Source organism: Lysinibacillus sp. RU7 (genome assembly GCF_057837305.1).
On sequence record NZ_JBYQFK010000007.1, the window covers coordinates 57672 to 153953 of the forward strand.

Genomic DNA, 96282 nt, shown 5'->3' on the forward strand with positions numbered 1-96282 from the left:
AGGCGTGTTGCCTCTTTCTCAGATTTCGCTGGTATTGAATAGTTTCTAGAGCCGCATTTTTCACAGCTTAAAATGACTTTTTTGGCCATTCAAACCTCACCTATTTCGGCATTTTGTCTAATCAAGACTAACACCTAATAGACATGCTGTCAACAAACGAACCGTATCTCTAAAACAATTCACTAAACTCTAAATGACGTTCTAACTTACGCTTAATTCGTTGCAACGCATTGTCAATAGACTTCGTTGAACGCTTGAGCAAACTTGAGATTTCATTATAAGAACGCCCTTCTAAATATAAAACGAGTACTTGCTGTTCAAGCTCACTTAATACGCGACTCATCTGTCCTTCTAATCTACTATAATCTTCTCTATTAATCATTAAATATTCTGGATTTTCTGATAGAGGACTTGTAATAACATCCATCAGTGTACGTTCCGATTCTTCATCGTAAATTGGTTTATCGAGTGACACATAGGAATTGAGTGGAATATGTTTTTGACGGGTTGCTGTTTTAATCGCGGTAATAATCTGTCGCGTAATGCATAGCTCTGCAAACGCACGGAACGATGCCAACTTGTCCCCTTTAAAATCGCGAATCGCTTTATACAGCCCAATCATTCCTTCTTGGATAATATCCTCTTTATCTGCACCAATCAAAAAATAAGAACGCGCTTTCGCTTTCACAAATACACGATATTTTGTAATTAAATAATCTAACGCTTCTGTATTGCCTAAATGAACTTGTTCTACAATATCTTCATCTGAAATATCTTCAAATCGCTCTATTACTTGCAATTTTTCGCTTTTAAGCAATATTCTCACCCCAGTACGCCAGAATCATTAGAAACAGTATAATAGAATTGGAAAATAACGGTCAATAAGTTATTTTAATCCCCTACGCCATTTTTCAAGCGTTAACGCAACATCATCCGGTAGGTGAATACGTCTAGACGGCTTTTCATTTTGTGTTGTTTTCACCTTTTGGGATATATCCGATTGAATAATCCCCATCTCAATTTCAAGTTCACGCGCAGACTTGCGTAATGCCCCATATCCAAATACAACATTCTGTTCTGTCATATCCGATGTGGCTACATGAATTTGAATTTTACGTCCCTTTAAGTCATGGGATAGCTTTTCAATACGTTCATCAGCAGTTTCATTTTTACGTGTATAAATCACTTCTATATCATGCTTTACATATAACTGTTCAGTACCAGGTACAAGGTGCGCATCAAATACAACGATGACGCGCCAACCTTTTACCGCTTTATATTCCGCCATCAGCTCCACAAGTCGGTCGCGCGCATCTTCAAAATTTTCATCTCGTAGTGAACGTAAAGCTTTCCACGCACCAATCATATTGTAGCCGTCTACTAGCAAAATATTTTGCATCACTGCTAGCCGTTCTGTTCTTGGCGTTTACGGTACACTTCATACATCAGAAGTGCCGCTGCAACAGAAGCATTTAACGACGTCACATGACCAACCATTGGTAAGTGATAGAGGAAGTCGCACTTTTTCTTGAGTAACGTACTCATCCCTTTCCCTTCACTTCCGATAATGATGGCTAATGGCAACGTAGCATCCATTTTACGATAGTCAGCAGACCCTTTTGCATCTGTCCCTGCAATCCAAATGCCGCGTTCTTTTAGCTCGTCCACCGTCTGCGCTAAATTCGTGACACGTACAACAGGCACATGCTCGATTGCGCCAGTGGAAGCCTTTGCTACAACAGCTGTTAAACCAACTGCACGACGCTTCGGAATGATCATACCATGTACACCGATTGCGTCTGCTGTACGCATAATGGAACCTAAATTATGTGGGTCCTCTAACTCATCTAAAATTAAGAAAAACGGATCTTCTTGTTTTTTCGCTGCCGCAGCAAATAAATCTTCCAATTCTGCATATTGATACGCAGCAACAGATGCGACAATCCCTTGATGATTGGCATCTGTTAATTGTTCTACCTTTTTCTTTGGAACGAACTGGACAAGCACACCACGCTCACGGGCTAAATCTAAAAGCTCGTTAATACCTGTTTTTTTGACGCCTTCTGCAATCCATAATTTATTGATTTCACGACCTGAACGAAGCGCTTCTAATACCGGATTTTTCCCTGCGATCATTTCGCTATTTTGTTCCGCCATCTATTACACTCCTTTTCGCTGTTCGATGATGTCTATTGCATAATCGATGATTTCATATACACGTTCTGTTTGTTGCATTAAATATAAATAGCCTAGCACTGCCTCAAAACCCGAACTATTCCGATATGTTTGAACGTCTGTGTTTTTTGGTACGGTACCAGATTTCGCATTACGTCCTCGACGGAAAACCGCCAATTCCTCTTCTGTTAAAAAACTTTCATCTATCATGTGATGGACAATCGCTGATTGTGCCTTCGCTGATACATATTTTGTCGCTTCTCTATGCAATGTATTCGGTTTGACACGTCCCGCTAACAAGAGGTGCTGCCGTACGCTTTGTTCGAGTACGGCATCTCCCATATAAGCAAGAGCTAGCGCATTTAATTGCTTTACATCCTCTAATCGAAGTTTCGTCATATCGTTATCCTCGTTTCCAACGCGTTCCTTGACGAGTATCCTCTAGTACAATATTCATGTTTAATAGTTGATCGCGGATTTCATCTGAACGGGCAAAATCACGATTTTTACGGGCTTGATTACGCTCTTCGATTAGTGCTTCGATTTCCTCATCAAGCAGTTCTGCTTCTTGTGCAAAGTGAATCCCTAACACATGCCCCAATGTATCGAATGTCTCGATAAATGCTTGTAATACAACTTCTTCTGTATTGCTCTCGTTTAAGTACGTATTCGCAATACGCGCTAACTCAAATAACGCTGAAATCGCATTCGCTGTATTAAAGTCATCATTCATCGCTTCTTCAAATTGTGCCCTAACAGCCGTCACTTTCGCTAACCATTCATCACTCGCTTGGCCAAGACCGGTTGTAGCCGACAGGCGATGTTGGACATTGGCATAAGCTGTACGTAAACGTTCTAATCCCGCATGCGCTGCTTCTACTAAATCTTGTGCGAAGTTGATTGGGTGACGGTAATGAACACTTAACATGAAAAATCGTAGTACTTGCGGATCGATTTGCTTGCGAATATCGTTCACAAGTACGAAATTACCTAGTGACTTCGACATTTTCTCGTTATCGATATTAATATAGCCATTATGCATCCAGTAACGGGCAAATGTTTTTCCTGTATGCGCTTCTGATTGTGCAATTTCATTTTCATGGTGTGGGAATGTTAAATCCTGACCACCTGCATGAATATCAATTGTATCACCTAAGTGCTCACGCGCCATAACAGAACACTCAATGTGCCAACCAGGACGCCCTTCTCCCCACGGACTTTCCCACTTAATCTCACCTGGTTTGGCTGCTTTCCACAGGGCAAAATCAAGCGGATCTTCTTTTTTCTCACCTGCTTCAATACGCGCGCCCACTTTTAAATCGTCAATCGATTGATGACTTAACTTACCATAGCCGTCGAATTTACGCGTCCGATAATATACATCGCCTCCGGATTCATATGCGTAACCTTTGTCAATTAGAACTTGAATAAACTCAATAATGGCTTCCATATGGTCCGTTACACGCGGGTGTACATCTGCCTTTTGACAACCTAACGCTGTAATATCATCAAAGTACGCAGCGATAAAGCGCTCAGTTAACTCAAATACTTCCTCACCAAGCTCATTTGCTGCTTTAATAATTTTGTCATCTACATCTGTAAAGTTCGAAACAAATTTCACATCATAGCCAGCATATTGTAAATAGCGACGCACTGTATCGTATACAATGACCGGGCGTGAATTGCCAATATGAATATAGTTATATACGGTAGGTCCGCATACATACATTTTTACTTTGCCTTCTTCAAGCGGGATAAACGCTTCTTTTTGTCTTGTTAAAGAATTAAAAATTTGAATACTCATTGTTTTTGCTCCTTTTTTAACAATGTGATTTCCTGTTGTAAAAGTTCAATTGTCTTCTCCAACGTATCACACCGATCACCGACTGGGTCAGGAATATTATGATGATCTAATTTTTTCTCTTCTGCATAACGAACGCCATCTTTAATGACGATTTTCCCAGGAATCCCTACAACCGTCGCATTCGGTGGTACATCCTTTAAGACAACAGACCCTGCACCGACTTTACTATTTTCCCCAATTGTAATCGAACCTAATACTTTTGCGCCTGTTGCTACTAGGACGTTATCATGTAATGTTGGGTGGCGTTTTCCTTTTTCTTTTCCTGTACCACCTAGTGTAACACCTTGATAGAGTGTCACATTATCGCCAATTTCACACGTTTCCCCTATTACGACCCCCATGCCATGGTCAATGAAAAATCGGCGTCCAATTTTGGCACCCGGGTGGATTTCAATACCGGTAAAGAAACGGCTAATTTGTGAAATGGCCCGCGCTATAAAATAAAATTTCCGCTTATAAAACCAATGGGCGATGCGATGTGCCCACGTCGCATGTAAACCCGAATACGTTAGCACTACTTCCATCACACTTCGCGCTGCTGGATCATTTTCAAAAATCGTATCGATATCCTCTTTTATCCGTTTAAACATCGTCCGTAATCCCCCTTTTCATTTTACTATTTCGCATAAGGCTCCGTTATTTGACACGAGTAGCTTCTGGCTCTTCACAACAATCCGCTTTTACTTAAGAAAAACATTTCTTTGCAAATATTCACCTTTCCTATCTGCAAAGAAAAAACGCCCCTGTCATCACTTGATGACAGAGACGCTTATTTGCGCGGTTCCACTCTGAATTGAAGGACATGCCTTCCCCTTTGATGTTCGGTAACGAGAACAACTCGACTTCGCCTACTTTTTTCAGCTCAGTACTCAAAGGTGCATTTCCACATAGCGGGCTTAGACTACTTTCAGCCGGTGATAGTCCTCTCTAACAAGCTCTAACTATTGTGTACTTCTCCTTCTCCACGCTTTTTTCACTAAAGCTTTACACTTTAGTTTATTCAATTCGTTACAATGTACATCCATTGTACATAAATTTTGTCAAAAATCAATAGTTCTGCTTAGTTAGCGAACTTTTCTACCCGTGCAATCGCTTTTTCTTTTCCGATTAAAGCAATGGCATTTGGTAGCTCTGGACCGTGCGTTTGACCCGTTGTCACAACACGGATTGGCATAAACAAGTTTTTCCCTTTAGCGCCTGTTTCTTTTTGCACCGCTTTAATTGCCGCTTTGATTGATTCTGCATCGAATGCATCAAGCGCTTCAAGCTGCGCCTTAAACGCTGCCATGACAGCTGGTACTGTTTCGCCCGCTAATACTTCTTTTGCTTCATCATTGTATGCAATCTCTTCTGTAAAGAATAGGCTTGATAACTCCACAATTTCAGCACCATAGCTCATTTGCTCATGATAAAGGCCGATTAACTCTGCAGCCCACGCTTGTTGTTCCGCTGTTAGCTCCGTCGGTAATACGCCTGCTTTTTGTAAATGTGGTAATGCTAACGCTACCACTTCTTCACGTGATAATTTTTTGATGTATTGGTTATTCATCCACGTAAGCTTTGTTTTATCAAACATCGATGGTGATTTTGATAAACGCTTCTCATCGAACATTTTCACAAACTCATCATGTGAGAAGATTTCCTCTTCTCCTTCTGGTGACCAGCCAAGTAATGCGAAGAAGTTAAACATCGCTTCTGGTAAATAACCAAGGTCTTTGTATTGGGCAACGAACTGGATAATCGTTTCATCACGCTTCGATAATTTTTTGCGCTCTTCATTCACGATTAATGTCATATGACCGTACTCTGGGTATTCCCAGCCAAATGCATCAAAAATCATCATTTGCTTTGGTGTATTCGATAAATGCTCTTCCCCGCGGAATACATGTGTAATATCCATAAAATGATCATCTAGTACGACGGCATAGTTGTATGTTGGAATACCGTTTGCTTTTACTACTACCCAATCCCCGATATCTTTTGATTCGAATGTAACTTCACCGCGCACTAAATCTGTAAATTTATATGTGATATCTGCTGGTACACGCATGCGAATTGTGTAAGGAATACCCGCTGCCTCTTTTGCTGCCACTTCATCTGCTGTTAAATGACGGCATTTGCCATCATATGTTGGCGCTGCTACACCATTTGCTTTTTGTGCTTCACGTGATGCTTCAAGCTCTTCTGATGTACAGAAACATTTATATGCGATACCGCGCTCTAATAACTCTTCGGCATGCTTTTTATAAATGTCTAAACGCTCCATTTGGCGATAAGGCGCATACGGACCACCAATATCAATGGATTCATCTGGGATAATACCTAACCAACGTAAGTTATCAAGTTGAGAAGCTTCGCCGCCCTCTACATTACGCTCGATATCTGTATCTTCAATGCGGACAATAAATTTACCGTTGTGATGTTTTGCATATAAATAGTTAAATAGTGCTGTACGTGCGCCACCGATATGTAAGAAACCTGTCGGAGATGGTGCATAACGTACACGAACTTCTTTCGTCATGTGTAATTGCCTCCTCATTTTTCGTTTTGAAAACGACCGAATTTTTATCCTGTTCATTTTACCACTGTCAATTCGCAAATAAAAGTGACGCACGCCGAATTTCGTTCGACGTGCGCTCATTTATGCATATCGTTGGGAATCCCCTTATTTCTTAATAAGTAAAATCGTCGCTAGTGACGCGATTCCTTCTTCACGTCCTGTGAAACCAAGCTTTTCAGTCGTTGTCGCTTTTACATTTACTTGAGATGGATCGGCATTTAATAACTCCGCAATGCGATTTTTCATCGGTTCAATGTAAGGAGCCATTTTGGGACGTTGGGCAATAATTGTTGCATCAACATTCCCTAAAACATACCCTTTATCTTCAACGATTTTCCAAATGTATTGTAAAAGTTTTGCTGAATCTGCATCCTTCCACTCAGGGTCTGTATCAGGGAAATGACGCCCGATATCCCCCTCACCAATGGCTCCTAATGCTGCATCTGTAATGGTATGTAACAATACATCGGCATCCGAATGACCAAGCAACCCGCGGTCATGCGGAATTTCAATGCCCCCTAAAATTAATGGACGTCCCTCTGCAAATGCATGAACATCGTAGCCTTGTCCTACTCGAAACATAAGTCAATATCCTCCTATAAATTAGCACGGGATTTTAAAATGGCCGCACCAAAAATTAAATCTTCCTGTGTTGTCATTTTAACATTTTCATAACTACTTTCGACGATGTGTACGTCATGGCCTAGTCGTTCTACAAGCATTGCCTCATCTGTACCAAGAAAACCAACCTTTTCTGCTACATCTTCTGCCTCTGCCAGTAAATCAAAGCGGAATGCTTGCGGTGTTTGAATCATCCACAGTGAATCGCGGTCAACAGTCTCTTTAATGATGCCATCTCGTACAATTTTCATCGTATCCTTTGCGCGTACACCAGCAATGGCCGCACCTTTCTCATAGGCTGTTTTGGCTAGCTCGGTAATCGTTGGTATGGTGATAAACGGACGTGCGGCATCATGTACAAGGACAATGGCTACATCGCGCATTTCCTTAATACATGAATGCACCGAATGTTGACGTTCTGCCCCACCTGTTGGTAAACCTTTTATTTTAGAAATACCATATTCTGAGAGCAACGACTGGATAAATGCGCGCTCCTCATCTTTCACGGCGAGCCAAATCCCTGTACAATTTTTGTCCTGTTCAAATACAAGCAATGTATGAACGAGAATGGGTTTATCTACTAGCTGTAAAAATAATTTGTTTTGCCCTGCCCCCATACGCTTTCCGCTACCGGCAGCTGGCAGTACAACTTCATATTGCACATCTTCACTTCCTACTCTAGTCATCTTTTGGCTTAGCAAAAATCATGCGTCCAGCCGATGTTTGTAGCACACTTGTGACCGTTACTGTAATAGCTTGACCGATATAGCTACGACCACCTTCCACAACAATCATCGTACCATCATCTAAATACGCCACACCTTGATTTTGCTCTTTACCGTCTTTAATGACCACAACTTGCATATCCTCACCAGGAATGACAACTGGTTTGACGGCATTTGCCAGATCATTAATATTTAACACTTTTACTTGATGTAATTCACATACTTTATTTAAATTAAAATCATTAGTTAAAATTTGTGCGCCCATTTTTTTCGCTAGACGGACTAGTTTTAAATCGACTTCTGCCACATCTTCAAAGTCGTCCTCGACAATTAACACCTTGGATTGCCGCTCATCTTGCAGGCGCTTTAAAATATCTAACCCTCGACGACCGCGCGTACGCTTTAACGTATCGGACGAATCCGCAATATGTTGAAGCTCCGTTAAAACAAATTGCGGTACGACAAGCGTCCCCTCAATAAAGCCTGTTTCTGAAATATCCGCAATACGCCCGTCGATAATGACACTCGTATCCAACAGCTTATGTGACAGTTTCGCCTCTTGCTCCCCTTGCTTCTTTTTAGCCGATGGACCAGATCTTGTAAACAACTGCACAAACTCTTCTCGTTTATTAAAACCGACACGGAAACCTAAGTACCCTAAAATAATGGACAAAATAATTGGCGTTACTTCCGTAATCACCGGTAGCTGAATGCTATTAATCGCAAAGCCAAATAACGCGGAAACACTTAACCCCATAATGAGTCCGACTGTTCCAAATAACAAATCCCCGACTGGTACCTTAGACAGCACTTCCTCCATCCATGTAATCAGCCGAACAAAGTAATCGGATAAACCGAACGATAACACAAATAATAAAGTTGCGCCTAACGCTACCGAAATATAAGGGTTGTTAATCCAAGGATTAGATGATAAATGAATAAGTTCGTATAATGGCGGTAAAAAAACTAGACCTAACGCCCCCCCGATAAACAAAAATGCAACTTGAATGACCTTCTTTAACACATTTTTCACCTCCGTTCTTTCATTATACATAGTTGCCCGTTTCATAGCGACGCAAAAACCTCAGTTTCTTGTGATATAACAGTCAGAAACTTTTTACACTATATTATAACAAAATATACTCTTTCAACTCTTTATTTACTAAAAATTTGCATTATACGGTACACAAAATATTGTTGAAATAACTTTATAATCTTTTGAAAATTCAAATGTTCTAGCAAAATTCAAATAGCATATAGTTATAAAAATCATTTTCCTTTACACTCTACCTATTCGAGATAAATGACATCATATGAATAGGAGAAAATATATTGAAAGAGATAAAAGAAATTAAGGTGGTAACAGCTGATCCTTCTGCAGTCGGGCTTTTTGGTTTAGCGATTGTTACACTTGTTGCATCCTCTCAAAAAATTGGGTGGACGGAAGGTTTAGGGCTTGTACTTCCATGGGCTATTTTCCTTGGAGGAATTGCACAATTTTACGCGTCTGTTTTGGATTCCAAACATAATAATACATTCGGGACAACAGCATTCGGCGCTTACGGTTTATTTTGGATGGCTGTCGGTCTTGGTTGGTTAGTACAAGCTGGTGTACTGGGCGAAAATTTAATGGCAGCAGTTGATACACATCAATTAGGTGTCGTGTATTTAGGATATCTCATCTTTACATTATTTATGACAATCGGAGCCCTTGAAACAAATAAAGTGTTATTCTTTATTTTCGTATTAATTGATTTCTTATTTATCGGGCTTGGATTAAGTTCATTTGGCATTATGGCACACGGGATGCACTTACTTGCTGCTTACTCAGAGCTTGCTATTGGTATTTTATCGTTATACGGTGCAGGTGCATCTGTATTAAACAAGCACTTTGGCTTCACTTTCTTACCAATTGGCAAACCATTCGGCATCATTAAAAAGCCCGAAGCTAAAAAAGAAGCTATATTACGTACAAGCTAATCCATACTATATAAAGTTAAAATGCTCCCCTTTTTCTGAGGCGAGCATTTTTCGTTTTTATCCCGCATGAAAGGGAGGGAGTGGGGATGAGCCCCCCCACTAATTGAAATTTCACTTTATAAATCATTAAAGCAGGCACGTAAGCTATCAGCAATCGTCTCGACGCCGATAACTTGAATGCCTTCTGGGAAATCCCAACCGCCTAAGTTAGAAGCCGGAATAAAAGCACGTTTAAATCCAAGCTTGGCTGCCTCTTGCACACGTTGCTCAATCCGGCTCACACGACGCACCTCACCCGTCAAGCCCACTTCGCCGATAAAACAATCTGTTGCACGAACAGCTTGGTCTTTAAAACTAGACACAATCGATGTCAGGACAGCTAGATCAATAGCTGGCTCATCTAGCTTGACACCACCTGCCACTTTAATATAAGCATCCTGTGCTTGCAGTAGCATCCCCATTCGTTTTTCTAACACAGCCATCAATAGTTGCACACGATTTTGGTCAACCCCTGTTGCCATACGCTTTGGATAATTGAAGCTTGTCGGTGTGACAAGTGACTGTACTTCCACTAAAATCGGTCGCGTCCCTTCCATAGATGCCACAATCGTTGAACCCGGTGCCCCTTGCGAACGCTCCTGTAAAAACATCTCAGACGGATTTAATACTTCCTTTAAGCCACCATGTAACATCTCAAAAATCGCAATTTCATTCGTTGAACCAAAACGGTTTTTTTGGCTACGTAAAATACGATGGTTATGATGACGTTCCCCTTCAAAATAGAGCACGGTATCGACCATATGCTCCAAAATACGCGGCCCTGCAATTTGCCCTTCCTTTGTCACGTGTCCGACAAGGAAAATTGCAATATTTTTTGTTTTTGCGATGCGCATAAGTTCTGCTGTACATTCACGTACTTGCGAAACGCTTCCTGGTGCACTCGTCACTTCCGGATGATGCACCGTTTGGATGGAATCGACAATGACAAACTTCGGCTGCACCTCTTCAATTGTTTGATGAAGAAATTCCATATTCGTTTCGGAGTAAATATACAGCTCCGGTGATTTAACTCCTAATCGCTCTGCCCTTAATTTCGTTTGGCGAACGGATTCCTCACCAGAAATATATAGCACACGGTGCCCCTGGTTCGATAATAACGCAGACACTTGGAGTAATAGCGTCGACTTTCCGATACCTGGATCTCCGCCGATTAACACAAGGGAACCCGCCACAATACCCCCACCAAGCACGCGGTTTAACTCCCCCATCTCGGTGATAATTCGCGCTTCTTCCATTGTTTCTACGTTAATAAGCGGAGTTGCCTTTTGAGTCGTCGAAACCGAATGCTGAAATGCACCGCGTGGACCTTTTGATACGATTTCCACTTCCTCCACCATCGTATTCCAGTTGCCGCAACCTGGACAACGCCCCATCCACTTCGCCGACTCATAGCCGCAATCGTTACACATAAATTTCGTTTTCTTTTTTGCCATGAAAGCCTCCTGATTTTTATACTATTTTTATTATAGCAAATGGATTGAGTAAGTACGTTTTTGGTAGAGAGCGAATTATAAATGGAGTATTTTTTACCTCGGTTTTTATCATCTGGCAAAATCGAGATACAACTTAATTTTAAATAAGTGTCAAATCGGGCCCATTCACCTAAATGGCACTTATTCTTATATAAGTTGTATCTCAAAAACGACCATATGAACGTTTAGCCGTTTTAAAATTGGGCGTGTGATTTTTTCATTAAAAAAACATATGTTATCGTTTATTTTTATCATTCTTTATAATTGATCCCATCATAAAGTCGTGTATGTACGACTTTAGCGCACGGCGTATTTTTTTAAAAAAGCTCTATTCTTTTCATTTTCCAACCTAAAAGGTCCTTTTTCTTCCCTCATCACACACTTTATTTCTAGTAAATTTCTCTCTTTTTTATCACAGTAGCTCTGTGTAGAGTGCTCTATTTTGAATGAAAATGGGCATTTTTTAGCCGAAATCTACATAAATTCAGAAGGTTTAATAGTAAAATGAAGGCTGATTTTGAAGTCTATTATTGTATTGGAAGGTGAAAGTGGGTTTAGTATGTTTATTTATACCCAAAAAAGCACTCGCTCTAGAAAGCGAGTGCTCAGCATATTAAACGATTAAGCCTCTACAGCCTTTTCTTTTCCTCGAACTTTAAAGTCACCTTCTACATAGTCAAATACAACAACTTGACCTGTAAGTACGTTCCCTTTTAATAGTTCCTCTGATAAGCGGTCTTCCACATGTTTTTGTAATGCACGACGAATTGGGCGTGCACCGTATTGTGGATCGTATCCTTCTTCTGCAATTTTCTTGAGTGCTGCATCTGTTAGCTCCAGTTCGATATGTTGCTCTTTTAGACGTTTTGTTAACGCATTGGCCATGAAGGAAACAATTTCTTTTAAGTGATCCTTCTCTAATGAATGGAACACAATCATTTCATCAATACGGTTTAAGAATTCTGGGCGGAATGCTTTTTTCAATTCTTCCAGCATTGTCGCTTTCATATCTTTATATTTTGAATCTGTATCGCCCACGCTGAAGCCTAGGTTTTTCTGATATTTTAGGGCATCTGCGCCGACATTCGATGTCATAATAACAACTGTATTACGGAAATCTACTACACGCCCTTTAGAATCTGTTAAGCGACCATCATCTAATACTTGTAGCAGGATGTTGAATACGTCCGGATGTGCTTTTTCAATCTCATCCAGTAAGACAACGGAGTACGGTTTACGACGTACTTTTTCTGTCAACTGTCCGCCTTCATCGAATCCTACATAACCTGGAGGGGCACCAACTAATCGAGATGTCGAATGCTTCTCCATGTACTCAGACATATCAATGCGAATCATCGCATCTTCATCCCCAAACATGACTTCAGCAAGCGCACGGGCAAGTTCCGTTTTCCCTACACCTGTTGGCCCTAAGAAGATGAATGAACCGATTGGACGCTTCGGATCTTTCAGTCCAGCACGGGCACGACGAATGGCACGTGAAATCGCTTCAACTGCCTCTCCTTGACCAACAACACGCTTATGCAATTCTTCCTCAAGGTTTAAAAGCTTCGCAGATTCTTCTTGTGCAATCTTCGATACTGGAATTCCAGTCCACATCGCCACTACCATGGCAATATCATCTACTGTGACTTCTGATTCTTCTTTGCCTTGCTTCTCTTTCCACGCTTTTTTCGTTTGTTCAAGCTCTTCTTTTATCTTTTGCTCTGTATCACGTAATGCGGCAGCTTTTTCAAACTCTTGACTTTGTACCGCTGCATTTTTCTCAGAGCGTACATTTTCTAATTTGTTTTCAAGCTCTTTTAAATTTGGTGGCACTGTGAATGAACGTAAACGCACTTTCGAACCAGCTTCATCCATTAAATCGATCGCCTTATCTGGCAAGAAGCGGTCTGAAATATAGCGGTCTGATAGTTTAGCGGCAGCCTCTAATGCTTCATCTGTAATTTTCACACGATGATGTGCTTCGTAGCGATCACGTAACCCTTTCATAATTTGAATCGTTTCATCAATTGTTGGCTCATCTACTTGAATCGGTTGGAAGCGGCGTTCTAACGCGGCATCCTTTTCGATATATTTACGGTACTCATCCAGTGTCGTTGCACCAATACATTGTAATTCCCCACGTGCAAGCGATGGTTTTAAAATGTTCGATGCGTCAATCGCACCTTCCGCTCCACCTGCACCAATTAACGTGTGTAGCTCATCGATAAATAGAATGATATTCCCTGCTTGACGAATTTCATCCATGACCTTTTTCAGACGGTCCTCAAACTCACCACGATATTTTGTACCGGCGACAACCGTTCCCATATCGAGTGTCATAACACGCTTATCACGTAGTGTTTCAGGCACTTCATTGTTCACGATTTGTTGTGCTAAGCCTTCTGCAATTGCTGTTTTACCGACACCCGGCTCCCCGATTAACACCGGGTTGTTCTTCGTACGACGAGATAATACTTCTACGACACGTGTAATTTCTTTTGAACGACCAATTACTGGGTCCAGTGCCCCTTCACGCGCAATCGCTGTTAAATCGCGCGCTAGACCGTCCAGCGTTGGTGTATTGGCTGCTTGGCTTTGCGCTGGATTACCTGAGGCATTTGTATCGTTATTGCCAAGTAATAATAATACTTGTTGGCGCGCTTTGTTTAAACTGACACCTGTATTCGCTAATACGCGTGCCGCTACCCCTTCTCCTTCACGAATTAAGGCTAATAAAATATGTTCTGTTCCGATATAGGAATGGCCTAATTTACGTGATTCATCGACTGAAAGTTCAATGACTTTTTTCGCACGTGGTGTGTAATGCACAATCGGACCGACATTTTCTTTCCCTTTCCCAACGAGTTCCTCAATACCTGATTCAATCATTTGAGGGCTAATATCAATCGCTTCTAATGCTTTGGCCGCAATGCCACCACCTTCACGGATAAGACCAAGTAAAATATGTTCTGTTCCAATCGACTCGTGTTTCCAACGAATCGCTTCTTCCTGCGCTAATTGTAAAACTTTTTGTGCACGTTGCGTAAAACGATTAAACATCATACAAATCCTCTCCCTTTCCATTTGTAGGCTCATTTCGACGATGTGTTGCTAATTTTTCTTGCAGTAATTTTGAGCGGAAAATATCACGCTCGGTCGTTTGCAATGTTGTACCAGCATATTGCTGTATAAAACCAGGTTGAATGAGTAACATGCATTCATTCAATTGATTAAGTGAAATATCTGAAATTAGTTGTAAGCCAACTGCTAAGCGGACATTGGATAAACAAGATGCCGCTTCCTCACTCGATAATATACGCGCATACATTAATGTACCGAGTGAACGATACAGTCGATCCTCCAATGCAATGGGCGCGCGAGCAAATAGTTGTTTTCTTGCCTCATGTTCTTTTTGAATAATTTGTTCCACTACATTTTGCAAATCATCTAAAATATCACGCTCTGATTTTCCAAGTGTAATTTGATTAGAAATCTGATAAATGTTACCTAGATTTTCACTACCTTCGCCATATATCCCCCGTACGACCATTCCTAACCTTGCCATTGTTTGAATTAACACATTCATACGTTTTGTCATCGTCAATGCTGGTAAATGCATCATAACGGAGGCACGTAGACCCGTACCAACGTTTGTTGGACAGCTTGTGAGAAAACCTAGTTGCCCATCGTATGCATACATGAGCTGCCCTTCTAAGTATTGATCGAGTTCATTTGCCTTTTCATATGTTTCATGTAGTTGCAACCCCGCTGCTAAGCATTGTATACGAATATGGTCCTCTTCATTCACCATAACACTGATTGATTCATCTTCTGTTAAAAAAACGGACGCTGTTTTTTCACAATTAGCTAGGTACGGACTAATTAAATGCTTCTCAACAAGCACTTGTCGTTGTAAGGTTGGCATTTCTTTCATCGGAAAATATGAAAATCTTCTCCCCTCATTGCGAACAGAAAGAAGGGCTTGTAACACGGTGTCGTCTATTTGTTTTGCATCCTCTTCTGAAAAACTAGCGGGAAAACGGGTACTCCTTAAATTTCGAGCAAGGCGTATTCTCGTACTAATCACAATATCTCCATGCTCATCCGTTGCTTCAATCCAAGGTGGTAACGTACGCTTTAAAAAATGCTCTATATTCATGATGTCTCCCCACCTCCAACATGTAGCTTCTGTTCGATTGCACGCACCTCATCACGCAGCCTAGCTGCATCTTCAAAGCGCTCCTCTGCAATCGCTTGTTGCATTTGTTGGCGAATGAGTTCAATTTGCTTTTGATAGTTGATAAATTGATATTCTTCAGTTTGCTTTTTACCGATGTGCTTTACATCCGCTTGCAAACGTTTGAGAACTTGTGGTAATTGATCACGAAATGTGTGGTAACACTGTGCACAGCCAAATTTACCGACTTTCAAGAATTGCCTGTACGTAAAGCCACAGGATGGGCAAGTACCTTGTTGCTTCTTTGGTTGCGTTTCTTCCTGCACTTTGCTTTTCCATTTTGGTAAGCTAAACCAATCTGACATGAGCTGATGAATCGATACAGGCTCCTCTTGTATTTCAACTTGAAACGGATGAAATTTCCCTGCACATATTTCACAATAATGGCGCTCCAATTTAGTACCATTTTTTATTTGTGTTATGGTCACAGTAGCATGTCGCTGCTTACAATGCTCACAAATCATGTTCCGTCACCCCTTTCAAATTTCAACGTTATTAACATTGCCTTTAAAATACGTGCACGAATCTCGTCTCGCATCGGTAACGGCATTTGTAAAGTGGTACGATCCATCGCTGCAAGCATTAGCTTTGCCTCTCTTTTGGATAGTACCTCTTCATCAATTAAACGATACACGATATGCTCTGCTGCCACTTGGGGTGCATTCGCATCAATTTGTCTTAGCATCTCATCAAATAATGCCTGCTTTGAATGCGATTCAACACGTAAAATACGAATATATCCGCCACCACCGCGCTTACTCTCGACCAAATAACCGCGCTCTGCTGTAAATCTTGTATTAATAACGTAATTTATTTGCGACGGCACACATTGAAACTTATCTGCTAACTCACTACGTTTTACTTCAATATGTCCCTGTCCTTGTAATTCGATAATTTGCTTTAAATAACCTTCAATAATGTCTGAGATATTCCTCATGTTTATGCTCACCCCAGTTCATTTACTGACTTTGACTATCTTTGACTTTATTATAAAAATCACAAAATTGTTTTGCAAATAAAAAGTCTACCCTTTTAATAAAATAAAAAACGGCAAAGTCTTTGTTATTAAAGACTTTGCCGTTTTGCCTATGAATTATACCCAACGACCAACAATTGGATAATCCCACTCGGAATCGTTTAACGCTTTTACTATACCAATAATTGGAACTATAAGTAACATTAACCCGAAAACAATTAAAAACGGAAGACCAATTAAGATAAAAGACAAGATAATTGAAATCGTTGTTAATACCCACATCACACCTTGGAATAATAGCGCCTGAATAGATAAGCGCTTGATCTGATCATCTGAACTAATTAAAAAGAAGAGAATCGGCACTAGCACCGGCGCAAAGAATGCACTAGCATGAATCAATACTTTCGACCACTTTTCTTCCATTCGATACAACCTCCCTTTTCGAACATTTCCTTATAATACATATACGAACGAAGAACACATTAGTTTCAAAAATAAAACAACCATCTTATTATTTTAAGATGGCTATAAACATTTATTTATATGGTCCAACATCATCTGGGTTATCTCCGTCCTGCGGAAACAGTAAATATGAGATAATAGCTGTAAAGATGGTTGCGCTTAGCAATATTAAAAACTTGTCCTTCGATGCAACGTCTTCATAACGATTGAATAGCATAAATGTAGAAGCAACTGCGACGATTACTGTTATCGGTATAACAAATTTTAAACGCTTTTTATGAAATTTCATTGTAAACTTCCTTTACATTTTTTTTACTATCTATCATTTTAACTTGTTTAATTCTGAAGTACAAACACTTGCTTGTTTCTATTATCTGTAACAAAATCTTCAGAAGAATTATAGAAATTTTATACATAATGCAGACAAAAAGTTCAATTTAATAGTAAAATTACATAATAAAGAGTGACTACATAATCTTATGAATATATATAGAATGGGGAATGGCGATGATTAACTTTTTTAACAAGTCACGCGAAAAAGCAAAAGCAACATTTTTCCAAGTAGAGAAATATACCCAACAGGTAGAATTAAGTCTTTCTGCTTATCCAGAATTAATGAAACAGTTACAATTACTGAGCTTAACGAAAAAGGACTTAGCGATTTTAAAGCAACTACAACCTTATGCCCAAGATCTCATTCCTTTAATGGTCAATCATTTTTATCATGCCATTAGCCAAAGCGAAGCACTTCTGGCCATTATCAATCGGTCAACACGTATCGACAAATTAAAAATAACGCTTCACAAACATTTATCCGATATTTTTAACGGAAAAATTGATAGCGCATACATTGAAGAACGAAAAGTGATTGCACATGCCCATGTTCGTATTGGGCTAAAATCTAAATGGTACTTAGCATCATTTCAATCACTGATGACGACTTTCATCGAGTTTATCGAAACATTAAACTTATCTACGCAGGAAACAGCCCTAGCTATTAATGCGTTTTCAAAAATTATTAACTTTGAACAGCAACTTGTCATCGAAGCTTATGAACTGGAAGAGGAACGCATCCGTAAACAAGCAGAAGAAGTAAAATTACATTTAATTAATACCATTCAACGTACAGCACAAGAATTAAATGTGATTAGTGTTGACACAACGTCTTCTCTGGAAGCAATCGCGGTGCAAACAGATGAAATTGCTGCCGCCACACATCAAGGCTTAGATTTCGTAGAAGAAACGGAAAGTAAATCAAATCTTGGCAAAAAGCATTTAGCTACGCAAACAGACTTAATGGATACGATTTTAGAACGTGTCGATATATTAGAATCTTCAATGGATGAACTACGCATATCGTCGCAAAAAATCTCAGATATTGTAGGGCTCGTAACAGGCATTGCCGATCAAACAAATTTGCTCGCATTAAATGCTTCCATTGAAGCAGCCCGCGCCGGTGAACAAGGGAAAGGGTTTGCAGTCGTAGCAAATGAAGTGAGAAAGCTGGCGGAAGAAACAAAAACCGCCGTACAAAACGTATCGATACTAATTAAAGAAACGGAAAATAATATTGTGAGCATGGCGGATGCCGTGAACAGTGTAGACTCTCAAGTAAAAGTGAGTGTGGAAACACAGCATGAGTTAACCGAATCCTTCAGTGCAATTGCTGAAGCTGTATCAGGCATTCGTACACAATATATGAGTACGTCAGAAGATATTCAAAACATTTCGAACTATATTACTGAATTATCACAAGGCGCAAATCATGTTTCATCATCCTCTGACCAATTAATTGCCGTTGTTACCGAACTTTCGGCAGAATAAGCATCTATACCACCTAGCTAAAATGGCTAAGAGGACACACAGAAAGCTTTATTTTCTGTGTGCCCTCTTTTATTAGCGATGTTTCACTTCACGCTTCATTTTACGATGTTCGCGACGCATCGGACCTGTTTCGAAAAGTCTACGTTCCGTTTCTGTTTCTGGGTAAATTTCTGGCACTTCACGTGGTTTACCTTGTTCATCAATCGCCACCATTGTCACGAATGATTCCGTCGTCAAACGTTCTGCACCTGATTTTAAATCTCGGCAAATAACACGTACGTATACTTCCATTGATGACCGCCCTGTACACGTTACAACAGACTCCAACTCTAATACATCTCCTGCATAAGCAGACGATACGAAGTCTACTGAGTCAATGGATGCAGTGACGACCTCTCCTTTTGAATGCTTCATTGCAGCGAGAGCCGCAATTTCATCAATATATCGCAATACTTGGCCACCAAAAATAGATTGATGATGGTTGGTGTCGGACGGCATAATTAAACGTGTTTGATGTGTGCGTGAATAGCTCATTGGCACAGTGTTTCCCATAATTCTGCACTCCCTAAAAGATGATAATTTAACTGTAACACTTTAAAAACACCGTGTTCAAATACTTTTCTAAAATAACAAACCCCTGTACTAAATTACGTTAAAAAGTTGTTTTAATTGTGATAAACTTCAGATTTGTCATTTCTTCTATAGCATATTTTACCCCTTCTTTACCGTATCCACTCATTTTTACACCACCATACGGCATATGGTCTACACGGAATGTCGGAATATCATTAATCATCACTGCACCGGTCTCTAGCTCGTCTGCCGCATACATGGCATCTGTTAATACATTTGTATAAATCCCTGCATTTAAGCCTAGTTCTGATTCATTTACAAGGGCAATTGCTTCGTCTAATGTTTCATATGAAACAATCGAAACAATTGGGGCGAATGTTTCTTCACATACGATTTTCATTTGTGCTGTTACATTCGTCACGACGGTAGGGGATAACGTACGCTCCGTAAATTCCGCCCCTGTTGCAATAACGGCTCCTTGTATTTTTGCCTCTTCTATCCAAGCCTTCATCCGTCCTACCTCGTTTGGATGAATCATCGCGCTAACATCGGTATTTGCGTCTAGCGGATCGCCTACACGTAGCTTTTTCGTTTCCATCACAAATTGACGGACAAACTCATCGTAAATGGAAGTATGCACGTAAATACGCTGCAACGATATACATACTTGTCCTGCAAATCCAAAAGCCCCACTGACTGCACGTGAAACAATCTTCTCAATTGGCGCAGATGGCTCGACAATCACCGCTGCATTGGACCCTAGCTCAAGTGTAATTTTACGTAACCCGACTTTTTCTTTTAGCTTTAATCCGACTGCTCCACTACCTGTAAACGTCACTTTTTTGACATGTGGATGCGCGACAAGTGTATCGCTCAGCTCCCCACCTGAACCTGTCACAATTTGCAAGCAGCCGTCTGGTAAACCTGCTTCTTTAAAAATGTCGGCCATAATGATTGCACTAAGAGGTGTTTGTGTTGCTGGTTTTAATACAACCGTATTCCCGACCGCAAAAGCAGGCCCTAATTTATGGGCAACCAAATTGAATGGAAAATTAAACGGTGTAATCGCACTTACGACACCAAGCGGAATACGTTTTGTATAGCCAATACGATCTGTAATACCGGGTGCTGCATCCATTGGTACTGTTTCACCTGTTGATTGTTTAGCTGCCTCTGCTGAAAACTGATACGTCGCAATTGTCCGGTCTATCTCAGCTACCCCTGCTGAAATCGGTTTTGCTGCTTCTTTTGCTAAAATTTCTGCTAGCTCCTGTTTACGTTTACGCATAATGTCTACCACTTTATATAATATTTCCGCCCGTTCATACGCTGTTGTTTTCTTAAATACTTGAAATGCTTCATGTGCCCCTTCAATTGCACGTTCCACATCTTGACTGTTTGCCTTAGCTACTTTTGCAAGCACTTCACCGGAATAAGGTGATGTTAACTCATATGTGCTTTGTGCTTGTTCCCATTGTCCATTAATCCATAATTTTGTCTCTTGCATAAAAGACACCTCCATTAAAAGTTCAAGTTGATATCCAGTAAATCGGTTAATCCGTCTATAAAATGAAACGAAAAATAAAGTAAACCATCACTAAATTGAAGCAAATCGGCCCAACTTGTCATTTGAGTCGTATGAATGGCCTGCTGTACCTCTGCATAATCAAAAACGAGCTTTTGAGTCGCAATAATTAATGCTAGCTCTTTGACACCGTTTGTGACTCTAGAGCTCCTTAACTGTTGCTCCAGTTTTACAATTTCCTCTACTAACTGTAAATCCGTAGCTGTTAAAGCGAGTAGCCCGATAAATGGATAATGTATTTTTTTCACTTGTACACCGCGATGCTCAAACTCTATTTTTAATTGGGCTACATAATCGATAAGCTCTTTATGCTCGTGCACATCAAAAAACGTTAAAATTTGTGTTAATGATTGCAGTGCATCACTTAGTTTAAACCCTCGTTCACGTAGACTCTTAAAATAATGATTCATCGTCTGCGCGTGTACTGATGCACTTTCGTTATTATTTGCTGTTAGCAGAATAGCAAACGGAAAATCGCTTTTTCTTGTTAACATAGGATGATATTTATTCATCTCATCATACAGCTTCTTCGCGCGCATGCCATGTGCTACATCCTTTACAAAAAAGGCACTCACCATTCGGTATAAAGAGCGACTAAAACCACATTCTTCTAATAGGCAATCGTTCTTGTTTAACTGTGCTAGATGCTCCTTTACATTCCCTTTCAATAATAAATCCGCGGCTATCTTATATTGCAAACGTATGTCACTACCATATGTACTAAACATACTAAACGTAGACTCATTACATGCCAACTGGTCAATCACCGCTTGATGCTCTAACCCGCTATAAGTACGACCTGCATACGTATATTGAGCAGCTAAAGAGGTCACAATCTGCAAGTCTGGCTGTCCACCTGTGTAGTTAAATACTTTGTCATAATTCGTTTCTAGTTTCTGAATAAAGTGTGTATACATATGGACTACCACTCCTTTACTTTATTGTACGCCTTTTCAAGCTACTTTGTTTTAGAAAATATACTTGATGAAATAACGATCTTAACCAGAACATGTACTTGAACGCACATTCCGTTACGGGCGGATGCTTTCCGCGGGCTTGGCTTCAGTCTCCTCAACTCGCAAAAGCTCGTCTGCGGGGTCTTCAGCTCAAGCTTTTCCCGCAGGAGTCACCGCCCTTCACTCCATGTGCCTTTATATCAATCTCCATTTTTAATCAAGAACATATTTTGATATTGAACCTGAAATAACGTTAACAAGTTCCTATAAAAATAAGTGCAGGTAAAGCCCAAACAGACTTTACCTACACCCATTTATTCATGTGAAAGTTTTTCTAGTTCTTCTTTTGTAAAGGCACGGGACCGCGTTAAAAAACGCTTCCCCTCTACGCCCTCTAGCGAAAACATGCCGCCTCTCCCATCTACCACATCAATAATGAGCTGTGTATGCTTCCAATACTCAAATTGGTTTTTATGCATGTAAAACGGGCTGTCGCCAATTTCACCGAGCCGTACATCCTGATCTCCTAATAGCAAGTCCCCTTGCTCATAGCACATCGGTGAAGACCCGTCACAACACCCTCCTGACTGATGAAACATAATGGGACCGTGACGTTGTTTCAATAATTTAATTAGTTCGAGTGCCGCATCCGTTGCTATCACGCGCTCCGTCATGCTTGCACCTCCCCTCGCTTAGAAGAAGCCTAATTTATTTGGATTGTAGCTCACGAGTAAATTTTTCGTTTGTTGATAGTGACTTAACATCATTTTATGGTTTTCACGACCAACACCTGACATCTTGTAACCACCAAATGCAGCATGTGCTGGATATTGGTGATAACAATTTGTCCATACACGCCCGGCTTGAATACTGCGACCGAAACGATACGCTGTATTCATATCGCGTGTCCAAACACCTGCACCTAATCCGTACAATGTATCATTGGCAATTTCAAGTGCTTCTTCTGGCGTTTTGAATGTCGTCACCGATACAACTGGACCAAAGATTTCTTCTTGGAAAATGCGCATCTTATTATGGCCTTTAAAAATGGTCGGTTTAATATAATAACCATCTGATAATTCGCTACCCAGATTGTTTTTCTCCCCGCCAATGAGACATTCTGCCCCTTCTTGCTTACCAATATCTAAATACGATAAAATTTTCTCCATTTGCTCGCTAGACGCTTGCGCACCCATCATCGTATTTGGATCAAGTGGGTTCCCTGTTTGAATAGCTTCCACACGTTGAAGCACGCGCTCCATAAATTTATCGTAAATCGACTCTTGAATGAGTGCACGCGAAGGACATGTACACACTTCCCCTTGGTTTAACGCAAATAGTACGAAACCTTCTACCGCTTTATCTAAAAATTCATCATCATATGCCATGACATCTTCAAAGAAAATATTTGGTGATTTACCACCTAATTCAAGTGTTACAGGGATCAAGTTTTGAGACGCATATTGCATAATTAAACGCCCTGTCGTCGTTTCTCCTGTAAATGCCACTTTACCGATACGTGGACTTTGGGCTAATGGTTTACCTGCTTCTAAGCCAAAGCCATTGACAATATTTAGTACACCAGGCGGTAATAAATCTTCAATGAGCTCCATTAATACTAGAATCGAAACAGGCGTTTGCTCAGCTGGCTTTAACACAACACAATTTCCTGCTGCTAGAGCTGGTGCAAGCTTCCAAACAGCCATTAGTAATGGGAAGTTCCAAGGAATAATTTGTCCAACTACACCAATTGGTTCGTGGAAATGGTAAGCAACTGTATTGTCATCAATTTGGCTTAGTGCGCCTTCTTGTGCACGAACAGCACCCGCAAAATAACGAAAATGATCAATCGCAAGCGGTAAATCCGCATTTAACGTTTCACGTACGGCCTTCCCGTTATCCCATGACTCAGCAATTGCTAGCGTTTCAAGATTTTGTTCAATGCGATCAGCGATTTTCAGTAAAATATTGCTACGCTCTGTAGCGGATGTTTTACCCCATGCCTCTTTTGCTTCATGTGCTGCATCTAGCGCTAATTCAATATCTTCTGCTGTTGAACGTGCTGCTTGTGTGAACACTTTCCCTGTAACAGGCGTTACATTCTCGAAGTATTGCCCCTTTACAGGAGGTGTCCATTTACCACCAATATAATTGTCGTAACGCTCCTTGAAATTGACTAACGCCCCTTCTGTGTTTGGAAATGCATAAACCATTGAAAAATCGCCCCTTTGCTTAAATGTATTCGTTAAATACCTGCTCATTGCTGCCATCCCTATGTAACTACGAAAGGTATTTTCAATTACTATATTGTCAGAAAAGGGAAATAATTTCAATTGTTAAGTTTCAATTTTCTAAATTTACTGATAATATTATTGTGATATATTGTTAATAAGCAGACAGCGCACTGTTATACATAAAATAACGCTGATATTGTATACTGAAACTATTCTAACGAGTAGGGGAAAAAATATGCGTATCAATAAATTTTTAGCAGAAACAGGCATCATCTCTCGCCGAGGTGCTGATAAATGGATTGAAGAAAATCGCGTTACAATTAACGGCGAATTAGCAACAGTCGGTAGTAAAGTACAAGAAGGCGATCTCGTATGTGTAGATGGCAAGCCCGTCCAAAAAGAAGAACAACTTGTATATATCGTACTCAATAAACCAGTAGGCATTACGAGTACTACGGAAAAACATATTAAAGGCAATGTAGTGGACTTTGTGAATCATCCATTGCGTATTTTCCATATTGGACGTCTTGATAAAGATTCAGAAGGCTTGCTCCTCCTCACTAATGACGGTGATATTGTCAATGAGATTTTACGTGCAGAAAATCATCATGAAAAAGAATATGTGGTGCAAGTCGATCAACCGATCACAGCACAATTCTTAACACAAATGGCTGCTGGTGTAGAAATTTTAGATACGGTCACACTGCCATGTCGCGTCGAAAAAGTATCCAGTCATGTATTCAAAATTATTTTAGAGCAAGGGTTAAACAGACAGATCCGCCGCATGTGTTCAGCGCTCGGGTATTCGGTAAAACGACTACAACGTATTCGTATTATGAACATCCATTTAGGTAATCTAAAAGTAGGACAATGGCGTGATTTAACAGAGAAAGAGCGAACAGAGCTGTTTAAACTATTAAATTATAAGCAGTAGCTGTCTACGTTCAAGCTACTAGCAAGGGGGAAATGGGCGTTATGTTAACAATTCAACCAACAGAACTACTCACCGGTTTTCGCATTAGTGGGGACTACTGGGATATCGATGCATTGCTCCGTGCTATTTACGATGTCACCGGAGAAGAAAACCGCTATCTTGATTTTCAAGGGGCACGGAATCGTATTTTAGGTGTTTGTTTAGAGCTACGGAATGCCGTAAAAGGGGAACATCATATAGAATTTATCGCTAACGGTATACATAAAGGGTTAGAAAAAGAAAAGGCCATCCTTGCGCCTACTAAAAATGTTTATTTTGCTGTAGACATTTTAATACCAGAGCTGCTGTTTACGACAATTGCGTTAAATGATTTTATCCGTTTATATCAAGAAATAGTCGACCCAACGATGTGGAATATGTCGATCGCAACGATTCGTCAATTTCAAGGTGCCGTTGCGACAGCACTGGAACAACTAGTAGAAGAAGAGCATTATCTTGTATTTCTGCAAATGCTCCATGCAAAGCAAACCTTTTACTTCCGTTACGCAACACAGTATGTGGACCTCTTAAATGTAGAGTACTTAAAACTTTCTCGTCAAGAACGGGAAGAGCGAATAGCTGCGTACGCACTTCGCCTCTTAATGGAAGACGAAGAGTATACTGCATTAAAAGAACAACTACTAGCAACCGCCAGTGTAACGAAACATGTCATTCATGAATTAAATCTTACACTCAAGTATCCTGAAACGATAGATTGGTAGTTAGTTAAAATAATATATTCTACATATAAATAACCGCGTTCATGAAGTGGTGAACGCGGTTTTCTTTTTCGCTATTCGTTACAGCTGTTCATATGCCATTTTACGGATAACCGCTTCATGTTGTGGGTACGCTTGTAGCAATTCTTCCTGTGTAAATAATTCAAAGTCTGCATAGTCAAATCCTGGCGCTACCATGCATCCAACTAAACTAAATGTATGAGGTTCATCGACAGAGGAGCCAAAAATCGTATGCTTCGGTACAAGGATTTGGGGCTGTTCTCCTGCCTCAATATTTAATCCTAGTTTTTTTGCCTCATACGTACCATCTGGATAAATCATATGCACAGTTAGCGAACTACCTGCATGGTAATACCATAGTTCATCTGACTGCAATCGATGCAAGTGTGAAATATCGCTCGAACGTAGTAAAAAGTAGATACTTGTATAACCTGGTCGCTCACCCGTTGCTGTTTTGACAAGCTCCTTGCCAGCAAAAGTAGAGATATAAAAGCCACCTTCCGCATGTTGCTGTAATCCCAATTTTTCAATGAAGTATTGTGCTGCTTTCATGTGTATCACTCCTCTCCTTTACCATAACAAAAAGACACGTTCATAACAATTAGAGTGGATATACGTATCTTCATCCTCGTCTTTTTAATGCTGTTAAAATGAAATCATGGAACGATATAAAAAGAGAAACAGTTCACTAAAAAGGAGTGCTACACGTGACAGAGAAAGAATACTTAGAATTCAAAAACATCATTGCAATGGGCGATGAACTGAATTTTTATTATAAAAATGACGAATACTGGATAAGTCATAATCCTGGTAAATCTTATTTATCAAGAACTAAAGATTCATGTACCCAAGAATTTAATGGATATGAAGAGCTCTTTGAAAAAGCAACAATAGACGGCATAAAAATCGCTGAAATATATCCAAAATTAAACTGGTAAAATAGATTTTTTACTGCTCAAAAACACGAGCTACAATCCTTTACTGTAATAGCATGTTTTTGAATGTGTATAAATTTTGTTACACCGATTCATCAATTATACTTCACTCAAAAAAACTGCCCTACAAGTTCACTTGTAAGACAGCTTTATACATATTATAAACCACCAAGATAAGCCGCTTTGACTTCTTCACTTTCTTGTAATTCTTTTGCCGTACCGGCTAGTACAATGCGACCTGTTTCTAGTACATAGGCACGGTTGGCAATGGATAATGCCATATTTGCATTTTGCTCCACAAGCAGTACGGTTACCCCTTCTTTATTAACCATTTCAATAATGTTAAAAATATTTTTTACCATCAGCGGTGCAAGCCCCATCGATGGTTCATCTAAAATAATCAATTTCGGCTTTGACATTAACGCACGACCCATGGCAAGCATTTGTTGCTCACCGCCAGATAGCGTCCCTGACAGCTGTTTTCGACGTTCATGTAAGCGTGGGAACAACTCATATACATGGTCCATATCTTTTTTGATGCCCTCTTTATCTGTGCGTAAATAGGCACCTAACTCTAGGTTTTCCTCAACCGTCATATTTGCAAATACACGACGTCCTTCTGGTACATGTGAAATCCCTGCTTTTACAATAGACTGCGCTGCTTTGCCGTCAATGGCCGCGTCTAAATATTCAATGGACCCTTTTTTCGGTTTTAGTAAGCCTGAAATGGTTTTTAACAGCGTACTTTTTCCCGCACCATTGGCACCAATTAGCGTAACAATTTCGCCTTCATTTACCTCAATGGAGATATCCCTTAATGCTTGAATATTACCGTAAAACACGTCGATATTATTAATTTTCAGCATTATTCTGTTACCTCCTCACCTAAATATGCCTCAATTACTTTTGGATTCGAACGAATTTCTACTGGTGTTCCATCTGCAATTAATTGCCCGTGATCCAGTACATAAATACGTTCACAAATTCCCATAACGAGATGCATATCGTGTTCGATTAATAAGATTGTTAAGTTAAATTCTTTTCGAATGAACGCTATTAACTCCATTAATTCATGTGTTTCTTGGGGGTTCATCCCTGCTGCCGGTTCATCTAATAGCAATAGTTTAGGACCTGCCGCTAATGCACGAGCAATTTCAAGGCGACGTTGCATCCCGTATGGCAAGTTTTTCGCTAACTCATCCTTGTACACATCAAGTCCAAAAATTTTTAAAAAGGCAAGCGATTCCGCTTCCATCTTAGCCTCTCCTTTAAAGTGGGTCGGTAGACGGAAAATACTCGATAATAACGTATGTTTCGCTAAACCATGATTCGCTACCTTTACATTATCTAAAACCGATAATTCTTTAAATAAGCGAATATTTTGAAACGTCCGGCTAATGCCTTGACGTGTGACTTTATACGGATCTAAACCGGCAATAGATTTACCAGCAAAGGTAATCGTGCCTTCTGTCGGTGCATATACACCCGTTAACATATTAAATGTCGTTGTTTTCCCTGCACCGTTTGGGCCGATTAAACCAATCAGTTCCCCCCGGTTCATATACATATCCACTTTTTGAACCGCTTTTAATCCACCAAATGTAATTCCTAAATTATCAACTTTTAGAAGAGTTTCGCTCATGCTTTAGACCCTCCCTTTTTACCAAACTTGAATAAGTCCGTAATCTCTTTTGTACCAAGTAAACCAGTTGGACGGTACAGCATGACTAAGATTAATACAAGCGAATAAATAATCATACGTGTTTCAGGGAAACCTTGTAAGTACGTTGTTACCGCTGTTAAGAAAATAGCGGCTAACACAGAGCCTGATAAACTGCCTAAACCACCTAATACGACAAAAATTAAAATATCAAATGACTTTAAGAAACCGAATGTCGTTGGCTGAATGATATAGAAATTATGTGCATACACTGCGCCAGCAACCCCAGCAAAGAACGACCCAATCGCAAACGCGACCACTTTATAGTACGTCGTGTTAATCCCCATTGCATCCGCAGCAATTTCGTCCTCACGAATGGAAATACATGCGCGTCCATGACGAGAATTCGTAAAGTTGGAAATGATTAAAATCGTAATAACGACAGCGAAGAATGCGTATGTCCAAGTAGATTGGTGTGTGACTTGCATCCCAGCTGCTCCGCCTACATAATCAATATTTAAAAATACGATCCGGATAATTTCTGCAAACCCAAGTGTCGCAATCGCTAAATAGTCCCCTTTTAGGCGCAGTGTTGGAACCCCAACGAGTAAACCTGCAATGGCAGCTACAAGGGCGCCAAGTAAAATACCTGTCACGAACGGCAGACCGAGCTTCATCGTACAAATCGCTGATACATAGGCACCAACTGCCATAAACCCAGCATGACCAATCGAGAATTGACCTGTAATGCCAATAATAATATGCAAACTAACTGCCAGCATAATATTGATACACATCGTGATTAACATATTTTGATGTGTATAGCTAATAGCTTCTGTGTTAATCAACACTTGTACGACTGCATAGACTACTAGCGCTAGAGCGATGTAGCCCCAGAAAATTTTTGATTTTTTCATACGCTGTCCACCTACACTTTCTCTCGAGTATTTTTACCAAAAATACCCGATGGTCGTATAATTAAAATAAGAATTAAAATAACGAATGCAGCTGCATCGCGCCATAAAGAGTAGCCAAGTGCACTGACAATCGTCTCTACTACACCAAGTACGAGACCGCCAACCATCGCCCCAGGAATAATTCCAATCCCACCAAGTACGGCTGCGACGAATGCTTTTAAGCCTGGTAATACACCCATTAACGGGTCAATGCGTGTGTAATAAATACCGAAAATAACGCCTGCCGCCCCTGCTAATGCTGAACCAATCGCAAATGTTGCTGAAATGGTATTATCTACGTTAATCCCCATTAAACGCGCTGCATCTGCATCATGCGATACGGCACGCATCGCCTTCCCAATTTTCGTTTGATGTACGATAAATTGTAGTAACATCATCAGTACGAATGAAATGACTAAAATTAAAATCGACTGCACCCCAATTTGTGCTCCTAAAATCTCAATCGTTTTATTTTCAATCACTTTCGGATAAGCTTCCGGTGATGGACCGCGGAAGAAAATAACCGTATATTCAATTAATAAAGATACCCCAATCGCTGTAATTAAAGCGGCGATACGGGTCGCATTACGTAACCGTTTATACGCAACACGTTCAATAATTACCCCAATGACGGCACATAAAGCCATCGCTAAAAGCAAAGCTGGAATAAAGTGCATATCCCAGCGTGCAATCGCATAAAAACCGATAAATGCGCCTAACATGAAAACATCACCATGCGCAAAGTTAATCAGCTTAATAATCCCGTATACCATCGTATAACCAAGGGCGATTAGCGCGTAGATACTACCGAGTGAAATCCCATTCACGAGCTGTTGTATCCATTCCATAACGATTCACTCCTTTACTTTTTATATGTCACTTTATTTTACTAGCGCAACAAAGTTTTACTTCTAAACGTTGAAAAAGGAGCTATCCGAAAAAATTTTTTTCGGACGACTCCTTTGCGACGAGTAACCATCGGAACAATACTGACGAAGTAGCGTTCCATTCAGTAAGATATCGAGCCGCTTTCTTATAAAGCAGTCTCCTATCCCCTTAAATTTTTACTTAAGGATTTACTTTTGATTTGAACTCTTGATTGCCGTCTACAAACTCTAAAACTGTTGCTGATTTAACTGGGTTGTGTTTTTCATCTACTGTAAATGTACCTGTAATTAAGCTTAAGTCTTTTGTTTCTGCCAACGCTTTTTGAATGGCTTCGCCTGTAATGTCATCTCCAGCACGTTCAATTGCATCTTTTAAGAAGTACACTGTGTCATATCCAAGTGCATGGAAGGCATTTGGTTGCTTGCTATATTCTGCTTCGAATGCTTTTACGAAGTCTTGAATTGTTTGATCTGGGTCACCAGAAGAATAGTGATTTGTAATAAATGTATTATTTAATGCATCTGCACCTGCAAGCTCGACTAATGTTGGCGAATCCCAGCCATCAGCACCCATTAACGGTACAGTGATACCTAATTCACGTGCTTGTTTTACGATTAGCCCAACTTCCTCGTAATATCCTGGGATAAATACGAAATCAGGATTCGCTGACTTAATACGTGTTAATGTTGATTTGAAGTCTACGTCATCTGTTACATACGCTTCTTCTGCTACCACTTTCCCACCATTTTTTTCAATTTGCTCTTTAAATGATGCGGCTAAGCCTTTTGCATAGTCAGATGTAGAGTCCATATAAATCGCTACATTTTTTGAACCAAGGTCATTTGATGCAAAGTTTGCTGCTACAATGCCTTGGAATGGGTCGATAAAGCATGTACGGAATGCATAATCATTGATAGAACCATCTTCGTTTACTGTTACTGTTTCTGATGTACCAGAAGCTGTTACGACTGGCACTTTAAATTGATTAGCTGTTTGCACTGTCGCTACCGTATTTCCTGATGTTGCAGGTGCAATCATTGCGACAACTTTCTCTTGCTCTGCTAAACGAATGGCTGCTGTTACCGCTTCTGCGTTTTCAGATTTATTGTCTACCGCAATATAATCGATTTGTTTACCGTTAATACCGCCTGCTGCATTAATCTCTTTGATTGCTAATTTAGCACCATCATTAATAGATGAACCGTAAGATGCTACTGCACCTGAAAGCTCTAAGTTACCACCAATTTTAATTGTTTCTGATGAACCGCTATCTCCACCGCTTGAACTTGAAGATGAAGATGAACCATCATCCTTTGCCCCACATCCTGCTAGTACACCCGCAACTAGTGTTGAAGCTAAAAAGATTGATCCAAACTTCTTCATTTTTGACTGCTTCATATTCAAAACTCCCCCCAAATAACTATTTTCAAATATTAGATATTTCTGATAATTATACACGAATACCTACTCTTGGACAATGAGTTATAATAATATTCTGAAATTATAGCAAATACTAATATTTCTATTAATTAGCCTTTTGTATTTTAAAACATTCTTTCTATTTAGTCTAGTGCGACTTTTCAGTTTTTTAAAAAAGGAAGGACACTATACCTACTACTAGCTAAAAATATACTGTAAAAACAATGCGCCTTGACTATTCATTTTTTGATTAAGCATGGATTTAAATGGAGGATTTGCAATGAGCAAAAATGCATTCTAAAAATACCAGTTAAATAGTAAAAGGTATGTATCATAGCCTCCGCGCTTTGCCACAGCCTACACAGGAGCGAAGGATGAGTGACAAGGAGGCTTGATCTCGCCCGTGGAAAGCGAGTGCCGCAGCGGAAAGCAATGGTTACTCAAATGGTAATTTTGCTCTTTATGAGTGAAGGACTATAAAAAAGACATAAACTCGAACAAAATGAATCGAGTTTATGTCTCTCTATCTCTTTTAACCTTACGAGAAAAGGGATGTCTCACTTTCATCGTAATTACAATAATAAATCATTTTCATCCATTAAATGTAAATACGCAAATTCTTTCATTTGGATTTTTAAAACCTTGTAGCTGTACTTCTTTTAGTAAATCCAAATTCGTTTCAAACTGTAAATAATACAAATATTCTGGTGATGGATAATATAACAATATGTGAATTTCTCGAGGGTATTGTTCAACAGATCGGCAAATATTCATGACGACTTTGCGGAAAATTTGTACCGAAAAAGGGTTAAAGAAGAAAAACACATTATCCTGTTTCTGTACATCATATTGTTCAGCTAACATATTTAAAAAGGTAATCGGCACAAGCTTTTTCCCTGCCTTTTGTAAATATCTATTTTTATTTTGCTGTGCTTCTTTAAAGAAAATACCATCCATTTCAACGCCTGTCGTAGGAATGCGCAACTTATGATGGAGGAAAATCGGTACCCTCCCTTTCCCCGATCCAAAATCAACAACATGAGCATTTGATGGTAATTCATATGCTGCGAATAGTTGTTCTAATGCTTCATACGGTGTTGGTTCATAGCTATGGTAATGGATTAATTTTGGTACACCATATTGAAACCCCGTTGTTGAAATATTTAATAGCTGCTCATAATCTTTTTCTCGCATTCACGTATTCCTTTCTCTACTCACTAATCCATGAAGCATTGGCTATGCGCACTTTCTACATGTACCCCTTCAAAATAGCTCGTTCATCAAGCTTTAGATGCACTTGAACTACTGCTCATGAATGATTTGGATAAATTTCTTCGTTGGCCGTGATAATGGCACGGTTTTCAAGTGGCAAATGCCGATGCTTCGCTTTGGAATCGGCTTTTGTAATTCAATTTCGTGCACGATTCCTCGTTCTAAATAATCTGTTGAAAACTCTTTCGTCACACAAGCGATGCCTAAATTAATCTTCGCAAACTCTAACAATAAATCGTGAGAGCCAAGCTCAAATTCAGGTAAAATGGAAAAACCGCACCCCTTTAAATACTCTTCAACATATTGTCTGGAATTTGCATTTTTCTCTAAAAAAATAAGGGGCATTTTCACTAAATAATCGAGACTTGTCGGCTGCTTCGTCATATTCATATATTTATCGCCACATACGAAAATGTCATGGATATCTTTACATGGCGTCACTTCAAGCTGCTCATCATAAATAGGTAAATTGCAAATCCCTACATCTGCTTCACCAGCTTTAATATATGTCACAATTTGACTTGTCGTCCCATTTAATACTTTCAACTTAATACTCGGATATTTTTTATAAAACGTTTCAAGGTATGGCAGCAAGTAGTATCTAGAAATCGTATCGCCCACACCAATTCGCAGCTCTCCTGTTGTGAGATTCTGCAATTCTAGTACCTTTTCTTCTCCTACTTCAAGCATGCCTAGCGCAGAATTGACATAGTCGTGTAACAATTTCCCTTCATTCGTAAGCGTAACCCCTTTAGGCGTACGGTAGAACAAATGGGTACCTAGTTCCTTTTCCAACTGTGCCATCGCTTGACTAATGGCGGGTTGTGTCATATAGAGTGATTTAGCCGCATGTGAAAAGCTTTTACTTTTACAAACCGCATGAAAAATACGATATAAATCTAATTTACCTATCATATAAGTACTCCTTATAGGGCATATTAAAAATATTAATTTTACTTATACCATGTAAGCGAGGTATATTACAACTTGTGTTAACTAAATCAAATAATTTTTTACTATAGATTAGGAGAGATTCTCATGGAACGTGTAGTAGGTACAGTAGTTCGTGGTCTTCGTGGCCCTATCATCAATGAAGGGGACGATATTGAACAAATCGTTGTAGACACGGTGTTAAATGCGGCGAAAGTAGAAGGTTATGAAATCCAAGATAAAGATATCATTACAATTACTGAGTCTATTGTGGCACGTGCACAAGGAAACTATGCAACTATCGACCATATCGCAACAGATGTAAAAGCAAAATTCGGTGAAGATACAATCGGTGTGATTTTCCCTATTCTTTCACGTAATCGTTTTGCGAACTGCTTACGTGGTATCGCTCGTGGCGCAAAAAAAATCGTACTTATGTTAAGTTACCCATCTGATGAAGTTGGCAATCACTTAGTAGATATCGATGAATTAGACGTAAAAGGCGTTAACCCATGGACAGATACATTAACTGAAAAACAGTTCCGTGAACATTTCGGCTATCAAAAACATACATTTACTGGTGTGGACTATATTGAGTACTACAAAGAGCTTATTACGAATGAAGGGGCAGAAGTAGAAGTCATCTTCTCTAATAACCCGAAAGTTATCGTAGACTATACAACATCTGTACTTGCTTGTGACATTCACTCACGCTTCCGTACAAAACGTTTAGTAACAGCAGCTGGTGCTACAACAGTTTACAGCTTAGATAATATTTTATCTTCATCGATTGATGGCTCTGGTTACAATGAACAATACGGTCTGCTTGGTTCAAACAAAGCAACGGAAGATTCAGTCAAATTATTCCCGCATACTTGCCAACCGCTTGTTGATGGAATCGCAGAAAAATTAAAAGCAGCAACTGGTAAACAAATTGAAGTCATGGTGTACGGTGATGGTGCATTCAAAGATCCTGTAGGTAAAATTTGGGAGCTCGCTGACCCAGTGGTATCACCTGCATTCACAGCTGGTCTTGCTGGTACACCTAACGAAGTAAAATTAAAATATTTAGCAGATAATAACTTCTCACACTTACGTGGTGAAGAATTAAAAGCGGCTATTTCAGAACATATCAAAAACAAAAACGAGGACCTTGTTGGTGCAATGGAAGCACAAGGCACAACACCTCGCCAATTAACAGATTTAATCGGTTCTTTATCTGACTTAACATCTGGTTCTGGTGATAAAGGCACACCAATGATTTATATCCAAGGTTACTTCGATAACTATACAAAATAAGCGCAAAAGCAGGCAAAGTGGACTTTCACTTTGCCTGCTTTTTTATATCAGGATCATTATTTTTTAATAAACATTTGTGTCCAGTAGTGTCCATCTGCTACATAGCCGATACCAATTTGCGTATAGCTTGTGTTCATAATATTCGCACGGTGACCTGGACTATTCATCCAATCATTCACGACTTGCGCTGCGGATGTTTGTCCTTTCGCAATGTTTTCACCTGCTGATTTATATGAAATACCAAATTGTTTCATCATATCAAATGGTGAACCATATGTCGGACTTGTGTGACTGAAGTAATTTTTATCATGCATATCTTGTGATTTGTATTTCGCGACACGTGACAATTCCCAATCGATTGAAAGTGGCGCTAACCCTTCTTTCGCACGTTCTACGTTCACAAGGTGTACGACTTCTTCCTCGACACTTGCTTGCTCGTTTTCAGCAATAATGATCTTTTGACCTGGGTAAATTAAATCTGGATTTGCTAAATTACTATTTAAAGAGATTAACTCAGAAATTCCTACTTGATTTTTAGACGCGATTTTCCAAAGTGTATCGCCTTTTACTACTGTATATGTTGAAGTGGCCGCTGATGCGGACATCGGTAATACGATGGACATTGAGAGTGCTGCTGTTATCATAATTTTTTTCAGCATGTTGTTCATCCTTTCTACTTTCGTATGAACCTATCATAATCATTTTTTTTAGATAGTTCATTACTGAAATTATGGAAGGATCTTTACGAGACTATTACATTTGTAATAAAACCCGAGTAATTTGCTCGTATAATAACATTCACGCTGAAATATTTCTGTCACATCACTGAAAATAGGAAAATATTACACGGTTTTTAGTGACAAATCGCCTTCTTTTTTTGCTTTTCTCTATACATTACGCGATCTGCCTCTTCAAAAAGTTCCTCCATTTGTCCAAATGAATAAGGACTATAACTACTACCAATTGATATTTGAATAGAAAATTGCTCCGTTACATGATTAAATTGCTGGACTTTATATCGAATCTGTTCCATCACATCATCCACAATTTCACTCGTCACATGCGGCATCATAATTGAAAACTCATCGCCACCAATACGTGCGACAATGCCTTTACTCCCCACTGCTTCTCGGATAATATTCGCACTCTGCCGAATATAAGCATCGCCCATTTTATGTCCTTGTTGATCATTGATACATTTCAAATTATCCAAATCACAAACAATCATCCCAATCGGCACACTTTCCTTATTATTATAAAGCGCCATTTGGGCATCAAAGCATGCTCTGTTTTTCGTTCCTGTTAAATGGTCATGCATCGCTTTATATTCCAGCTCTTGTTGCATTGCCACCTTACGTCCTACATTTCGGTACACACCGTGAATAGCAATCATCTCACCGTTCTTATAGACTGGCATTGCATACTCTTCAAACCAAATATACTGTCCTTCCGTATTTTGAAGACGCACTAATAACGGCTCATCATAATCCCACGCGCCATTTAATTTCTGTGTCACTACGTCTATATCATCGGGATGCAGAATATCATAATACTTCTGAGGGTTTTGCATATGTGCTTGCCATTCATGCTCACCTAACATTTGATTAATGGCTGAGCTTAAATAGCGATATTGCATTTGAGGCTTTAAATCGCAATAATAGAAGATGTCTTTGGAATGTTCTACTGCCTGCACTACCGTTTGTAGCGAATCCAATTGTTTTTTGAGCAAATAATATCTTCTATATAAATAACCTATTATAAATAAAGTAATAATAATAACATAAAGCATATTTACACTTCCTAGTAAGAAAATTGAATTAGTTCTCAGTTGTTAACTGTTGTAAATATTACTAGTCACTATTTTATCAGAATAAGTCGTAAGTTGCTTATCATTGTTCTTTTTTTATTTATTTTTTATAGGAATATAGTAACAAAACGGAGGAACCGATGAATATATATATGAATAATGAAAAGGTGATTGCGGGTACGACACTGAAAAAATACGGGGTGCCAGAACAAAATAACATGGCATTGCATATTTGTGAAAATACCGCGGCAGTTATAAACAATCGCGAGCAACTCGCAAAAATGATTGGCTGTGAGGTACAACACTTTGTTTGTGCCGAGCAAACACATAGTGCAAACGTTTACAAAGTCTCAAGCAACGACCGGGGAAAAGGTGCCTTTACAATGGACAACGCGATTGCTAATACAGATGCACTGTATACGTATGAACGCGGTATATTACTGACATCCTTTTCTGCTGATTGTGTACCCGTACTCTTATACAACGAAAAAAGTGGTGTGATCGCTGCGATACACTCGGGGTGGCAAGGAACCGTCAAAGAAGTAACACCACGATTATTGCATCAGTTAATTGAAATAGAACAAAACCCCGCCGAAGGATTTCAAGTGTATATCGGTACAGCGCTAAGCCAACAAAAATTTGAAGTAGATTGCGATGTATATGAAAAATTTAAAGCGTTAGGTTATGCGGACGAATTTATATACTATAATGCCAAAACAAATAAATATCATATCGATAATCAGCAAACCGTCAAAAAACAATGCGAACTTGCGGGCATCCCTACAAATCAAATTATCGTTGATGACACATGCACCTTCTTACATGAAAATGGCTTCTCCTATCGCCAAGATAAAAAATCCGGCCGCCATATGAGCTTTATTATGAAGAAATAACGTACGAGACACCGCCAAATAATAGGGTGGTGTTTTCGCTTTTCTACACTGTATATTTTTTTCTGTGATAAAAATTTTGTTCAATGCCATATTAAGAAAGAACAAAACAGAAAGGAGCATGCCCAGTGGGAAGAGATGATAAAAAGGGACGAAGCCATCAAAAGCAAACGCTTCCTCAAACACCTAAAAATCAAAAAATAGCGCCAAACAAAATTAGGGAAGAATTTTCCCGGGAAATCGCTGAAATTGAACAAGCTGCTAAGCGAAACAAACAGCATAAATAAGGAGGCTCCATATGGACTATCAACGCGCGAAAAAAATTGTTGAGTCACCATCCGAATATGAAGTAAGCTATAACGGTGTTTCCGTCTGGATTGATCAATTGCATGACAACCAACAAACAGCTACCGTCCATTTAAGACGTTCATTAGAAGAACGCTCTGAAGTGGCTATTGCTGAATTAAAAGAAGAATATTTAGTGCATTAAAAACAAGAGCGTGAAAGTACCTGCTAATCCCCCGACACATGCTGGAGAACCTAGGTAAGTGTGCTAGTCACACAGGGGGATGGTGCTTTCACTTAAACGTAAAAGCTCTTCCCCCATATTTTTATCCGCTATGAAAATTTTCACCATTACCTAAGCGATTAAATAATCTCTCTATGATTTAGTATCCATGGGATTTTTGGATTTATACGTTTTTCAAAACATACTTACTTTCATCTCGGTTTGCTATATCATGTTAATTCTATAAAATGTGTAGCACGGTTTCGTCCATTTTTCTTCGAAGCATACAGCGCTTGATCGGCATTTAAAATAATCGATGCTTCCGTGTCTTGATTTGTAAAAGTGGCAATGCCGATACTGACCGTTAATCCGCCCGTTTCTTCCCACTCTGCTTGCTCTACTACGCGATTCAACTTTTCAGCGATGTGCTTCCCTTCTATTGCATTTGTATTGGGCAAAATAATCGTAAACTCTTCTCCGTCAAAACGTGCTGCAATATCCTCGGAACGAACGTGATTACTCAAAATTTTAGCTAATTTCACCAGTACAACATCACCAATTTGGTGACCGTATGTATCATTTACTTTTTTGAAATAATCAATATCGAGAATAAGTAAAGAGAAAGGCTTTCCTTCCTTACGATACAAATCGATATGCTCCTCTAACTTCTCCTGGAAAAAGCGTCTATTCTTAATGCCTGTTAGCTTATCCGTATAGGAAATTTCAATCAGTCCTGAATTAATGGCCATTAACTCCGTTTGTTTCTGCTCAATTTCTTTATAAATCTGTTCTAATTTCGCGAGCGCTTTATTCTTTTCTATATAAGCCTCTTCCATCTTTCGCTTTGTTGAGCGTAATTCTAATTCATAATCAATCCGCTTCTTCATTTGCACCAAAATACAATCGATTACTTCCATGCCGTCGCGTTCATACTGTTTTGCATTCATCAAGTAGGGGATGGAAGCATGACTACCATTTCTGAAGCTAATGAATAATTCCTCTACCCGTCCGTGTAAATTAATACTTGGATAAAAATAAGAATGAAAGATTAATTTATTGCTAGTCGGCAATAGCCACTCAAAGTGTTTGCCAACTAGCTCTTCTTCTACGTAATCCATCCAATAAAGAAAAGTTTGATTTACTTCTGTAATAAAGCCCTCATGGTTCATTGAGATAAAACCACAGGGTGCTTCTTTTAAACGTTCATCCATGTCTCCGTCCCCCTTTATAGCATTTTCTATTTTGTTACACCTACTAAATATTGTAGAATAATTTCACTTGTTTCCTCTGGTTGACTAATATGCGGGTAATGCCCCTTTGTATGCATTAAATAAAATGTACTATTTTTTAAGTGCTGATGTAGGTATTCACCTACTTCAATCGGTACGATACTATCATCCGAACATTGGATAATGAGTGTCGGGACCGTCACTTGTGACAAGCTTGTACGCTGATCTGAAAAGAATGTTACCTCTGCAAATTGTCGCGCAATATAAGGATGGCCTGAAGCAAAGCTAGTTTCTATTTCCCGTGTTAATACTGGGTGCTCCGTATCCATTACAATTGGTGCCATATAGCTTGCCCAACCTGTAAAATTCATCTCCATCATATCGAGTAATTCTAAAATATCACTCTTCTCAAAACCACCACAATAACCGTCTATATCATTTACATAACAAGGAGATGGCCCAATCATAATGAGTTGATTAAACACTTCTGGCCGCGCAATAGAAGCTTTCATACCAATCATGGCACTAATGGAATGACCAATAAAAATAATATTTTCAAGCTTTAGTTCGTCAATTATATCGAGCACATCTTGTACATAGCCTTGAAGGGTACTATATTTTTCCGAACAATACGCATTGACATCTGAATTGCCTGAGCCAACATAATCAAATACAATTATTCGGTAATTTTCTTCAAATGTTGGGGCGATAAATCGCCACATACTTTGATCACAACCAAAGCCATGTGCAAACACAATTGTTTGCTCTCCTTGCCCTATTATTTTTACATTATTTCGCTTCATTACTTCATTCATATCAATTGGCCCCTTCTTTTCGTATTTATATTACTATCTATTTTGAAGGGGCTCCTTTTAAATATCAAGGAGAATAAGTATTTTTAGTATATATTTGGTTAACACGAAAAGTCATAATAAAATCATTTATTACCATTATAAAGGTTCATAAAATACAGGATTTTCTCATATACTATGAAAGTTTTAATAACAGAGGAGGCTCAACATGGATGTATATGTGAGACCAGGGGATTCCCTCTGGCATTACACCCAATTATTTCGAATTCCTCTACAACTCATGATTGATTCTAACCGAAACATTAACCCTCAATCACTGTCAGTCGGTCAACGTATTCAAATTCCTGGATATGTTGCCCAAAGCTATCAAATACGGCGTGGAGACAGCTTATGGTCTATTGCGATGAGCCGAAATCTTCCTCTTGATACCCTTTTTCTTGTCAACCCTACGATTAATCCAAACCAACTGCAAATTGGGCAAACAATCAAAGTGCCAATTCGCATTACATGGCGACTTGTCAATGGAAAGCAAAATTATACTTATGAAACTATGACGAATGATATAAGACGGCTACAATCCGTTTACCCATTTCTGCAGATTGATTCCATTGGCAATTCTGTGTTAGGTCGAGAGCTACCTGAAGTTTTAATCGGTACTGGGAATAAACGCGTTCATTATAACGGCTCATTTCATGCAAACGAATGGATTACAACACCTACTATCATGACTTTTCTAAATGATTATGTACTTTCCCTGACGAATCAAATGACCATTCGGGGAATCATTACTTCTTCTTTATATGAGCAAACGACCTTATCCATTGTTCCGATGGTCAATCCAGATGGCGTCAATCTCGTTTTGAATGGACCACCCGAAGAAGAGCCTTATAGAAGTAATACCATCGATTGGAACAATAATAGCCTAGACTTTTCAGGGTGGAAAGCCAATATAAATGGCGTCGATTTAAATGACCAGTTTCCGGCAGAATGGGAAAAAGAGCGAGACCGCAATCCGAAAACACCAGGTCCGCGCGATTATGGCGGAGAAAGTCCTTTGTCCCAGCCAGAATCGATTGCGATGGCTGACTTAACAAAAAAGCGAGACTTTGCAAGAGTACTCGCTTTCCATACACAAGGTGAGGTCATTTATTGGGGATTCCAAAACCTCGAACCACCAGAAAATGAAGTGCTAGCCAATGCATTTGGAAGAGTAAGCGGCTATACGCCTGTTAAGACAGTCGATAGCTATGCAGGGTATAAAGATTGGTTTATCCAAGACTGGCGAAGATCTGGCTTTACGATTGAGCTTGGGAAAGGAACAAACCCGCTACCACTCTCACAATTCGATGAGATTTATGAAGAAGCATTAGGTATTTTTCTAGCAGCATTATATTTATAAATACCCAAAAGCACATCAACTAGGCGATATGTTGATGTGCTTTTAGTCAGGTGGAGTATGCTCATCTATGATTTTCCCATATTTACCGCCACCACCATGTGCAATTGATAACTCCCCTGTTCGTGCTCGCTCAATAAGGGTGGCTAACTTTTCTGGAACCACCTCTTCTAACTGCGCCTTCGTGATATCGTGTAAAATGGCCATTTCCGTACCGAAAGCCTGCAATAAGCGATTCAATGTTTTCGGCCCTAAACCAGGGATAAAATCTAACGGCACTTGATGAATATAGGGCGGTCGTGCAATGGAATCTACATACGGATCAGATAACTGTTGGATGCGCGTGGAGACACCCATAATCACTGTTTCATTGCCACATTGAGGGCATTTGTCTATCCCTGCTAGCTGCTCACCACATTTCGCACATACGGTTTGATAATATTTACCGAGTAGCGGATTTAAACCGTAATTCGCACCAATGGCTCGTCCCTCTTCCTGTCGCAATGCCTTTTTTAGTTCTTCGAAGCTTGCTTCTTTAAGCTGGAGTTTTTGATATTCCCGCGCCATTTTCTCAAGTGAGTGTGCATCGGAATTTGTTAAAAACGGATACGCTTGTAGCTCCTTCATTTGGCTTACCATATATGTGTCTGAGCTCAGTCCTAGTTCAATAGCATCGATGTAAGTTGGATCGAATACTTCCGTTAAACTGCTCTTAACCCCTTTGCCGTAAAGACTTTTAAATGGCGTAAACACATGCGCGGGAACAAACAAACCTTCATGTGCATGAACCTGCTTTTGAAGTGCTCTCCCTTCTACATAAATACGCTGAGAGCTTAATGTCCTATTTTTGACATGCTTGCTCATCCATTGTGAAAAAGATTGCATCTTCTCCAACGTTGGAAAATACGCTAACACATGGATAGGTCCATGACAATATTGGTCATATACTTCCATTTCTGAACCCATAATTAATGTCGTGTTCTGAAAACGTAGCCCCCCATCAGCTAATTCAATCATGTCACCTCGTTGTATGAATGCTTCTATTTCCAACAACACTTCTGGAGAATGACAGTCAATAATCCCAATCATATCAAGCCCTTTTCGATTACTTGCAATTTCTAAAATATTTTGTAATGTGAGCGTCTTGCTACCTGTGATTTTCACCGGTTTTCCACTTGCCGTACGCCCAATATGAATATGTAAGTCTGCATAAATAGCCTTCATCACGACCACTCCTTGCCATTAGCATTGGATTTGTTGCTTATTTTATACATCTTGTGTTTCCACGAAGCTCTTTCTTACTAGAAATCTATAAACAAGCATTACTTTTATCTCTACACCACGCATTTCTTATTAGTCCTTCTGGATTATATACAACTCTTCACCAATTTCTTCATAAAAATTGAAATATTTCGTACAGATATTGATAAAACTTGTATTTTTATATTTCCTGACATAATTAAATCATTGTTGATTCACTTAACGTACATTACACTTAAAGCTAATCATTTAATAAATTACAGGGGGATGTCAATGAAAGGTCTTTTCAAACCAGGGATTTTTGTCTTAGACAAACTATCTTTCAGTAAAAAATTTATGCTACTATTTGCCGTAGTCGTATTAACACTTAGTTACTTATTATTAGATCTTGTCCAACAAACGAATAAGCAAATTGACACAATCGAAAAAGAGTTATCAGGGGTCGATTTAATTGAAGATGTTTATCCCGTTTTAAAATTCACACAACAACACCGCGGTCTGACTGTAAACTTAATTAGTGGTGATGCAACGGCCGCATCTAGAAGAGAAGCTGCAGGTAAAAATGTCAACGACTCATTTGATACACTCGTAGAAAATGCAAAACAATATCCGTCTTATTCGGAAATTCAAGCAAACATTAACACTATCAATGATAATTGGAAGCAGGTCCAATCTGTTTCAGCTAACGGAACTGTAGCAGAGGCCATTTCATTACATAGTAATTTGATTATCGAAATATTAGATTTAATCCAGTTAATCGCAGAAGATACGAAGCTTTCACTAGAATCAGATCCAACAAAACATCACCTAAACCGTTTATTAACGGAAACATTACCTCCGATTACGGAAAATATGGGGAAAGCACGTGCAACAGGTGTCGGTGTTGCCACTAAAAAAGAATTATCAGACGATAACCGTTACCAGTTATTATTTTTAATGCAAACGATGCAAAGCTATGTAGACGCATCCTTCAATAATTATGAAAAGATTTTTAAAACAGATCCATCTTTAAAAAACCGTTTAGAAATACAAGCAAAACAATCATTAAAAAGCACAGAGGATATTTTAGCAGTTATTAATACAGAGTTATTGAATGCACAAACGATTACAATCGTACCTGCTGATTATTTCAATGCAACGACTGCTGCGATTGATTCGATTTTCGAGTTAATCGATTTTCAAAAGAATGAGTTACAAGACCGTTTAGAAAATGACTTAGCTTCCTATGAATCTAAGCGTGCTATCACATTAGTTGTGATTATCGTCATTGTATTCATTTTATTGTACGCTTTGCTTTCATTCTATTTTAGTATTCAAACACAAGTGAAATCTATTCAGCATGTTGCTAAACAACTAGCTACCGGTGATTTAACTGAGCGTATCTCAATCACGTCGAAAGATGAATTTGCATCGATTTCAACATCATTAAATGAAATGATTGAAGCCATTAAAGAGGTTATTACAAATAGTAAAACAACCGCTGATTCTGTTGATTCTTCAAGTAAAGATTTGTTTGCCGTTACAGAGGAAACAACAAAGGCGACGAATCATATTTCTCAATCAGTGGAAAAAGTATCAGAAATTATTGAAGAGCAGCTGACACAAGCGAAAAGAAATGTAAAATTAATGGATGATGCAGCTCAGCAGTTAGACATGATTGCAAAAGCACATATTCATGTGTTAGATGCTTCAGATGCTACATTACGCGAAGTAGAGGATGGCAATCAAAACTTCGATAACTTAACAAAGCAGATGAATATTATTACACAATCCGTCACTGCTACTTCAGAAGTTATCGACCAACTAAACGAGCGTTCAAAAGAAATTGGTACCATTCTAGATGCCATAGTAGCCATCGCAGAGCAAACAAACTTATTAAGCTTAAATGCGGCTATTGAAGCTGCACGGGCTGGTGAACATGGAAAAGGTTTTGCCGTTGTAGCGGATGAGGTGCGCAAATTAGCAGATGAATCTTCTCGTTTTACAGAGCAAATTCGTCGCATTGTTCACGGCATTCAGCAAGATACAATGCATTCTGTAACCGCTATGCAAAATGTATCAAATGAAACAGTAGCTGGCACAAATTTAATTCATACAACAAAAGATTCTTTAACACGCATTTTTGAACAAACAAAAGGCGTATCAAATGAAGTTCATTCCGTTATCCAATCGGTTGAAACGGTAGCAAATGAAATGAAGCTATTAGATGATTCGATTCATTTAGAAGCTGACCAAGCATCTGTATCAGAGGACAATATTCAAATGATTGTAGCCGCGACAGAACAGCAACTTGCCTCAATGGAGGAAGTAACTGCTTCGGCTCAAGTACTCAGTGATAAAGCACTCCAATTAAAAGAAACAATGGGCAATTTCAAAACAGAGTAAGGATTATTCACTAACAGTTTTACGATTCTCTTAAATACTCAGCATTTTTAATGTTGTAATGACGACAGTAAAGGGGGGTGTCCAGAAAGTTTTTACTTTCTGGACACCCCCCTCATAGCTTTTTTATTTATTCCTCACTCTGTACTCTATTAATAGACGGTCACATGGCGGACATTCTCACTCACTGTATATAAATCCGTTATATCTGTAGCCCGTTCTGAAATGACACGTAACCAATCCACTTTTTCGGATGAAGTATTTGAAAGAGTAATCGGCATATGATCTAAACGTTTGATCGTCCAATCCAGCTTATACTGATAGGCACGATTGTCCTGAGCGCCTGTTGTAACAAGCGGTGCTGTCCGAACGCTCACATTCGCCGTCGATGTAAAGCCAAGTTGATATTTCTTGTAATCCTTACCGCCAAGTGCTTGATCCGCACGATACATATGACCTGCTATTTTAGATCCCCAATATGGATCTGAGGCATAACGAACATTCATGCCAATCATCTTATTGCCAAGTGCAACTCCATTATAACGCCAGTCACCCATATTAAGTGGGTCTAAATAGTACTGATTTAAACTTTCCACTAGTGCCTGAACATTTTTTTCAATCGATGGAAAATACTTCGATGACGTCTTATCCACGTTCGTTGAGCAAGCACTATTCGTATCCGTTACTTTTAAGCCAAACAGATTATTATAGTTTTGCGCATGACAGCTCATACCATAATTACTCTCATGTATAGCAGTTGACAGAATAAGTAACGCATTAATACGATACTGTTTTTCCATCTCCTTCAACAAAGCACCCATGTTTTGCAATGGACTTTTCGTTGTTGCATTAGCGTAAAGCTTATTCCCTGACTGTTCTCTAGCTTGTAATTCTTTAGCAATAAAAGCATTCAATTGCTCTGCGCTATAGCTTGTCGGGACACGTGGTGATATATATTGAAAATAAGCATAACTTTCACCAACCACTTGTCCATTCGCATCCACAAAATTCGCGCCATCTGTACTGTAATACTTTACATTACGCTGTAAAAATGCAGGCTTGTCTCCTATTAAGTAACTGCTATCATACGTACCAGCATGATGATGATAAATACGGTGCCATAAGCCTTTATCATCTGCACTATAATAAGACTGTCCTTTTGCTGCAGCTGTCGGAATGAGCGTGACATCTTCATGCTTCACATACATATCTTGACCAGCTACATGGACTTTCACATAGTCTGCTGTAGCATCAACATACAGTAACTCCGTATCAGCAGCAACACCTGCGTATTGAAAACCCGCTGTAAATGTAGCTTGCTTATAAATCAGTGTTACTTTCTTCGGACTTGTCGCGACAAATCCAGCTGGTATTTTGACGTATTTATTATTGTAAACAATGGCTTGCTGTTTTTGTAAGTGACCATTTGCTTCTTCAAAAGATGCATACGTGGCAACCGGCGAATACGTCCCATCTGCTTGAATATCAACTACTGCATAGCCTTCAGCAATTGTAAATGGTTTGATAACCGCTTTACTTAACCGTTTATTGGACTTTTGGCTTTTCACTGAATCCGTAATATGTAACGTATAGCTTTGCCCAGGTGCATAACCTTGTGCAGGTGCTTGTACAAGCACAACATTTCCTTTCACGGAAAGAGACGTGTCTTGTTTTCTATTATTTTTATCTAGTACATAAATAGAATCCTTTGAAATACTAGATTCTAGCACCGACTCATTAAATGTAATCGTCCATGTTTTATCACTCGACACCTTCGTATCTACATGGCTGAAATCAGCGGCATGAGCAATCGTGAGCGGTGCGAAAATAAAGAACAACATCCCTATCACTACTTGTAGCGATCGTTTGAAGCATATTTGCAAACTATTCATCTTAGTAACCCCATTTCCAAATAGATTCTCTTATCTTTCTATGACTGTATAATAGGTTACCATGTCTTTGTTGTTGATACAAATAATGTAAAATATTTTAATTTATTGTTTAATTATCAAAAATCGTGTTTGCTAAATATGGCACAATGTATTCACTGCTCTCCGTTACATATGCTACCTAAAAAGAAAAACCGAGCAAAAAACGTGCCCGGTCCTGTTCAATCTATATCATAATGGAATACGCGGAATGATGATAAATACGAAAAACGATTGAAAAAACATACTAAATCATACAATTTCCCCTCAAAGAATCATCACATTATTCGTAACTGCTCCTCCAAAAAGACGGCTTTTGAAAACAATCGATTTTGACATACAACTTATTCGAAAATAAGTGCCAACTCAGGACTTTTCTTCCCATTTGACACATATTTATGTTTAAATTGTATATCCATTTTGACAATCCGGCGGTTGATTGTTTAAAACGTATTACAGAAAAATATATTCACGCTCGTTGTTATGTCTCATGACTTTATTCTAATTTTGATTCATCTCCAAAAGTCATGGATGAAATGTTGTAAAAGTTATGCCCCAGGAAAATACCGCTCCTGCGCGCTCTCGTAGTTATTTATTTCAAGTTAATAAAAATCATCCTCAAATAATGTTCTAAAGCTGGATTCATTAAAACCTTTAATGATCGATCTGCATTCGACATTACCCATTCAACAAGTGTTCCCACCTAAATATTTTAGATGTTTTGCGCAATAACTTCAGCCGGAGTTTCTACTGTAATAATATTGTGTTGCTGACCGTAATGGATGACTTCCTTAATAATTGATTGAAAAATGTTGAACATCTCTGCTAGTAAATCTCTATACTGCTTGTTTAGAGTTAACAGGTGCATCATATTTTGAGTAAATTAACTAACGGTAAAGTTTAAGTATATAAATTGAAGGAGGTTAAAATGAAACGTTATGATAAGCTGACTTGGTTCCTCATCATTGTATTGCTATCCCGCACCGTTTTTGCAGTCATTGCACAAGGTATTTTTACATTCATTACATTCCTATCGAATCAGCCATTGACTTACTTAGAATCAGGAAGATGGTGGACGGTTTATGGATCTGCTATTGACTTAGGTTGCTTGGCTTTACTGCTTATCGTCTTAAAAAAAAACGGGGGATTCTCGTTTAGGAAAGTAATCGACGTCTCCAAGACTCATTTAAAAAAGGATTTAAAGCAAGCTGTTCTTATATTGATCTTGCTACTGCCTTTAACAATTGCATGGGGTTCACTTATGTCAACACTCATTTTTGGTATCGTATCTGCTCCCATTATTGCAGGACCACTACCTTTATGGGCTGCTTTATACAGCGTACTTATTTGGCCAATAGGCTGGGCAATTATGGAGCAAGTCATTTATATCGGCTATTGCTTGCCAAAATTAGAGAGCATCTTCAAAAGCAAAACTATACCCGTCTTCATCGTCATGTTTTTCTGGGCATTACAGCACGTAGCCCTACCCGTAACGCTTGATTTTGAATATTCCCTTTATCGATTTCTAACGGTTATACCTATGGTTATCATTCCGTTGATTTATCTAAAAACGAGACGACTTTTCCCTTTAATTTTAGTTCATTGTATTGGTGATATGCTGTCTGCCATTTCATTCTATTTTCTACCTACCTTCTAGATTGACTCATTAGCTTAATTCATTGGTATTATGACTTAAATTATTTAAAAAGGGGACAATATATGGATGAAAAATTAATGAAGCTTGGCAACATTACATCTATTCTTTCTGGAATACTTCTTATTATCGCTCATGCTTTGAATTATGGGGCCGGGGCAAATGGAACAATACTAGGAAGTCTAGGCGTTTTTGTAGCTCATTTGTTGCTCGTTTTCACTTTTTTGGGATTGTATATCAGACAAAGCGAACTAACTGGATTATTGGCTTTTTTCGCCATGCTCTTTGGAATTATAGGCACTATTATTGTCACTACTATCGTTTATGTAGAATTGGCTGGTGCTTCAGGTGAAAAAGTCGATTATATCTTTCATACGCCTGTTACAGAACCCTTATATACATTTGGCCCATTACTATTTGTTATAGGAATGATATTGTTAGCTGTTTCTATGATTCGTAGCAAGGTTTTTCATAGTTGGTCAGGTTATCTTCTAGTGATTGGAACCATTGTTTTTTCAGTGGCAAGTATTATAGGAGAGAGCCAAGGGACTATAGAGGTAATCGGTTCTATTTTCACAGGTACGGGGTTTATCTTAGCGGGAATTCCCAAAAATTATCCCCCTGCAGAATTTTAAAAAATGTAAGGGGTTCAGGGGCTTTACACTTTAACTACAAGCTAAAGACCAGTTCAGTTCCATTTTGAACTGGTCCTATTTATTTCAAAAGAACATAAACCCTCATTTACTTAGGTATGATCTATTTTTAATTGAACCTCATAAACAAAACAATCCATATAAAACGAATACCTCTATCTCTCCCAAATTAAAGTCATCTCTTGCAAAAGTTCGTCCCATGTTTGTTCTTTTGTGATGATTAATTTTTCAAGATCAAACTGTCCGTAATATACGGCATCAACAGATTGGCTATCCGGCAACTCAAAACGCTCGGGGCCTATTCTTTCATCCTCTCGTAGGAAATTACTCGTAGGTGAATTAGCTATTGTTTCAGCGTAATAAATTAAGCTAATATTTTTCATTTTCCCATCTATTTCAACCTTCATCGGATGCGTCATATGCGTTCCTGCATGACTTTTCCCAAAATAATTCGAAACCAATGTCCCATCTTGCTGTTGTTCAATCTCAAATAAATCCTTTGAATACGGAATTGGTTTTGTATAGTGAAACACATAAGAAAATACAGCGAAGCACAATAAAGCAGTCGTTAAAACCGATCCACAAATAAGCATGATTTTTTTACGATGCCACTTTTTATTAACCCGTTCAAATAATGTCGCTTTATTTTCAATCGGTACATACACCGCTTTCGTCATTTGTTCGTATTCTTTTTGGCAAGTCCTGCATGTATTTAAATGCTGATTTACAAACGCCTTCGTATCTTCACTCACGACATCATCCACATAAAGGGGTAGCAAATCTTGAATAATTGTACATTTAATTTCCCTCATCTTGTCTCGCCTCCATATGCGCTACTATTTTCTTTTTTGCACGGTAAAATGTTACCCTAGCCCAGCTATCACTTTTACCGAAAAGTCGACCAATTTTTTCAAAAGACAATTCGCCAAATGTGCGCAGTGAAAAGACCTCTTTATAGGGCTCTTCCATCTGGTGTAAATAACTGTGAACCGCAAAAGATTGTTCTTCATCCATTAACTGCTCTACGATTTGAACATCTAGTACGGATTCTTCCATCACCTGATTGATTTGACGTTGCTGCTTTTTGTAATGCGTAAAGTATGTATTTTTCGCAATCGTAAAAAGCCAGGCCCGAATATCCTTTTTCCCATCAAATTGATGAATGGACTTCAATGCTTTAAAAAACGTCTCTTGCGTTATTTCTTCCGCAATATTTTCATCTGCCGACAATGATTTCATATATAAATACACATCATGAAAATACGCTTGATAGATTTCCTCAAAGTCCATATCTTTGCCCCCTTCACTTATATAACTATTGAACTTATATTCCGTTACAAAAAATTTTCATTGCATAAAAAATAGACATATTTATTTTATCTGAATATGCCCACTGAATTTAAATTCAGGAATAAATACCCTTCTTTCCCCTTTCATTTGCAAGCCTTCCCTTTAACTAAAATTGCACATTTTTGTATAATACGTTGCTATTTTTACTAAATTTGTTACAATATCTATGATTATAGTTACAAAACAAAGAAAATATAATCAAAACTAAGGATACAGGGCTATATGATTAAATTCCCATAATTGGAGTCCAGTTATTCAAAGTGAACACGAGAAAAACCCAACGCATACAATAAAAATTTGTTGTACTTGTAGTAAAGTATTGTAGCCATTTTGAACAACCATCAAATATCAACTATAAGAAATTGGAGTGTGAGAATTGAAGCAACAATTTAATTTCAAAAGTATAAAAACGAAAATATTATTTGGGTTTTCATTGATTATTTTAATTATCGTTTTATTTGGCGTTTATAATTATTCTGTCATCAAGAAGAATAATGAGGCAGCTAAAAATATTGTAGAAAAAGAGCTTCCACTATTAATTGCCAATGAGCAAATGGCGAGAACAATGGCTAATCGAATCTCAACGGCCCGTGGTTATGTGTTATACGGTGGCGACTATAAAGACCGATTTAACCAGTATACAGAAGAGGGTAAGCGTAATGAAGCAATTGTTAGAGAGATTGGCGCTTCCAAGGAATTTGACAACCTTATTCAAAAGACTATTGAGTGGCGAACGTTTGTAGCAAAAGAAGTATTCGAAGAGTATGACAAAGGAAATAAAGAATTGGCTCGCCAAAATCTAGCAGAAAAAGACCTCGTTGTACGTAAAATAATGGCTGGATATGAAGAGTTAGCAAGTAAAAGTCGCGATTCAATTAATGAGGCAGAGAGAGCAATTGTGGCAAATGGAAAAAGGACATTATTAATAGCTACCATAGTAACCATTTTAGTTATATTGGTTAGTTTAGCTGCTGCACTAATTACTTCCAATATCATTGCAACACCCCTTATAAAAGTGATGGAGCGAATGAAGTTAATGGCAAGTGGGGATATCAGCAAAGAACCACTAGAAACAAAATCACAAGATGAGGTAGGCCAGCTTGTGATGGCAACAAACGAAATGAGTAGTAATATTCGTATATTACTAAGTGAAATAAATGTCGTCTCTGAATCCATCACAAGTCAAAGTGAAGAGTTAGCCCAATCAGCCAATGAAGTGAACGCTGGTTCTCAACAAATTGCGACTACTATGCACGATTTAGCTGCTGGTACAGAAGCAGAAGCCAAAAATGCAAGCGAGCTGGCTTCCATTATGGGATCATTTTCAACTACAGTTCAAGATGCTAATGCAAATGGGGAACAAATTCAAAAAGCTGCAATTGAAGTGTTACAAATGACGAATGAGGGCAGTAATTTAATGGAATCCTCTAACCAGCAGATGGTTAAGATAGATCACATCGTACATGATGCCGTTCAAAAAGTACAGGGGTTAGATAGCAAGTCTCAAGAAATATCAAAATTGGTTTCTGTTATTCAGGACATTGCTGATCAAACAAATCTCCTCGCATTAAATGCAGCAATTGAAGCTGCAAGAGCTGGCGAACATGGTCGAGGTTTTGCCATTGTTGCAGATGAAGTTAGAAAGCTCGCTGAACAAGTTTCTACATCTGTCGTAGATATTACTGACATTATCGCTGGTATACAAAATGAATCCAGTTCGGTAACACAATCGTTACAAAATGGCTATACGGAAGTTCAACAAGGAACAAGTCAAATTCAAACGACTCAAGAAACCTTTGTTAAAATAAGCGCATCTGTAACAGATATGACGAACAGCATCAAAATAGTAGCAGAAAACTTAGCTAGTATAGCATCAGACAGTAACATCATGAATGGTTCTATCTCAGAAATCGCAGCTATTTCTGAAGAATCCGCTGCAGGAGTCGAACAAACTTCCGCCTCGTCTCAACAAATAAATAGCTCCATGGAGGAAGTAGCTAATAATTCAGACGAACTTGCCAAATTAGCTGAAAAACTAAATGGATTGGTTCATCAATTTAAGCTGTAGATGCATGATCAAGTAGCTATAAAACAGATATGTACAAATTTTTTTATGATTAACACCAAAAAACAAATAGACTGCCTCACCATTGTTAGACATATCTATCAATTGGTGGGGCAGTTTCTTATTGTTAAATATAATTTATAACGAAAATTAGTTACTATTTATACATTCACAAACTTGGCATTACCGCTTTCTTACTACCATAATAGAATTCACTTCTTCCACATTAAAATGGACGCCTAATGTATTACGTTTATTTATGATACGGTTCCCCCTTAATAATCCTAAAGCTCCGATAAATCTGTTCGACCAACACAAGCTTCATTAGTTGGTGGGGAAGGGTCATTTTGCCGAAGCATAGTTTTTCGTCGGCGCGTTTTAATATATCGTCATGTAGACCTAGTGAGCCGCCGATGATGAAGGCGACTTTGCTTTTGCCGTATGTCATGAGTGCATCGAGATCGGCTGCCATTTGCTCGCTCGTTTTCATTTTGCCATCTAACGCAAGTGCGATGACATATGTACCGTCATTGACTTTTGCTAAAATACGCTCGCCTTCCTTTTTCTTTACCTGCTCCATTTCTGCATCTGATAATTGCTCGGGTGCCTTCTCGTCTGGCACTTCTACAAAATCGAGTTTCGCATAGCTAGAAAGACGTTTCGCATATTCATCAATTCCCATTTTTAAATACTTCTCTTTTAATTTTCCAACTGATATGATGGTAATATTCACAACTTATCCACCTTTACATTTCATTTACAAACAAGTTATCCACAAAAGTTATCCACATATCCACAGTCTTTTTCTATATATTGTGTAAAGTTATTTACTTGATACAATATATGTTGCATGCTCTTCACAGTAAGCACATTTTGTGGATAACTTTTCCGCATCTAATATTTTTTCCATAATTGGAAAGTCTTCGGTCTCTGCTACGAACATGTCTAACGCATGATCTATATGGGTTTCACAGCTATATTTTTTCATTATTTTCTTCCTCCAATAGTTTGAAATTTCCACAAACTTATTCACAATTTTCTTGGAATTATCCACAACCATTGTAACAAACAAAAAACAAGTAGGAAAGAAAAGCCTTTCTTTCACTACTTGCTGTGAAAAGTTTTATTCAGTTATCCACAGTTATGTCGTACTTTCTTTTAATACTAAGTTTAATTCAACTACTTTTCCTGCACGATATACTTTGACACTTAATGTATCGCCAATGCTTGTTTTTGTATATAAGTGCTGGCGAAGATCGATGCTGTTTTCAATTGGCTGGCCGTCCATTTCAAAAATGACATCATATTGTTTCATACCCGCTTGATCGGCTGCAGAGCCTTCTACCACTTCAGCGACAACTACACCTGTTGTAATCCCTTCAGGTAATTGTAATGTTTGCGCTTGATAAAATGCTGGCACATCGGTTAAATCCATTAATGAAATCCCCATTGCTGGACGTTTTACTTGGCCATTTGTTTCAAGCTGCTGAATTACTGGTATGACCGTGTTAATTGGAATAGCAAATCCTAAACCTTCAACCGATTCTGCTGCAATTTTCATGGAGTTAATACCGATTAAATCGCCATTAATATTCACCAAGGCACCACCTGAGTTACCCCCGTTAATGGCTGCATCTGTCTGCAGTACTTCAGATTGCCAGTCTTCTGTACCATCACCATTTAAGTCAACTGGTACTGCGCGGTCTGTCCCTGAAATGACACCTACCGTTACCGAACCATAAAAGTCTAAACCAAGCGGATTCCCGATAGCGATTACTGTTTCCCCTTGTTTTAATACATCAGAATCACCAAATTTTGCGATGGTTTTAATACCATCTGCTTTCACTTTAATGACCGCTAAATCGGTCCAAATGTCGCCTCCAACTAACGTTGCTTCTTTTTTCGAGCCATCTGCCAATGTAATTTCTAGCTTTTCTGCCTTTTCAATCACATGGTAGTTTGTCACGATAAAGGCTTCGCCATTTTCAATTTTATAAATCACACCAGAACCTGTCCCTGCTTCTTGAAGTTCGCCTTCTTCTTGTTGATTTTGTTGTATACCGCCTTGTCCAAACCAGAAGCCACCTACTTTATTTTGGACAATTTGATAGTTCGAAATACCGACAACCGCTTCAGATACTTTCTCAACGGCTGTTGTAATATCCGTTGTGACAACAGTAGCCGTTTGTTCTGTTCCTACTTGTTCCTGTGTCTCAGTCGTTGTTCCTGGTAATTGATTTGCAAGCGATGGCAGTAGTAACCACATAAGTAAAGCACCAACGACGATCCCTGATAAGCTACTCATAAAATAGCCTGCTTTACTGCCATTCTTTCTTTTCATTGCTCGTTTATTTCGTTCCTCTTCTTCCCGCTTTAATCGTTCTTGTAGAGGTGTCAATTGTGTATCAGATTGTTCGTGATGATCATTCATCTTTGTTGTCCCCCTTTTTTATATTGTGTACTTATAAATTACACAAAAAACATTAAAATTACATGAAAATTTTTTAAAACTCCATTAAAAATGCCTTACGCGAAAATTGCGTAAGGCATTGGATTTATACTGTCACAAGCTTTGTCGGCTCGTCTGCATCTGTATCATGGAGATGTAAAAACTCCCCTTCAATAATACCGCATGACTGCAATGTTTGGGTTACGCTCATACGTGCCAACTCTTTCATATTATTATCTTTACTTAAATGGGATAAATACATTTGCGTTGGCTTTTCAAACACCACTTCACTCATTGCCACTGCTGCATCCTCATTGGATACATGTCCCACATCGGATAAAATACGTCGTTTAATGCTCCACGGATAGCGCCCCATTTGTAGCATTCCTACATCATGATTGCTTTCAAATACGAATGCATCTGCTCCACGTATATGCCCTTTCATGCGATCACTCACATAGCCAGTGTCTGTCATCACGGCGAGCTTGCGGTCATTTTCATGAAAAACATAAAACATGGGGTCTGCTGCATCATGTGAAACAGCGAATGATTGAATAGACAACGACCCAAACGATTTTGTCGTTTCCATATCAAATTGGAAGCGTAAATCGGTTGGAATGTTCCCAATGAGCCCGTCCATCGCTTCCCATGTTTTAGCATTAGCAAACACCGGAATATTATACTTTCGTGCCACAACGCCAAGTCCTTTTATATGATCGCTATGTTCATGCGTCACAAGTAAGCCCGTTAGCTTTTTCATATCACGGTCAATTTTTGAAAAGAGCTCCTCCATCTTTTTACCGCTTAAGCCGACATCCACTAAAAAGGCATGCTCATCATTTTCTACATATACAGCATTACCTGTACTGCCACTAGCTAAAACACTAAATCGCATCATTGAAACTCCTTTATTCTTCTACTACCTCTTCTATATCTGGTTTAAATTCAATTACTTTCCCTTGAATTGCATTGACAAAATATTGTTCCTCTTCACCTTCAGCTGTTCGTACACGTACTTCCCATGTAGGGGTAAATACTTGTGTTTGGGTTAACTGCATTAACGTGGAATAGCCTAATCTCATCGAGGCAATATGTGAATCGGTTTTCAATAAATTTTTTGTATACAACACGCGCAGTATTTGTAACGGCGATAAAATCCCTTTTTGTTGCTCAATTACTTCTACTTTCTCAAACATCGATTGCTCATACATAAACACTTCGCCATTTGTATTCCAATGAATTTTAACATAACCGTTTTTACTGTATTTATTGTGGTATAAGATGTATTCATTAAAACGTTGAGAAAATGTGGCCGTGCGTAATTCTTCATTAATCTCCCATAGTTCAAATGAAGTCCCTTCATACACATACTGTCTTACAAAATCCTTTAACGTAGTCGGCTGCTTTGTACTAATTAATTTAATCGGTTCTTTAAATGTGACGACTAATTCACTGTCACTAATCAGTTGATATTGTTGATTATTATTCGTAGGAAGTTCATCTAACGAATAGGTTTTGACTTTAGCGGATATATACTGTGCTTTCTCGATATTATTCGGTAGCCCTGCATATGTAATCCCCTCTTCCTTTAATCGTTCTTCAATATCGTTTTGTCCTAATGGTTGTACTTTTTGCGCTTCGCTATAGGCCTTTAAATATTGTGAATACAAAAAGATATTTAAAATTAGAAAGACACCAATGAATATAGATTTTGTTTTATTCCAATCCATATTCATCACCTCCAGCCCATTCTGTCGTAAGGCGTGTCCAACTATTACCTGTTATAGCAAACCAGCTTGGTTCCAAAATATATAAATCCGAATTTTCACCTTGTCTTAAATAATAGCCAATGACAAGATCATCCACTTTTGCGAGATCAAGCTCTGTATGCTGATTAATATGAGCCACAATATCAGGACCAGAAGCGAGTTCCTTAATCGCTTTGACCGCTGTAATGTCTATATCAAGTGAATAAGATGGACGACGATAACGGTAAATCCGTTGCTCTCCCCATGTTGTAGAAATACGTGTTAAGACATTCCCACTAAATACAGGGTAACCTTGTAAAAATAGCTGATATTCTATGAAATGCTTTTGCAAATTCATCGTTGCTAAACGATAATCCCCGGTAAAACCACCATGCTCATTCACAAAAGCAAATGTATCTTGTACTAAACGGTAAGGTTCAATGGCTGCAATGCTTTCTGCTGCCGGGTCTACATAGTTCATTATTTTTGTATCTGTATCGAGCGTTAACAGGGACATAATATCTGTGTACTTTTCCTGCGAACCTTCTACGTTTTTTTGTACGATGCTTGTATCTTCAAATAATACTTCTTTTAATAAATCGGACGAAAAATTATTAACAAAGTACGTATACTGTATCAATTCTAATGGATCTACTACTGTATAGAGAGACAGTTGATGTTCACGAGCCAACTCTCTGTATGGTAAGTAATTTTGGGCTTGCCCAACGAATAGCTCTTTAAATTCCTCTGTATTCGCAATCGTTATATCTACACGATAAACCGTTTCATTACTTGTGCTTACAAAGAATACCTGTACTTGCCGATTATCCTCAACTGTATTCCAGTCAATCATGAGTCGATTAAATGTCGCATCGTGGAACTCTGTATCCTCTATCGGAATGATTTCTTGAAATGCTTGTATTGGTATATCGATTTGGAAAAACATCGTCATACGATTTTGGATACGTATCATTTCATTTGTTTTTTCATTCGATAAATTGGCATTCAGTAGTGTAAAGTTTTTAGCTTGCAACTCGTTGAAATGGTCCATAATTGCATCAATTGCTACTGTTGAGCTTGTGCCATAAAAGCCTTCCTGTGTTGAGAAAAGCATACGATATGGCTTCATCACATCGGATAGGTTCTTTTTATCGCCCATTAAAGTATAATCCGTCTGCGGGACTTCCGTAAACGGATATTCAGGTTTATAGCTCCACGTCATAAATGTAAGCATCAGGCTCATGAGAACAAGAAATAATAATATAAACGATTTAATCGGTTCTATATATTTCATTCCCAATCCCCCGCTTCGTCTAGTTCATAAGGTAATGTGAAGAAAACCGTTGTTCCTACACCTTCTTCACTTTCTGCCCATATTTTTCCGCCGTGCGCTTCAATCATTTCACGCGCAATCGCTAAACCTAAACCTGTCCCACCCATCGAACGGGCACGCGCACGGTCTACTCGGTAAAAACGATCAAAAATACGTCCAACATTTTCTTTTGGAATCCCCATACCATCATCGGAAATCATCACTTTTAACATATTGTCATGTACTGTAAATCCGAAGCGGATATTCCCACCGTCCGGTGAATATTTCAGTGCATTTGAAATAATATTATCGATAACTTGTGTTAATTTATCTGTATCCACTTCCACGAAATAGCTCGTCTCTGGCAATAAACGAATAAACTCTACATTTTGCGATTTTGACATTTCAAAACGTTCAATAATGCGTTCAAAGAATTTATTAAACTCTACAAATTCACAATCTAATTCATATTCTTGGCTATCCATTTTCGATAGCTGCAATAAATCATTGACTAAACGAATCATGCGCTCTGTTTCTGTCTGTGTGACATTTAAGAAGTGAGGCGCAATGTTTTCATCTTTCCATGCACCATCTGCTAAAGCCTCTAAATAGCTGCGCATCGTTGTTAATGGTGTACGAAGCTCATGCGATACGTTCGCTACAAATTCACGGCGCTCCATATCGATTTTTTCTTGCTCTGTAATATCATGCAATACTGTAATGAGACCATTTACAAAGCCGGTTTCCTTTTGAATGACCGAAAAGTTTGCCCGTAAAATATACGGCACATCCAATGTACTAAAGTTCAAGTTCATAGGTTCTTTCATATAAATTAAATCTTCAAAACTATAATCTTGATCTATGCCTAGCACAGAAGCAATCGGACGATTTAGCGTCGTTTCACGTGTAACATGTAACATGCTCATTGCTGGATCATTAATTAAAATGATGCGTCCCTTTCGATCGGTTGCAATTACACCATCTGTCATGTTACTCAGAACGCTTGCCAATTTACGACGTTCCGCTTCTGTTGTCGATTGCGATTCTTGCAAACGATTCGTTAAGTTATTAAATGCAATGGCTAGCTGCCCAATTTCATCTGTCCCATACACGCGCACTTTTCGCGAGAAATTTCCTTTTGACATCGCCTGTGCCTGGCGACGCATATCTGAAATCGGCCGTGTAATCGTGCGTGCTACTAAAATCCCTAAAATAATCGTAATGATGAGTGACATAGCTGTACCCGCTGCAAAAATGCGGTTAATCTCATTTAATTGCACGAATATTTTTTCAATATCTGATTCAATATAAATAGCCCCAAGGACTTCTCCATTTGGGCCAACTGTAGCTAAAATGGGTGTTGCTAATGCCCATACTCGGTTTCGATTTTCTGGATCAAGTGCAATCTTTTCACTAGGCGTTTGAGATGAAATAGCGGTACGTATGATATCCTCATTCGATTTCTGCCCTACTAGCGATTGGTTGTTTGAATCAGATGTGGCCAAAATACGGTTGCGATGATCGATTACACGAATTTCCTTTATATCTCCGGTTGAAAACTCTTGTAAAATAATCCCTAAACTTGCTTCTAGTGTAGGCATCGTCGTGTCATCACGTTCTTTTAAAATTTCTTCACGAATGCTGTATTGTACTAAATCAATGCGTTGTATTATAGATTGTTGGAAGCTATCCTTTAAATTTTGTTCTAATTCCCTCGAGAAATAAAGACCAATAATTTGGAGCGCAATAATAATTAATAAAATATAAATGAATACCAGCTTTACGTGAATCGATTTAAAGAAGCTTACTTTTTGCATGTAGTTCTACTCCTGTTCAGGATTTCGTAAATAATACCCTACACCTCGTCTTGTGACAATCCATGTGGGATGACTTGGGTTATCCTCAATTTTCTCACGCAGTCGGCGAATTGTAACGTCTACTGTACGTACATCACCAAAATAGTCATAACCCCATACGGTTTGTAATAAATGCTCACGTGTCATTACTTGTCCAATATGTTTGGCTAAATAGTGTAGTAGTTCAAATTCCCGGTGTGTTAATTCAATCGCTTCACCACGCTTTAATACTAAATAAGCATCTGGTTGGATTGTTAAAGAGCCAATCGTAATATTATTCGATTCTTCTGTTGGTTCTTCCACTTGTGCTGTAACATTTAAACGACGCATATTCGCTTTCACACGTGCAATCAATTCACGTGTACTAAATGGTTTTGTGACGTAATCATCTGCTCCCATTTCAAGGCCAAGTACTTTATCAATTTCAGAACCTTTAGCGGTTAACATAATAATGGGAAAATCGTATTTTTTACGAACTTCACGACATACTTCCATCCCATCTCGTTTCGGTAACATAATATCTAAAAGCATTAAATCAGGTTGCTGTTCTTCTATCTTTGCAAGAGCCTCTTCACCATCATAAGCACAAATAACTGTATATCCTTCTTTAATTAAATTAAATTGTAAAATATCTGCGATTGGCTTCTCGTCATCAACAACTAAAATCGTTTTATTCATATATAAATCTCCCTTTCGCATTAGAAATAACTATTCTATTTCTTACTCTAACACGCTTTTCTGTTCCATGCATCAAACACGTGCAAGTCATGTATTATTTCCTGAGAAATAGTAGTGCCTTAAATAAAAAGAAGGGCGGCCAGAAAGTGATCACTTTCTGGCCCCCTTACTCCTTGATCAATATTGCTCCTACGGTGGTCGCCCAAACTATAATTATTTTAATACAGATAGCGGATTAATGAGTGCTCCATTTTGCTGCACTTCAAAGTGTAAATGTGTACCTGTTGAATTGCCTGTTGAGCCCATAACCCCTATTTTCGAACCTTGTTCTACCACTTGACCAACTGATACATCAATGGAAGAAAGATGAGCATAAACGGTTTCATAACCGTTATTATGGTTAATCGTTATTTTATTACCGTATGTACCATCCCAACCTGTAAACGTGACAACGCCATTATCAGTTGCTTTAATTGTGTAATTCGATGGACGTGCAATATCAATTCCGCGGTGGTATGCTCCCCAACGTTCGCCCATATGACTTGAAATATAGCCGCCTACTGTTGGCCATGCAAATGAACCTGTACCGCGAGATGGGATTACTTTCGTGCCAATGACTTCGATCGTATTTACCGGTTCTGCTACTACTACTTCATTTGTCACTTGCTTATCTGTTCGAACACCATTTTCAGAAGTAATCGTATAAAGCACTTCTTTTTGACCTGCTTTACCTTCTTGCTTTACTTTTGACTCCCCTTTTAACATAGTGGAGTCTTCTTCTGTGATTTTTTGGAATTCAATTGCTTCTACTTTGAACTTCTCCATTACTACTTTTACTGTTACAAAAGGTTTTGATACAGTGACATTTAACGGTTGTCCAATTTTTAACAGCTCTGTTTCGGACACCTCTGGATTTAAAGCTAGTAATTCTTTTAATTTTAATCCGTGTTTTTTCGCGATAGAACCTAATACATCGCCTTGTTGTACTTCATATACTTCTTTTTCTAGTGCACCTGATTGTAATAGTTGTACTGCTTGTTCAGGTGTAATAATGTCTGCTGGATTTACTTTTGCTGCTTCCCCTGTTACATCTTCTACTAGAGAAAGTTCTACTACACGTGTTTGATTGTCTTCTGTTAATGCTACTGGTTCCGTAACATTAGGATTATTCAATGCATCTAACTCTTGTTGAGATATGTATTGAAGTTTTAATAAATTCATTGCTTGTTCATACTCGCTAGCATCTTTTAAGTAGGCAACACGCTCACCATTTACTAGTAGTGCATATGCATCTGCTTCTACAGCGATAGAGTTTACTAGTTTTTCAATTGTCTCTGCTTCATTTACATTAGCTGTAAATACTTGTTCAGGCATAATGGTAATATTTGAACCAGCCTCAATAGAAAGCTCTTGGTACCTAGTACTCGCTTCTTGTTTTTTCTGTGTAATGAGCTCATCGATTGTTTCTTTATTCGATACAGCACCGATATACGCATCGCCATTATAAATATGATAAATTTTATCGAATTTTTCTTTCTGATCTTCTTTTGCGAAACCGAGATTGAACGTTACAGTTGAGAGTAAAGCAGCGACAACGATAATTTTCACACCGTTCGCTTTACAACGTTCTAAAAAGCTTTTTTGGCCGGATTCCGCACTTTCTTTAAAACCCATGATAAAGCCCCTTCCAACATTCTATCCTATCTATGTAGAAAATAGTTTTTAAAAATTCATACTAATATACTGTAACACATCCCATTTTTAGATTGAAGGCATATTGTTTTTTGTAATGAAATTGTATTATTTCTGAAAAACTTTTCTTTTTCCAACTAAAATTTGGTATTTTATGTTGTTTTTATAAAAGACGAGATTCTACCAAAGGCAAATAAAAAACTTCTAGAAGTAGTGTCACCTCTAGAAGCTCGTTGTGATTAGTCCCAAATTGTATTCACAACATTTGTCTGTTCACGTGCTGGACCAACAGAAAATGTCATGAGCTGTATACCCGTTAACGCAACAATACGTTCCACGTAACGACGCGCATTTTCTGGTAATTCTTCTAACGAACGAACCCCTGTAATATCCTCACTCCAACCTGGTAGTTCCTCATAGACTGGCTTACATTGTTCAATCATATGTAAGTTCGCAGGATATTCTGTAATGAGTTCACCGTTATATTCATAGGCAGTACAAATTTTTACCGTTTCTAAACCGGATAATACATCAATCGAGTTTAACGCTAAATCCGTAATACCGGATACGCGGCGAGAATGTCGTACTACTACTGAGTCAAACCAACCAACACGACGCGGGCGGCCTGTTGTTGTCCCATATTCACGACCTACCTCACGAATATGATGACCTGTCTCATCAAATAATTCTGTTGGGAATGGACCATCTCCGACACGTGATGTATATGCTTTACATACACCGACAACACGCGATACTTTGGATGGACCAACACCCGCACCAATCGCTACTCCACCTGCTACAGGATTAGATGAAGTAACAAATGGATATGTCCCTTGATCGATATCTAACATTACACCTTGGGCACCTTCAAATAATACACGACCACCTTGATCTAATACATCGTTCAAAATTTTGGATGTATCTGTTACATATTGGGCAATTTCTTGTCCGTAACGATAATACTCTTCGAAAATTTCTTCAAATGGAATGCCTTCTACCTCATAGAATTTTTCAAATAGCTTATTTTTTAAGGCTACATTTGCGCGTAGCTTTTGTTCAAATATTTCTTTATCTAATAAGTCTGCTACACGGATGCCGATACGTGCCACTTTATCTTGATAGCAAGGGCCAATGCCTTTACACGTTGTACCGATTCTTTGATCACCGCGCGCCGCTTCTTCTATTTTATCTTGATGGATATGGTAAGGGAGGATAATATGTGCACGATTTGAAATACGCAAATTGGAGGTATCAACCCCTCGTGCATGTAAACCTTGAAGCTCTGTTACAATTGATTTCGGATTAATGACTAATCCATTTCCAATGACTGAGGTTTTGTCTCGATAGAAAATGCCTGATGGAATAAGATGTAGCTTATATGTTTCGCCGTCAAATTTAATCGTATGACCTGCATTATCTCCGCCCGCAAATCGAGCAATAATATCTGCTTTTTTAGAGAGGAAATCAGTAATTTTCCCTTTTCCTTCGTCTCCCCATTGTGTACCTACAACAACAATTGATGACATACTTGCACCTCCAAAGACAATTATTCGTACTTTAACGAACATTCTTATTCTAACAGGCTTTTTTTTATGCCGTCAACAATAAAACACGAACATTAACACCTATGTGAGGTTATTAATATTCGTGTCTATCAAATTTATACTATAAAACTTATTCTGGCGGTGGTTGAATTTGTGACCAATCCACATCTAAGAATTTATTGTATTCTTTCTTAAACGCAAGCGTCACGGTACCCGTTGGACCGTTACGTTGCTTTGCCAAAATAATCTCAATCTGGTTTTTACTTTCAGACTCTTTATCATAATAATCGTCACGGTATAAGAACGCAACGATGTCAGCATCTTGCTCAATACTTCCCGACTCACGTAAGTCACTCATCATCGGTCGTTTATCTTGACGTTGCTCTACCCCGCGAGATAGCTGTGATAATGCAATAACAGGTACTTTTAACTCACGCGCTAATCCCTTTAAGGAACGGGAAATTTCGGATACTTCCTGTTGACGGTTCTCTCCCGGCTTGCCGCTCCCTTGAATGAGCTGTAAGTAGTCGATTAAAATCATCCCTAACCCATGCTCTTGTGCTAAACGACGGCATTTAGCTCGGATTTCATTGACACGTACACCTGGCGTATCATCGATGTAAATACCTGAATTAGAGAGACTTCCCATCGCGATGGTAAGTTTGCGCCAGTCTTCTTCTTGCAAAGCTCCTGTTCGTAACACTTGTGCATCAATATTCCCTTCCGCACATAGCATACGCATCACAAGTTGATCTGCGCCCATCTCCAGTGAGAAAATCGCTACATTTTCACGTGCCTTTACGGCAACACTTTGCGCAATGTTTAAGGCAAAGGCAGTTTTCCCTACAGAAGGACGAGCGGCTACAATAATTAAATCATTACGTTGGAACCCTGCTGTAATTCGATCTAAATCACGGAAGCCCGTCGGAATGCCCGTCACATCCCCCTCGCGTGATTGTAACTGTTCAATATTGTCATACGTTTGCACGAGTACGTCTTTTACATGCTTAAAATCACCCGCATTTTTACGATTGGCAACTTCCATCATCTTCTTTTCAGCTTCTGATAAAAGCGCCTCAACCTCGTCCTCCCGTGTATAACCGTCCTCTACAATTTTTGTAGCTGTACGGATTAAACGTCGAAGCAATGCTTTTTCTTCAACGATTTTTGCATAATGTGCAATATTCGCGGCTGTCGGTACCGCATTCGCAAGCTCTGATAAATAAGAGAGCCCACCTACATCCTCAATCTCTTTTTTAGCAGAAAGCTCTTCTGTGACTGTTACAACATCTATCGCCTTTCCTTGATCGCTTAAGTTAATCATCGTCTGGAAAATTTTCTGATGAGCAGTACGATAGAAGTCATCTGGCATTAAAATTTCAGACGCTGTAATCAATGCTTGAGGCTCAAGGAAGATAGCACCGATAACCGATTGCTCTGCTTCATGGTTATGCGGTGGAACGCGTTCCATCATGGATTCGTTCATTGTTGTATGCTCCTTATTCTGCGATTACATGTACTTTTAATGTTGCTTTCACTTCTTGGTGCAGCTTCACTGGTACATTTGTATATCCTAAAGAACGGATACCATCGCACTCCATTTTACGTTTATCAACTTTAATACCATGTTCTTTTTGTAATGCTTCTGCAATTTGCTTTGTTGAAACGGCACCAAATAGGCGACCACCTTCACCTGATTTTGATTTGATTGTTACTTCTAATTGCTCCACTTTTTCTTTTAAATCTTTTGCTGCTTGTAATTCTGCTGCTGCATTTTTCTCCGCAAGGCGTTTTTGCCCTTGTAGTTCGCTTAATGCTTGATTTGTTGCTTCTTTAGCAAGACCATTTTTAATTAAGAAGTTACGTGCATACCCTTCTGCTACGTCCTTGATTTCACCTTTTTTCCCTTTTCCTTTAACATCTTGTAAAAATACTATTTTCATTGCTCATTACTCCCTTCTACTATCTCTATAATAGCATTTGTTAAGTATTCCTTCACTTCATCAATCGAGTTTGCTTCCATTTGTGTAGCAGCGTTTGTCAGATGGCCGCCGCCACCTAATTTCTCCATAACAAGCTGGACATTCACCTCTCCAAGCGAACGCGCACTAATACCGATTAGCCCATCCTGCCTATGGGCAATGACAAATGATGCCGAAACATCCTTCATCGTTAGTAAAATATCAGCTGTTTGTGCAATTAACACGGAATCATATATACGGCTATCCTCCCCGCACGCAACGGCGATGCCTGGTTTTACGAACTTTACGGTTTGCACCAGCTTCGAACGTTCGATATACGTATCTACATCTTCTTTTAATAGACGCTGAATTAAAATAGTATCCGCTCCGTGTGTCCGAAGATAAGAGGCTGCCTCAAATGTACGTGCTCCTGTACGAAGCGTAAAGCTTTTCGTATCTACAATAATACCTGATAACAACGAAGTAGCTTCCAAGCTTGTTACCTTCGCACTTTTTGGTTGATACTCTAACAGCTCTGTTACAAGCTCTGCTGTAGAAGAAGCATATGGCTCCATATAAACAAGTGTTGGACTATCTATAAACTCCTCACCACGTCGGTGATGGTCAATAACGACTACTTTTTCAGTTCGATTAAATAAACGCCTATCAATCACCATCGTTGGCTTATGTGTATCGACAATCACTAACAATGATTTCTGCGTCATAAGTGATAATGCTTCATCCGGAGAAATAAACTTATCATAGAATTCTGATTTACTCTCGATTTCATCCATTAAACGTTGGACACTACCATTCAGTTCATTGAAGTTTAATACGACATAACCATCTATCTGATTCATTTCAGCCATTTTTCGCACGCCGACAGCGGCGCCAATCGAGTCCATATCAGGATTTTTATGCCCCATCACAAATACTTGGTCACTTTCTTGGATAAGGTCACGAAGCGCATGGGAAATGACACGTGCACGTACGCGAGTGCGCTTTTCTACAGGGTTTGTTTTTCCACCATAGAAACGTAATTTACCGTCTGGTTGTTTAATCGCTACTTGATCGCCCCCGCGGCCAAGCACTAAATCTAAACTTGACTGTGCAAGCTCTCCAAGTTCCATTAATGACGGTGTACCTGCGCCGACACCTATACTTAATGTTAATGATAAGTTTTTTTGTAACGTTTTTTCACGCATATCATCTAGAATGGAGAATTTTCTTTGTTCCAGTTCTGCTAAAATCGATTCATTTAATACTGCTAAAAAACGGTCTGATGAAACACGTTTAACAAAGAGGCCATACTCAGCTGCCCACTCATTCACAATAGATGTAACAGTAGAGTTCGTGATACTACGCGCCTGATCATCCATCGCTTGAGTAATCTCATCATAATTATCAATAAATAGAATAGCAAGTACAGTACGGTCAGCAAAATATTGTGTCTCAATCTCTACTTGTTCCGTAATATCGAAGAAATATAACAACTTTTCTTCGGGTTTTGAGTACACACGATATTTTCGCTCCTCAATAGTGACAGTTGTTTCACGTAGCTCTTCAGGCTTTGCTATACTGACTAATCCATCCGATAGTTGGAAAATCTCTTCACCGATTAAACTTTCTGCACCTGTTGCTTTCAACATAAATGGATTTGCCCATTCAATTTTGTAGTCATCATCAATTAATAAAATCCCAAATGGCATATGCAAAAAAGCTTCTTCCCCTACTTTTTTCATCCGAAAGGAGAGGGATTCAATATGCTTTTCTGTTTCTACATATATGTTTTTTTCAACTTTCCAGCCATAATAGAGTAATATCCCTGCCACCCCTAGATAAATGAGACCCATCCAGATGTTTACGACACACAGTAAGGCAGCTGTGACTACCGATAAAATCGATACATACAAAAGCGGATATCGGATCATACGTTTCCTAAACATACCCATTTTGATCAGCTCCTTATTTTTCACTCTTGGCCTTTACCCAATCACGCAAGTTAAAACCTAAATCGATAATACCTAATAATAGGATGAACGAATACAAAGGAATTGCGACGATGGTGGAAAGCACTTTTAAGAATGGTGGATAGTTAAATGTATCGATCACAAAATGAATGAATGAAATCCCTTGCAATGTTAACAATACCCAAAGAACCATGGATAAATTCAGCACAATTACATAAAGTGTTGAACCAACTTCCGGCTGTACAAATAAATTAATCGATAAAACGATTAAATAATACCAAAGTATAGCTCGTGGCAACCGCATATCCCGAAACGGAGTAAACTTTGGCACATCTATTTTAAGGCGTTTTAAAATAGGTAACATCACAGCAATCATCAGGAATGCTAGGAAAAACATCGAAACTGTAATGTTTGCTGGCAATGTCACTTCGAGTAAATTAAACATTTGATCCATTTGCTCACGTGGCAATTCCTGCCCTGTAATGCTTACTGAATACTCCATAGATTTCTCATAGGATTTGCGCGCGAGGTCAAGACTATCTTTAATAAAATCAACATTAAAGAAGCGAACAAGCACGAGGTATTGAATAGCAAATGTTAATAAAATCGTTGTTCCTGTTGCTAAAAATAAATGTAACTTGCTTTTCTGTTGACGTAGGCAATCCCCCATAACTAATCCTGTTGTTGCTAAAATAAGCACAAACGGAAGGATCATAATATTCCCTATAAATATACTAGCGACAATCGCAACAATTGTTACACCAATAGATAAATTTCGATTGTACGTAGCACTATACCAAGCAAGTGGTAAAGGAGCGACAAAAAATGCCACAATACTTACAATAGGTACATAATAAGCAAGTGCCATCAATACTAAAAATAGCGCAATCATCATTGCCCCTTGTGTTATTGCTTTTGTTTGATTGTTTGGCATAAAAACCTTCCTTTTTATCATTCAAAACATTTCACTTTACCTATTGTACCATCTTTTACGCATACGAACAAAAAACAAAATAGAACAAACGCTTCTATTTTTTTTATAGAAAAGCATAGGTTGTAAAGTATTATATATTTAAAAGATAAGCAAAATACAACTCGCACTATTTGGGTACGAGTTGATGGCTTTTTATGTAGACTTCCTAAAAAATATACTTTCTGATCTATAAAAAAATCCGATGAAACCAAAATGATTTCACCGGATTTATAAGTCTTATTTGTCTTCTGCTACGAATGGAAGTAAAGCCATGATACGAGATACTTTGATTGCAGAAGTTAATTTACGTTGGTACTTTGCACTTGTGCCAGTTACGCGACGTGGTAAAATTTTACCGCGCTCAGAGATGAATTTCTTTAAAAGATCTACATCTTTGTAGTCGATGTGCGTAATGTTATTTGAAGTGAAGTAGCAAACTTTACGGCGTTTGCGGCCTCCGCGACGTGGTGCCATTAGCGTTGTCCTCCTTTTTATAGTTTTTAGGATGTGAATTATCTCATATTACTTACGATTCTAATTAGAATGGTAAGTCATCTTCAGATACTTCAATTGGTCCTTTGCTATTTGCAAAAGGATCTTCATCCATACGTGTATAATTTTGCTGATTTTGAGGTTGCTGAACTGGCGGTTGATAACCAAAATCCTGTTGTGGTGCGCCACCAAATTGCTGTTGTGGCGGGTTATTGTAAGACGGTTGACCGCCTCCAAAATTACCACCGCCATACTGCTGATTTGGCCCCCCCTGCTGCATATTCCCTCCACTATTACGTGGTTCTAAAAACTGCACAGAGTCTGCCACAACATCTGTTGTGTACACACGCTTACCATCTTGTCCTTCATAGCTACCTGTTTGAATACGGCCTTCTACCCCAATCAAACTCCCTTTTCGCATGAAGTTTGCTAAGTTTTCAGCTTGCTTTCGCCAAGCAATACAGCTGATGAAGTCAGCTTCTTTCTCTCCTTGTTGGTTCGAAAATGCACGATTTACAGCGACTGTAAAACGCGCCATTGGAACTCCACTCGGTGTATAGCGAAGCTCAGGATCCTTCGTTAGTCTTCCAACTAATACGACACGGTTTATCATCAGGTTCAGGCCTCCTCTTTCTCAGCATTTTTTGTTTAAAAAATTATTTTTCTTCTTGGCGAACCGCAATATGACGGATAATATCTTCGTTAATGTTAGCTAAACGAGTATACTCATCGATTGCTTCAGAACCAGCGTTTACTTTCACGATTTGGTAGAAACCTTCGCGTAAGTCGTTGATTTCATAAGCAAGGCGGCGTTTGCCCCACTCTTTAGACTCGATGATTTCAGCGCCATTTGAAGTTAAGATTTCGTCGAAACGAGCTACTAAAGCTTTTTTCGCTTCTTCTTCAATGTTTGGGCGAATGATGTACATTAATTCATACTTTCTCATCTTTGTTTGCACCTCCTTATGGACTTTGGCTCTCCTACTAAAATAGGGAGCAAGGAGTAAGTAAATTGTATTACTCACATCAATGAATTGTAACATACCTAATATATAAACGCAACTTGAATATCTATCTCTCTTTTCGCTATCCTTAATAAAAGGAGTCGAGAGCATGGTAGATGGAAAACAACCTACAATCATCGAATTAAATATGAATCGTATTGCCAAAATGGCATTGATTGCAAACATCTTATTTGTGGTGATAAGCTGTAGCATTTACAGTATCATCCACCAACAATCGGACTTTTCTTTTAGTCCTTGGGGGATGTTATTGTGGTTGATTGGCTACATGGTGCTCATTGTGTTACATGAAGCCTTCCACTTAATTGGTTTTCTATTATTTGGTCATTGTAAATGGTCTGATCTTGACTACGGTGTTAACTTAAAATTAGGTGTCGCTTATGCAACAACGAAAAAACCATTAGCCAATTACGCAATGAAAAAAGCCCTTTTGCTTCCTTTTTGGGTAACAGGCGTATTACCAACAGCTCTTGCTATTTATTATGAGCATATCGGCATCACGATTTTAGGCGCCTTTTTAATGGCTGGCGCTATCGGCGATTTCTACATGTACAAAGAGCTACGTAAATTTCCAAAAGATGCCCTCATTAAAGACGACCCTGAACGACCAAAGCTCTATGTTTATAATTAATTAGATGATATCGTATTCAATCACCAAAAGCAAACATTTGTTCTGTTTTTATTAAAAAATTCCACTATTCACCACTATTCTTCTTGATCATAAAATAAAAACTGTCACCCAAGGGAGACAGTTTTTATTTCATTTTTATACATTGAAACGGAATAACATAACATCGCCGTCTTGCACAACGTATTCTTTACCTTCAGAACGAACTTTACCCGCTTCTTTTGCTGCCGCATGTGAGCCAGCTTCTACTAAATCATCGTATGCCACTGTTTCTGCACGGATAAATCCACGCTCGAAGTCAGAGTGGATCACGCCCGCACATTGTGGCGCTTTCATGCCTTTACGGAATGTCCAAGCACGTACTTCTTGTACACCAGCAGTGAAGTAAGTAGCTAAGCCTAATAAGTCATAAGAAGCACGGATTAATTGATCTAAACCGGATTCTTTAATACCTAACTCTTCTAAGAACATGGCTTTTTCTTCGTCATCTAGCTCAGAAATTTCTTCTTCTACTTTCGCACAAACGGTAATGACACGAGAGCCTTCTTTCGCTGCAAACTCGCGCACCATTTGTACGTATTTATTGTTATCTGCATCTGCTACTTCATCTTCAGATACGTTTGCTACATATAGCATTGGTTTGATTGTTAAAAGGTGAAGACCTTTAATTACTTTTAACTCATCATCTGTTAATTCAACTGCACGTGCAGGTTGATCTGCTTCTAATGCAGCTTTAATTTTTGATAAAATCGGCTCTTCAATCAACGCCTCTTTATCTTTTTGTTTCGCCATTTTGCTTACTTTTTGAAGGCGTTTGTCGACAGATTCTAAATCTGCTAATACTAACTCTAAGTTGATTACTTCAATATCATCAATCGGGTTTACTGCACCTGCTACGTGTGTGATATTCTCATCTTCGAAACAACGTACCACTTGGCAAATCGCATCTACTTCACGGATGTGTGAAAGGAATTTATTTCCTAATCCTTCCCCTTGAGAAGCTCCTTTTACAATACCCGCAATATCCGTAAACTCGAATGAAGTTGGGACTGTTTTCTTTGGTGTTACAAGCTCTGTTAATTTAGCTAAACGTGCATCAGGTACTTCTACAATGCCGACGTTTGGATCGATTGTAGCAAATGGATAGTTCGCAGCAAGTGCCCCTGCCTTTGTAATTGCATTGAATAACGTGGATTTACCTACGTTAGGTAAACCGACAATACCAGCTGTTAATGCCATAAATGGACACAACCTTTCTATGTTCGTTAAGTATCTTCTCTTTTTATAACCTCATCTATTATATTGATTCACTCAAAAAAAGTCTAATCTCGCCAAATTACTGCTCTGTTGCATGCTGTAATACTTTTTTCATCTTTTTCGCAAATTCACGGCGGGGAATCATAACACTATGACCACATCCCTCACATTTAATGCGGATATCGGCCCCCATACGAATAATTTTCCAAGCATTCGTTCCACAAGGATGTTGCTTTTTCATCTCTACGATGTCATGTAAATTAAATTGTTTTTCTTCCACACTTACTCTCCTCCTTCCACTTCACGCCCCATTACGCGATCATATAGCATCATTTTTGGGTAAGGAATCGGAATACCATTTTTCTCAAGTAGGTCTTTTACATCTCTACGAATTGTTCTAGCTACTGCATACTGTTGAAGTGGTAACGTTTCTGCCATAATGCGAATCGTTACCTCTGTCCCTGTAATATTTTGTACCCCTAGAAATGTTGGCGGACTAACTAATTCAGGGTGCACTTCAGGTAAAGTCGATAAATACTGATTAATTACCTTCTCTGCCTTTTCAATATCTGCATCAAAAGCGACTTGTAAATCAATCATCGCCTTTGAATTGTTAATGGAGAAATTCGTTACATCCGTAATCGCACCATTCGGAATAATAAACTGTTCACCTGTGACACCTTTAATTTTTGTTGTACGTAACCCAATTTCCACGACCGTACCTTCTGCTGCATTCACCCGAATATAATCACCAATACCAAACTGATCTTCAAAAATAATAAAGAAACCTGTAATAACATCCTTTACTAAACTTTGAGCACCGAAGCCGATTGCTAACCCAGCAATCCCTGCCCCAGCTAAAAGCCCCGCTACTTGAATGTGTAAACTAGATAAAATGCCCATAATCGCAGAAAAATAGACTAAGTAAGACAATACGCTTTGTAATAACTTTAAAATGGTCTTTTGACGGCGTTCTGAATGATTTAATGGCGACCGTATACGCAATAAAAAAACTTTTGCAATGAATTTTTTCCCAATAAATACAACTAGATAGGACGTGATTACAATAGCAATAATTTTAAGCGATGCAACAAGTATAAAATCCCAAAGTTTCTCACTCGTTAGAAAATCCCATATGTCAGTAGATTTCTTATGGATCCAGCTTAAATCCGCCTTTGCTTCTTCCAAATTTGTCACCTCTTGTATAGCAATGTATATTTTTGAATATACTGCATAAATATAACGTATTTCCACTTGAAATACGCGTACATTATTACATGTAAAAGTGAGGTCATTTTATGCAACAACCTTCCACATTTCATTATGTTATTCATTATGAGAAAGCAAGTGCAGTTTGGCAACTAAGTGAACTCTTTCTGGAACATATTCCATTTGATCATGAACAACTTGTCTTCTGTTGTATCGGTACAGATCGTTCCACAGGTGATGCACTTGGACCATTGGTAGGTAATCAATTAATCCAAAGCTATGCATTTCCATTTACAGTGCTCGGCACACTTGAAAAGCCTGTTCATGCACTGAATTTACTCGAAACACAAGCAGAGTTAGAAACACGTACACCTTGTCCATTTATTATAGCCATTGATGCTTGCCTTGGCGAAGAAGGATCGATCGGTTCTATCATCGTCAGAGATAGTGCCTTATATCCAGGGAAGGCTGTCAAAAAGGAACTCCCCCCCATCGGAGATATCTCGATTAAAGGGGTTGTGAATGTTGGTGGCTTTATGGAAACAATGGTACTACAAAATACCAGGTTACATGTTACACATTCTATGAGTATAGCCATTGCACGCGCTTTAACGCTTGCTTGGCAACGTCATTTACTGAAAAACAAACAATATAGCAACAATTACGCCCACTATTATAATACTCGGCAGCAAATTGGCTATTCGAATTTTCGTTAAACCTGCAATATTTAACCCAATTGCCATAATCATGATCCCACCAGTTGCGGTCATTTCACGAATGAACAAATCAAGCGCGGATTCTGGGATGTAGACACTAATAGCACCTGCTAAAAGCGCGATTGCCCCTTGATAAATAAATACTGGAACAGCAGATAATAATACACCAATTCCAAGTGTCGATGCCAAAATTATCGATGTAAATCCATCGATAATCCCTTTAGTGATAAGTACGTCATGGTCATTACGTAAGCCACTATCTAAAGCACCAAGAATGGCCATAGAGCCAATCACAAAAATAAGTGATGCCGTGACAAAACCTTCAGCAATGGAGCTATTGCTCTTCTTAACTTTCCCGCGCATAAGCAAGGATTCAATCCATTGCCCAAAACGGTTAAACATACGGTCTAAATCAAACCACTCACCAAGTGCCGTACCTATCACTAAACTAATAATGACAATGACAAAATTGTTACTTTCAAACCCCATTTGAATCCCTAATACGGCAACAGCAAGCCCAATAATAGAAAGCGCTGTTTCTTTCATTTTTTCTGGGATATTTCGGAACACTCTGCCGATTAGTGCCCCTATAATAATAAATAAAGCATTTAAAAATGACCCGAGTAAAATCATGATGATAAGCTCCCTATGCAATAATAAAAGCCCTCTTTTAAGAGAGCTCTACGGTTAATCTAATTTCACGTTTAAAATTTCTAAAATACGCTCTAAATCATCTTCCGAATAAAACTCAATTTCAATTTTACCTTTATTTTTTTGCTTTCTAATTTGTACGCCTGTACCAAAATAATCACGTAGTTGTGACTCGGTTGCTTCTACAAAGACATCCTTTTTCACTTTCTTCTTTGTTTCATGTGAAACATTTTCATTTAATTGATGCACAAGTGCTTCTAACTGCCGCACATTTAATCCTTGTGCAAGTACTTTATTCGCAATCTCTTGAATGCGCCCTTTATTCTTTAACCCCAACAATGTACGCCCATGTCCCATTGATAGTACACCTTCATTGATCCACTTACGTACTTCCTCTGGCAATTGTAACAAACGAATATGGTTGGCAATGTATGAACGGCTTTTCCCTAATCGCTTTGCTAATTGTTCTTGTGTAAAATTCAAATTTTCAATTAAGCTACTATAAGCCTCAGCTTCTTCAATTGGCGTTAAATCTTCTCGTTGTAAATTTTCTAGAATAGCTACTTCCATCATTTGCTGTTCTGTCATGTCTTTTACGATGGCAGGCACTTCTTTTAAACCGGCCATTTGAGCTGCACGAAAACGTCGCTCACCAGCAATAATTTCATATTTCTTCCCTTTTGGTCGCACAACAATCGGTTGAATAATGCCATGTTCTTTAATGGACTCCGCCAATTCTTTTAATGCCTCTTCATTAAAGATCTGACGTGGTTGGAACGGATTCACAATTAATTTACCGATAGCGATATACTCCACCGTATTTTCGCTATGGATTGATTCATCCGGGAAAAATGCATTAATTCCTTTTCCTAATCCTTTAGCCATTTTTAATCACTTCCCTTGCTAACTCTAAATACGTATCCGATCCGCGTGACTTAGCATCATACAAAATAATAGGCTTCCCATGACTCGGCGCTTCACTTAAACGCACATTTCGTGGAATAATCGTTCTATACACTTTATCTCGAAAATACTTTTTCACTTCTTCAATGACTTGTAAACCTAAATTTGTACGTGCATCAAGCATTGTTAAAAGTACCCCCTCAATAATTAGCTCTTTGTTTAAATGCCTTTGCACTAGACGTACCGTCGATAGGAGCTGACTCAGTCCCTCTAATGCGTAATATTCACATTGTACAGGAATTAACACACCATCTGAAGCAGTTAATGCATTAATTGTTAATAATCCAAGTGATGGTGGGCAGTCGATAATAATATAATCGTAATGATTTTTCATTTCATCCAGTGCACGCTTTAGACGTACTTCACGTGAAATAGCAGAGACGAGCTCAATTTCTGCGCCTGCTAATGACATTGTGGCAGGTACAACCCATAAATTTTCTACTTTTGTTTCATGAACATACGATTTCATCGGTTCATCATCGATTAAAATATCATAGATGCATCCATCAATTTCTTTTTTGTTAATGCCGACACCGCTTGAGGCATTACCTTGTGGATCAATATCTACGAGTAATGTTTTCTTTCCTAGGTAAGCAAGGCATGCGCTTAAATTGACAGATGTCGTTGTTTTCCCAACGCCGCCTTTTTGATTGGCAATTGCAATAGTTCTTCCCATTTGTGCACCTGCTTTCAACTTCGATATTCGTTAAATGCTCTCTTTTTTTTACACGAAACTTTCTAAACTAATACTCTTTCATTCTAACAAAAAGGAGACGTTGAGTCGTCAAAATATTCTATATTTTAACTGTTTTTATGATAATGGGAACAGACTATCGTAAAATGTTAAGTTCCTGGCTTTATTTTAATAATAAAAAACTCCCGAACTGATATTCTGTCCGGGAGTTTTTACTATTTCTTTTTCGGGATTTTCACCGTAATTTGATAGTATTCATCATTATCTTCTTCTTCTGTTTTGACAGCGATTCCACTTTTTGTCACCATTGATAACGATTGCTTAATCGTATTTAATGCAATACGTATATCTTTACTAATCGCTTTACGTTTCGCACGTTGTGGTTGCGGCTTTTCCTCTTGCTGACCTTCTAACTGTTCTTCTTGAGGATTAAGAATTTGATAGATTTGTTCTTCCAATTGGCGAACATTCCAGTCATCTTCCTTGACCGCTGCGATTAATTGCATTTGTAATTGTTCATCTTTGATGGCAATTAAAGCACGGGCATGACGCTCACTAATTTCTCTGTTTAAAATGGCATCTTGCACAAATTGTGGGAGCTTCAGTAGGCGGAGTTTATTCGCCACTGTTGACTGCCCCTTCCCTAAACGTTGAGCAAGTGCCTCTTGCGTCAGTGAATGAAGTTCGAGCAGTTGTTGATACGCTAAAGCTTCCTCGATTGCCGTCAATTCTTCACGTTGTAAGTTTTCAATTAACGCAATGGATGCCGTTTCTTTATCATTTAACGTACGGACAATTGCTGGTACTTCTTCCCATTGTAGTTTTTTCATTGCACGGTATCGGCGTTCACCGGCAATAATCTCATACATTCCTTCCGTTTCTGTGCTCGGACGTAATACAATTGGTTGAATCACACCATGTGTATGAATTGTTCTTGATAATTCTTCAATTTTTTCCTCATCAAAAACAGTTCGAGGTTGGAAACGATTTGGGACGATTTTATCGATTGGAATTTTCACTACTTCTTCTGCAGCTGTACTCACCACTTCTACTTCACTTTTCACTTCGGATTCTTGTTTTCCGCCTCCGAACCAACGTGAAAAAGGACTCTTCATCCACTGGCACCACCTTTAAGAAACTATGTTGCTCAATATATAACTATTATTTATGATACGAGAAGAAATGTACATAGTCCATAAAACGTTAATTTTATACATAATGTCGTAAATATAAATGTATATGCATGAAAACAACGAATTATTTCTATTTTCTACTTCATTTTACTGAATCGGTGTTTTATTTGGCACACCTGGTTTGCGTGGGTATTTCTTCGGTGTTTGTTTTATCTTATCAAATACAAACAATGAACGCTCACTTTCTTCAACTGGTAATAGGAAGTTAAATTCTTCTTTTAACGAAGCCCCTAACGTTGTAATCGCTTTTGTAGCTTCTTTTAGCTCTTGTGCACCAGCTGCGGCCTTTAACGCTACAAATGATCCCCCTTGTTTTGCTAGTGGAATACATAGCTCTGAGAGCACGGAGAGACGCGCCACTGCACGAGCTGTCACCACATCAAAATGCTCACGATATTTTGTGTTTTGGCCAAATTCTTCTGCTCGAGAATGGACAAATGACATATTTTCTAATTGTAATTCTTCTGATAAATGGTTTAAAAATGTAATGCGTTTATTTAACGAATCTACAATTGTCACATGTAAATGTGGGAAGCAAATTTTGATTGGAATGGACGGGAAACCAGCTCCTGCACCCACATCACATACTGATACAACCTTTGTGAAGTCAAAATAAAAGGATGCGCTAATGGAATCATAAAAATGCTTTAAATAAACACCTTCTACATCTGTGATCGCTGTTAAATTCATTTTTTCATTCCACTCAACAAGCAATTCAAAATATTTTTTAAACTGTGCCACTTGTGTCTCTGTTAGCTCAATGCCCTTAGCTGCTAAGGCTTCGATAAATTGTTGTTCGTTCATGTTCGTCTCCTTTATAAAATGAGGGTGTCCAGAAAGTAAAAGCTTTCGGGACACCCCCTGATAAAATATTTACTAAGAAATATTGATTACTCTACTATACGGGCAATTTTCCCTTGCTCAATGTATACAAGTAAAATGGAAATATCAGCAGGATTTACACCTGAAATACGGCTCGCTTGTGCAATCGATAATGGGCGTACTTGCTTTAATTTTTGACGTGCTTCCGTCGCTAAGCTTGAAATAGCATCATAGTCGATATCCTCTGGAATTTTCTTATCTTCCATTTTCTTCAGCTTTTCCACTTGTTGCAACGCTTTTTGAATATAACCTTCATATTTCAGTTGAATCTCGATTTGCTCACGTACTTCCTCTGATAATTCAACCGCTGATGGCTCAATCAATCCAGCTACAAGATCATAAGTCATTTCTGTACGCTTCACTAAATCAGATGCACGGATACCATCTTTTAACTCTGTACCGCCAACTGAGCGAATCGTTTCCTGCGTTTTAGCGTTCGGCTTTACGATGATGTCACGTAAACGGACAATTTCCGCTTCAATTTGTTCACGTTTCTGTTGGAAATGCGCGTATCGTGCTTCCGAAATTAAGCCTACTTGATAACCTACATCTGTTAAGCGTAAATCTGCATTATCATGACGTAATAATAAACGATATTCTGCACGTGATGTTAATAAACGATACGGTTCGTTCGTCCCTTTTGTCACTAAGTCATCAATTAATACACCGATATATGCATCTGAACGAGATAAAATAATCTCTTCTTTCCCTTGTATTTTAGCTGCTGCATTTATACCGGCCATTAACCCTTGACCAGCTGCTTCCTCATATCCAGATGTACCATTAATTTGACCAGCTGTGTATAACCCTTTAATCGCCTTTGTTTCAAGCGTTGGCCATAGCTGGGTTGGCACAATGGCATCATATTCAATAGCGTAGCCAGAACGCATAATTTCAGCGTTTTCTAGACCTGGAATACTTGCCACCATTTCGCGTTGAATATGCTCTGGTAAGCTCGTTGAGAAGCCTTGTACATATACTTCTTGTGTATCACGACCTTCTGGCTCAAGGAAGATTTGGTGGCGTGGCTTATCCGCGAAACGCGTTACTTTATCTTCAATTGAAGGACAATAACGCGGACCTGTTCCTTTAATCATCCCTGAGAACATCGGAGATAAGTGTAGATTATTTTGAATAATGTCATGCGTTTTTTCACTTGTATACGTTAACCAACAAGGGAGCTGATCCATGATGTACTCTGTTGTTTCAAAGCTAAACGCACGTGGTACATCATCCCCCGGTTGAATCTCTGTTTTAGAATAGTCAATTGTACGACTGTTAACACGTGGTGGTGTTCCTGTTTTAAAGCGCACCATGTCAAAGCCTAATTCTTTTAAATTATCCGCTAAACGAATAGATGGCTGCTGGTGGTTAGGACCAGATGAGTATTTTAAATTACCTAAAATGATTTCACCGCGCAGGAATGTACCTGTCGTTAAAATGACTGCTTTAGCACGGAAAATGGCACCGACTTGTGTCACGACACCTTTTACTTCCCCATCTTCTATAATTAACTCTTCCACCATAGCTTGACGAATTTGCAAGTTTTCTTGCGCTTCAAGCAGGCGTTTCATTTCACGCTGGTATAGGACTTTATCGGCTTGCGCACGTAATGCACGAACAGCTGGTCCTTTCCCTGTATTTAACATACGCATTTGAATATGCGTTTTATCGATTACTTTGCCCATTGCGCCGCCTAACGCATCAATTTCACGTACGACGATGCCTTTGGCTGGACCACCGATTGACGGGTTACAGGGCATAAAGGCAATTAGCTCTAAATTGATTGTCAGCATTAATGTTTTTACGCCGGATTTCGCTGCTGCATATGCTGCTTCTACGCCAGCATGTCCTGAGCCGACGACAATTACATCATATGTGCCTGCCTCATAAGTTGTTGGCATGCTCTTTCTTCCTTTCTACAAATAACTTTACGTATATAAAATATATCTTCTAACTGTTACGAAGATTAGCCTACATTTATGGTATCTGTATGACCATGGTTTTATTTTCCTAAGCAAAACTGTGAAAACAGTTGGTTGATTAGGCTTTCTTGCACGGTATCACCAACGATTTCACCAAGAATCTCCCATGTACGCGTTACATCAATTTGAATCATATCAACGGGTACACCTGCTTCTGCCGCGTTTAATGCATCCTCAATAGATGTTTGTGCTTGGTGTAACAAGGCAATATGGCGAGAGTTCGATACATAGGTTAAATCACCCGTTTCTACTTGCCCTTCAAAGAATAGTGCTGCAATTGCCTCTTCTAATTCAATCACACCTTCTTCTTTTAATAGCGAAGTGGTCACAACACGGTGGTCACCTGCAAGTGCACGAACACGTTCTAAATCAATCTTTTGCTCTAAATCTGTTTTATTGACAACAACGATAAAGTCCATCTGTTGAATTGTTTCAAATAGACGTTCATCTTCAGGCGATAATGCCTCTCCATAGTTTAACACGAGAAGGATTAAATCCGCTCCCTTTAATGCTTCTCGCGAACGTTCCACACCAATGCGCTCTACGATATCCTCTGTTTCACGAATACCTGCTGTATCCACTAAGCGTAACGGTACGCCACGTACATTGACATATTCCTCTATAATATCACGAGTTGTTCCTGCAATATCCGTCACAATCGCTTTATTTTCGTGCACTAAACTATTTAATAGCGAAGATTTCCCTACATTCGGACGGCCTAAAATAACAGTTGATAAACCTTCACGTAAAATTTTCCCTTGCGATGACGTTTGAAGCAGCTTCATAATTTCATCCCGTACCCATGTACATTTTTCAAGCAAAATCGGAATGGTCATTTCCTCTACATCGTCATATTCAGGGTAATCAATATTCACTTCCACATGCGCCAGTGTCTCAAGTAGTGCTTGACGTAATGAATTGATTAAACGTGACAGTTTGCCATCCATTTGACCAAGTGCTACATTCATCGCACGATCCGTTTTCGCACGAATTAAATCCATCACTGCTTCCGCCTGAGATAAATCGATGCGACCATTTAAAAAGGCACGCTTTGTAAATTCTCCTGGCTCCGCTAATCGTGCACCGTTTCGAAGTACAAGCTGCAGCACACGGTTGACCGATACTAATCCACCGTGACAGTTAATTTCTACTACATCCTCGCGTGTAAATGTTTTCGGTCCACGCATTAAAGAGAGCATGACTTCCTCTACTATCTCATCTGTTTTAGGGTCCACTAAATGTCCATAATGAATGGTATGGGTTGCGACCTCTGTTAAACGTTTGCCGTTTGGCGCTTTAAATATTGTATCTGCAATACGAATTGCTTCATCTCCGCTCAAACGGACGATTGCAATTGCTCCTTCACCCATTGGTGTGGAAATCGCAGCAATTGTATCAAACTCCATTTTATAGCCTCCTATATAAATACCGAAAACGGTGTACTTTATTTATTTTAAAAAATTTCAGACTGCAATAAAAACACGTGAAGACAAACATGAACATATGCGTGCTTACGATTAGTCTGAATTATCCACATGTGGATAATTCGTAGATGCTCTATAATTACTAACAATTTAGACTAACATATTTTCTTTAAAATCTAAAGTGAAGCTAATTTAAAAGTAGCATATCCTTTACTTTCCTGTTACCAAGGTATCTTATTTCTTCCTTACTTATTAAGACAACGTAACATAAATGAATATCTCATGTTGCTACAAAAGAAAAACAGAGGCAGTCGCAAGTTGCGATACCTCTGTCCATTGTCTGTATGTTTACTTAAGTGGTTCAATCACTAAATAGCGATTTGGCTCAACACCTTCTGAATACGTTTCTATATCCAATCGATTTGCCAGTGCGTTATGAATAATCTTTCGCTCATACGACGGCATCGGTTCGAATTTAACAACTTTACGTGTACGAATAGCTTTATCTGCCATCCTCTCTGCTAGTTGTTCTAACGCTACTTGACGGCGTTCACGGTAATCTTCTACATCCAGCTTAACAAGCATAAAAGACTTAGCACTTTTATTTAATACGAGTTGTGTTAATTGTTGCAATGCATTCAATGTTTGACCACGCTTACCAATTAAAAATGCTGCTTTCTCACTTTCTAGCTTAAATGATACATATTTGCCTTCTGATTCCGTGTGAATTGTCAAATCTGTAATGTCCATTGCAAGGGCAATCTGCATTAAATATGCTTTTGCCTCTTCAATAGGATTTTGTTCTTGCACTTCAGGTTGATCGTCATTTACGACTTGAACTGGCTCTTCCCCGTTTTCTTCGCTGGCAGGCTTGTCTTCAACAGATTGTTGAATGATTGGTTGGTCCCCTTTAGCCGACTCAGCTGACTGAGGTTCAGTTACAACTTCTTCCTCAGTAATTGCTTGAACATTTTCTTTCACTGTGACGCGTATTTCTGCATTGCGTGCACCAAAACCTAAAAATCCTTTTTTACCTTCTTGTAAAACTTCTACATCTACTTGCTCACGGGTTTTGCCAAGCTTTTGTAACGCTAATGAGATCGCTTCATTGACTGTTGCGCCTATTTGCGTAATTTGTTTCACTATTTTGCTCCTCCTGTAGTAGCAGTATCCGTTTTCTTATTCCAAGGTTTGTAAATTGCAAGGTTTTGTAATACTGAAATGATATTTCCGACTACCCAGTATAACGATAAGGCTGCTGGTAAAACACTACCAAAACCAATAATCATTAATGGCATGATATACATCATAACTTTCATTTGTGGGTTATCAATTGCTGGACCAGTCATTAATACAACAAATTGAATTAAACCTGCTACGACAGCAAGAATAATACTTGGTTCAGCGAGTGGAATGGACAAAAATGTACCTAATTCATAAACAGGTGTTGCATTCATACGGCTAATCGCATGGTAGAAGCCGATTAAAATAGGCATCTGAATAAAAATTGGTAAACACCCTGCAAGCGGATTTACACCTGAGGATTGCATTAATGCCATCATTTCTTGTTGATACTTTTGCTGAGTGACAGCATCTTTAGAGCTATATTTTGCTTGAAGCTCTTTTAATTTCGGCTGAATCTCTTGCATCTTTTTCGAGCTTTTAATTTGCTTAATTGTTAATGGCAAAATCGCTAAACGAATAATAATTGTTACAACGATAATCCCTAACGCATAAGTGCCTAAAAGATCTGAAAAATACTTAATAAATGATACGAGCGGCCAAACGATAAATTCATTCCAAAAGCCTTTACTTTCGGCTGAAATCGGTTGATCAAATTCTGTACATCCTGAAAGTAGCAATGCTACTGATACAAGCGTCAGAATAACCCAAAGTCTTTTCTTCAAGCCTTCTTCCTCCTAGAGCAACTATTCAATTTTCTTCTATAGAGGTTATTTTACCATGTGTTGGCGCTTACACTCTACTAATTGTTTCAAGAATCACTGTATTCAGTGTTGCATAAAATAATCTGTCATTTTATTTCATCATTTTAGCAATCTTTAATACATGCTCCAAACTTTTCTTGGTTTCGTGAAAATCTAATGTGGCCGCCGGATTTCTGGCGATAATAACATAGTCCATATCTTGGCGAACGTTGTCTTTCAACTCAAGAAATGTTTGGCGAATATAGCGTTTAATTTGATTCCGTGTCACGGCTTTCCCAATCTTTTTCCCGACAGATAAACCGATACGAAACGCCGTTTGGTTTTCTTTTTTTAAACAATAAACGACAAATTGACGATTCGCGAATGACTTCCCCTTTTTAAACACCTTCTGAAATTCTTCGTTCTTTTTTATTCGTTGGCGTTTGTTCAAAGATCCCAGCTCCATCTATTTCTTTTTCAATGTAACTATGAAAAATAACGAAAAAAAAGACCACTGATGTGGCTCAGTGGACTTATGCTGATAAAACTTTACGACCTTTACGACGACGAGCGGCTAAAACTTTACGACCATTTTTTGTGCTCATGCGTGCGCGGAAACCGTGAACTTTACTGTGTTTACGTTTAGATGGTTGATATGTGCGTTTCATTATATATTGCACCTCCTAAATGAGTGTTCGTATATTCTTCCATACAGACTTGCTTATTATATATAGCAACCACTTATTTTGTCAACGTTTAACCCAAAATTCCCTATTTCCTTATATTCCCCTCAAACAATCATCTTCTATCTTTATCCACAGTTATAACATTACTTACACAAAATGATTGTGGATATTTTTTCTACCATTCAAAATTATCCACAACCTATATCTACAACTTTTTCACAAACTCATAGCCTGTGGATAATTTTCATATGAATAAACAGGAGTTATGTGGATAAGTTATTGAAAGTATTGAAATTACTTATTTTTTTTGATACGATGAAAATGTTTTCTCTTGTGGACTAGTTTTTTGGGAAATATTTTATCCACAGTTGTTAATAATCTGTGGACAGTTTTTTTCACATACATTGAATATATTTTATCCACAGGCTGTGACTATGTGAATGTAACAAAAAGTTAGAGAAATATAAATAGTACCTATTCACTTTTATAGAGTAAAAACATTATGAAAGGACGAAAAAGCTTGGAACATTTAGAGCAATTATGGAATAACGTCCTAGCGCAAGTCGAACAAAAGATTTCAAAACCAAGCTTCGAAACATGGCTTAAATCAACTAAACTTCTTTCCTATAAGGGATCTAACGTGACCATTGCAGCTCCTAATTCATTTGCACGCGACTGGTTAGAAAATCACTATGTTCACTTGATTACAGGCATTTTAACGGAACTTACAGGGGAAGACTTGCTCATCAAATTCGTTGTTCAAAAAGATCAAGGGGCTGAAGATTTCGAGCTCCCAGCACCAAAAATTCAAGGGAAGTCAAGCGACCAACATGATATTTCGCCCGGAATGCTGAATCCAAAATACACGTTTGATACATTCGTCATCGGATCTGGTAATCGGTTTGCACACGCTGCTTCACTAGCTGTTGCTGAAGCACCCGCAAAAGCCTATAATCCTTTTTTCATTTATGGGGGAGTAGGACTTGGAAAAACGCACTTAATGCACGCAATCGGTCATTACGTATTAGAACAAAATCCAAATGCCAAAGTAGTTTATCTATCATCTGAAAAGTTTACAAATGAATTTATTAACTCCATACGTGACAATAAAGCGATCGATTTTCGTAATAAATACCGCAATGTTGACGTACTGTTAATAGACGATATCCAATTTTTAGCGGGGAAAGAATCTACACAAGAAGAATTTTTCCATACATTTAATACATTACATGAGGAATCTAAACAAATTGTTATATCAAGTGACCGTCCACCAAAGGAAATTCCAACATTGGAGGATCGCTTACGTTCACGCTTTGAATGGGGACTCATTACAGACATTGCCCCACCTGATTTAGAAACACGTATTGCTATTTTACGTAAAAAGGCCAAAGCAGATGGACTTGATATTCCAAATGAAGTAATGCTCTATATAGCAAATCAGATTGATTCCAATATTCGTGAATTAGAAGGGGCTTTAATACGGGTTGTTGCTTACTCTTCTTTAGTACATGAGGAAGTGACGCCAGAACTTGCTGCTGCTGCATTAAAAGATATTATGCCAAATGCAAAACCGCGCATGATTTCGATTTTAGACATTCAAAATGCTGTAGGAGAGCATTTTAATATTCGTTTAGAAGATTTTTCAGCAAAGAAACGTACAAAATCAATTGCTTTCCCACGACAAGTAGCCATGTACTTATCACGTGAACTCACTGATTTTTCATTGCCTAAAATTGGGGAAGAATTTGGGGGGCGTGATCATACAACCGTCATTCATGCTCATGAGAAAATTGCTTCACTGCTTAAAACCGATCAACAACTACAGCAAGATATTAAACAAATTCGCAGTATGCTAGGTAAGTAATGTTGTGGATAAAATATGTATTTTTCAGTCAAGTTATGCACAGTCTATCTACATGTGGATAGACTGATTTCATGCCTTTGAAACATACTTATCCACAAATCCACAGGACCTATTACTATATCTATTAATCTTTTAAATAATAAATAATTATATAAGCGAGGTAAAAATGATGAAATTTGAGATTATGCGCGATTATTTATTAGCCGGTTTGAATGATGTAATGAAAGCCGTTAGCTCAAAAACAACTGTGCCTATTTTGACAGGTATTAAAATCGATGTAACAAACGAAGGAGTTAGTTTAACAGGTAGCGATCAAGATATTACAATCCAGACATTTATTCCAGCTGAAGAAAACGGCGAACAAATTATGACAATTACAACAACAGGATCAATTGTATTACAAGCACGTATGTTCAATGAAATTGTCCGTAAATTGCCAACAAACGATGTTGAAATTGAAGTAACAAATGGCTTTGCTACGTATATTCGCTCTGGTAAATCAGAATTCCATTTAATTGGACAAGATGCAATTGAATATCCTCTATTACCAGAAATCTCAGCAGAAGAACGCTTTACAATTCCTGCAGATTTGTTAAAATCAATTATTCGAGAAACAGTTTTTGCTGTCGCAACATCGGAGAGTAGACCTGTATTAACAGGGGTCAATTGGAATATCCAAGACGGGGAATTAGTATGTGTTGCAACAGATAGTCACCGTTTAGCGCGTCGAAAAACAAAATTAGAGCAATTACCTTTAGGGGTATCTAGTGTAGTTATTCCAGGTAAAAGTTTAAATGAATTAAACAAAATTTTAGAAGATTCTACAAACCCTGTACAAATTGTTATGACTAATCAACAGGTTCTTTTTAAAGCGGATAACATGTTGTTCTTTTCACGTTTACTGGAAGGGAATTACCCTGATACATCACGTTTAATACCTGAGAGCTATCAAACGAATGTCACAATTAACGGGAAAGCATTGTTACAAGCTATTGATCGTGCATCCCTTTTAGCACGTGAAGATCGCAATAACGTTGTTCGTCTGGAAACATTAGAAGGAAATGCAATTGAAATTTCATCGAATTCTCCTGAAATCGGGAAAGTACAAGAACAAATACAAGTAGAATCACTTGAAGGAGATACGTTAAAAATTTCATTTAGCGCAAAATATATGATGGAAGCATTAAAAGCCATTGATGGCCAAGATGTCATCATTCAATTTACTGGTGCAATGCGTCCATTCATTTTACGTGCTGTTCATGATGATTCTATTCTCCAATTAATCTTACCTGTACGCACATATTAAACGATTTAAGTAAAGAGAAGAGAGTTGCTTCAAAACGAATTGAAGCAACTCTCTTTTACTTCTTAAACACTTTTTTGGTATGATAAAAGGATAAAGCTTGTTAACCGGAGGATGAATGATTTTGAAGGACATCTTAATTGATACAGAATTTATAACACTAGGCCAGCTATTAAAAATAACAGATGCAATTAGTTCTGGGGGAATGGCTAAGTGGTTTTTATCAGAAAATACCGTGTATGTGAATGGGGAAGTAGATGATCGCCGTGGACGTAAATTACGTGACGGGGATGTTGTGAACATTCCAGGCATAGGTCGTTTCCGTATTGCGAGTGAAATTGGAGACTAATAATGAATATTGAGCGTTTACAGCTAACTAACTATCGAAATTATGAGTCACTTGCTCTTGAATTTTCTCCAAAGATTAATGTGTTCATCGGTGAAAATGCACAGGGTAAAACAAATGTGATGGAATCCATTTATGTACTCGCGATGGCAAAATCCCACCGCACATCGAACGATAAAGAATTAATACGTTGGGAACAAGACTATGGTAAAATAGAAGGTGTTGTACAGAAACGTTATGGCAGTATTCCAATACAATTAACGGTATCTAAAAAGGGAAAAAAAGGGAAAGTGAATCATATTGAACAATCACGCCTAAGTGAATACGTTGGGCAGATGAATGTTGTGATGTTTGCTCCTGAAGATTTAAATGTTGTAAAAGGCAGTCCGCAAATAAGACGTCGTTTTATCGATATGGAAATTGGGCAAATCTCGCCGGTTTATTTACATGATTTATTGACTTTCCAAAAAATTCTAAAGCAGCGTAATCATTTATTAAAGACAAATCAAGGGCGTGCAACACTCGTAAATGATGTGATGTTTGACGTTTATACAGAACAATATATTCAAGCTGCTGTGAAGATTATCCGCAAGCGTTATGAGTTTATGGAGCTATTACAAGCTTGGGCTGAACCTATTCATGCAGGGATTTCACAAGGGAAAGAAAAGCTTATAATTAAGTATCGAGCGGTAAGTGGTATGAACGCAGAGTGGTCTGTTGAAAAGATGACAGCACATCTTGAAGAGAAAATGGCAGAGGCAAAAAAACGGGAAATTGAACGTGGCGTAACATTAGTAGGTCCGCATAGAGATGATTTACAATTTTTTGTAAACGACTATGACGTACAAGTGTACGGTTCGCAAGGGCAACAAAGAACCACAGCACTATCACTTAAGTTAGCTGAAATCGAATTGATTAAGCAAGAAACGAAAGAAGCACCCATTTTACTATTGGACGACGTATTATCGGAGTTAGATGATTATCGTCAATCCCATTTATTAAATACAATTCAAGGTGAAGTACAAACATTTGTTACAACAACAAGTGTAGAGGGGATTCACCATGAAACAATTCAAAACGCAAAAATGTTCCATGTGAAACAAGGAACGATCGAACAATAACATAGGGCTTAATGTTATTTATATAGAGGCATACTGAAGTTACGAAAGAGTAGGTGGACAAGGTGGCTTTAGAGGAAAATAAAGTACAGCAAAATTATGATGCTGACCAAATACAAGTATTAGAGGGCTTAGAAGCGGTACGAAAGCGTCCAGGTATGTACATCGGTTCAACAAGTTCAAAAGGCTTGCATCATCTTGTATGGGAAATTGTTGATAATAGTATTGATGAAGCATTAGCAGGGTTTTGTACAGATATCACTGTAGCAATTGAGCCGGATAACTGGATTCGGGTTGAGGATAATGGCCGAGGAATTCCTGTAAGCTTGCAAGAGAAAATGGGCTTACCAGCTGTTGAAGTTATTATGACCGTACTACATGCTGGTGGTAAATTTGGCGGCGGCGGATATAAAGTATCAGGTGGTTTACATGGTGTAGGTGCATCTGTTGTAAATGCTTTATCTATTGCTACAGAAGTATATGTAAAACGTGATGGACATATTCATGCAATTAAATTTGAGCGCGGTCAAACAGTACAGCCTTTAAAGATTATTGGCGATTCAGAAGAAACAGGTACAGTAACTCGCTTTAAAGCTGACAGTGAAATTTTCCGTGAAACAACTACGTATGAATACGATATTTTAGCAACACGTTGTCGTGAATTGGCCTACTTAAATCGAGGCATTCGTATTATCATTCGTGATGAGCGAGAAACAGAAGTACGTGAAAATGTATTCTACTACGAAGGTGGTATTCGCTCTTATGTAGAACATTTAAATGCAAACAAAGAGCCTATTCATGATCCGATTGATGTTTCAGGTGAAAAAGACGGTATTTCAGTTGAAATAGCGATGCAGTATAATGCAGGCTTCTCATCAACGATTATGTCTTTTGCAAACAATATCAACACATATGAAGGCGGTACACACGAATCCGGCTTTAAAACAGCGCTAACACGTGTGATTAATGACTACGCACGGAAAGCTAACTTAATTAAAGATAACGAGGCTAACTTAACAGGGGAAGATGTTCGGGAAGGGTTAACCGCTATTGTTTCTGTCAAACATCCTGATCCACAATTTGAAGGGCAGACTAAAACAAAGTTAGGTAACTCTGAAGTCAGTCAAATTACGAACCAGCTATTTTCAGAAGGGTTTGAACGCTTTATGCTTGAAAACCCTTCTGTTGCACGTCAAGTTGTTGAAAAAGGAACAATGGCGGCACGTGCACGTGTTGCAGCGAAAAAAGCGCGTGAATTTACACGTCGGAAATCAGCGCTTGAAGTATCGAGCTTGCCAGGGAAACTAGCTGACTGCTCATCAACCAATCCAGCAGAATGTGAAATTTATATTGTAGAAGGTGACTCTGCAGGTGGTTCAGCAAAATCTGGTCGTGATCGCCACTTCCAAGCTATTTTGCCACTACGCGGTAAGATTTTAAATGTGGAGAAAGCACGTTTAGATAAGATTCTTTCCAATGCTGAAATTCGTGCAATGATTACAGCGTTTGGCACAGGTATTGGAGAAGAATTCAATTTAGAAAAAGCACGCTATCATAAAATCGTTATTATGACAGATGCCGATGTCGATGGTGCTCATATTCGTGTATTACTATTAACATTCTTCTTCCGCTTTATGCGCCCATTAATCGAAGCCGGTTATGTGTATGCTGCGAAGCCACCGCTGTATCAAGTGAAGCAAGGAAAGCATGTAGAATACTGTTATTCAGATAAAGAATTAGAAGAGATTTTAGCGCGTTTACCGAAAATGCCAAAACCGAATGTACAACGTTATAAAGGTCTTGGTGAGATGAATGCAGAACAACTTTGGGATACAACGATGGATCCAGAGCACCGTACATTAATTCGAGTAGAGCTTGATGATGCAATAGAAGCTGATAAAATTTTCGATCATTTAATGGGCGATGAAGTTGCACCTCGTCGTGACTTTATTGAGGAAAATGCAGTATACGTGCAAGACTTGGATATTTAGTGCAATTGGAAGGAGGTCCTTATTTTGTCTGATATTCAACATGGAAACATTGAATCAAGAAATATTACAACTGAAATTAAAACATCATTTTTAAGTTATGCGATGAGTGTAATTGTTTCACGTGCATTACCGGATGTACGTGATGGTTTAAAACCTGTACATCGTCGTATTTTATATGGTATGCAGGAACTAGGAAACACAGCAGATAAACCATATAAAAAGAGTGCACGTATTGTCGGGGACGTCATGGGTAAATTTCACCCACATGGGGACTCTTCTATTTACGAGGCAATGGTACGTATGGCGCAAGATTTTAGCTATCGCTATATGTTAGTCGATGGTCATGGTAACTTTGGTTCTATCGATGGCGATGGTGCTGCAGCAATGCGTTATACAGAATCGCGTATGTCAAAAATCGCGATGGAAATGCTACGTGACATCAACAAAGATACAATTGATTATGAACCGAACTATGATGGTAGTGAAAACGAACCAAAAGTATTACCGGCTCGTTATCCAAACCTTCTAGTCAATGGTGCTGCAGGGATTGCCGTTGGTATGGCAACAAATATTCCGCCACATCAATTAGGTGAAACAATTGATGCTGTATTAGCTATTTCAGAAAATCCAGCCATTACAACAGAAGAATTAATGGAGATTATGCCAGGACCAGATTTCCCAACAGGTGGGATTATTTTAGGTCGTTCTGGTATTCGTCGTGCGTATGAAACAGGGCGCGGCTCGATTATCATTCGTGCGAAAGTTGAAATTGAACAAACATCGAATGGGAAAGAAACGATTTTAATTCATGAATTACCTTACCAAGTAAATAAGGCAAAGTTAATTGAGAAAATTGCAGAGCTTGTTCGCGATAAAAAAATCGATGGTATCACGCATTTACGTGACGAATCAGACCGTCGTGGTATGCGTGTTGTAATTGAAATTCGCCGTGATGCTAATGCCAATGTTGTTTTAAATAACTTATTTAAACAAACGGCGATGCAATCGAGCTTTGGTATTAATATGCTGGCTTTAGTAGATGGCCAACCAAAAGTACTTAGTTTGAAAGAGATGTTATATCACTACTTAGAACATCAAAAGGTTGTCATTACGCGTCGTACAGCATTTGAACTTCGTAAAGCAGAAGACCGTGCTCATATTTTAGAGGGTTTACGTATTGCACTGGATCATATTGATGAGATTATTAGTATTATCCGTAGTTCCCGCAGTGGAGATGAGGCTAAACCTGTGCTAATGGAGCGTTTCAGCTTAACAGAGCGACAAGCACAAGCCATTTTAGATATGCGTTTAGTGCGCTTGAGTGGATTAGAGCGTGAGAAAATCGAAGATGAATATCAAGAATTACAAGTACTCATTGCAGAATTAAAAGCGATTTTAGCAGATGAGACGAGAGTCGTAGAAATTATTCGTAACGAGTTAACAGAAATTAAAGAACGATTCAATGATAAACGTCGTACAGAAATTACTTCTGGCGGTTTAGAAACGATTGAAGATGAAGATTTAATTCCACGTGAAAACTCTGTTGTGACATTAACACATAATGGTTATATTAAACGTCTAGCAGCGAACACATATCGTAGTCAGAAGCGTGGGGGTCGTGGTGTACAAGGAATGGGAACAAACGAAGATGATTTTGTAGAACATCTACTATCTACTTCTACACATGATACAATCTTGTTCTTCACTTCAAAAGGACGTGCATTTAAAGCGAAGGGTTATGAAATCCCTGAATTTGGACGTACAGCAAAAGGGTTACCAATCGTCAATCTGTTAAATATCGAAAAAAATGAGCATGTCACAGCCATGATTCGTGTAGAATCATTTGATAAAGATGCATACTTCATTTTTACAACGAAAACAGGTATTACAAAACGTACACCAGTGTCGCAATTCGCGAATATCCGTACAAATGGTCTAATTGCTATTAGTTTACATGAAGAGGATGATTTAATCTCAGTTCGTTTAACAGATGGACAGAAACAAGTAGTGATTGGTACGCATGATGGGATGTTAGTTCGTTTCAAAGAGGAAGATATTCGTTCGATGGGTCGTACAGCTGCAGGGGTCCGTGGTATTAAATTGCGCGATGGCGATTATGTAGTAGGTATGGAAATTTTAGAAGAAGGCCAAGAGATTCTCGTTGTAACAGAAAAAGGTTATGGAAAACGTACATCTGAATCTGAATACCGTCTACAAAGTCGCGGTGGTGTAGGTATTAAAACAATCCAAGTGACAGAAAAGAACGGACCGATGTGTGCGGTGAAGACAATTGGTGGCTCAGAAGATATTATGCTCATTACAATTAATGGTATGTTAATTCGTATGGATGTAAATGATATTTCTGTCATTGGTCGAAATACGCAAGGTGTTCGTTTAATTCGTCTTGGTGAAGATGAGTTAGTAGCTACAGTTGCAAAAGTAGAAAAAGAAGACACAGAAGATGCAACTGATATAGAAGATTTAGAAGAATCAGAAGCAACAGCTGAATAATCGTGAGAGAAGGGGTCGTCTGAAAAGACATTTTGAGGCGGAACCTTTGAGACGAGGATGGTGGCATTTTGATGTGACCACCGCAGGAGCAATATTTCTTAATGGGGAATTATTGAGGAGTAAAGGGGAGTCCAGAAATTTTCTGGACCCCCTTCTTTTTCAATATATGATGCAAAATATAAATTAGTTCTTACATTTGTTTACATACTTCGATACAATGAAAGAAAACTTTTTTGTTAAAGGTGGTTTTAACATTGGAAGCTACATATGTAAATATATCAGACTTAAGATTAGGGAAAGTTGTAGCTGAAGATATTTTTGCTAACACACAATATCCGATAATTTTAAAAAACACTAAAATTAATCATGAGCATCTTCATGTTTTCAAAGCATTTCATATAAATAAAGTGCTTATATTTAAAGGACGGGAAGAAATCCTTACTAAAGATGATGAAGAAAGAGAAGTAATTATAGAAGTACCTGTACCGACAGTAACACCGTTTGAACGTTCTTATAAAGAGGCTGTTGCTTATTTAAATAAAGAATTTAAAAATTGGCAAGCAGGAGCACGTGTTGATATTACAAAAGTTCGAAATGTCATGATTCCATTAATTGAAGGTGTACTAGAAAAACGATCTTATATATTTGATTTAAATAGTTATTCAAATGTAAACGATTATTTATATCATCATTGTGTGGCAACAGGCTTAATTGCAGGTGTGATTACACAAAAACTCGGGTATGATCGCGGAACAGCAATTCAAATGGCTATTGCAGGTATGTTAGCTGACTGTGGAATGGCAAAGATTCCAACCCGTATTCGTGAAAAGAAAACAACATTAACACCAGATGAGTTTGTAGAAATACGTAAACATCCTGAATATAGCTATCAGATGGTAAAAGGTTTAACAGCTTTAAAAAATGATATGAAAGAGGCAATTTTCCAACACCATGAACGTTTAGATGGAAGTGGGTATCCAAAAGGAGAACGAGGATCGGTCATTACTATTTATTCGCAAATTATTGCAGTAGCAGACGTTTTCCATGCGATGACAAGTGAACGCTTATATCGCTCGAAACAATCACCTTTTAAAGTCATTGAAATGATTAAAGAAGAAGAGTTTGGAAAGTTTGATATTAAAGTTGTTCAAGCGTTAATTGATATCATCGCCGATTTACCAATTGGAACACAGGTAGAGTTATCAAATTTAGAATATGCAGAAGTCATGTTCATTAATCGATATGCACTGACAAGACCGCTAGTAAAATTAATAAATACAGGTGAGATTATTGACTTATCGACTATTCGTAATTTCCATATTTCACGTATAATTACTAAAGGTTGATGATCTATTGAAAACTATAATTGAACTATCGCCATAGATATGCAGAAAAGAAAGCGAATTTTTATTTCTTTTGGTGGTCAAATTAGAAGAACCGCAAAGCAATAGAATATTAATCAGAAAGGGGAGTTACATGGTGTAATTCCTTCTTTATTTTTCATTAAGTATCGATATAGTTATTATATATTTCTACAATAGAGGTAAGTACAGTTAGTGCAAATGGATAGAAAACAACGGTATTCTTTTGTTCTATTGGTCTTGCATTAAGGGGTAGTATTTATATAGATAAATTATTTTATAAAAAGTATTGACTAATTGCTGGCGAATTGATATTATATTAAAAGTCGCTAAGATATTAAAAGTTTTTAAAAGTATTGACTTAATAAAAAAATGTTGGTATTATATAAAGACTGCTGTTGGAAATATAACAACAGAAAATAAAAAGTGTTGACATAACATTTATTGAATGTTAACATAATAAGAGTCGCTACCAAACAGAGCGCACAAAATGAACTTTGAAAACTGAACAAGCAAAACGTTAACAATAAATGTTTCTGAATAAGAAACAAAATTTTGGACATCA

92 protein-coding genes, 1 pseudogene and 1 other annotated feature (1 of these 94 cut by a window edge) are annotated in these 96282 nt (G+C 38.5%); of the genes and pseudogenes, 23 read left to right on the top strand and 70 right to left on the bottom strand.

Features of this window, described 5'->3' with window-relative positions; all coding sequences use genetic code 11:
* From rpmG to AC3II9_RS07095, 11 genes are all read right to left on the bottom strand, one after another.
* Positions 1-89 carry the 5' portion of a 50S ribosomal protein L33 gene (gene rpmG / locus AC3II9_RS07045; protein ID WP_489154308.1) on the bottom strand. The gene continues 61 nt to the left of window position 1, outside the view, so the window shows 89 of its 150 coding nt (coding positions 1-89); its start codon is at positions 87-89; its stop codon lies beyond the left edge, outside the window.
* An 80-nt stretch (positions 90-169) separates the two neighbouring features.
* Complete coding sequence (sigH, locus tag AC3II9_RS07050; RefSeq protein WP_489154310.1) at positions 170-817, bottom strand: RNA polymerase sporulation sigma factor SigH; 648 nt, start codon at positions 815-817, stop codon at positions 170-172.
* A gap of 69 nt (positions 818-886) precedes the next feature.
* Complete coding sequence (locus AC3II9_RS07055; protein ID WP_489154459.1) at positions 887-1399, bottom strand: NYN domain-containing protein; 513 nt, start codon at positions 1397-1399, stop codon at positions 887-889.
* 5 nt (positions 1400-1404) lie between these two features.
* Positions 1405-2157 (bottom strand): 23S rRNA (guanosine(2251)-2'-O)-methyltransferase RlmB, encoded by a 753-nt coding sequence (rlmB, locus tag AC3II9_RS07060; RefSeq protein ID WP_489154312.1) that lies wholly within the window; start codon positions 2155-2157, stop codon positions 1405-1407.
* A 3-nt stretch (positions 2158-2160) separates the two neighbouring features.
* Complete coding sequence (locus AC3II9_RS07065; RefSeq protein ID WP_489154314.1) at positions 2161-2574, bottom strand: Mini-ribonuclease 3; 414 nt, start codon at positions 2572-2574, stop codon at positions 2161-2163.
* Between the two features lie 4 nt (positions 2575-2578).
* A complete protein-coding gene (cysS, locus tag AC3II9_RS07070; RefSeq protein WP_489154316.1) occupies positions 2579-3979 on the bottom strand; it encodes a cysteine--tRNA ligase in 1401 nt (466 codons plus the stop codon).
* The gene (gene cysE / locus AC3II9_RS07075; protein ID WP_489154317.1) at positions 3976-4629 is read right to left on the bottom strand and encodes a serine O-acetyltransferase; all 654 of its coding nucleotides are present in this window, start codon (positions 4627-4629) and stop codon (positions 3976-3978) included. The genes cysS and cysE overlap by 4 nt, the downstream gene beginning before the upstream one ends.
* Before the next feature lie 168 nt (positions 4630-4797).
* Positions 4798-5013: a binding site (T-box leader), on the bottom strand.
* A gap of 86 nt (positions 5014-5099) precedes the next feature.
* Positions 5100-6560: a glutamate--tRNA ligase gene (gltX, locus tag AC3II9_RS07080; protein WP_489154319.1), complete on the bottom strand. Its 1461-nt coding sequence runs from the start codon at positions 6558-6560 to the stop codon at positions 5100-5102.
* Positions 6561-6704: 144 nt separating this feature from the next.
* The gene (gene ispF / locus AC3II9_RS07085; protein ID WP_489154321.1) at positions 6705-7181 is read right to left on the bottom strand and encodes a 2-C-methyl-D-erythritol 2,4-cyclodiphosphate synthase; all 477 of its coding nucleotides are present in this window, start codon (positions 7179-7181) and stop codon (positions 6705-6707) included.
* Between the two features lie 14 nt (positions 7182-7195).
* Complete coding sequence (gene ispD / locus AC3II9_RS07090; protein ID WP_489154323.1) at positions 7196-7882, bottom strand: 2-C-methyl-D-erythritol 4-phosphate cytidylyltransferase; 687 nt, start codon at positions 7880-7882, stop codon at positions 7196-7198.
* Between the two features lie 16 nt (positions 7883-7898).
* Positions 7899-8969, bottom strand: a complete 1071-nt coding sequence (locus AC3II9_RS07095) for a PIN/TRAM domain-containing protein (protein WP_489154325.1) — start codon at positions 8967-8969, stop codon at positions 7899-7901.
* Positions 8970-9277: 308 nt separating this feature from the next.
* On the opposite strand from AC3II9_RS07095, the gene AC3II9_RS07100 reads away from it, so the two are divergent.
* Positions 9278-9925 carry an acetate uptake transporter gene (locus AC3II9_RS07100; protein WP_489154327.1) on the top strand — a complete coding sequence of 216 codons (648 nt, stop codon included), beginning with the start codon at positions 9278-9280 and terminating at the stop codon, positions 9923-9925.
* Between the two features lie 116 nt (positions 9926-10041).
* Here AC3II9_RS07100 and radA read toward each other — a convergent pair whose 3' ends face one another.
* The 7 genes from radA to AC3II9_RS07135 all read right to left on the bottom strand — a co-directional run bounded on the left by radA (position 10042) and on the right by AC3II9_RS07135 (position 17424).
* The gene (gene radA / locus AC3II9_RS07105; RefSeq protein WP_489154329.1) at positions 10042-11418 is read right to left on the bottom strand and encodes a DNA repair protein RadA; all 1377 of its coding nucleotides are present in this window, start codon (positions 11416-11418) and stop codon (positions 10042-10044) included.
* Positions 11419-12078: 660 nt separating this feature from the next.
* A complete protein-coding gene (locus tag AC3II9_RS07110; RefSeq protein WP_489154330.1) occupies positions 12079-14523 on the bottom strand; it encodes an ATP-dependent Clp protease ATP-binding subunit in 2445 nt (814 codons plus the stop codon).
* The gene (gene mcsB / locus AC3II9_RS07115; RefSeq protein WP_489154332.1) at positions 14513-15619 is read right to left on the bottom strand and encodes a protein-arginine kinase McsB; all 1107 of its coding nucleotides are present in this window, start codon (positions 15617-15619) and stop codon (positions 14513-14515) included. Before mcsB ends, AC3II9_RS07110 begins: the two co-directional genes overlap by 11 nt.
* Positions 15616-16161, bottom strand: a complete 546-nt coding sequence (locus tag AC3II9_RS07120; protein WP_391374408.1) for a UvrB/UvrC motif-containing protein — start codon at positions 16159-16161, stop codon at positions 15616-15618. Before AC3II9_RS07120 ends, mcsB begins: the two co-directional genes overlap by 4 nt.
* Positions 16158-16634, bottom strand: coding sequence for a CtsR family transcriptional regulator (locus tag AC3II9_RS07125; RefSeq protein ID WP_489154334.1), 477 nt, complete (start codon positions 16632-16634; stop codon positions 16158-16160). The genes AC3II9_RS07120 and AC3II9_RS07125 overlap by 4 nt, the downstream gene beginning before the upstream one ends.
* Before the next feature lie 156 nt (positions 16635-16790).
* Positions 16791-17096 carry a magnetosome magnetite crystal formation protein family gene (locus AC3II9_RS07130; RefSeq protein WP_489154336.1) on the bottom strand — a complete coding sequence of 102 codons (306 nt, stop codon included), beginning with the start codon at positions 17094-17096 and terminating at the stop codon, positions 16791-16793.
* Positions 17097-17208: 112 nt separating this feature from the next.
* A complete protein-coding gene (locus AC3II9_RS07135; protein ID WP_489154338.1) occupies positions 17209-17424 on the bottom strand; it encodes an acyltransferase in 216 nt (71 codons plus the stop codon).
* Between the two features lie 317 nt (positions 17425-17741).
* Between AC3II9_RS07135 and AC3II9_RS07140 the strand changes: the two are divergent.
* Positions 17742-18959: pseudogene (locus tag AC3II9_RS07140) on the top strand (globin-coupled sensor protein); the annotation flags it as partial.
* A 72-nt stretch (positions 18960-19031) separates the two neighbouring features.
* On the opposite strand, the gene AC3II9_RS07145 reads toward AC3II9_RS07140, so the two are convergent.
* The 5 genes from AC3II9_RS07145 to adh form a co-directional block, all read right to left on the bottom strand.
* A complete protein-coding gene (locus tag AC3II9_RS07145; protein WP_391374421.1) occupies positions 19032-19511 on the bottom strand; it encodes an acyl-CoA thioesterase in 480 nt (159 codons plus the stop codon).
* Positions 19512-19611: 100 nt separating this feature from the next.
* The gene (locus AC3II9_RS07150) at positions 19612-21039 is read right to left on the bottom strand and encodes an aldehyde dehydrogenase family protein (RefSeq protein ID WP_489154340.1); all 1428 of its coding nucleotides are present in this window, start codon (positions 21037-21039) and stop codon (positions 19612-19614) included.
* A gap of 14 nt (positions 21040-21053) precedes the next feature.
* Positions 21054-22034, bottom strand: coding sequence for a DUF4003 family protein (locus tag AC3II9_RS07155; protein ID WP_489154341.1), 981 nt, complete (start codon positions 22032-22034; stop codon positions 21054-21056).
* Positions 22035-22387: 353 nt separating this feature from the next.
* Positions 22388-22747, bottom strand: coding sequence for a DUF779 domain-containing protein (locus AC3II9_RS07160; RefSeq protein WP_489154343.1), 360 nt, complete (start codon positions 22745-22747; stop codon positions 22388-22390).
* A gap of 18 nt (positions 22748-22765) precedes the next feature.
* A complete protein-coding gene (gene adh, locus AC3II9_RS07165; protein WP_391374432.1) occupies positions 22766-24286 on the bottom strand; it encodes an aldehyde dehydrogenase in 1521 nt (506 codons plus the stop codon).
* A 256-nt stretch (positions 24287-24542) separates the two neighbouring features.
* On the opposite strand from adh, the gene rluF reads away from it, so the two are divergent.
* Together rluF and AC3II9_RS07175 are read left to right on the top strand one after the other, a co-directional pair.
* The gene (rluF, locus tag AC3II9_RS07170; protein ID WP_489154345.1) at positions 24543-25241 is read left to right on the top strand and encodes a 23S rRNA pseudouridine(2604) synthase RluF; all 699 of its coding nucleotides are present in this window, start codon (positions 24543-24545) and stop codon (positions 25239-25241) included.
* 41 nt (positions 25242-25282) lie between these two features.
* The gene (locus AC3II9_RS07175) at positions 25283-26002 is read left to right on the top strand and encodes a DUF6904 family protein (RefSeq protein ID WP_489154347.1); all 720 of its coding nucleotides are present in this window, start codon (positions 25283-25285) and stop codon (positions 26000-26002) included.
* 78 nt (positions 26003-26080) lie between these two features.
* On the opposite strand, the gene AC3II9_RS07180 is transcribed toward AC3II9_RS07175, so the two are convergent.
* Positions 26081-26572 carry a cupin domain-containing protein gene (locus AC3II9_RS07180; protein WP_489154349.1) on the bottom strand — a complete coding sequence of 164 codons (492 nt, stop codon included), beginning with the start codon at positions 26570-26572 and terminating at the stop codon, positions 26081-26083.
* 155 nt (positions 26573-26727) lie between these two features.
* Here AC3II9_RS07180 and AC3II9_RS07185 point away from each other — a divergent pair, with 155 nt between their 5' ends.
* Positions 26728-26958: a hypothetical protein gene (locus AC3II9_RS07185; protein WP_489154351.1), complete on the top strand. Its 231-nt coding sequence runs from the start codon at positions 26728-26730 to the stop codon at positions 26956-26958.
* 155 nt (positions 26959-27113) lie between these two features.
* Here the strand turns inward: AC3II9_RS07185 and AC3II9_RS07190 are convergent, their stop codons facing one another.
* From AC3II9_RS07190 to AC3II9_RS07220, 7 genes are all read right to left on the bottom strand, one after another.
* The gene (locus AC3II9_RS07190) at positions 27114-27821 is read right to left on the bottom strand and encodes an ABC transporter ATP-binding protein (protein WP_391374445.1); all 708 of its coding nucleotides are present in this window, start codon (positions 27819-27821) and stop codon (positions 27114-27116) included.
* Positions 27821-28597 carry an ABC transporter ATP-binding protein gene (locus AC3II9_RS07195; RefSeq protein ID WP_489154353.1) on the bottom strand — a complete coding sequence of 259 codons (777 nt, stop codon included), beginning with the start codon at positions 28595-28597 and terminating at the stop codon, positions 27821-27823. Before AC3II9_RS07195 ends, AC3II9_RS07190 begins: the two co-directional genes overlap by 1 nt.
* Positions 28594-29532: a branched-chain amino acid ABC transporter permease gene (locus AC3II9_RS07200; RefSeq protein ID WP_489154355.1), complete on the bottom strand. Its 939-nt coding sequence runs from the start codon at positions 29530-29532 to the stop codon at positions 28594-28596. The genes AC3II9_RS07195 and AC3II9_RS07200 overlap by 4 nt, the downstream gene beginning before the upstream one ends.
* Before the next feature lie 11 nt (positions 29533-29543).
* Complete coding sequence (locus AC3II9_RS07205) at positions 29544-30419, bottom strand: branched-chain amino acid ABC transporter permease (RefSeq protein WP_489154357.1); 876 nt, start codon at positions 30417-30419, stop codon at positions 29544-29546.
* 220 nt (positions 30420-30639) lie between these two features.
* A complete protein-coding gene (locus tag AC3II9_RS07210) occupies positions 30640-31857 on the bottom strand; it encodes an ABC transporter substrate-binding protein (RefSeq protein ID WP_489154359.1) in 1218 nt (405 codons plus the stop codon).
* Positions 31858-32469: 612 nt separating this feature from the next.
* Positions 32470-33072, bottom strand: a complete 603-nt coding sequence (locus AC3II9_RS07215; protein ID WP_489154361.1) for a class I SAM-dependent methyltransferase — start codon at positions 33070-33072, stop codon at positions 32470-32472.
* A 108-nt stretch (positions 33073-33180) separates the two neighbouring features.
* Positions 33181-34065 carry a LysR family transcriptional regulator gene (locus AC3II9_RS07220; protein WP_489154363.1) on the bottom strand — a complete coding sequence of 295 codons (885 nt, stop codon included), beginning with the start codon at positions 34063-34065 and terminating at the stop codon, positions 33181-33183.
* A 123-nt stretch (positions 34066-34188) separates the two neighbouring features.
* On the opposite strand from AC3II9_RS07220, the gene AC3II9_RS07225 reads away from it, so the two are divergent.
* Entirely contained in the window at positions 34189-35379 is a 1191-nt protein-coding gene (locus tag AC3II9_RS07225; RefSeq protein ID WP_489154365.1) for a coenzyme F420-0:L-glutamate ligase, read from the top strand.
* Between the two features lie 56 nt (positions 35380-35435).
* On the opposite strand, the gene safA is transcribed toward AC3II9_RS07225, so the two are convergent.
* The gene (gene safA, locus AC3II9_RS07230) at positions 35436-36038 is read right to left on the bottom strand and encodes a SafA/ExsA family spore coat assembly protein (protein ID WP_489154367.1); all 603 of its coding nucleotides are present in this window, start codon (positions 36036-36038) and stop codon (positions 35436-35438) included.
* 194 nt (positions 36039-36232) lie between these two features.
* Positions 36233-37168: a sensor domain-containing diguanylate cyclase gene (locus tag AC3II9_RS07235; RefSeq protein ID WP_489154369.1), complete on the bottom strand. Its 936-nt coding sequence runs from the start codon at positions 37166-37168 to the stop codon at positions 36233-36235.
* 158 nt (positions 37169-37326) lie between these two features.
* On the opposite strand from AC3II9_RS07235, the gene pgeF reads away from it, so the two are divergent.
* From pgeF to AC3II9_RS07250, 3 genes are all read left to right on the top strand, one after another.
* A complete protein-coding gene (gene pgeF / locus AC3II9_RS07240; RefSeq protein WP_489154371.1) occupies positions 37327-38079 on the top strand; it encodes a peptidoglycan editing factor PgeF in 753 nt (250 codons plus the stop codon).
* 125 nt (positions 38080-38204) lie between these two features.
* Entirely contained in the window at positions 38205-38363 is a 159-nt protein-coding gene (locus AC3II9_RS07245) for a YfhD family protein (protein WP_489154372.1), read from the top strand.
* 11 nt (positions 38364-38374) lie between these two features.
* On the top strand, positions 38375-38566 hold the full coding sequence (locus AC3II9_RS07250) for an H-type small acid-soluble spore protein (protein ID WP_489154374.1): 192 nt from the start codon (positions 38375-38377) through the stop codon (positions 38564-38566).
* A gap of 248 nt (positions 38567-38814) precedes the next feature.
* On the opposite strand, the gene AC3II9_RS07255 is transcribed toward AC3II9_RS07250, so the two are convergent.
* Positions 38815-39795: a sensor domain-containing diguanylate cyclase gene (locus tag AC3II9_RS07255; protein WP_489154376.1), complete on the bottom strand. Its 981-nt coding sequence runs from the start codon at positions 39793-39795 to the stop codon at positions 38815-38817.
* 26 nt (positions 39796-39821) lie between these two features.
* The gene (locus AC3II9_RS07260) at positions 39822-40628 is read right to left on the bottom strand and encodes an alpha/beta fold hydrolase (protein WP_489154377.1); all 807 of its coding nucleotides are present in this window, start codon (positions 40626-40628) and stop codon (positions 39822-39824) included.
* Positions 40629-40833: 205 nt separating this feature from the next.
* Between AC3II9_RS07260 and AC3II9_RS07265 the strand changes: the two genes are divergently transcribed.
* Positions 40834-42024, top strand: coding sequence for a M14 family metallopeptidase (locus tag AC3II9_RS07265; protein ID WP_489154379.1), 1191 nt, complete (start codon positions 40834-40836; stop codon positions 42022-42024).
* A gap of 42 nt (positions 42025-42066) precedes the next feature.
* Here AC3II9_RS07265 and AC3II9_RS07270 read toward each other — a convergent pair whose 3' ends face one another.
* Positions 42067-43245, bottom strand: coding sequence for an endonuclease Q family protein (locus AC3II9_RS07270; protein ID WP_489154381.1), 1179 nt, complete (start codon positions 43243-43245; stop codon positions 42067-42069).
* Between the two features lie 309 nt (positions 43246-43554).
* Here AC3II9_RS07270 and AC3II9_RS07275 point away from each other — a divergent pair, with 309 nt between their 5' ends.
* The gene (locus AC3II9_RS07275; RefSeq protein ID WP_489154383.1) at positions 43555-45666 is read left to right on the top strand and encodes a methyl-accepting chemotaxis protein; all 2112 of its coding nucleotides are present in this window, start codon (positions 43555-43557) and stop codon (positions 45664-45666) included.
* 149 nt (positions 45667-45815) lie between these two features.
* Here AC3II9_RS07275 and AC3II9_RS07280 read toward each other — a convergent pair whose 3' ends face one another.
* On the bottom strand, positions 45816-47555 hold the full coding sequence (locus tag AC3II9_RS07280; RefSeq protein WP_489154385.1) for a glucosaminidase domain-containing protein: 1740 nt from the start codon (positions 47553-47555) through the stop codon (positions 45816-45818).
* A gap of 964 nt (positions 47556-48519) precedes the next feature.
* Here AC3II9_RS07280 and AC3II9_RS07285 point away from each other — a divergent pair.
* A complete protein-coding gene (locus tag AC3II9_RS07285; RefSeq protein WP_489154387.1) occupies positions 48520-49248 on the top strand; it encodes a CPBP family glutamic-type intramembrane protease in 729 nt (242 codons plus the stop codon).
* A 62-nt stretch (positions 49249-49310) separates the two neighbouring features.
* The gene (locus AC3II9_RS07290) at positions 49311-49880 is read left to right on the top strand and encodes a hypothetical protein (RefSeq protein ID WP_489154389.1); all 570 of its coding nucleotides are present in this window, start codon (positions 49311-49313) and stop codon (positions 49878-49880) included.
* Positions 49881-50053: 173 nt separating this feature from the next.
* Here AC3II9_RS07290 and AC3II9_RS07295 read toward each other — a convergent pair whose 3' ends face one another.
* Both AC3II9_RS07295 and AC3II9_RS07300 read right to left on the bottom strand, forming a co-directional pair.
* A complete protein-coding gene (locus tag AC3II9_RS07295; protein WP_489154391.1) occupies positions 50054-50710 on the bottom strand; it encodes a zf-HC2 domain-containing protein in 657 nt (218 codons plus the stop codon).
* On the bottom strand, positions 50697-51188 hold the full coding sequence (locus tag AC3II9_RS07300; protein WP_489154393.1) for an RNA polymerase sigma factor: 492 nt from the start codon (positions 51186-51188) through the stop codon (positions 50697-50699). Before AC3II9_RS07300 ends, AC3II9_RS07295 begins: the two co-directional genes overlap by 14 nt.
* A gap of 436 nt (positions 51189-51624) precedes the next feature.
* Between AC3II9_RS07300 and AC3II9_RS07305 the strand changes: the two genes are divergently transcribed.
* On the top strand, positions 51625-53316 hold the full coding sequence (locus AC3II9_RS07305) for a methyl-accepting chemotaxis protein (RefSeq protein WP_489154395.1): 1692 nt from the start codon (positions 51625-51627) through the stop codon (positions 53314-53316).
* Between the two features lie 250 nt (positions 53317-53566).
* Here the strand turns inward: AC3II9_RS07305 and rlmH are convergent, their stop codons facing one another.
* The 17 genes from rlmH to rpsF form a co-directional block, all read right to left on the bottom strand.
* A complete protein-coding gene (gene rlmH, locus AC3II9_RS07310) occupies positions 53567-54046 on the bottom strand; it encodes a 23S rRNA (pseudouridine(1915)-N(3))-methyltransferase RlmH (protein ID WP_489154396.1) in 480 nt (159 codons plus the stop codon).
* A gap of 90 nt (positions 54047-54136) precedes the next feature.
* Entirely contained in the window at positions 54137-54301 is a 165-nt protein-coding gene (locus AC3II9_RS07315) for a CxxH/CxxC protein (protein ID WP_391374498.1), read from the bottom strand.
* Between the two features lie 153 nt (positions 54302-54454).
* Positions 54455-55744, bottom strand: a complete 1290-nt coding sequence (locus tag AC3II9_RS07320) for a S1C family serine protease (RefSeq protein WP_489154398.1) — start codon at positions 55742-55744, stop codon at positions 54455-54457.
* Positions 55745-55868: 124 nt separating this feature from the next.
* The gene (locus tag AC3II9_RS07325) at positions 55869-56657 is read right to left on the bottom strand and encodes an MBL fold metallo-hydrolase (RefSeq protein ID WP_489154400.1); all 789 of its coding nucleotides are present in this window, start codon (positions 56655-56657) and stop codon (positions 55869-55871) included.
* 13 nt (positions 56658-56670) lie between these two features.
* On the bottom strand, positions 56671-57492 hold the full coding sequence (locus tag AC3II9_RS07330; RefSeq protein ID WP_489154402.1) for a two-component system regulatory protein YycI: 822 nt from the start codon (positions 57490-57492) through the stop codon (positions 56671-56673).
* Complete coding sequence (locus AC3II9_RS07335; protein ID WP_489154404.1) at positions 57479-58804, bottom strand: YycH family regulatory protein; 1326 nt, start codon at positions 58802-58804, stop codon at positions 57479-57481. The genes AC3II9_RS07330 and AC3II9_RS07335 overlap by 14 nt, the downstream gene beginning before the upstream one ends.
* The gene (gene walK, locus AC3II9_RS07340; protein ID WP_489154406.1) at positions 58801-60639 is read right to left on the bottom strand and encodes a cell wall metabolism sensor histidine kinase WalK; all 1839 of its coding nucleotides are present in this window, start codon (positions 60637-60639) and stop codon (positions 58801-58803) included. The genes AC3II9_RS07335 and walK overlap by 4 nt, the downstream gene beginning before the upstream one ends.
* A 6-nt stretch (positions 60640-60645) precedes the next feature.
* Entirely contained in the window at positions 60646-61356 is a 711-nt protein-coding gene (yycF, locus tag AC3II9_RS07345; protein WP_391374515.1) for a response regulator YycF, read from the bottom strand.
* Between the two features lie 213 nt (positions 61357-61569).
* The gene (locus AC3II9_RS07350; RefSeq protein ID WP_489154408.1) at positions 61570-63030 is read right to left on the bottom strand and encodes a peptidoglycan DD-metalloendopeptidase family protein; all 1461 of its coding nucleotides are present in this window, start codon (positions 63028-63030) and stop codon (positions 61570-61572) included.
* Positions 63031-63287: 257 nt separating this feature from the next.
* A complete protein-coding gene (locus tag AC3II9_RS07355; protein ID WP_489154409.1) occupies positions 63288-64574 on the bottom strand; it encodes an adenylosuccinate synthase in 1287 nt (428 codons plus the stop codon).
* A gap of 148 nt (positions 64575-64722) precedes the next feature.
* Positions 64723-66078 (bottom strand): replicative DNA helicase, encoded by a 1356-nt coding sequence (gene dnaB, locus AC3II9_RS07360; RefSeq protein WP_489154411.1) that lies wholly within the window; start codon positions 66076-66078, stop codon positions 64723-64725.
* Positions 66079-66091: 13 nt separating this feature from the next.
* On the bottom strand, positions 66092-66535 hold the full coding sequence (rplI, locus tag AC3II9_RS07365; RefSeq protein WP_391374527.1) for a 50S ribosomal protein L9: 444 nt from the start codon (positions 66533-66535) through the stop codon (positions 66092-66094).
* Complete coding sequence (locus tag AC3II9_RS07370) at positions 66532-68505, bottom strand: DHH family phosphoesterase (RefSeq protein WP_489154413.1); 1974 nt, start codon at positions 68503-68505, stop codon at positions 66532-66534. The genes rplI and AC3II9_RS07370 overlap by 4 nt, the downstream gene beginning before the upstream one ends.
* 13 nt (positions 68506-68518) lie before the next feature.
* On the bottom strand, positions 68519-69457 hold the full coding sequence (locus AC3II9_RS07375; protein ID WP_489154415.1) for a YybS family protein: 939 nt from the start codon (positions 69455-69457) through the stop codon (positions 68519-68521).
* Between the two features lie 276 nt (positions 69458-69733).
* On the bottom strand, positions 69734-69970 hold the full coding sequence (gene rpsR / locus AC3II9_RS07380) for a 30S ribosomal protein S18 (protein ID WP_223169775.1): 237 nt from the start codon (positions 69968-69970) through the stop codon (positions 69734-69736).
* 64 nt (positions 69971-70034) lie between these two features.
* Complete coding sequence (ssb, locus tag AC3II9_RS07385) at positions 70035-70601, bottom strand: single-stranded DNA-binding protein (RefSeq protein WP_489154417.1); 567 nt, start codon at positions 70599-70601, stop codon at positions 70035-70037.
* Positions 70602-70644: 43 nt separating this feature from the next.
* Positions 70645-70935 (bottom strand): 30S ribosomal protein S6, encoded by a 291-nt coding sequence (rpsF, locus tag AC3II9_RS07390; RefSeq protein WP_489154419.1) that lies wholly within the window; start codon positions 70933-70935, stop codon positions 70645-70647.
* Positions 70936-71101: 166 nt separating this feature from the next.
* On the opposite strand from rpsF, the gene AC3II9_RS07395 reads away from it, so the two are divergent.
* The gene (locus tag AC3II9_RS07395; RefSeq protein ID WP_489154420.1) at positions 71102-71641 is read left to right on the top strand and encodes a DUF3267 domain-containing protein; all 540 of its coding nucleotides are present in this window, start codon (positions 71102-71104) and stop codon (positions 71639-71641) included.
* 135 nt (positions 71642-71776) lie between these two features.
* Here AC3II9_RS07395 and ychF read toward each other — a convergent pair whose 3' ends face one another.
* The 3 genes from ychF to AC3II9_RS07410 all read right to left on the bottom strand — a co-directional run bounded on the left by ychF (position 71777) and on the right by AC3II9_RS07410 (position 74083).
* Positions 71777-72877 (bottom strand): redox-regulated ATPase YchF, encoded by a 1101-nt coding sequence (gene ychF / locus AC3II9_RS07400; protein ID WP_489154423.1) that lies wholly within the window; start codon positions 72875-72877, stop codon positions 71777-71779.
* Between the two features lie 97 nt (positions 72878-72974).
* Positions 72975-73175, bottom strand: a complete 201-nt coding sequence (locus AC3II9_RS07405; RefSeq protein WP_489154425.1) for a DUF951 domain-containing protein — start codon at positions 73173-73175, stop codon at positions 72975-72977.
* Positions 73176-73177: 2 nt separating this feature from the next.
* Entirely contained in the window at positions 73178-74083 is a 906-nt protein-coding gene (locus tag AC3II9_RS07410) for a mechanosensitive ion channel family protein (protein WP_489154426.1), read from the bottom strand.
* Positions 74084-74193: 110 nt separating this feature from the next.
* Here AC3II9_RS07410 and yyaC point away from each other — a divergent pair, with 110 nt between their 5' ends.
* Positions 74194-74820: a spore protease YyaC gene (gene yyaC, locus AC3II9_RS07415; RefSeq protein ID WP_391376387.1), complete on the top strand. Its 627-nt coding sequence runs from the start codon at positions 74194-74196 to the stop codon at positions 74818-74820.
* Here the strand turns inward: yyaC and AC3II9_RS07420 are convergent.
* From AC3II9_RS07420 to rpmH, 11 genes are all read right to left on the bottom strand, one after another.
* Positions 74737-75453, bottom strand: coding sequence for a DUF554 domain-containing protein (locus tag AC3II9_RS07420; RefSeq protein WP_489154428.1), 717 nt, complete (start codon positions 75451-75453; stop codon positions 74737-74739). The two genes, yyaC and AC3II9_RS07420, sit on opposite strands and share 84 nt — an antisense overlap.
* Positions 75454-75507: 54 nt before the next feature.
* Positions 75508-76356, bottom strand: coding sequence for a ParB/RepB/Spo0J family partition protein (locus AC3II9_RS07425; RefSeq protein ID WP_489154430.1), 849 nt, complete (start codon positions 76354-76356; stop codon positions 75508-75510).
* Entirely contained in the window at positions 76349-77110 is a 762-nt protein-coding gene (locus tag AC3II9_RS07430; protein ID WP_391376382.1) for a ParA family protein, read from the bottom strand. The genes AC3II9_RS07425 and AC3II9_RS07430 overlap by 8 nt, the downstream gene beginning before the upstream one ends.
* 233 nt (positions 77111-77343) lie before the next feature.
* Positions 77344-78243 (bottom strand): nucleoid occlusion protein, encoded by a 900-nt coding sequence (gene noc / locus AC3II9_RS07435; RefSeq protein WP_489154431.1) that lies wholly within the window; start codon positions 78241-78243, stop codon positions 77344-77346.
* 165 nt (positions 78244-78408) lie between these two features.
* Positions 78409-79125, bottom strand: coding sequence for a 16S rRNA (guanine(527)-N(7))-methyltransferase RsmG (gene rsmG, locus AC3II9_RS07440; RefSeq protein ID WP_489154433.1), 717 nt, complete (start codon positions 79123-79125; stop codon positions 78409-78411).
* Between the two features lie 86 nt (positions 79126-79211).
* Entirely contained in the window at positions 79212-81107 is a 1896-nt protein-coding gene (gene mnmG / locus AC3II9_RS07445; protein WP_489154435.1) for a tRNA uridine-5-carboxymethylaminomethyl(34) synthesis enzyme MnmG, read from the bottom strand.
* A 101-nt stretch (positions 81108-81208) separates the two neighbouring features.
* Positions 81209-82594, bottom strand: a complete 1386-nt coding sequence (gene mnmE / locus AC3II9_RS07450) for a tRNA uridine-5-carboxymethylaminomethyl(34) synthesis GTPase MnmE (RefSeq protein WP_489154436.1) — start codon at positions 82592-82594, stop codon at positions 81209-81211.
* 366 nt (positions 82595-82960) lie between these two features.
* The gene (jag, locus tag AC3II9_RS07455) at positions 82961-83755 is read right to left on the bottom strand and encodes an RNA-binding cell elongation regulator Jag/EloR (protein WP_489154438.1); all 795 of its coding nucleotides are present in this window, start codon (positions 83753-83755) and stop codon (positions 82961-82963) included.
* Positions 83755-84519 carry a membrane protein insertase YidC gene (yidC, locus tag AC3II9_RS07460; RefSeq protein ID WP_489154440.1) on the bottom strand — a complete coding sequence of 255 codons (765 nt, stop codon included), beginning with the start codon at positions 84517-84519 and terminating at the stop codon, positions 83755-83757. Before yidC ends, jag begins: the two co-directional genes overlap by 1 nt.
* A 130-nt stretch (positions 84520-84649) precedes the next feature.
* On the bottom strand, positions 84650-84988 hold the full coding sequence (gene rnpA, locus AC3II9_RS07465) for a ribonuclease P protein component (RefSeq protein WP_391376361.1): 339 nt from the start codon (positions 84986-84988) through the stop codon (positions 84650-84652).
* Between the two features lie 82 nt (positions 84989-85070).
* A complete protein-coding gene (rpmH, locus tag AC3II9_RS07470; RefSeq protein WP_036152184.1) occupies positions 85071-85205 on the bottom strand; it encodes a 50S ribosomal protein L34 in 135 nt (44 codons plus the stop codon).
* A gap of 520 nt (positions 85206-85725) precedes the next feature.
* On the opposite strand from rpmH, the gene dnaA reads away from it, so the two are divergent.
* From dnaA to AC3II9_RS07505, 7 genes are all read left to right on the top strand, one after another.
* Positions 85726-87087 (top strand): chromosomal replication initiator protein DnaA, encoded by a 1362-nt coding sequence (gene dnaA, locus AC3II9_RS07475; RefSeq protein WP_489154442.1) that lies wholly within the window; start codon positions 85726-85728, stop codon positions 87085-87087.
* A 169-nt stretch (positions 87088-87256) separates the two neighbouring features.
* The gene (gene dnaN / locus AC3II9_RS07480) at positions 87257-88393 is read left to right on the top strand and encodes a DNA polymerase III subunit beta (protein WP_489154444.1); all 1137 of its coding nucleotides are present in this window, start codon (positions 87257-87259) and stop codon (positions 88391-88393) included.
* Positions 88394-88508: 115 nt separating this feature from the next.
* The gene (yaaA, locus tag AC3II9_RS07485; protein ID WP_489154446.1) at positions 88509-88739 is read left to right on the top strand and encodes a S4 domain-containing protein YaaA; all 231 of its coding nucleotides are present in this window, start codon (positions 88509-88511) and stop codon (positions 88737-88739) included.
* Positions 88740-88741: 2 nt separating this feature from the next.
* Entirely contained in the window at positions 88742-89857 is a 1116-nt protein-coding gene (gene recF / locus AC3II9_RS07490; protein WP_489154448.1) for a DNA replication/repair protein RecF, read from the top strand.
* A 62-nt stretch (positions 89858-89919) separates the two neighbouring features.
* The gene (gene gyrB, locus AC3II9_RS07495) at positions 89920-91845 is read left to right on the top strand and encodes a DNA topoisomerase (ATP-hydrolyzing) subunit B (RefSeq protein WP_489154450.1); all 1926 of its coding nucleotides are present in this window, start codon (positions 89920-89922) and stop codon (positions 91843-91845) included.
* A 24-nt stretch (positions 91846-91869) separates the two neighbouring features.
* On the top strand, positions 91870-94356 hold the full coding sequence (gyrA, locus tag AC3II9_RS07500) for a DNA gyrase subunit A (protein ID WP_489154451.1): 2487 nt from the start codon (positions 91870-91872) through the stop codon (positions 94354-94356).
* Between the two features lie 254 nt (positions 94357-94610).
* The gene (locus AC3II9_RS07505) at positions 94611-95702 is read left to right on the top strand and encodes an HD-GYP domain-containing protein (protein ID WP_489154453.1); all 1092 of its coding nucleotides are present in this window, start codon (positions 94611-94613) and stop codon (positions 95700-95702) included.
* Positions 95703-96282: the final 580 nt, after the last annotated feature.

Coding starts and splice junctions, on each gene's coding strand:
- AC3II9_RS07055 (WP_489154459.1), bottom strand. CDS start 1,399: ATGCAAAATATTTTGCTAGTAGACGGCTACAATATGATTGGTGCGTGG.
- rlmB (WP_489154312.1), bottom strand. CDS start 2,157: ATGGCGGAACAAAATAGCGAAATGATCGCAGGGAAAAATCCGGTATTA.
- AC3II9_RS07065 (WP_489154314.1), bottom strand. CDS start 2,574: ATGACGAAACTTCGATTAGAGGATGTAAAGCAATTAAATGCGCTAGCT.
- cysS (WP_489154316.1), bottom strand. CDS start 3,979: ATGAGTATTCAAATTTTTAATTCTTTAACAAGACAAAAAGAAGCGTTT.
- cysE (WP_489154317.1), bottom strand. CDS start 4,629: ATGTTTAAACGGATAAAAGAGGATATCGATACGATTTTTGAAAATGAT.
- gltX (WP_489154319.1), bottom strand. CDS start 6,560: ATGACGAAAGAAGTTCGTGTACGTTATGCACCATCTCCGACAGGTTTC.
- ispF (WP_489154321.1), bottom strand. CDS start 7,181: ATGTTTCGAGTAGGACAAGGCTACGATGTTCATGCATTTGCAGAGGGA.
- radA (WP_489154329.1), bottom strand. CDS start 11,418: ATGGCAAAAAAGAAAACGAAATTTATGTGTAACGATTGCGGCTATGAG.
- AC3II9_RS07110 (WP_489154330.1), bottom strand. CDS start 14,523: ATGATGTTTAATCGTTTTACGCAACGTGCACAAAAAGTTTTACAATTA.
- mcsB (WP_489154332.1), bottom strand. CDS start 15,619: ATGAATATAGAGCATTTTTTAAAGCGTACGTTACCACCTTGGATTGAA.
- AC3II9_RS07120 (WP_391374408.1), bottom strand. CDS start 16,161: ATGATTTGTGAGCATTGTAAGCAGCGACATGCTACTGTGACCATAACA.
- AC3II9_RS07125 (WP_489154334.1), bottom strand. CDS start 16,634: ATGAGGAATATCTCAGACATTATTGAAGGTTATTTAAAGCAAATTATC.
- AC3II9_RS07130 (WP_489154336.1), bottom strand. CDS start 17,096: ATGGAAGAAAAGTGGTCGAAAGTATTGATTCATGCTAGTGCATTCTTT.
- AC3II9_RS07135 (WP_489154338.1), bottom strand. CDS start 17,424: ATGAAATTTCATAAAAAGCGTTTAAAATTTGTTATACCGATAACAGTA.
- AC3II9_RS07145 (WP_391374421.1), bottom strand. CDS start 19,511: ATGGGAAACACTGTGCCAATGAGCTATTCACGCACACATCAAACACGT.
- AC3II9_RS07150 (WP_489154340.1), bottom strand. CDS start 21,039: ATGCAAGAGACAAAATTATGGATTAATGGACAATGGGAACAAGCACAA.
- AC3II9_RS07155 (WP_489154341.1), bottom strand. CDS start 22,034: ATGTATACACACTTTATTCAGAAACTAGAAACGAATTATGACAAAGTA.
- AC3II9_RS07160 (WP_489154343.1), bottom strand. CDS start 22,747: ATGACGGAGCGCGTGATAGCAACGGATGCGGCACTCGAACTAATTAAA.
- adh (WP_391374432.1), bottom strand. CDS start 24,286: ATGGTTTATGCATTTCCAAACACAGAAGGGGCGTTAGTCAATTTCAAG.
- rluF (WP_489154345.1), top strand. CDS start 24,543: ATGCGTATCAATAAATTTTTAGCAGAAACAGGCATCATCTCTCGCCGA.
- AC3II9_RS07175 (WP_489154347.1), top strand. CDS start 25,283: ATGTTAACAATTCAACCAACAGAACTACTCACCGGTTTTCGCATTAGT.
- AC3II9_RS07180 (WP_489154349.1), bottom strand. CDS start 26,572: ATGAAAGCAGCACAATACTTCATTGAAAAATTGGGATTACAGCAACAT.
- AC3II9_RS07190 (WP_391374445.1), bottom strand. CDS start 27,821: ATGCTGAAAATTAATAATATCGACGTGTTTTACGGTAATATTCAAGCA.
- AC3II9_RS07195 (WP_489154353.1), bottom strand. CDS start 28,597: ATGAGCGAAACTCTTCTAAAAGTTGATAATTTAGGAATTACATTTGGT.
- AC3II9_RS07200 (WP_489154355.1), bottom strand. CDS start 29,532: ATGAAAAAATCAAAAATTTTCTGGGGCTACATCGCTCTAGCGCTAGTA.
- AC3II9_RS07205 (WP_489154357.1), bottom strand. CDS start 30,419: ATGGAATGGATACAACAGCTCGTGAATGGGATTTCACTCGGTAGTATC.
- AC3II9_RS07210 (WP_489154359.1), bottom strand. CDS start 31,857: ATGAAGCAGTCAAAAATGAAGAAGTTTGGATCAATCTTTTTAGCTTCA.
- AC3II9_RS07215 (WP_489154361.1), bottom strand. CDS start 33,072: ATGCGAGAAAAAGATTATGAGCAGCTATTAAATATTTCAACAACGGGG.
- AC3II9_RS07220 (WP_489154363.1), bottom strand. CDS start 34,065: ATGATAGGTAAATTAGATTTATATCGTATTTTTCATGCGGTTTGTAAA.
- AC3II9_RS07225 (WP_489154365.1), top strand. CDS start 34,189: ATGGAACGTGTAGTAGGTACAGTAGTTCGTGGTCTTCGTGGCCCTATC.
- safA (WP_489154367.1), bottom strand. CDS start 36,038: ATGCTGAAAAAAATTATGATAACAGCAGCACTCTCAATGTCCATCGTA.
- AC3II9_RS07235 (WP_489154369.1), bottom strand. CDS start 37,168: ATGCTTTATGTTATTATTATTACTTTATTTATAATAGGTTATTTATAT.
- pgeF (WP_489154371.1), top strand. CDS start 37,327: ATGAATATATATATGAATAATGAAAAGGTGATTGCGGGTACGACACTG.
- AC3II9_RS07250 (WP_489154374.1), top strand. CDS start 38,375: ATGGACTATCAACGCGCGAAAAAAATTGTTGAGTCACCATCCGAATAT.
- AC3II9_RS07255 (WP_489154376.1), bottom strand. CDS start 39,795: ATGGATGAACGTTTAAAAGAAGCACCCTGTGGTTTTATCTCAATGAAC.
- AC3II9_RS07260 (WP_489154377.1), bottom strand. CDS start 40,628: ATGAATGAAGTAATGAAGCGAAATAATGTAAAAATAATAGGGCAAGGA.
- AC3II9_RS07265 (WP_489154379.1), top strand. CDS start 40,834: ATGGATGTATATGTGAGACCAGGGGATTCCCTCTGGCATTACACCCAA.
- AC3II9_RS07270 (WP_489154381.1), bottom strand. CDS start 43,245: ATGAAGGCTATTTATGCAGACTTACATATTCATATTGGGCGTACGGCA.
- AC3II9_RS07275 (WP_489154383.1), top strand. CDS start 43,555: ATGAAAGGTCTTTTCAAACCAGGGATTTTTGTCTTAGACAAACTATCT.
- AC3II9_RS07280 (WP_489154385.1), bottom strand. CDS start 47,555: ATGAATAGTTTGCAAATATGCTTCAAACGATCGCTACAAGTAGTGATA.
- AC3II9_RS07285 (WP_489154387.1), top strand. CDS start 48,520: ATGAAACGTTATGATAAGCTGACTTGGTTCCTCATCATTGTATTGCTA.
- AC3II9_RS07290 (WP_489154389.1), top strand. CDS start 49,311: ATGGATGAAAAATTAATGAAGCTTGGCAACATTACATCTATTCTTTCT.
- AC3II9_RS07295 (WP_489154391.1), bottom strand. CDS start 50,710: ATGAGGGAAATTAAATGTACAATTATTCAAGATTTGCTACCCCTTTAT.
- AC3II9_RS07300 (WP_489154393.1), bottom strand. CDS start 51,188: ATGGACTTTGAGGAAATCTATCAAGCGTATTTTCATGATGTGTATTTA.
- AC3II9_RS07315 (WP_391374498.1), bottom strand. CDS start 54,301: ATGAAAAAATATAGCTGTGAAACCCATATAGATCATGCGTTAGACATG.
- AC3II9_RS07320 (WP_489154398.1), bottom strand. CDS start 55,744: ATGAATGATCATCACGAACAATCTGATACACAATTGACACCTCTACAA.
- AC3II9_RS07325 (WP_489154400.1), bottom strand. CDS start 56,657: ATGCGATTTAGTGTTTTAGCTAGTGGCAGTACAGGTAATGCTGTATAT.
- AC3II9_RS07330 (WP_489154402.1), bottom strand. CDS start 57,492: ATGGATTGGAATAAAACAAAATCTATATTCATTGGTGTCTTTCTAATT.
- AC3II9_RS07335 (WP_489154404.1), bottom strand. CDS start 58,804: ATGAAATATATAGAACCGATTAAATCGTTTATATTATTATTTCTTGTT.
- walK (WP_489154406.1), bottom strand. CDS start 60,639: ATGCAAAAAGTAAGCTTCTTTAAATCGATTCACGTAAAGCTGGTATTC.
- yycF (WP_391374515.1), bottom strand. CDS start 61,356: ATGAATAAAACGATTTTAGTTGTTGATGACGAGAAGCCAATCGCAGAT.
- AC3II9_RS07350 (WP_489154408.1), bottom strand. CDS start 63,030: ATGGGTTTTAAAGAAAGTGCGGAATCCGGCCAAAAAAGCTTTTTAGAA.
- AC3II9_RS07355 (WP_489154409.1), bottom strand. CDS start 64,574: ATGTCATCAATTGTTGTTGTAGGTACACAATGGGGAGACGAAGGAAAA.
- dnaB (WP_489154411.1), bottom strand. CDS start 66,078: ATGAACGAATCCATGATGGAACGCGTTCCACCGCATAACCATGAAGCA.
- rplI (WP_391374527.1), bottom strand. CDS start 66,535: ATGAAAATAGTATTTTTACAAGATGTTAAAGGAAAAGGGAAAAAAGGT.
- AC3II9_RS07370 (WP_489154413.1), bottom strand. CDS start 68,505: ATGGGTATGTTTAGGAAACGTATGATCCGATATCCGCTTTTGTATGTA.
- AC3II9_RS07375 (WP_489154415.1), bottom strand. CDS start 69,457: ATGCCAAACAATCAAACAAAAGCAATAACACAAGGGGCAATGATGATT.
- rpsR (WP_223169775.1), bottom strand. CDS start 69,970: ATGGCACCACGTCGCGGAGGCCGCAAACGCCGTAAAGTTTGCTACTTC.
- ssb (WP_489154417.1), bottom strand. CDS start 70,601: ATGATAAACCGTGTCGTATTAGTTGGAAGACTAACGAAGGATCCTGAG.
- rpsF (WP_489154419.1), bottom strand. CDS start 70,935: ATGAGAAAGTATGAATTAATGTACATCATTCGCCCAAACATTGAAGAA.
- AC3II9_RS07395 (WP_489154420.1), top strand. CDS start 71,102: ATGGTAGATGGAAAACAACCTACAATCATCGAATTAAATATGAATCGT.
- ychF (WP_489154423.1), bottom strand. CDS start 72,877: ATGGCATTAACAGCTGGTATTGTCGGTTTACCTAACGTAGGTAAATCC.
- yyaC (WP_391376387.1), top strand. CDS start 74,194: ATGCAACAACCTTCCACATTTCATTATGTTATTCATTATGAGAAAGCA.
- AC3II9_RS07420 (WP_489154428.1), bottom strand. CDS start 75,453: ATGATTTTACTCGGGTCATTTTTAAATGCTTTATTTATTATTATAGGG.
- AC3II9_RS07425 (WP_489154430.1), bottom strand. CDS start 76,356: ATGGCTAAAGGATTAGGAAAAGGAATTAATGCATTTTTCCCGGATGAA.
- AC3II9_RS07430 (WP_391376382.1), bottom strand. CDS start 77,110: ATGGGAAGAACTATTGCAATTGCCAATCAAAAAGGCGGCGTTGGGAAA.
- noc (WP_489154431.1), bottom strand. CDS start 78,243: ATGAAGAGTCCTTTTTCACGTTGGTTCGGAGGCGGAAAACAAGAATCC.
- rsmG (WP_489154433.1), bottom strand. CDS start 79,125: ATGAACGAACAACAATTTATCGAAGCCTTAGCAGCTAAGGGCATTGAG.
- mnmG (WP_489154435.1), bottom strand. CDS start 81,107: ATGCCAACAACTTATGAGGCAGGCACATATGATGTAATTGTCGTCGGC.
- mnmE (WP_489154436.1), bottom strand. CDS start 82,594: ATGGAGTTTGATACAATTGCTGCGATTTCCACACCAATGGGTGAAGGA.
- rpmH (WP_036152184.1), bottom strand. CDS start 85,205: ATGAAACGCACATATCAACCATCTAAACGTAAACACAGTAAAGTTCAC.
- dnaA (WP_489154442.1), top strand. CDS start 85,726: ATGAAAGGACGAAAAAGCTTGGAACATTTAGAGCAATTATGGAATAAC.
- dnaN (WP_489154444.1), top strand. CDS start 87,257: ATGAAATTTGAGATTATGCGCGATTATTTATTAGCCGGTTTGAATGAT.
- yaaA (WP_489154446.1), top strand. CDS start 88,509: ATGATTTTGAAGGACATCTTAATTGATACAGAATTTATAACACTAGGC.
- recF (WP_489154448.1), top strand. CDS start 88,742: ATGAATATTGAGCGTTTACAGCTAACTAACTATCGAAATTATGAGTCA.